This is a genomic window from Trinickia caryophylli (assembly GCF_034424545.1).
GTDB classification, from domain to species: Bacteria; Pseudomonadota; Gammaproteobacteria; order Burkholderiales; family Burkholderiaceae; genus Trinickia; species Trinickia caryophylli.
Genome location: NZ_CP139971.1, coordinates 1,725,392 through 1,840,734 on the forward strand (window position 1 = coordinate 1,725,392; position 115,343 = coordinate 1,840,734).

General features: G+C 65.0%; 95 protein-coding genes (1 of these 95 cut by a window edge). 42 read left to right on the top strand and 53 right to left on the bottom strand.

Annotated elements, in window-relative coordinates; translation table 11 throughout:
• Positions 1-2,589: the 5' portion of a hypothetical protein gene (locus U0034_RS26785; RefSeq protein WP_139831184.1), read on the bottom strand. Its footprint begins 2,355 nt before the window's first position; the window shows 2,589 of its 4,944 coding nt (coding positions 1-2,589); it begins with the start codon at positions 2,587-2,589; its stop codon lies beyond the left edge, outside the window.
• A 147-nt stretch (positions 2,590-2,736) separates the two neighbouring features.
• On the opposite strand from U0034_RS26785, the gene U0034_RS26790 reads away from it, so the two are divergent.
• On the top strand, positions 2,737-3,609 hold the full coding sequence (locus U0034_RS26790; protein ID WP_085228880.1) for an RHS repeat-associated core domain-containing protein: 873 nt from the start codon (positions 2,737-2,739) through the stop codon (positions 3,607-3,609).
• A 27-nt stretch (positions 3,610-3,636) separates the two neighbouring features.
• Here U0034_RS26790 and U0034_RS26795 read toward each other — a convergent pair whose 3' ends face one another.
• The 16 genes from U0034_RS26795 to U0034_RS26870 form a co-directional block, all read right to left on the bottom strand.
• Positions 3,637-4,629 (bottom strand): radical SAM protein, encoded by a 993-nt coding sequence (locus tag U0034_RS26795; protein ID WP_158243581.1) that lies wholly within the window; start codon positions 4,627-4,629, stop codon positions 3,637-3,639.
• Positions 4,630-4,644: 15 nt separating this feature from the next.
• The gene (locus tag U0034_RS26800; RefSeq protein ID WP_085228882.1) at positions 4,645-5,367 is read right to left on the bottom strand and encodes a hypothetical protein; all 723 of its coding nucleotides are present in this window, start codon (positions 5,365-5,367) and stop codon (positions 4,645-4,647) included.
• Positions 5,368-5,421: 54 nt separating this feature from the next.
• On the bottom strand, positions 5,422-7,224 hold the full coding sequence (asnB, locus tag U0034_RS26805) for an asparagine synthase (glutamine-hydrolyzing) (protein WP_085228883.1): 1,803 nt from the start codon (positions 7,222-7,224) through the stop codon (positions 5,422-5,424).
• A 108-nt stretch (positions 7,225-7,332) separates the two neighbouring features.
• Positions 7,333-8,613: a serine--tRNA ligase gene (gene serS / locus U0034_RS26810; protein WP_085228884.1), complete on the bottom strand. Its 1,281-nt coding sequence runs from the start codon at positions 8,611-8,613 to the stop codon at positions 7,333-7,335.
• Positions 8,614-8,641: 28 nt separating this feature from the next.
• Positions 8,642-9,730 carry a 1-aminocyclopropane-1-carboxylate deaminase/D-cysteine desulfhydrase gene (locus U0034_RS26815; RefSeq protein WP_085228885.1) on the bottom strand — a complete coding sequence of 363 codons (1,089 nt, stop codon included), beginning with the start codon at positions 9,728-9,730 and terminating at the stop codon, positions 8,642-8,644.
• Positions 9,727-10,539 carry a class I SAM-dependent methyltransferase gene (locus U0034_RS26820; RefSeq protein ID WP_139831185.1) on the bottom strand — a complete coding sequence of 271 codons (813 nt, stop codon included), beginning with the start codon at positions 10,537-10,539 and terminating at the stop codon, positions 9,727-9,729. The genes U0034_RS26815 and U0034_RS26820 overlap by 4 nt, the downstream gene beginning before the upstream one ends.
• Positions 10,526-12,217, bottom strand: a complete 1,692-nt coding sequence (locus U0034_RS26825) for a carbamoyltransferase family protein (protein ID WP_085228887.1) — start codon at positions 12,215-12,217, stop codon at positions 10,526-10,528. Before U0034_RS26825 ends, U0034_RS26820 begins: the two co-directional genes overlap by 14 nt.
• Complete coding sequence (locus U0034_RS26830) at positions 12,214-13,602, bottom strand: hypothetical protein (RefSeq protein ID WP_085228888.1); 1,389 nt, start codon at positions 13,600-13,602, stop codon at positions 12,214-12,216. The genes U0034_RS26825 and U0034_RS26830 overlap by 4 nt, the downstream gene beginning before the upstream one ends.
• The gene (locus U0034_RS26835) at positions 13,599-14,948 is read right to left on the bottom strand and encodes a PLP-dependent aminotransferase family protein (RefSeq protein WP_158243580.1); all 1,350 of its coding nucleotides are present in this window, start codon (positions 14,946-14,948) and stop codon (positions 13,599-13,601) included. Before U0034_RS26835 ends, U0034_RS26830 begins: the two co-directional genes overlap by 4 nt.
• Positions 14,949-15,347: 399 nt before the next feature.
• Positions 15,348-18,068, bottom strand: coding sequence for an aconitate hydratase AcnA (gene acnA / locus U0034_RS26840; protein WP_085228890.1), 2,721 nt, complete (start codon positions 18,066-18,068; stop codon positions 15,348-15,350).
• 77 nt (positions 18,069-18,145) lie between these two features.
• Entirely contained in the window at positions 18,146-19,597 is a 1,452-nt protein-coding gene (locus U0034_RS26845) for a bifunctional 2-methylcitrate dehydratase/aconitate hydratase (RefSeq protein WP_085228891.1), read from the bottom strand.
• Positions 19,598-19,621: 24 nt separating this feature from the next.
• Positions 19,622-20,119 (bottom strand): hypothetical protein, encoded by a 498-nt coding sequence (locus U0034_RS26850; RefSeq protein WP_085228892.1) that lies wholly within the window; start codon positions 20,117-20,119, stop codon positions 19,622-19,624.
• A gap of 117 nt (positions 20,120-20,236) precedes the next feature.
• On the bottom strand, positions 20,237-21,406 hold the full coding sequence (prpC, locus tag U0034_RS26855) for a bifunctional 2-methylcitrate synthase/citrate synthase (RefSeq protein ID WP_143795589.1): 1,170 nt from the start codon (positions 21,404-21,406) through the stop codon (positions 20,237-20,239).
• A gap of 18 nt (positions 21,407-21,424) precedes the next feature.
• Positions 21,425-22,327, bottom strand: a complete 903-nt coding sequence (gene prpB, locus U0034_RS26860; protein ID WP_143795591.1) for a methylisocitrate lyase — start codon at positions 22,325-22,327, stop codon at positions 21,425-21,427.
• Positions 22,324-23,340 (bottom strand): HpcH/HpaI aldolase/citrate lyase family protein, encoded by a 1,017-nt coding sequence (locus U0034_RS26865; protein WP_085227651.1) that lies wholly within the window; start codon positions 23,338-23,340, stop codon positions 22,324-22,326. The genes prpB and U0034_RS26865 overlap by 4 nt, the downstream gene beginning before the upstream one ends.
• 238 nt (positions 23,341-23,578) lie before the next feature.
• Entirely contained in the window at positions 23,579-24,562 is a 984-nt protein-coding gene (locus U0034_RS26870) for a malate dehydrogenase (RefSeq protein WP_085227649.1), read from the bottom strand.
• A 337-nt stretch (positions 24,563-24,899) separates the two neighbouring features.
• On the opposite strand from U0034_RS26870, the gene U0034_RS26875 reads away from it, so the two are divergent.
• From U0034_RS26875 to gltA, 7 genes are all read left to right on the top strand, one after another.
• Complete coding sequence (locus U0034_RS26875) at positions 24,900-25,697, top strand: GntR family transcriptional regulator (RefSeq protein ID WP_085227648.1); 798 nt, start codon at positions 24,900-24,902, stop codon at positions 25,695-25,697.
• 140 nt (positions 25,698-25,837) lie between these two features.
• Positions 25,838-26,254, top strand: a complete 417-nt coding sequence (gene sdhC / locus U0034_RS26880; protein WP_085227647.1) for a succinate dehydrogenase, cytochrome b556 subunit — start codon at positions 25,838-25,840, stop codon at positions 26,252-26,254.
• 4 nt (positions 26,255-26,258) lie between these two features.
• Complete coding sequence (gene sdhD / locus U0034_RS26885) at positions 26,259-26,627, top strand: succinate dehydrogenase, hydrophobic membrane anchor protein (RefSeq protein WP_085227646.1); 369 nt, start codon at positions 26,259-26,261, stop codon at positions 26,625-26,627.
• 4 nt (positions 26,628-26,631) lie between these two features.
• Positions 26,632-28,407, top strand: coding sequence for a succinate dehydrogenase flavoprotein subunit (gene sdhA / locus U0034_RS26890; RefSeq protein ID WP_085227645.1), 1,776 nt, complete (start codon positions 26,632-26,634; stop codon positions 28,405-28,407).
• Positions 28,408-28,435: 28 nt separating this feature from the next.
• The gene (locus U0034_RS26895) at positions 28,436-29,137 is read left to right on the top strand and encodes a succinate dehydrogenase iron-sulfur subunit (RefSeq protein WP_085227644.1); all 702 of its coding nucleotides are present in this window, start codon (positions 28,436-28,438) and stop codon (positions 29,135-29,137) included.
• A 1-nt stretch (position 29,138) separates the two neighbouring features.
• Entirely contained in the window at positions 29,139-29,408 is a 270-nt protein-coding gene (locus U0034_RS26900; RefSeq protein ID WP_085227643.1) for an FAD assembly factor SdhE, read from the top strand.
• Between the two features lie 64 nt (positions 29,409-29,472).
• On the top strand, positions 29,473-30,774 hold the full coding sequence (gene gltA / locus U0034_RS26905) for a citrate synthase (RefSeq protein ID WP_085227642.1): 1,302 nt from the start codon (positions 29,473-29,475) through the stop codon (positions 30,772-30,774).
• A gap of 172 nt (positions 30,775-30,946) precedes the next feature.
• Here gltA and U0034_RS26910 read toward each other — a convergent pair whose 3' ends face one another.
• A complete protein-coding gene (locus U0034_RS26910) occupies positions 30,947-31,453 on the bottom strand; it encodes a GNAT family N-acetyltransferase (RefSeq protein ID WP_085227641.1) in 507 nt (168 codons plus the stop codon).
• A gap of 165 nt (positions 31,454-31,618) precedes the next feature.
• On the opposite strand from U0034_RS26910, the gene U0034_RS26915 reads away from it, so the two are divergent.
• Entirely contained in the window at positions 31,619-32,284 is a 666-nt protein-coding gene (locus U0034_RS26915) for a GntR family transcriptional regulator (protein WP_085227640.1), read from the top strand.
• Between the two features lie 13 nt (positions 32,285-32,297).
• On the top strand, positions 32,298-33,539 hold the full coding sequence (locus tag U0034_RS26920; RefSeq protein WP_176072564.1) for a dicarboxylate/amino acid:cation symporter: 1,242 nt from the start codon (positions 32,298-32,300) through the stop codon (positions 33,537-33,539).
• 295 nt (positions 33,540-33,834) lie between these two features.
• Here U0034_RS26920 and U0034_RS26925 read toward each other — a convergent pair whose 3' ends face one another.
• Both U0034_RS26925 and U0034_RS26930 read right to left on the bottom strand, forming a co-directional pair.
• On the bottom strand, positions 33,835-34,863 hold the full coding sequence (locus U0034_RS26925) for a MerR family transcriptional regulator (protein ID WP_085227638.1): 1,029 nt from the start codon (positions 34,861-34,863) through the stop codon (positions 33,835-33,837).
• Positions 34,864-35,066: 203 nt separating this feature from the next.
• Positions 35,067-36,656 carry a glycoside hydrolase family 28 protein gene (locus U0034_RS26930; protein WP_085227637.1) on the bottom strand — a complete coding sequence of 530 codons (1,590 nt, stop codon included), beginning with the start codon at positions 36,654-36,656 and terminating at the stop codon, positions 35,067-35,069.
• Positions 36,657-37,192: 536 nt separating this feature from the next.
• On the opposite strand from U0034_RS26930, the gene U0034_RS26935 reads away from it, so the two are divergent.
• Positions 37,193-38,482, top strand: a complete 1,290-nt coding sequence (locus tag U0034_RS26935) for an RNA polymerase sigma factor (protein WP_158243546.1) — start codon at positions 37,193-37,195, stop codon at positions 38,480-38,482.
• Positions 38,483-38,584: 102 nt separating this feature from the next.
• Here U0034_RS26935 and U0034_RS26940 read toward each other — a convergent pair whose 3' ends face one another.
• The 13 genes from U0034_RS26940 to U0034_RS27000 form a co-directional block, all read right to left on the bottom strand.
• Positions 38,585-39,460 (bottom strand): metal-dependent hydrolase, encoded by an 876-nt coding sequence (locus U0034_RS26940; protein WP_085227635.1) that lies wholly within the window; start codon positions 39,458-39,460, stop codon positions 38,585-38,587.
• Entirely contained in the window at positions 39,457-40,608 is a 1,152-nt protein-coding gene (locus U0034_RS26945) for a sterol desaturase family protein (protein WP_085227634.1), read from the bottom strand. The genes U0034_RS26940 and U0034_RS26945 overlap by 4 nt, the downstream gene beginning before the upstream one ends.
• Positions 40,605-41,243 carry a phosphatase PAP2 family protein gene (locus tag U0034_RS26950; protein ID WP_085227706.1) on the bottom strand — a complete coding sequence of 213 codons (639 nt, stop codon included), beginning with the start codon at positions 41,241-41,243 and terminating at the stop codon, positions 40,605-40,607. The genes U0034_RS26945 and U0034_RS26950 overlap by 4 nt, the downstream gene beginning before the upstream one ends.
• 44 nt (positions 41,244-41,287) lie before the next feature.
• Positions 41,288-42,577 (bottom strand): F390 synthetase-related protein, encoded by a 1,290-nt coding sequence (locus U0034_RS26955; RefSeq protein ID WP_085227633.1) that lies wholly within the window; start codon positions 42,575-42,577, stop codon positions 41,288-41,290.
• A complete protein-coding gene (locus U0034_RS26960; protein ID WP_085227632.1) occupies positions 42,574-43,380 on the bottom strand; it encodes an MBL fold metallo-hydrolase in 807 nt (268 codons plus the stop codon). Before U0034_RS26960 ends, U0034_RS26955 begins: the two co-directional genes overlap by 4 nt.
• Positions 43,358-44,371: an NAD-dependent epimerase/dehydratase family protein gene (locus tag U0034_RS26965; protein WP_085227631.1), complete on the bottom strand. Its 1,014-nt coding sequence runs from the start codon at positions 44,369-44,371 to the stop codon at positions 43,358-43,360. Before U0034_RS26965 ends, U0034_RS26960 begins: the two co-directional genes overlap by 23 nt.
• Positions 44,368-45,372: a 3-oxoacyl-[acyl-carrier-protein] synthase III C-terminal domain-containing protein gene (locus U0034_RS26970; protein ID WP_085227630.1), complete on the bottom strand. Its 1,005-nt coding sequence runs from the start codon at positions 45,370-45,372 to the stop codon at positions 44,368-44,370. The genes U0034_RS26965 and U0034_RS26970 overlap by 4 nt, the downstream gene beginning before the upstream one ends.
• Positions 45,365-46,471 carry a fatty acid desaturase family protein gene (locus U0034_RS26975; protein ID WP_233211991.1) on the bottom strand — a complete coding sequence of 369 codons (1,107 nt, stop codon included), beginning with the start codon at positions 46,469-46,471 and terminating at the stop codon, positions 45,365-45,367. Before U0034_RS26975 ends, U0034_RS26970 begins: the two co-directional genes overlap by 8 nt.
• Positions 46,472-46,837: 366 nt before the next feature.
• On the bottom strand, positions 46,838-47,215 hold the full coding sequence (locus U0034_RS26980) for a lysozyme inhibitor LprI family protein (RefSeq protein ID WP_085227628.1): 378 nt from the start codon (positions 47,213-47,215) through the stop codon (positions 46,838-46,840).
• A gap of 60 nt (positions 47,216-47,275) precedes the next feature.
• Entirely contained in the window at positions 47,276-47,962 is a 687-nt protein-coding gene (locus tag U0034_RS26985; protein WP_085227627.1) for an N-acetylmuramoyl-L-alanine amidase family protein, read from the bottom strand.
• 290 nt (positions 47,963-48,252) lie between these two features.
• Entirely contained in the window at positions 48,253-49,281 is a 1,029-nt protein-coding gene (locus U0034_RS26990) for a Rieske 2Fe-2S domain-containing protein (protein WP_085227626.1), read from the bottom strand.
• A complete protein-coding gene (locus tag U0034_RS26995) occupies positions 49,278-50,393 on the bottom strand; it encodes a GNAT family N-acetyltransferase (RefSeq protein WP_085227625.1) in 1,116 nt (371 codons plus the stop codon). The genes U0034_RS26990 and U0034_RS26995 overlap by 4 nt, the downstream gene beginning before the upstream one ends.
• The gene (locus U0034_RS27000) at positions 50,390-51,550 is read right to left on the bottom strand and encodes an ATP-grasp domain-containing protein (RefSeq protein ID WP_085227624.1); all 1,161 of its coding nucleotides are present in this window, start codon (positions 51,548-51,550) and stop codon (positions 50,390-50,392) included. The genes U0034_RS26995 and U0034_RS27000 overlap by 4 nt, the downstream gene beginning before the upstream one ends.
• A gap of 219 nt (positions 51,551-51,769) precedes the next feature.
• On the opposite strand from U0034_RS27000, the gene U0034_RS27005 reads away from it, so the two are divergent.
• Entirely contained in the window at positions 51,770-52,876 is a 1,107-nt protein-coding gene (locus tag U0034_RS27005) for a YjgN family protein (protein ID WP_085227623.1), read from the top strand.
• Positions 52,873-53,922, top strand: coding sequence for a M48 family metallopeptidase (locus U0034_RS27010; protein WP_085227622.1), 1,050 nt, complete (start codon positions 52,873-52,875; stop codon positions 53,920-53,922). The genes U0034_RS27005 and U0034_RS27010 overlap by 4 nt, the downstream gene beginning before the upstream one ends.
• A gap of 1 nt (position 53,923) precedes the next feature.
• Here the strand turns inward: U0034_RS27010 and U0034_RS27015 are convergent, their stop codons facing one another.
• Together U0034_RS27015 and prs are read right to left on the bottom strand one after the other, a co-directional pair.
• A complete protein-coding gene (locus tag U0034_RS27015) occupies positions 53,924-55,687 on the bottom strand; it encodes a nicotinate phosphoribosyltransferase (protein ID WP_085227621.1) in 1,764 nt (587 codons plus the stop codon).
• A gap of 32 nt (positions 55,688-55,719) precedes the next feature.
• On the bottom strand, positions 55,720-56,574 hold the full coding sequence (gene prs / locus U0034_RS27020; RefSeq protein ID WP_085227620.1) for a ribose-phosphate diphosphokinase: 855 nt from the start codon (positions 56,572-56,574) through the stop codon (positions 55,720-55,722).
• 122 nt (positions 56,575-56,696) lie between these two features.
• Here prs and U0034_RS27025 point away from each other — a divergent pair, with 122 nt between their 5' ends.
• From U0034_RS27025 to U0034_RS27110, 18 genes are all read left to right on the top strand, one after another.
• On the top strand, positions 56,697-57,395 hold the full coding sequence (locus U0034_RS27025) for an NUDIX hydrolase (protein WP_085227619.1): 699 nt from the start codon (positions 56,697-56,699) through the stop codon (positions 57,393-57,395).
• Between the two features lie 506 nt (positions 57,396-57,901).
• Positions 57,902-59,311, top strand: coding sequence for a 3-isopropylmalate dehydratase large subunit (leuC, locus tag U0034_RS27030; RefSeq protein ID WP_085227618.1), 1,410 nt, complete (start codon positions 57,902-57,904; stop codon positions 59,309-59,311).
• A gap of 13 nt (positions 59,312-59,324) precedes the next feature.
• Entirely contained in the window at positions 59,325-59,471 is a 147-nt protein-coding gene (locus U0034_RS27035) for an entericidin A/B family lipoprotein (RefSeq protein WP_085227617.1), read from the top strand.
• A 6-nt stretch (positions 59,472-59,477) separates the two neighbouring features.
• Positions 59,478-60,128 carry a 3-isopropylmalate dehydratase small subunit gene (gene leuD / locus U0034_RS27040; RefSeq protein ID WP_085227616.1) on the top strand — a complete coding sequence of 217 codons (651 nt, stop codon included), beginning with the start codon at positions 59,478-59,480 and terminating at the stop codon, positions 60,126-60,128.
• A 114-nt stretch (positions 60,129-60,242) separates the two neighbouring features.
• The gene (gene leuB / locus U0034_RS27045) at positions 60,243-61,310 is read left to right on the top strand and encodes a 3-isopropylmalate dehydrogenase (protein WP_085227615.1); all 1,068 of its coding nucleotides are present in this window, start codon (positions 60,243-60,245) and stop codon (positions 61,308-61,310) included.
• A 395-nt stretch (positions 61,311-61,705) separates the two neighbouring features.
• Positions 61,706-62,827 (top strand): aspartate-semialdehyde dehydrogenase, encoded by a 1,122-nt coding sequence (gene asd, locus U0034_RS27050; protein ID WP_085227614.1) that lies wholly within the window; start codon positions 61,706-61,708, stop codon positions 62,825-62,827.
• A 337-nt stretch (positions 62,828-63,164) separates the two neighbouring features.
• Positions 63,165-65,750 (top strand): FimV/HubP family polar landmark protein, encoded by a 2,586-nt coding sequence (locus tag U0034_RS27055; protein ID WP_085227613.1) that lies wholly within the window; start codon positions 63,165-63,167, stop codon positions 65,748-65,750.
• Positions 65,751-65,767: 17 nt separating this feature from the next.
• Entirely contained in the window at positions 65,768-66,565 is a 798-nt protein-coding gene (gene truA / locus U0034_RS27060) for a tRNA pseudouridine(38-40) synthase TruA (RefSeq protein ID WP_085227612.1), read from the top strand.
• Between the two features lie 48 nt (positions 66,566-66,613).
• Entirely contained in the window at positions 66,614-67,300 is a 687-nt protein-coding gene (locus tag U0034_RS27065) for a phosphoribosylanthranilate isomerase (protein WP_085227705.1), read from the top strand.
• Positions 67,301-67,361: 61 nt separating this feature from the next.
• A complete protein-coding gene (gene trpB, locus U0034_RS27070) occupies positions 67,362-68,555 on the top strand; it encodes a tryptophan synthase subunit beta (RefSeq protein WP_085227611.1) in 1,194 nt (397 codons plus the stop codon).
• Positions 68,556-68,566: 11 nt separating this feature from the next.
• Positions 68,567-69,439 (top strand): DNA-methyltransferase, encoded by an 873-nt coding sequence (locus U0034_RS27075; RefSeq protein ID WP_085227610.1) that lies wholly within the window; start codon positions 68,567-68,569, stop codon positions 69,437-69,439.
• Between the two features lie 36 nt (positions 69,440-69,475).
• Entirely contained in the window at positions 69,476-70,276 is an 801-nt protein-coding gene (gene trpA, locus U0034_RS27080) for a tryptophan synthase subunit alpha (protein WP_085227609.1), read from the top strand.
• 125 nt (positions 70,277-70,401) lie between these two features.
• Complete coding sequence (gene accD / locus U0034_RS27085) at positions 70,402-71,274, top strand: acetyl-CoA carboxylase, carboxyltransferase subunit beta (RefSeq protein ID WP_085227608.1); 873 nt, start codon at positions 70,402-70,404, stop codon at positions 71,272-71,274.
• A 176-nt stretch (positions 71,275-71,450) separates the two neighbouring features.
• Positions 71,451-72,761 carry a bifunctional tetrahydrofolate synthase/dihydrofolate synthase gene (gene folC, locus U0034_RS27090; RefSeq protein ID WP_085227607.1) on the top strand — a complete coding sequence of 437 codons (1,311 nt, stop codon included), beginning with the start codon at positions 71,451-71,453 and terminating at the stop codon, positions 72,759-72,761.
• 38 nt (positions 72,762-72,799) lie between these two features.
• Entirely contained in the window at positions 72,800-73,675 is an 876-nt protein-coding gene (locus tag U0034_RS27095) for an SPOR domain-containing protein (protein ID WP_085227704.1), read from the top strand.
• 9 nt (positions 73,676-73,684) lie between these two features.
• Positions 73,685-74,179 (top strand): CvpA family protein, encoded by a 495-nt coding sequence (locus U0034_RS27100; protein ID WP_085227606.1) that lies wholly within the window; start codon positions 73,685-73,687, stop codon positions 74,177-74,179.
• 96 nt (positions 74,180-74,275) lie between these two features.
• Positions 74,276-75,823, top strand: coding sequence for an amidophosphoribosyltransferase (purF, locus tag U0034_RS27105; RefSeq protein ID WP_085227605.1), 1,548 nt, complete (start codon positions 74,276-74,278; stop codon positions 75,821-75,823).
• A 256-nt stretch (positions 75,824-76,079) separates the two neighbouring features.
• Positions 76,080-77,270: an O-succinylhomoserine sulfhydrylase gene (locus U0034_RS27110; protein WP_085227604.1), complete on the top strand. Its 1,191-nt coding sequence runs from the start codon at positions 76,080-76,082 to the stop codon at positions 77,268-77,270.
• Between the two features lie 111 nt (positions 77,271-77,381).
• Here the strand turns inward: U0034_RS27110 and U0034_RS27115 are convergent, their stop codons facing one another.
• Positions 77,382-77,723, bottom strand: a complete 342-nt coding sequence (locus U0034_RS27115; RefSeq protein ID WP_085227603.1) for an FKBP-type peptidyl-prolyl cis-trans isomerase — start codon at positions 77,721-77,723, stop codon at positions 77,382-77,384.
• Between the two features lie 159 nt (positions 77,724-77,882).
• On the opposite strand from U0034_RS27115, the gene U0034_RS27120 reads away from it, so the two are divergent.
• On the top strand, positions 77,883-78,659 hold the full coding sequence (locus tag U0034_RS27120; protein WP_233211992.1) for a sensor histidine kinase: 777 nt from the start codon (positions 77,883-77,885) through the stop codon (positions 78,657-78,659).
• A gap of 41 nt (positions 78,660-78,700) precedes the next feature.
• On the opposite strand, the gene treY is transcribed toward U0034_RS27120, so the two are convergent.
• Genes treY through U0034_RS27155 form a run of 7 tightly spaced genes read right to left on the bottom strand, consistent with a single transcriptional unit; the run spans position 78,701 to position 97,149 of the window.
• A complete protein-coding gene (gene treY / locus U0034_RS27125) occupies positions 78,701-81,592 on the bottom strand; it encodes a malto-oligosyltrehalose synthase (protein WP_085227602.1) in 2,892 nt (963 codons plus the stop codon).
• The gene (malQ, locus tag U0034_RS27130) at positions 81,589-83,823 is read right to left on the bottom strand and encodes a 4-alpha-glucanotransferase (protein ID WP_085227601.1); all 2,235 of its coding nucleotides are present in this window, start codon (positions 83,821-83,823) and stop codon (positions 81,589-81,591) included. The genes treY and malQ overlap by 4 nt, the downstream gene beginning before the upstream one ends.
• On the bottom strand, positions 83,820-85,757 hold the full coding sequence (gene treZ / locus U0034_RS27135; RefSeq protein ID WP_085227600.1) for a malto-oligosyltrehalose trehalohydrolase: 1,938 nt from the start codon (positions 85,755-85,757) through the stop codon (positions 83,820-83,822). Before treZ ends, malQ begins: the two co-directional genes overlap by 4 nt.
• Positions 85,750-87,927 (bottom strand): glycogen debranching protein GlgX, encoded by a 2,178-nt coding sequence (gene glgX / locus U0034_RS27140; protein WP_085227599.1) that lies wholly within the window; start codon positions 87,925-87,927, stop codon positions 85,750-85,752. Before glgX ends, treZ begins: the two co-directional genes overlap by 8 nt.
• A 54-nt stretch (positions 87,928-87,981) precedes the next feature.
• Complete coding sequence (glgB, locus tag U0034_RS27145; RefSeq protein ID WP_176072565.1) at positions 87,982-90,195, bottom strand: 1,4-alpha-glucan branching protein GlgB; 2,214 nt, start codon at positions 90,193-90,195, stop codon at positions 87,982-87,984.
• A gap of 41 nt (positions 90,196-90,236) precedes the next feature.
• Positions 90,237-93,689 (bottom strand): maltose alpha-D-glucosyltransferase, encoded by a 3,453-nt coding sequence (treS, locus tag U0034_RS27150; RefSeq protein WP_085227597.1) that lies wholly within the window; start codon positions 93,687-93,689, stop codon positions 90,237-90,239.
• Entirely contained in the window at positions 93,679-97,149 is a 3,471-nt protein-coding gene (locus U0034_RS27155) for a maltotransferase domain-containing protein (RefSeq protein ID WP_085227596.1), read from the bottom strand. Before U0034_RS27155 ends, treS begins: the two co-directional genes overlap by 11 nt.
• A gap of 302 nt (positions 97,150-97,451) precedes the next feature.
• Here U0034_RS27155 and U0034_RS27160 point away from each other — a divergent pair, with 302 nt between their 5' ends.
• From U0034_RS27160 to U0034_RS27180, 5 genes are all read left to right on the top strand, one after another.
• Positions 97,452-97,688, top strand: coding sequence for a hypothetical protein (locus U0034_RS27160; protein WP_102623037.1), 237 nt, complete (start codon positions 97,452-97,454; stop codon positions 97,686-97,688).
• A gap of 102 nt (positions 97,689-97,790) precedes the next feature.
• A complete protein-coding gene (locus U0034_RS27165) occupies positions 97,791-98,354 on the top strand; it encodes a sugar dehydrogenase complex small subunit (protein WP_085227594.1) in 564 nt (187 codons plus the stop codon).
• A 128-nt stretch (positions 98,355-98,482) separates the two neighbouring features.
• Positions 98,483-100,084 carry a GMC family oxidoreductase gene (locus U0034_RS27170; RefSeq protein ID WP_085227593.1) on the top strand — a complete coding sequence of 534 codons (1,602 nt, stop codon included), beginning with the start codon at positions 98,483-98,485 and terminating at the stop codon, positions 100,082-100,084.
• 30 nt (positions 100,085-100,114) lie between these two features.
• Positions 100,115-101,815, top strand: a complete 1,701-nt coding sequence (locus U0034_RS27175; RefSeq protein ID WP_350932901.1) for a c-type cytochrome — start codon at positions 100,115-100,117, stop codon at positions 101,813-101,815.
• Between the two features lie 55 nt (positions 101,816-101,870).
• On the top strand, positions 101,871-102,614 hold the full coding sequence (locus tag U0034_RS27180) for a metallophosphoesterase (protein WP_085227592.1): 744 nt from the start codon (positions 101,871-101,873) through the stop codon (positions 102,612-102,614).
• A 111-nt stretch (positions 102,615-102,725) separates the two neighbouring features.
• On the opposite strand, the gene U0034_RS27185 is transcribed toward U0034_RS27180, so the two are convergent.
• From U0034_RS27185 to U0034_RS27195, 3 genes are all read right to left on the bottom strand, one after another.
• Positions 102,726-103,427, bottom strand: a complete 702-nt coding sequence (locus U0034_RS27185) for an RES family NAD+ phosphorylase (protein WP_085227701.1) — start codon at positions 103,425-103,427, stop codon at positions 102,726-102,728.
• The gene (locus U0034_RS27190) at positions 103,424-103,786 is read right to left on the bottom strand and encodes an MbcA/ParS/Xre antitoxin family protein (protein ID WP_233211998.1); all 363 of its coding nucleotides are present in this window, start codon (positions 103,784-103,786) and stop codon (positions 103,424-103,426) included. Before U0034_RS27190 ends, U0034_RS27185 begins: the two co-directional genes overlap by 4 nt.
• A gap of 225 nt (positions 103,787-104,011) precedes the next feature.
• Positions 104,012-104,875 (bottom strand): LysR family transcriptional regulator, encoded by an 864-nt coding sequence (locus U0034_RS27195; RefSeq protein ID WP_085227590.1) that lies wholly within the window; start codon positions 104,873-104,875, stop codon positions 104,012-104,014.
• Between the two features lie 101 nt (positions 104,876-104,976).
• Between U0034_RS27195 and U0034_RS27200 the strand changes: the two genes are divergently transcribed.
• From U0034_RS27200 to U0034_RS27210, 3 genes are all read left to right on the top strand, one after another.
• Complete coding sequence (locus U0034_RS27200) at positions 104,977-105,378, top strand: tautomerase family protein (protein WP_085227589.1); 402 nt, start codon at positions 104,977-104,979, stop codon at positions 105,376-105,378.
• Positions 105,379-105,672: 294 nt separating this feature from the next.
• Positions 105,673-107,166 carry a CHAD domain-containing protein gene (locus tag U0034_RS27205; RefSeq protein ID WP_158243547.1) on the top strand — a complete coding sequence of 498 codons (1,494 nt, stop codon included), beginning with the start codon at positions 105,673-105,675 and terminating at the stop codon, positions 107,164-107,166.
• Positions 107,167-107,250: 84 nt separating this feature from the next.
• Positions 107,251-108,156, top strand: coding sequence for a TOBE domain-containing protein (locus U0034_RS27210; protein WP_085227587.1), 906 nt, complete (start codon positions 107,251-107,253; stop codon positions 108,154-108,156).
• Positions 108,157-108,260: 104 nt separating this feature from the next.
• Here U0034_RS27210 and U0034_RS27215 read toward each other — a convergent pair whose 3' ends face one another.
• From U0034_RS27215 to U0034_RS27230, 4 genes are all read right to left on the bottom strand, one after another.
• Positions 108,261-108,965: an ABC transporter ATP-binding protein gene (locus U0034_RS27215; RefSeq protein WP_085227586.1), complete on the bottom strand. Its 705-nt coding sequence runs from the start codon at positions 108,963-108,965 to the stop codon at positions 108,261-108,263.
• Position 108,966: 1 nt separating this feature from the next.
• A complete protein-coding gene (gene modB, locus U0034_RS27220) occupies positions 108,967-109,641 on the bottom strand; it encodes a molybdate ABC transporter permease subunit (RefSeq protein ID WP_085227585.1) in 675 nt (224 codons plus the stop codon).
• 46 nt (positions 109,642-109,687) lie between these two features.
• Positions 109,688-110,485 (bottom strand): molybdate ABC transporter substrate-binding protein, encoded by a 798-nt coding sequence (modA, locus tag U0034_RS27225; protein ID WP_085227584.1) that lies wholly within the window; start codon positions 110,483-110,485, stop codon positions 109,688-109,690.
• Positions 110,486-110,587: 102 nt separating this feature from the next.
• On the bottom strand, positions 110,588-111,283 hold the full coding sequence (locus tag U0034_RS27230) for a phosphatase PAP2 family protein (protein WP_085227583.1): 696 nt from the start codon (positions 111,281-111,283) through the stop codon (positions 110,588-110,590).
• 234 nt (positions 111,284-111,517) lie between these two features.
• Between U0034_RS27230 and U0034_RS27235 the strand changes: the two genes are divergently transcribed.
• Positions 111,518-112,654, top strand: coding sequence for an extracellular catalytic domain type 1 short-chain-length polyhydroxyalkanoate depolymerase (locus U0034_RS27235; RefSeq protein ID WP_085227582.1), 1,137 nt, complete (start codon positions 111,518-111,520; stop codon positions 112,652-112,654).
• Between the two features lie 130 nt (positions 112,655-112,784).
• Entirely contained in the window at positions 112,785-112,961 is a 177-nt protein-coding gene (locus U0034_RS27240) for a DUF3563 family protein (protein WP_085227581.1), read from the top strand.
• Between the two features lie 11 nt (positions 112,962-112,972).
• Here U0034_RS27240 and U0034_RS27245 read toward each other — a convergent pair whose 3' ends face one another.
• From U0034_RS27245 to U0034_RS27255, 3 genes are all read right to left on the bottom strand, one after another.
• Positions 112,973-113,788, bottom strand: coding sequence for a BPSS1780 family membrane protein (locus U0034_RS27245; protein WP_085227580.1), 816 nt, complete (start codon positions 113,786-113,788; stop codon positions 112,973-112,975).
• Positions 113,776-114,780 carry a homoserine kinase gene (locus U0034_RS27250; protein WP_085227579.1) on the bottom strand — a complete coding sequence of 335 codons (1,005 nt, stop codon included), beginning with the start codon at positions 114,778-114,780 and terminating at the stop codon, positions 113,776-113,778. The genes U0034_RS27245 and U0034_RS27250 overlap by 13 nt, the downstream gene beginning before the upstream one ends.
• A 117-nt stretch (positions 114,781-114,897) precedes the next feature.
• Positions 114,898-115,311: a hypothetical protein gene (locus U0034_RS27255; protein WP_085227578.1), complete on the bottom strand. Its 414-nt coding sequence runs from the start codon at positions 115,309-115,311 to the stop codon at positions 114,898-114,900.
• Positions 115,312-115,343: the final 32 nt, after the last annotated feature.

Consider the following 115,343-nt stretch of genomic DNA (forward strand, 5'->3'; position numbering starts at 1 on the left):
AAACTGATAGCGTCGCGACGCGGGTGTGGACGGCAAATCGATTAAATCGTTCTGGATCTCGGCGCTGAGCGTCACCGTCTCGCCCCGCCGATAGTCGTTGTCCACAAACAGCGCTTGTGCGGTGTTGTCGATCAGCGGCGCGGTGAGCGTTCCGTTCGTGTTGAGCGTCTGTCCTGGCTGCGCCTGAAACTTGGCCGATTGGCTCGCGAGCGTGAATACGACGCTCCATGGATAGTTGTTCTGACTCGTTCCCGGGCCCGACAACGTCACGGTTGCCATATGAGCCGACGCGTTGTCGGCGGGCACATACCCCAGGTTATCGTCCGGCAGCGACAGCGTCAGTCCTTGGAATGCGAAGGACAACGAGGCGGGTGTCGAACTCAGTCCGAGGGCATCGATCCTGGCGGAGAGTTCGACGCTTTCTCCGCCCGCGATTTGCGTGTCGACAAACCACGCCTGCGCCTCGTGCGTCTGGTCATCCAGCGGCGCGCTCAACGTCAGTCCGTCGGTGGACACGCTCTGGCCGGCCTGCGGTTGGAACGTGGCATGTTTGCCCGAAGGCAGGGTGAATTTCACGGAGCGGTCCGTGCCGACGTCCGTGGCATTTTGCGGGAGCGAAGCCGTTGCTCGATGGGGGCTGATGCCATCGGCGGGCACCACCGAATTGTCATCCGACGCGGGCTGCAGCGACAACGTCAATGCGGTAAAGGGGAAATCGAGCGAAGGCGGATCGGACAAGAGATTGAAGCCGTTGTCGATGATCTCCGCCGTCAGCGCTACGGTCTCGCCCGCCGCGTTGGTATCGACGAAATAGGCGTAGGCAGCCTTGGTGCCGGAGTCAAGCGGCGCGACAAGGGTCGTGCCGCCGTCCTTGAGCGTTTGGCCGTCCTGCGGTACGAACGTGGCCTTCTTGCTTGACGGCAGCTTGAATGTCACATCGAACGGCACGTTTCCGGGCCTCGTGCCGAGCTTGCCCAGCACGGTTGCTTGCGCCATATGCTGCGTGACGCCGTCCGCCGCCACGATCTTGGTGATGTTGTCGCCCGCCAGCTTCAGCTTGGCGTCGATGGCGAAGACCAGATAAGGCGGGCTGGCCGGCACGTAGATCGAGTCGTTGTCGATAGCCGCCTGCACGGCGAACAGGGTCCCAACGCCCAGGTCGAGCATCTCCGCGGCGGCGGCGGTGCCTGTCAGCGGGGCAGTCAAGGTTTTAGCGCCGGCGTCCAATGACTGATCGTTGCCCGCAACGAAGATCACGCCGTTGTCCGCCGGCAGGGTAAACGTCACCACCTGCTTATCGGTGGGCAACAGGCTGATGTTTCCGGCGGTCACGGTTGCCTTGGCCCGATGCAGTACGCTCGTCGCTTGCGGTTTCAGATTCAGGTAGGCATTCAGGTTCGGCGCGAAGCCAAATGGCAGTGACTCGGGTGTGGACAAGACATACAGCGGCTCCATGTCGAGTTCGGCCCGCAGTGCCACTGATTCGCCCTTGCCGTTCGTATCCACGAATACCGCGGTTGCCGTGCCCGTGACCGGATCGACCGGCGCGCTCAGCTTCTTGCGGTCCGCGCTGGTGCTCTGCCCTGTCTGCTCGACGAACAGGGCCCCTTGGCTGTCCGGCAGGTTGAACGTGACGGGCGTTGCAAATTTGGAGACAGCGGCCCCATTCTGCTCGACGGTAGCCACGGCTGTATGCGGCGTCGTGCCATTGGCCTGTGGCATGCGCTTGTCATCGCCTTCGAGCAGCAGTGTATAGGCCGAGCCGGGCGTAGGCCCGGACGATGTCGTTTCGTAGGTAATCGAATACGTGTCGCCGGCGCTGTCCGGCACGAGTGCCACGACGGCGGTGCCATCGCTCAGGGCCATGCCGGCGCATGCGAAATTGGTGTCGGGGTCCCACAGCTGGAAAGTGCCCGCTGCGGGATCATAGTTCTTCACGACGAAGACAGTCGGTGCGCGATCGCCGAGTGCGAGCACCCAGTAGCTCTCCGGCTCCAGGCCGAAATCGGGCTGGTACTTGTACACCGAGGTGCCCTGGAATGAGAACGTCACTTCGTTCTCGGATACGACCTTCATCGTGAACTGTGTCCGAGGCGATCCGGGGTCGACGTTGCCGTCGAGCGTCACACAAGCTCCGACGAGCTCGGAATTGCCGGGGCACCAATAGGTGGTTGCGTATCGTCCACCGGACAGAAAGAGCTCGACGGTTCCCCCGATGAGTAGCGAACTGTTCGTCGACGTGAACTGGAAATCGAGCTTCGGAGGCGTCGAAGGCGCGTAGGTCACGCCATCCGTGGTGGTGCTGGCCTGCAGGGTGATCATCTCGCCGTCGGTGTTGCTATCGGTAAAGTACACCGTTACCGGGTGCGCCACGGCTATGTTGGCGATCAGCGTCTTGCCGTCCGGAGAAACGCTCTGGCCGGCGCGCTCCTGGAACTGCGCCGCGCCTGATTGAGGCAGAGTGAATCGGGCCTGGGGCGAACCTTCTCCAGACATCAGCGTCACCGCAAGCGTCGCCTGGTGCGTGGCGGTGCCGTCCGCCTTGGCCCGTACATGCGTGTCGCCGGAAAGCGCGGTAGAAAGACTCATGGTCGTTTCCTCCAAACAGTCGATCAAACCTAACTCAAATCCTCCCCCTTCCGCGCTATCAGAAGTAATGGGTGCTGCCTGCCATCACGAGGTCTATAGTCGGGTAACGAACGCCTCTAATCGTTGCTTGCTCGCCGAGAATTTGTCATGAATGCCATCACCTCGCTGGGCTTTACGGGCGCCTATCGTGATCCCGTCTCGCTCTCCTACCCGCTCGGCAATGGCTATAGGCGGCACATGGGTACCGTGCACCGGTTCAATGCGCAAGATGAGGACAGCCCGTTCGGATTCGGTGGAATCAATCCGTATGCGTATTGCTCCGGAGACCCCATAAATTACACGGATCCCACCGGGCATTTCATGAACATTGCGACCAGCAATGTGGTGGTTTTGGCGTTCGCCGGATCAGTGTTGGGGATGGGCGGCGCGGCTCTGCTGGGCAAGACGATTTATGCCCGACTCGTTTCGGGGGATCGGGGCTCGCTCTTTCGGCGGCATCAGAGCGCGGATGGAGGAGTGGATGCGCCGCATGAGACGGCAGAGCGTCCGTCGGCCGTTCCGGGAAGCGAAGTTCACGACACGAGTATCGAACCTGTTGCCCGACCTCCATCGACTCCTCGAGACCATCCAGTCAGGAAAGCGGCAGTGCATTTTGCGGATGACCTCGAATTCCACTTCGCCAGAGCACAGCAGTATTTCGAAAGAACGGAGATCGACATCGCGGACAGACGGATGCTTCGGGCGGCGTATGATGAATTGGAAAGCGGCGGTCTTCATGACCTGAGCCCGAAGACGAGAGAAATGAAAATGCGTGCGATCGCTCGCGCCGATGCGAGAAGTCTCCACGGTGGTCGAAGCAATCTCGATATCGCGCATACCTATCTGGAAACGGCGGAGAACGCGATCAGACGGGGCCGCGCACCTGAGGAACTTCATGCCGCCGTTTTGGCCCACTCCACCGAGTACCTGCGCCTCAGCAACTTCCTCGAGCATCCGGAGTTCCTGGAGTTTCGACTGTAGAATGCCGTGCTCGAGTCAGCCGGCCGGCTACGAGCCGAGCGCGCGAGGGCACACGCAGGCTCGGCACATCGGGTTCGACGCGACGTCGATACCATCGCGATAGCGCGTCGCTTCTGGCGATTCGAGCAACGCCCCAAGGCTGTCGTAGTCGCGCAGGTTTCCATAAGCAGGAAGGAACCAGCACGGCCGCACCGCTCCATCGGGTTCGATCACGGCCGATGTCCACGGAGCGTCGCATTCGACGATGCGGGCGGCCTGACTCCCCGGGTCCCAGTATGTCTCGACATGGCCGACCAGCACGCTTCGCAGGACGTCCGCCGTTTCCCGAACGAACTGCCCCAACTCGGCACTTTCGCTCTCGATCAATTGCTCGACCGCTTGGCGCAGCGCGGGCACGGCATCGCGCGGAACGACGAGTGCGCCGACTGCTGGCGGGTTGAGCGCGTCTGCGCTTTCGCGCCCGAAGGCGGGGCTGCCGATGTCGAGCCCGAGAAAGCTGATATCGGCGAGCGCGAGACGGCGGGCCGTGTCGACAGTTTCCCGCAGTAGCGGATAGTTGAGCCGGTGCACGACACAGCGGCCGTGCACCGTGATACCCGGTGCGACGCGCCTCAGTGCGGCGAGGCCCTCCTCGAGGCGTTCGTAAGCGGACGGCACGTTGCGCACGGTGTTGTGGATCGCGGGCGGACCGTCGAGGCTGACGGTCAGGCTCGTGCCGTAGCGCGCGACGAGGGCGGCGTACTTCTTCAAGAGAAGACCATTGCTGAGGAATCGCATTCGGATCCGGTAAATATCGAGAATGCGGCAAATTTCGGCCAATTCCGGATGAAGCGTCGGCTCTCCGCAAAGCTCGACTTCCCGGATACCCATGGCGACCCAATCGGCCGCCATCGATTCGATTTCGCTTGCGGGAATGAACGTGCGTCTTTTCTCCCGCCATATCTCGCACATCGGACAGCGCGCGTTGCAGCGATTGTTGAGCCACAGCAGCAGGTGCGTCGGACGTGCTTCGCGGTTCATGTGCATGGCTCCTCGTCAGGCGATGTAATCGAGCACGTAGTCGCTCAGCAGCGCGGAATACCGATCGGGCGACAATGCCGGGGTGTAGACGCGGTTGTCGTCGGGGCGATGATGGCGCGAGTAGGTGAGCGCGTCCTGCTGCAGCGCGCGCCGGTCTTCGGCAAAAAAGGTTACTGGCGAGGTGCCGGATACCGGGGCCGTATAGTGGAAGTCGCCGGGCCCGAGCGAATAGAGCGTGCCGGCGGTGTGACGGCGAACATCCGCGATCTCCAGCGCCGCGTTGCCGGTGTGCTCATGAGCGTAATAACCGTCGTCATTCCGGGGCCTATAGACGAAGCGCTTGAAAAGCAATCCGTTCGCGCTGGGCCTCCAAAGGTAATCGTCGATTTGCCCGCGGACGACGAGCGACACGAAAGCGTAGCGGTGATTATGAACATTGAGACGTTGACGTTCGCACCCGGGCGGCCAGACATGCACGCGTAGCCGGAAGCGGCTGCACGGACTCGCATAGGCGACGAGCTTCACGAAGCCATTGGCGTGACAGTACGATTGACTTGCCCATCTGTGGCGCTCCGAGACGAGATGCGGATCGCGGGCGCAGGCGCGCACGGCCTCGATGAAATGGGCGCGAAACCGTGCCGCGTGCTTCGGGCGATCGGCCGCGTCGAGCGAAAACAGATGCATGAGGAACGAGGCCAGTTCGCTGCCGCAACCGCGTGCGATCATCGGATCTTTCATGGCGTGCTCTTCGAGTGGGGAGGCGTGGGGAAAGGGCGAGCGGTGGTGCCTGCATCAAAAGAGATGCGAATGCGCGTCGAGCCACGCAACGAACATGACGAGCTTGAGAACCCGTCGGTCGGCTTCGACGCCGGTTCGACCGTCGCAAAAGGACGACCACAACATTTGCGCCTTGGCGGGCTCGACATACGATGCGAGAAGCGGGCGATGGCGGCGCAGGGCCGATTCGATATCGGGCCGCCACGCCGCGCGCATCAGCGCGTAACGATCGATGTGCTGCCCGCAGCCGAGCTTGGGTGCATGAGCGGATATGCCCGGGATGCGGCGTTGCGCGACTGCTCTCAGAACCACCTTTGTCGCGCGGCTGAGCGAACAGAGTTTGGCGTATCCGGGCAGCGCCGCGGCAAATTCCACGACGGACGGATGGAGAAACGGCGAGCGATATTCGAGGCCGAACGACATGCCGACCGTGTCGCCGAGCGAGGCACAATGGCTCATGCCGAGGAAGAGGTCGTAGCACAGGCGTGCGTCCACGGCGGTGTCGTATTCGGCTACGGCGTGCATGCATGACATGTGCGCGGCCACGTCGTATTCGCGGGCGAAGCGGCTCATGGCGGCACCGTAAAGCTGCGCGGCGTCGCCTTCGATCGCGGACGCGAGCATCAGTTCGATCGAGCGGCGAGGGTCCGGTGCCGGTGAATCGCTTGCATGCGGTGGTGCGCCCCATGCCAGATAGCTGTCGTATCCGCCGAACAACTCGTCGGCGCCGTTGCCCGTGAGCGCTACGCGGTGGGTACGGGCAATGTATCGGCTGTGCTGCAGCAGATACACGCCGTCGTAGACGTTCAGCGGCTCGTCGAAGGCACGCAGGGCCTCCACCATGTCGGGATAAGAAGTGCCGATGATGCAAAAGCGTTGTGCGGCGAGCCCGAATTGGCGGGCGACGGCGTCCGCGCGGGCGAATTCCTCGTCTTCTTCGTGCGCGCCGAGCGTGTGGCACGACGGCGGCGCTTTTTCCGGCGTGTCGACGGCATAACTGAGCACGAGCGACGAGTCGATGCCTCCCGAAAGCGTCAGTGCGAGCGGATAATCGCTATCGAGGCAGCTGGATACCGCTTCACGAAGAACGCAATCGAGGGCCTCTCGCGCTTCGCCGGGCGACATATGGGCTTTGCGGCAATAACTGAGCAACCAATATGGTCTGATCTCGCTCGCATTGCCTGGGCCAATCGCCAGAAAGTGCCCGGCGGGCAGCTTGCTGAACTGCTCGAAGATGGTGGCGGGCGCGATCGGCTGCGTGTGGGCGAAGTAGCCGAGCAAGCCTTGCCGACAGAGCGAAAGAGAAGATCGGCACGCATGCAGGAGCGCCTTGGTAGTCGATGCGAAATACAGCACCGCGCCCATGCGCGCATAGTAAAGCGGCTTTTCGCCCGTTCTGTCGCGCGCCAGAATCAGCCGTCCGCGGCGCCGGTCATAGAGCGCAAGCGCGAACATACCCGCAATGTGCTTCAGGAACGCATCGCCGTGCTCTTCGTAGAGGTGAGCGATGACCTCGCCGTCGCAATTGCTCGAGAGCCGGTGGCCAAGCTTGAGCAGCGCCGTGCGTAGCGCGCGGTGGTTATAGATTTCGCCGTTGAAGACAACGGCGACGGTGCAATCCTCATTGCAAAACGGCTGTCTGCCGCCTGCCACGTCGACGATGGCAAGCCGCCGATGACCGAGCGCGACATACCGGTCGCGATAGGCGCCTTCACCGTCCGGCCCTCGCCGGGAAACCGCGGAAGTCATCTCGCCAACGATACGATGCGCCCGGGAAGGCAGGCCATCGAAACAAACTGCACCGGCTATACCGCACATGGCCGCATCTCCTCCAATGTCGATGCATGGTTTTTCGGCTGGGCTTCGGTGCGCGCCAGCGGATTTGGCGGTACGCCGGCGCCGAGGCGCAGAGCTGCCCCGCGCGGGTTATGGCGCGCGCAGCGTGTCGCAGCGCAACCAGTCGCGCAGTGGTTCGGGAACGGTAACGGAGCCGTCGGGGCGCTGATGTTGCTCCAGCAGCGCAGGCACCAGGCGGCTCGTTGCCAGCCCCGATCCGTTCAAGGTATGGACGAGGGCGGAGGGCCCGCCGCGCGAAGGTTTGCAGCGGATATTTGCGCGTCGAGCCTGATAATCGCCGGCCCACGATACTGACGACACTTCTTTATAGGCGCCGATACTTGGCAGCCAGACCTCGACGTCGTAAGTCTTGGCCATCGAGGCGCTCGTATCGCGAGCGGCCAGCAGTGTCGTGCGGAAGTGGAGCCCCAATTCGGCAAGGATGAATTGAGCCGTTTCGAGCAATTCCATGAGGGATGTGTGCCATTGATCGGGCGCGACGAAATGGAACATTTCGACCTTGTTGAACTGATGCCCGCGAATGGTGCCGCGCTCTTCGGCGCGCGCCGAGCCGGCTTCGCGCCTATAACAGGGGGTATAGGCGAAGAGCTTCAGCGGCAGTTGCTCGTGCTCGATCGACTCGTCCCGGTAGAGGTTGAGCAATGCGGTCTCGGCGGTGGGAAGCAGGAAGTGGGGCCGTTCGCCGGGGGTACCGCCGACGTGAAAGACATCGTCGTGGAACTTGGGGAACTGCCCGGCCGCAACACCGTTTTCCATCGTCAGAAGATGAGGCGGCAGTACGAATCGATATCCGCGCGAATAATGAAGCTGGCAAAAATAATTCAGCAGCGCCCATTCGAGTGCGGCGCCCTGGCCGACGTACGCCCAGAATCCGCTTCCACCGAGCTTGGTTCCGCGTTCGTAGTCGACGAGCCCGAGCCGCTTGCTCAGCGTGACGTGGTCGAGGGCGCCGTCGAAAAGCGCGGGCTTCACGCCATGCCCGGACACGACGGTGTTCTGTTCCTTGCCGCCCGCGGGCACGTCGTCGGCGGGGAGGTTCGGCAGCTCCAGCAGCAGCGCTTGAAGGGCGTGCTGTTTGTCCGCCAGCAACGGCTTCAAGGCGTCGAGTTCGCGGTTGACACCGTCGATGCGCGCCCGCAGGGCCGCGTCCGTGGCGTTTTGCGATCGCGCGATTGCGTATTGCTCGGACAACCCGTTGCGCAGTGCGCGCAGTTGCTCTTCCTGGATCGTCATCTGCCGGCATTCCCGATCGAGTTCGAGAATGGCGTCGAGGTCGACCGAATCCAGTCGTTTCAATAGTGCGGTGCGCACACGTTCAGGCTCGCGCCTGATCAGCCTTAGATCTAGCATGGCGATGAGTTGAGGTGGATAAAAGTGTCTACTGCGAACAAAGAAAATCGCGGTACCGGTGCCCGTGCCAGGCTTGCCACCGCTCGGCGGCGTCGAAAATGCCGGCCTGCCCGCCCGAATGAATCAGCAGCGCGGTGCGTTTCTCGAGCTGCCCCGCGCGGCGCAGTGCGAACAGGCCCAGGTAGGCCTTGACCATGTAATTGGAGTCGAGCAGCAAGCCGTAGCGCCGGACCGCGGTGGCAACCGAGGCGAACTCGCGTTCGCTGGCGGCGTCGTAGCCTGCGCCGAGCAGCACGTCGGAAAACGCAAGAATGTCGTCGATATCGGCATGAAGGCCGGTGCGTATGCGGAAGTCTTCGGCGAGTGCGCGGCTGCGGCGCTCCAATGCGGCAGCCGGCTCGCCGATGCAGATGCCGGTGATGGCCCACGGCTGCTTCATCAGCGTTGCGGCAATGGCCAGCCCGGTGCACGTGCCGCCCGAGCCGGCTACGGCCACGATGTCGCATTCGCCGACGAGAAGCGGGGCAAGCTGCTGCGCGATTTCGAAACCGAGCTCGACGCTGCCGAGCAGCCCGGGCCAGGCCGAGACGCCCGGCTCGACGATGTACGGCTGCTCGCCGGCCGAGCGCTCGCGCGCGGCGACGTCGTCGAGCACGGCTGGCATCGCGAGCCAGGGATAGGATTCCCGCCACGTGAGCGTCGGTTCGCACAGCGTCGTCAGCAGGTAGTTGCCATGAGCGGCCGCGGGCTGCCGCTGGCGATCTCCGCCGTACACGACGTGCGCGCGCATGCCGATGCGTGGTGCGAGCGCCGCGACCGCTTTGCACTGATTTGACGGCAGGCTCCCGGCAGTCACGAGCACGGTGCCGCGTTGGGCAACGGCGTGGGCCGCTGCGTACGAGAGCTTGCGCAACTTGTGCCCCGAACCGATATCGTCGGTTTTGTCTTCGCGCTTCATCAAGAGGCGCATGCCGAGCGCCTCGCCGATGTCTTCGCGCGCTTCGAGCGGCGTTGGCCGGCTGAAAAGCGCGAGCGGGTATGGCACCCGACAGCGCTGCAGGAGCGCCGTCATCGACGTGCAGAGGTCGGTTGCCGGAACGTGAGACGGATGCTTCACGGCACCTCCGCAACGATCGAAAACATACACGGCGGGCGCCCGGTCCGTTCGGCGGGCCACCAGTAGCCGTCACGTTCCATCTCGAGCCAGGGCACGAGCGGATAGGTGCAAAAGGGGTGCTCGGCAATCCGCGCGATGGTCATGCCGGAGTGGGAGATGGCATCGATGATGGAGGCCAGCGAGTGTGCCCAGCGGATATCGGTCAGCTCGATGGGACACTCGCGCGCCGCGTAGCTGCCGCGCGTTCGGCTCAGGATCGGGGCTTCGTCGAAGTAGTCGGAGGACCCGCTGATGCAACCGTTGCAAAAGACGTCGAGGATCGGATGGAATTCGACGAGAACGAGCCTGCCGCCCGGGCGCAGGCAGCGCGCCACGTTACGGGCCCAGTCGCGCAGGGAGGGCAGCCAGCACAGCACGCCGTAGGTCGACACGACGAGATCGAAACCCCGATGCAGCCGGGGCGGAAGGTCCATTACGTCGGCCACGTGGAATCGCGCCTGCAACGACACTTGCGCGGCGATTGCCCGTGCGGCGGCGATTGCCGATGTCGAGAAGTCGACACCGGTCGCATGTGCGCCGCGCCGAGCCCACGACAACGTGTCGAGCCCGAAATGGCATTGCAGATGCAGGAGATCGCGGCCGCGCACGTCGCCGCACAGATCGGTTTCCAGAGGCTTGAGCGTATCGCCTCCACGCAGGAAGGCTGGCACGTCATAGAACGACGACGCCAGATGCGCGGCGGTGCGGTGGTTCCAGCTGTCCATGTTCGTCCTGGTCCAGCGCTGCGCCGTGTGGTTATCGTTCGACAAGGTAGCTCCCGATCATCAGCGCATCGGCGCCCGAAGTGAGAAAAGAGCAGAGTGCATCCGTCGGGCTTTCGTCGATTGGCTTGCCTCGCACGTTCAGCGACGTGTTGACGAGAATCGGCACGCCGGTAGCGTCGTAAAAGCAGCTCAACGTTTCGTGCAGGAATGGGTCGTCCGCGCACCGTACGATTTGTGCACGCGCCGTATGGTCCGCGTGGACGACAGCCGGCGCGATGCGGGCGGTTTCCGGCCGCGCCTTGACGGCGAACATCATGTATCGATTGGCGGGCCCTTCGAAAAAGCGGTCGTAATCTTCCTCGCGTACGAGCGGTGCGAGCGGCCGGAACTGTTCGCGGCCTTTGATGGCGTTGAGCCGCTCCCGAGTGACCGCGGATCGCGGCGAGGCAAGCAGGCTGCGGCCGCCGAGCGAGCGTGGCCCGAACTCCATGCGCCCGCGGAACAGCGCGACGACGCGCTCGTTCGCAAGCAGGCGCGCGAGCGTGGCCGGTACGGCGGCAGACGTCACGCGCATGAAGCGCACGCGGGCTTCGGCGAGCGTGCGTTCGATTTCGTCATCGCCATAGTCGGTACCCAGCAGCATCGAGGCATAGCGCAGCTGGGCGGGCCCGCCGCGTGCGACCGAGCTCAGTGCCGCGGCGCCGATGGCGGTTCCCGCGTCATGTGCGGCCGGTTGGACGAAATATCGATCGAGCGCCGGCAAGCGAGAAATGCGGCCGTTGGCAACGCAGTTCAGAAACACCCCGCCTGCCGTGCAAAGATGGCGCAGGCCGCTTTTATGGAGGTGATAGGCGATGAGCTCGAGGAGTACGTCTTCGAGCACGCGCTGGGCCGAGCACGCGATGTCCTTGTGCCGCTGCTCTATCGGTTCTCCGGCGAGCCGTTTTGGCCCAAGCGTGGCTTCGAGTTCGGTCAAACGCGAAAGGACGATGCGATATCGGCCCGCCGGTGCGCCGTGGAGAATGCGTCCGATATCCTGCGAATATCGATCGTTGCCGTACGCGGCCAGACCCATGACCTTGTACTCGTCTGCGAACGGCTCGAACCCCAGATGCGCGGTGATGAACGAGTAGAAGAGCCCGAGCGAGTGTGGCAGCGCCACCGATGCGACGGGCTCGATGCGGCGGCCACGGCCGACATAGACCGAGGTACAGGCGCGCTCGCCACTGCCGTCCGCGACGACGATCAGCGATTCGTCGAATCCCGAGCAGAAAAATGCCGATGCGGCATGGCTCAGATGATGATCCCAGCGCCTGAAGCGCGTGCGCCCGAAGTCGAACGGTGTCAAAACGTCCGTATACCGGTGTGGAATCTCGTGAGCGCTTTGCAGCGCCCTTTTGATATTGAGCACGTTGACGAACGCGGCGAACTCCTCGCGGAACGACGAAAGCCGTTTGCCGCTGAAGCACCCCCAGGCCGCCGCGATGTGTTGCCATGGGTCGTAGGAATAGGCGAGTTCGTCGATGTCGGCCGAACGGACGTTTGCGTGGCGCAACGCCGCTCCGATCGACTCGAACGGCAGATAGAGCTTGTACGGCGTGTACTTCCTGCCATGCTTGATTCGCGTGAGCCGTTCTTCCTCGATGGCGAAGACGAGTTCGCCATCCTGGACCAAGGCGACGGCGGGATGCTCGAAGAAGCTGTTGATGCCGAGAATGATCAAAGCGTTCTCCCGTGGGCGAATGGAGCGATCAGATAGGCGGCGCATTCGAGTTCGCCGATCGTTTGACGCAGTGGCTTGCGAATGAACCGGTCGAATGTCCCGCCCCAATCGACATGACCTGCCGCGTGGGCGATCACGCGATCGAGGGAGGCGTCGGGCTCGACGAGCGCAGCGCCGCCGAATCCGTTGAGGTCGGTTCTGCTCGCGTTCGCGAGTTCGTCGCCGCCGAGCAAACCCGTTTCGGCGTGCGTTGCCAACAGCAACCCCTGGTAGTGGCGCAGGTAGTCCTGCTGGCTTGTGCCGCCGATTGCGCGGATGCCCGGCAACAGGCAGCGGGCGAAGTAGATCAGCATCTTGGTGGGGATCAGGCAACGCTCCGCCACGAGCTGCGGCAGCGAATCGGGCGTGACGGCATAGCGGGCACCGTCGCCCGAAACGCCTCGAATCGAGAGCTGCATTCCGTCTTGCCGCTCGACGAGGGCCGGCTCGAACCGGCACGCACGCCGGATCCAGAAGAAGGCCGGCTCCTTTGCCATGACGGCCATGCCCCATGCGTTGCGTTCGATCGCCTCCTCGCGGATCCGCAGGAAGGTCGATCTCACGCGTCGGTCGAAAACGAGCCGGTGCAGGGCGCTCGCAGGCATCGCGAGGTGGGCGGCGGCAAGCTCGTAGCTGAACCGATCGTCGAGAAAGAGAATATCGACCAGCGCGCGCCCGCCCAGTGCTTCCCACAGCGATGCATTGGCTGCGCCGAAGATTTCGAGCGCACTCGGCGACGCAAGCCCATGCAGCGGCCCGAGCAACGCGTCGTCCCGCAGCGGCGAGGCTCCGCCGCAGGGCGAGAACGCCATCGTCACCGGCCCCGGCAATTCGCAGAACGCGGCTTTGGCATAGCGGCGCGGCGCCAGTCCGAAAACGTTGTAGAGGCTGTTGCGCGTGCGAAGGAACGGTGGCCCTTGATAGGGATGACGCCGGGCGATGCAACTGACGGACGAGCACTGAATCGTGATTGCCCGCGCGATGTGGCCGCTTTGCGCGCCGAGCGCGAACAGCACGTTGTTGAGCATGGTCTCGCGGTCCAGCAGCAGGCTGGCGTGATCCGCCTGCTGGATTACCGGGGTTTGCATCAGCGCGTCGCACCAAAGATCGGCGTCGCGCCGGCCCTTCGCTTCCAGATGGCGCGCGAGGACGTCGAGCAGCACGTCCAGAGCCGTGCTCGCGCGGGCCGGTGCCACAGCAACGAGCGACCTCAGATAATGTCCGAGCGGTTGCTGCGCGGCGCTCATCAAATGCGCGCCGAGCGCCGATCCCCGGCGTGCGAGCCGATGGGCGAGATGGGACGGCGGAAACGCCGCTGTGCGCGCGCACTGAAGGACGCCGCTCATACGCCGTTGCTGTGTGAGGAGGCATCAACCGGTGCACGCCACCTTGTCTGGCTGGCAGCGAGCTCCGGCAGGGTGCGCGCCCCGGTCTTCACGAATTCGGTCAGCGCGAGGACGTCGCGTTCGTCGTAACAGTAGCGGACGGTTGAGAGGCGCGCGCGCAAGGCGGCGATCCTGCCGGCTGCGCGGGCGTCGCCACGCAATGCCTGTGTGAAGGCGCGCGCGAGTTGGCGCGCGTGCGCAGCGTCGCCGCCCATGCGAGTGAATTCGGCTGTCGACAGCCGAAACGCATGCGTCGGCACGGTGGGCAGGTTCCGGAAAATATTGGCGAAGATGCCGGCTTGCTCGAGACGGTAAGATTGCGTGGCGGGCGAGAGGGTCGGCTCGGCCGCCACCCAGACCTGATGGCACGCGGTAAACGTCGCTTCGCGCGATGCCACGCGCAGGCCGCAAGCGGCCAGCTCGCTCGCGAATGCGTGCGCGTTCTCGACGATTCGATGCGCATAGGCATCGCCGCCGCAATCGCGGAATTCCATCAATGTGAGCGCCAGCGAGACGACTTCAGCCGTTTTATGCTGACTCACGAAATGGTCGCTGGCAGCCTCGAATGCATCTGCCAGCGGCTGCGAGTCAGTGGCGATAAAACCTTTGTGCGGGCCGGGCAGCGTCTTGTGAGTGGAGCCGCCGAAGCTGTGCGCGCCTCGTTCGAGCGGGTGCGATACGGCGCCGCCGAAGATCAGCCCGTTGATGTGGCTGCTGTCGTAGTGGATCAGCGTATCGGGGGAAACGGCATCGACGATGTCGCGAATGGGCTTCGGATCGAGCGGGAAAAGCTGGGTGGATTGATCGATGTAGACGAGGCGGATTTTTTCCCGCGAAAGGAGCGTTCGGAGCGCCGGCTCGTCGATATCGAAGGCATCGCGAAACGGCAGTTCGACGGAGTCGACGCCGAGCCGCTTCGCAACATGGCGTGTGCTGGCATGCCCGCCGGCCGACGAGGGCAGCACGAGCGCCTTGTCGCCGGGCTGTGTCCAGGCGGCGAATGCGATCGTCATGCAGTTGATGCCCGAGATCGGACGGACATTGACGAACCGGCTCTTGGTGAACCGCTTGAGCAGCGGATGTAGAAGCTCGTGCTCGATCGCGCCCAGGTGCCGGCCGGCCGGAAAACACCATTCTCCGAAAAGGCGCAGGTCGTCCAGGAAATAGCGCGAGTAGGCGTCGAGCGCGAAAGGCAGCGTGGCGAGCGGCGAGAGACGGTTTTCGCTCGGCGTCAGGTTGAACGCACGCGAGGCGGCGTGTTCGTGCGCTTGCAGGCGGTTCAGTAAAGCGGACAGCGTCGTGCTCACGGCGTCACTCCATAAGTAGGGCATCGTTGAGCGAGCGGTCTGTTGCTTGTTCCGGTTTGCCGCCTGATTGGCCGGGCGGCAGAGCGGAAACCCGTTGGCAGGCTGTCCCGGACGCGGAACCCCGCGCGCGGACCATCGCAGGGCCGGCGGGGGACAGCGGAACAAAGCGGAACACAGCTGGACACAGCTGGACACAGCGGGAGGGCTGACCGATAGCTGCCGCTACATTGCGGCCGTGGTCAGAGCGTGGTTACCGGGTGGGCGATTTTTCAGACGGTTGGAAGGGGACTTCGACGCGCTCTCCCGTCGCGCGTGTTCAAAAAAAAGCCCGGCAAAGCCGGGCGAATCAACGGCCGCGCCCGCGTACGGGTGCGGCACCTGCAAAAAGCGTATCGACGCTTACGCCGCTGCCAGCAGCGAACGGAGCACGTACGGCAGAATCCCGCCGTGTTTGTAATAGTCGACCTCGATCGGCGTATCGATGCGCAGCAGCACCGGCACGCGTTGCGATTTCCCGTCCTTGCGATGAATGACGAGCGTGACTTCCTGCTGCGGCTTGAAGTCGTCGCCGAGGCCCTCGACGTCGTACGTCTCGTCGCCGGTGATCCCGAGCGACTGGATGCTGTCGGCGCCCTTGAACTGCAGCGGCAGCACGCCCATGCCGACCAGGTTCGAGCGGTGGATCCGCTCGAAGCTGCGCGCCACGACGGCCTTCACGCCGAGCAACTGCGTGCCCTTGGCGGCCCAGTCGCGCGACGAACCCGTGCCGTACTCCTCGCCCGCGAAGACCATCGTCGGCGTGTCTTGGGCGATGTACTTCATCGCCGCGTCATAGATCGAAAGCTGCTCGCCGCTCGGCTGGTGAATCGTGAGCCCGCCTTCCACGCGCGTGCCGTCGGCCTTTGCCGGGATCATCAGGTTCTTGATCCGCACGTTGGCGAACGTGCCGCGCATCATCACGTCGTGATTGCCGCGGCGCGAGCCGTAGCTGTTGAAGTCGGCCTTCAGCACGCCGTTCTCCTTCAGCCACTTGCCGGCGGGCGAGTCCTCCTTGATCGAGCCGGCCGGGCTGATGTGGTCGGTCGTCACGGAGTCGCCGAAGATCCCGAGCGCGCGAGCGCCCTTGATGGTCGGCAGCCCGGCCGACGGCTGCATCGAAAAGTCGTTGCCGAAGAAGGGCGGCTCGGCGATGTAGGTCGACGTCGGCCAGTCGTAGACCTGGCCTTCCTCGCCTTCGATCTTGCTCCAGAGATCGCCCGTTTTCGTGAGCTGGCCGTAGTTCTTGCGGAACGCGTCGGCATCGAGCGCGAACTTCAGCAGCGCGTTCACCTCCTCGCTCGTCGGCCAGATGTCGCCCAGATAGATGTCCCGGCCGCCCTTGCCCTTGCCGACCGGCTCCGTCATCAGGTCGCGCGTAATCGTGCCGGCGATCGCATAGGCGACGACGAGCGGCGGCGAAGCGAGGAAGTTCGCGCGGATGTTCGGGTGAATGCGCGCCTCGAAGTTGCGGTTGCCCGACAGCACGGCCGCCGCCACGATGTCGTTCTTCGTGATCGCTTCGTTGAGCTCCGGCGTGAGATCGCCCGCGTTACCGATACACGTCGTGCAGCCGTAGGCGGCCACTTCGAAGCCGAGCTTAGAGAGGTAGGGCAGCAGGCCCGTCTTCTCCAGGTACTCGGTCACGATGCGCGAGCCGGGAGCGAGCGACGTCTTGATGTGCGGTGCGACCGTCAGGCCCGCGTCGACGGCCTTCTTCGCGAGCAGGCCGGCGGCCAGCAGCACGCTCGGGTTCGACGTGTTCGTGCACGACGTGATCGCGGCGATCAGCACGTCGCCGTTCTTGACCTTGACGCCGTTCGACGTCTTGTACTCCGCGGCAAGATCGGCCGCCTTCTTCGCGAAGCCGTTTTCGTTGACGGGCTTGGAAAACAGGTCGGCGAACGTCGACTTCACATTGCCGATCTCGATGCGGTCCTGCGGGCGCTTCGGACCGGCGAGCGACGGAGCAACCGTGCCGAGGTCGAGCGTGAGCACCTTCGTGTAGTCGATCTGGCCAGCCTTCGGAATGCCGAAGAGACCCTGCGCCTTGAAGTAGTTCTCGAAGGCGGCGATTTCCGCGTCGGTGCGGCCCGTGCCCTTGAAGTAGTCGATCGTCTTTTCGTCGACGGGGAAAAAGCCCATCGTCGCGCCGTACTCGGGCGCCATGTTGCCGATCGTCGCCCGGTCCGGCAGCGCGAGCGAGGCCGTGCCTTCGCCGAAGAACTCGACGAATTTGCCGACGACCTTCTCCTTGCGCAGCATTTCCGTGATCGTCAGCACGAGGTCGGTCGCGGTCACGCCTTCGCGCAGTTTGCCCTTGAGTTCGACGCCGACCACGTCGGGCGTAAGGAAGTACACGGGCTGGCCGAGCATGCCGGCCTCGGCTTCGATGCCGCCGACGCCCCAGCCCACCACGCCGATGCCGTTGATCATCGTCGTGTGACTGTCGGTGCCGACGAGCGTGTCGGGATAGTAGACGGTATCGGCACCGTCGGTTTTCTTGTGCACGCCGCGTGCGAGGTACTCGAGGTTCACCTGGTGCACGATGCCGACGCCCGGCGGGACGACCTTGAACGTGTCGAAGGCCTGCATGCCCCACTTCATGAACTGGTAGCGCTCGTTGTTGCGCTGGAACTCGAGCTTCATGTTCAGATCGAGCGCGTCCTTCCGGCGGAAGTAGTCGATCTGGACGGAGTGATCGACCACGAGGTCGACCGGCACCAGCGGCTCGATGACCTTGGGGTTCTTGCCCGTGCGCTGCGCTACGCCCCGCATCGCGGCGATGTCGGCGAGCAACGGCACGCCCGTGAAGTCCTGCAGCACGACACGCGCCACGACGAACGGGATCTCGTCCACGCGCGTCGCATTCGGCTTCCAGTTCGCGAGCTGAGCAACGTGTTCCTCGGAAACCTTCTTCCCGTCGAAGTTGCGCAGCACCGATTCGAGCACCACGCGGATCGACACCGGCAGCCGGTCGATTTTGACGTTCAGCGCGCGGCCGAGCTGGGGCAGCGAATAGAACTTGCCTTTGCCGCTGCCACTATCGAATTCCTTGAGCGTGTTGTGGAGGTTGTGGGCCATGGTTATTCCTAGGTTGGAGCGAGGAAATGACGTTGTTACGTTTCTGATGCCTGCATGAACCTTGACACGTTCGTACGTCAGATCACGTACGAATCGACGTATTCGTGGACAGGCGTGGCTTCGAGCCGCGCCTGATCGAGCGATACCTCGAGAATTGCCTGCTGCTGCCTGCCCGGAAAACGCCGCGCGAGGTTCGTCTTGAACTTCTCGACGAGCAGGGGGATCCCTTCCGAGCGCCGGCGCTTGTGTCCGATCGGATATTCGACGACGACTTCATCGAGCTTCGTGCCGTCGGCGAACTCGATCGTCAGGGCATTGGCGATCGAGCGTTTCCCCGGATCGTGATAATTCTTCGTGAATAACGGGTCTTCCACGCAGACGATCTTCGACCTTAATCGATCGATGCGCGGATCGGCGGCCACGGCGTCTTCATAGTCCGCGGCCGTCAGTCTGCCGAAAATGAGCGGCACCGCCACCATGTACTGGATGCAATGGTCGCGATCGGCCGGATTGTCGAGTGGGCCCTGCTTGTCGATGATGCGAATGGCAGCTTCGTGCGTGCGGATCGTGATCCGTGCGATCTCGTCGATCCGCCGGCCCCGTTGCGCCAGTGTGCCGTGCAGCGTCATGGCGGCCTCGGCGGCCGTCTGGGCATGGAACTCGGCCGGAAACGAGATCTTGAAGAGCACGTTTTCCATCACGTACGAACCGTACGGGCGCTGGAACTTGAACCGATTACCCTTGAAAAGCACGTCGTAAAAGCCCCAGGTCTTCGCGCTCAATACAGACGGATAGCCCATCTCGCCGGTCTTGGCGATGAGGGCGAGGCGTACGGCGCGCGAGGTCGCATCGCCCGCGGCCCATGACTTGCGCGAGCCCGTATTCGGCGCATGGCGGTAAGTACGCAGCGCATGGCCGTCGACGAATGCGAGCGAGACGGCGTTGATGAGTTCCTCGCGCGTGAGCCCGAGCATCTGCCCGACGACGGCCGTCGAGGCCACCTTCACGAGCAGCACGTGATCGAGCCCGACCTTGTTGAACGAGTTTTCCAGCGCGATCACGCCCTGGATCTCGTGGGCCTTCACCATGGCGACGAGCACATCCCTCATCGTCAGCGGCTTCTTGCCGAGCGCGACGGCGTTGCGCGAGAGCCAGTCGGCCGTCGCGAGTATCGCGCCCAGATTATCGGACGGATGACCCCACTCGGCCGCGAGCCAGGTGTCGTTGAAATCCAGCCACCGGATCATCGCGCCGATATTGAAAGCGGCCTGCACGGGATCGAGCTGGAACTGCGTGCCGGGCACCTTTGCTCCGTTCGGAACGATGGTGCCCGGCACGACGGGGCCCAGCAGCTTCGTGCAGGCGGGGTACGACAGCGCCTCGAGTCCGCAGCCGAGCGTGTCGATCAAGCAGTTGCGTGCCGTCTCCAGTGCGGGCGCACTGTCGATCGGCACGTTCAGGACGTAGTCGACGATGTCGACGAGTTCCTGGTCGGGCGCGGGCCTGACGTTCGGGATCGGAGCGGACATGGGTGGCTTTTCAGCGCCGGACGGTCACTCCGCCTTTTGCAGGGCGTTCGATTGAGTCGGCGCCGGCGAGCCTTGCATCATCGCCGCGGTCTTGCACTCGTCGGCCAGGCGCGAGCTGTCCTTGTCGGAGAACAGCATGGCCTTCGTCGGGATGACGACGAGATCCATGCCCGTCGCGGCGTCGTGGAAGCGGTCCGCACCCGTCGTCGTCGCTTCGCGCGGCAGCTTGTAGTTCTTCTCGCCCCAGTGCACGGTCACGATCTGGTCGCGCTTCATGTCGCCCTGCAGCATGAAATGGTGGCCCTCGGTGCAGGACCACTCGATCGCGCCTTCCGGTACCGGATCGGCCTTGGCGGCCGCGGCGCCGGGCTTGCGCTTGATGAGGCGGTGCTTCGGCGCGGGCGCCTTGGGCTTTTTCTTCGCCGTGCTCGACGGCGTCGCTTGCTCGGCCGCATTGGCGGTGGCCAGCAGGGTCGTGGCGGACAGCGCGCCAATGACGGTGGCAATCAGCAGTTTCTTCATGGGAATCCGGACCTTTCGAATAACAGTGAGACAGAAACGGGCCTGAATCGACGCATCGGAGCGCGGGCGCTGCGTGCAAGGATTCGGCGCAGCCGGGTTTTTGAGACACGGCGGTCGCTATTTTCTCCTATTTAGCGGCACGAACTTCAGATTTTCCGGGCCGGTGTACTGGGCGCTGGGCCGGATGATCTTGTTGTCGATGCGCTGCTCGATCACGTGCGCGCTCCAGCCGGAGGTGCGCGAGATCACGAAAAGCGGCGTGAACATGGCCGTGGGCACGCCCATCAGGTGATACGAGACGGCGCTGAACCAGTCGAGGTTCGGGAACATCTTCTTGGCCTCCCACATTACCGTTTCGAGGCGCTCGGCGATGTTGAAAAGGCGCATGTCGCCGGCTTCCTGTGCGAGTTTTCTCGCCACTTCCTTGATGACCTTGTTGCGCGGGTCGGAAATCGTATAGACGGGGTGGCCGAAGCCGATCACGACCTCTTTGGCCTCCACGCGCCGGCGAATGTCGGCCTGCGCTTCGTCGGGCGTGGCGTAGCGCGACTGGATCTCGAACGCGGCCTCGTTGGCGCCGCCGTGCTTCGGCCCGCGCAGGGCGCCGATCGCGCCGGTGATGGCCGAGTAGATGTCCGAGCCCGTGCCGGCGATCACGCGCGCGGCGAACGTGGACGCGTTGAACTCGTGCTCGGCATAAAGAATAAGCGATGTGTGCATCGCTTCAACCCACGATTGGGAGGGCGCCTTGCCGTGCAGCAGGTGCAGGAAGTGGCCGCCGATCGAATCGTCGTCGGTTTCGACCTCGATGCGCCGGCCGTTGTGCGAGTAGTGATACCAGTAAAGCAGCATGGAGCCGAGCGAGGCCATGAGGCGATCGGCGATCTCGCGCGCGCCGGCCACGCTGTGGTCGTCCTTCTCGGGCAGCACGGTGCCGAGCGCCGAGACGCCCGTACGCATGACGTCCATCGGGTGGGCGCCGGCCGGCACCCATTCGAGCGCGGCCTTGACGTTGGCCGGCAGCCCGCGCAGCGCCTTGAGCTTCGTTTTGTAAGCGGCCAGCTCGGTGCGCGTGGGCAGCTTCTCGTGCACGAGCAGATAGGCGATTTCCTCGAATTCGCAGGCCGTGGCGACGTCGAGGATGTCGTAGCCGCGGTAGTGCAGATCGTTGCCGGTGCGCCCGACCGTGCACAGCGCGGTATTGCCTGCGGCCACGCCGGACAAGGCGACCGATTTTTTCGGTTTGAAGCCCGAAGTGTGGGACATGGCTTGATCGGCTGCGCTCATGACAGGCTCCTCGGCCGGCTATTGCGTGCTCTTGTGGGTGGCGAACAGCGCATCGAGCTTGTCCTCGTACGCGTGGTAGCCGAGGTAACGATAAAGATCCTCGCGCGTTTGCATGGTCGGCACAGCCGCTTTTTGCGTGCCGTCGCGCATGAGCGTCTCGTAGAAATTCAGCGCCGCGGCATTCATCGCACGATAAGCCCCGCAGCAGTAGAGCGCGATGTCGACGTTCGCGCTGCGGAGTTCGTCCACCGTGAAAAGCGGCGTCGAGCCGAATTCGGTCAGATTCGCGAGGATCGGCACCTTGACGGCGGCCTTGAAGCGCCGGTAATCGTCGAGCGTCTTCATTGCCTCGGGGAAGATCATATCGGCACCGGCCTCCACGTAGGCGACGGCGCGCTCGATGGCCGCATCGAGCCCTTCGACCGCGGCGGCGTCGGTGCGGGCCATGATGACGAACGAAGCGTCGGTGCGCGCATCGACGGCGGCCTTCACGCGGTCGACCATCTCCTCGGTGGGCACGCACTCCTTGCCGGGCCGGTGGCCGCAGCGCTTCTGGCCGACCTGGTCTTCGAGGTGTACGGCCGCCACGCCAGCCTTGACGAACGAGCGGATCGTGCGCGCGATGTTGAAGGCGCCGCCCCAGCCGGTGTCGATATCGACGAGCAGCGGAATGGAGGTGGCGTCGGTGATGCGGCGCGCGTCGACGAGTACGTCGTCCATCGTGCTGATGCCGAGATCGGGCATGCCGAGCGAGTTGGCCGCCACGCCGCCGCCCGACAGATAAAGCGCCTTGAAGCCGACGGCTTCGGCCATCCTGGCCGCATAGGCGGTGATCGCGCCCACTACCTGCAACGGCTGGCTTTCGGCTACGGCCGCGCGGAACGCGGCGCCCGGCGTCGTTTGCGATGAGGCTGGCTTCATGGCCTGTTCTCCCCGGAGGCGGCCGGCGCGCCGAAAAGCGGCGCCGTCTCGGCCGGCAAATGCTTGCCTGTGGCACGTGCCCGCCTCAGGACCGACCAGTAGTAGCGGTAGCTTGCACGGTCGTGCAGCGTATCGCCGTGGCGTATCGGCCCCCATTGAGCCGCCTGGGCCGCCAGCAGGATGTCGGCGGCGGTGGCGATCGCCTCGTCGCGCGGCGAGAAGGCTCCGACGATGACGGGCACCTGCGCCGGATGGATGCTCCACATCCGCGTGTAGCCGAATTCGTCCCGTGCGCGTTCGGCGTCGCGAGCGACAATCTGCATGTCGCGCACCTCCGTACTGACGTTATGCGACGGCACGCGTCCGTGCGCGTGACATGCTGCCGCGATTTCGAGCTTGGCGCGGTGCACGAGCGGGTGATCGAACTGGCCCGGCGAGCGCATCGCCGCATCGGGAATGGCGCCGCCATGCGCGGAGACGAAGTCCATGAGGCCGAACGACAGCGCTTCGACCCCGGGCAGGGCGGCGAGCTGAAAGACTTGTGACAGCGCGCCGTGCGTTTCCACGAGCAGTTGCGTCGGAATCGGTTTCGCGATGCCGAACTCGCGCCGCGTGGCTTCGATGAACGCGCACATTTCGGCGGCATCGCCCGCGCTGCGGACCTTCGGCAGCGTGATGTAGGCGGGTGGGCGGCGCGCGGCACGCAAGACGAGCCTCACGTCGTCGCGCCAGTGGGGATGATCGAAATCGTGAATGCGTACGCCGACCCGCCCGAACCGGTCATGCTCGCTGCCGAGCAGCGCCGCCACGAGCTCGGCATGTTCGGCTTCGCGGCCCACCTGGGCGCCGTCTTCGCAATCGAGCGTGACGTCGAATACGGGACCGAGCTCGGCTTGCAGCGCGAGCGACTTCAGCATCAGCTTTTCGCTGCCCGCGTAGTGATCGCAAACGGGCAATACCGCGGGCGGCGTTTCGCCTTCAAACAGCACTTCTGCGGGGGTGAGGGCGCGCATCTTCGGCGTCAAAAAGCGTCGGTCGTCATGAAGAAAGCGGATTCGTGCGGGCTCTGCAGCCGGCGCTGCGGCCGCGGCAGGAGCCGCTTGCCGTACGCCAGGCGCAAAGCGCGCGCGAATCCGGTCTGGCGCCCCGCGGCGATCGGCCGCACGCTTTCGCGTACGCCGCCGCCGGTGGGGCGGATCTGCCCGCCCGCCGCCGCGGGCTCGCGGCGGCACAACGGGTGTCGGGAATGCGTCAGCCTAGCAGATGCTGCACGCCATCGCGCTCCTCGAGGAGTTCCTTGAGCGTGAAGTCCATCTTTTCGCGCGAGAAAGCGTCGATCTCGAGGCCGGTCACGCGCTTGTACTCGCCGTTTTCGCACGTCACGGGCACGCCGTAGACGATGTCTTCGGGGATGCCGTACGTGCCGTCCGACGGCACACCCATCGTGACCCACTTGCCGTTCGTGCCGAGCACCCAGTCACGGACGTGGTCGATCGCCGCATTGGCCGCCGAAGCCGCCGACGACAGGCCGCGCGCCTCGATGATGGCCGCGCCGCGCTTGCCTACGGTCGGGATGAAGACGTTGCGGTTCCACTCGTCGTCGTTGATGAGTTGCGTGAGCGACTGGCCTTCGACCGAGGCGAAACGGAAATCGGGGTACATCGTCGGCGAGTGGTTGCCCCACACGGCCAGCTTTTCGATCGATGCAACGGGCTTGCCCGACTTGGCGGCGAGCTGCGACAGCGCGCGGTTGTGGTCGAGACGCAGCATGGCCGTGAAGTTCTTCTTCGGCAGATCCGGCGCCGACTTCATGGCGATGTAGGCGTTCGTGTTGGCCGGGTTGCCGACCACGAGCACCTTGATGTCGCGGCTGGCGACTTCGTTCAGCGCGCGGCCTTGCACCGTGAAGATCTCGGCGTTCGCCGACAGCAGATCCTTGCGCTCCATGCCCTTCGAGCGCGGGCGGGCGCCGACGAGCAGGGCGACGTCCGCGTCCTTGAAGGCAACCTTCGGGTCGTCCGTGACCACGACACCCGCCAGCAGCGGGAACGCGCAGTCTTCCAGTTCCATCACCACACCTTTGACGGCGGCTTGCGCTTGCGGCAGGTCGAGCAACTGCAGCACGACGGGCTGATCCTTGCCGAGCAGGTCGCCGTTCGCGATGCGAAAGAGCAGCGAGTAACCGATTTGACCTGCGGCGCCGGTGACGGCAACGCGCTTAGCGGGCTTAGCCATTGAGAACTCTCCAGGACGATGCGTTGATGCGTTGGTGCGTCTTACGCTAGGGAAACGCTATTTTATGCGCGTTACTCGAAGCGTGTGGGTGGGGCCGGCGCGCAGGGGCGATGCGGGCATGCGCGCAGACCGATCGATCCGCGCGCATTCCCGCATAAAGCATGCACGCGATGCCTTGTCGGCAAAGGCGTGCGCAGGCAGACGCGCGGTGTGAAAACCGTCGTTCGCGACGGAGTGTAGGAGGGTGCCCGTTCAAAGTCAACCGTATCTTATGTCTTATATAAGACACATGAATTCGGTACGAAAACCTGGACGGCCGAGCCGCGTTTATGTTGAAATGCGCGGCATGAATACGAACCAGGCGAGCGCGGCGAATGCGAACGGCCAACCCGGCGAGGGTGCGGCCGCGAATGCGCCATCGCCCACGTTCAGCCCACTTTACCAGCAGATCAAGGCTTTGATTACGCAAAGCCTGCAGTCCGGCGAATGGAAGCCGGGCGAGATCATCCCCAGCGAGGTCGAGCTCGCTGCGCGCTACAAGGTCAGTCAGGGCACGGTGCGCAAGGCGATCGACGAACTCGCCGCAGAGAACCTCGTCGTCCGGCGCCAGGGTAAGGGCACGTTCGTTGCGACGCACAACGAGGATCGCGCTCAGTTTCGCTTTCTGAGATTGCTTGCCGATGACGGTGCGGAGCACCCGCACGTGAGCCGGGTGCTCGAGTGCCGGCGCCTGCGCGCGCCGGCCGAGATCGCGCGCCAGCTCGAGCTGAAGCCGGCCGACCCGGTCGTGCAGATCAAGCGGCTGCTCGAATTCGACGGTATGTCGACGGTGCTCGATGAGATCTGGCTGCCGGGCGGGGTGTTTCGCGGGCTGACGTTCGAGCGCCTGAGCGAGTACAAGGGGCCGCTTTACGCGATGTTCGAGGCCGAATTCGGCACGCGCATGATCCGCGCATCGGAAAAGATCCGTGCGGTGGCGGCGGAGCCCGCCGTGGCTTCGCTGCTCGGTGTGCCGGACGGATTTCCGCTGCTTTCGGTGGAGCGGGTGTCGTACACGTATGGCGATCGCCCTGTCGAGGTGCGGCGCGGTTGGTATGTCACAACCGGGTACTACTATCAGAATGACTTGAGCTGAACCCGACTCGAGTCAAGCCGCGGCGCCCCGGCCGTCTTGCGCGGCGGCCTCGGCGAGCGCCTTCAAGGGTTTTCGCTGCGCCGCGGTATGAAAAGGCGCTAAAATCGCGGGTTAGTGTGACTACATAGTAGGGGTCTAGTATGGCAGAAGCCGTAAAAAAGCCGAGGCCGGAGTTCCGGAACATCGGGATCGGCGACATCACGATGAAATATCGCATGCCTTTGGCGGCGAGGGTGTCGATCCTCCATCGAGTCAGCGGGGCCGCGCTGTTCCTCTTCCTTCCGTTTCTGCTGTATCTCTTCGACCAGAGCCTCACCTCCGAACTGAGCTTTGAGTTCTTCAAGGCGATCCTCTCGAACATCATCGTCAAGCTCGTCACGCTGGGTCTGGCGTGGGCTTTTCTCTTTCACTTCTGCGCCGGCGTTCGCCACCTCGTGATGGATACGAACCACGACGCGGTGTCGAAGGAGAGCGGCAAGCGCACCTCCGTCGTCGTCTTCGTCGTCTCCTCGGTCCTCACGATCGCCTTTGCGCTCAAACTGTTCGGAGCATTCTAAGACCATGGCAGCCAATAACCGAATCGGCTCGAAGCGCCTCGTCGTCGGCGCGCATTACGGCTTGCGCGACTGGCTTGCGCAGCGCGTCACCGCCGCGATCATGGCGATCTACACCGTTATCCTGCTCGCCTGGTTCTTCGGCGCGCGCGACTTCTCCTACGAAGGCTGGGCCTCGATCTTCTCCACGCAATGGATGAAGCTCGCGACGTTCGTCACGTTGCTCTCGCTCTTTTACCACGCATGGGTGGGCGTGCGGGACATCTGGATGGACTACGTCAAGCCGGTCGGCACGCGGTTGGTTCTGCAAGCGCTGACGATCGTATGGCTGCTCGCCTCCGCCGGCTACGCCGCGCAGATTCTCTGGAGAGTGTAAAAGAATGGTTGCAATCAAGAATGCTCTGCCGCGTCGCCGCTTTGACGTGGTCATCGTTGGCGCCGGCGGCTCGGGAATGCGCGCGTCGCTGCAGCTCGCCCGCGCGGGCCTGTCGGTTTGCGTGCTCTCGAAAGTGTTCCCGACGCGTTCGCACACGGTTGCCGCGCAAGGCGGCATCGGCGCGTCGCTCGGCAACATGAGCGAAGACAACTGGCACTACCATTTCTACGACACGATCAAGGGTTCCGACTGGCTCGGCGACCAGGACGCGATCGAGTTCATGTGCCGCGAGGCGCCGAATGCCGTGTACGAGCTCGAGCACTTCGGCATGCCGTTCGACCGCAACGCCGACGGCACGATCTATCAGCGCCCGTTCGGCGGCCACACGGCCAACTACGGCGAAAAGCCCGTGCAGCGCGCCTGCGCGGCGGCCGACCGTACCGGCCACGCCCTGCTGCACACGCTCTACCAGCAAAACGTCGCGGCGAAGACGCAGTTCTTCGTCGAATGGATGGCACTCGATCTGATCCGCGACGCGGACGGCGACGTCCTCGGCGTGACCGCGCTCGAAATGGAAACGGGCGACGTCTACATCCTCGAAGGCAAGTGCACGCTCTTCGCCACCGGCGGCGCGGGCCGGATCTTCGCGGCTTCCACGAACGCATTCATCAACACGGGTGACGGCCTCGGCATGGCTGCGCGCTCCGGCATCGCGCTGCAGGACATGGAGTTCTGGCAGTTCCACCCGACCGGCGTGGCCGGCGCGGGCGTGCTGATCACCGAGGGTGTGCGCGGCGAAGGCGGGATTCTGCGCAATTCGAACGGCGAGCGTTTCATGGAGCGCTACGCGCCGACGCTGAAGGATCTGGCGCCGCGCGACTTCGTCTCGCGTTCGATGGACCAGGAAATCAAGGAAGGCCGCGGGGTGGGCCCGAACAAGGACCACGTGCTGCTCGATCTGTCGCATATCGGCGCCGAGACGATCATGAAGCGTCTGCCGTCGATTCGCGAGATTGCGCTCAAGTTCGCGAACGTCGACTGCATCAAGGAGCCGATTCCCGTCGTACCGACCATCCACTACCAGATGGGCGGCATTCCGACGAACATCCACGGTCAGGTTGTCGGCACCTCGAAGGGTCACGAAGAGCCGGTCAACGGCTTTTACGCGGTGGGCGAATGCTCGTGCGTCTCGGTGCACGGCGCGAACCGTCTGGGCACGAACTCGCTGCTCGACCTCGTCGTGTTCGGCCGCGCGGCCGGCAATCACATCGTCCAGCACGTGAAGGACATCAAGGAGCACAAGCCGTTGCCGGCCGATGCCGCCGACTTCGCGCTCTCGCGTCTCGACAAGCTCGAAAAATCGAATTCGGGCGAGTATACGCAGGCGATCGCAGGCGATATCCGCTCGACGATGCAAGCGCACGCCGGCGTGTTCCGCACGTCGAAGCTGCTCGCAGACGGCGTCGAGAAGATCAAGGAACTGGCTGAGCGCACCAACCATGTGCATCTGAAGGACAAGTCGAAGGTGTTCAACACGGCTCGCGTCGAAGCGCTCGAGCTGGCGAACCTCATCGAAGTGGCCCGTGCGACGATGGTCTCGGCCGAAGCGCGCAAGGAAAGCCGTGGCGCGCACGCGCACAGCGATTACGAACACCGCGACGACGACAACTGGCTGCGTCACACGCTGTGGTTCAGCGAGGGTGACCGCCTCGACTACAAGCCAGTGCATATGAAGCCGCTGACGGTCGAATCGGTGCCGCCGAAGGCGCGTACGTTCTAACGCGGCCCAGTCATAGGACAGCAGAAAAATGGCAAAACGTATTTTCGAAATCTATCGCTACGACCCGGACAAGGATGCGGCACCGCGCATGCAGACGTACGAGCTGGAAATCCAGCACGAGCGCATGCTGCTCGACGCACTGGTGAAGCTCAAGGCGGTCGACGAGACGCTCTCGTTCCGGCGCTCGTGCCGTGAAGGCGTGTGCGGCTCCGATGCGATGAACATCAACGGCAAGAATGGTCTCGCGTGTCTCACGAACTTGAACGATCTGCCGCAAAAGATCGTGCTGCGTCCGCTGCCGGGCCTGCCGGTGGTGCGCGACCTGATCTGCGATTTCACGCAGTTCTTCAACCAGTATCACTCGATCAAGCCGTATTTGATCAACGACACGCCGCCGCCCGAGAAGGAGCGCCTGCAATCGCCCGAGGAACGCGACGAGCTCGATGGGCTCTATGAGTGTATCTTGTGCGCGAGCTGCTCCACGTCCTGCCCGAGCTTCTGGTGGAATCCGGACAAGTTCGTAGGGCCCGCGGGGCTTTTGCAAGCCTATCGCTTTATCGCGGACAGCCGCGATCAGGCAACGGGCGAGCGCCTCGACAACCTGGAAGATCCGTACCGTCTGTTCCGTTGCCATACGATCATGAACTGCGTCGACGTGTGCCCGAAGGGGCTCAACCCGACGAAGGCGATCGGCAAGATCAAGGAACTGATGGTGCGTCGTACGGTTTGAGATGGAAACCTCGCATCAATCCGACCCGCTGCGCCGCGCGCGCCTGCGCTGGCGCGCGCGGCGCGGTTTGCTGGAAAACGATCTCATCTTCGAGCGTTTTTTCAGCCAATACGAGCACAGCCTCAGCGATGACGACGTGGGCGCGCTTACGCGCCTGTTCGAGCTGAGCGATAACGACCTGATGGACTTGCTTCTCGCTCGCAAGGAACCGGAAGGCGAACTTTCCGACCCGGCTGTCGCCCGGGTGCTGGGGCTTTTGCGCGCCGTTTGAGCGTCGCATTTAGGGCGCCGCGCGCGCACGATCGGGAACCGTTCCTACTTCGATTGAGGATGCTATGACTCCGTCAGATGTTAAAGCCACGCTGTCGTTCAGCGACAATTCGCCGAGCGTCGAAATGCCGATTTACAAGGGCACGATGGGCCCGGACGTGATCGACATCCGCAAGCTCTACGGCCAGACCGGCAAATTCACGTATGACCCGGGCTTCATGTCGACGGCGTCGTGCAATTCCGCCATTACGTACATCGACGGCGACAAGGGCGAACTGCTGTACCGCGGGTATCCGATCGACAATCTCGCACAAAACGCGGATTTCATCGAGACCTGTTATCTGCTTCTGAAGGGCGACCTGCCGAACGCGGCGCAAAAGGCCGAGTTCGTGACCACGGTCACGCGCCATACGATGGTGCACGAGCAGATGCAGTTCTTCTTCCGCGGTTTCCGCCGCGACGCGCACCCGATGGCGATTCTCGTGGCCGCGGTGGGCGCACTGTCGGCGTTCTATCACGACTCGCTCGACATCAACAACTCGCACCACCGCGATGTATCGGCGATTCGCATGATCGCGAAGCTGCCGACACTCGTGGCGATGGCGTACAAGTACAGCATCGGCCAACCGTTCGTCTATCCGAAGAACGATCTCTCGTACAGCGCGAACTTCATGCGCATGATGTTCTCGAACCCGTGCGAAGAGTACAAGGTCAACGACGTGCTCGTGCGCGCGCTCGATCGCATTCTGATTCTGCACGCCGATCACGAGCAGAACGCGTCGACCTCGACGGTGCGTCTGGCCGGTTCGTCGGGTGCGAACCCGTTCGCCTGTATCGCAGCCGGTATCGCGTGCCTATGGGGCCCCGCTCACGGTGGCGCGAACGAAGCCGCGCTCACGATGCTCGAGCAGATCGGCTCGCCCGATAACATTCCCGAGTTCATCAAGCAGGTGAAGGACAAGAACTCCGGCGTGAAGCTGATGGGCTTCGGTCACCGCGTCTACAAGAACTACGATCCGCGTGCCAAGCTCATGCGCGAAACCTGTCATGAGGTGCTCGAGGAACTGGGCCTGCATGACGACCCCCTCTTCAAGCTCGCCATGCAACTCGAGAAGATCGCGCTCGAGGACGAATACTTCGTGTCGCGCAAGCTCTACCCGAACGTGGATTTCTATTCGGGTATCGTGCAGCGCGCGCTCGGCATTCCGACGTCGATGTTCACCTGCATCTTCGCAATGGCGCGCACGGTCGGCTGGATCGCGCAATGGAACGAGATGATCTCGGAAGCCGAGCAAAAGATCGGCCGTCCGCGTCAGCTCTTCATCGGCGAAACGCCGCGCGAAGCCAAGCCGCTCTCGCAGCGTTAATCAGCGCTGATCGGCAGAGCGGGTATTCTGCCGCGCCAAACGGCCGCACGGGCCGGTTGGCGCAGCCCCCCGGTGCCCCGATCGCGAGCCCCAGCGTCCTGGGACCTGTACAGCGTGCAGGCCTGGGATTCCGGGGCTTTTTTACGGGCCTGCAAAGAGGCTTTGCCGGCCTTTACCGCCCTTGCTGATGCTCGGCCAGGTCGTGCCCGGCGCCCGGGCTGTCCGGCAACCGGTAGTGCATTTCGTAAAAGAGCATGTCGCCCTTGGCGGGGAGGGTGAACGGCGGGATGGGCGAATTGAAGCCCAGCGTTTCATAGAACGGTCTTGCCGATTCGCGCGCCGTACACCATATAAGTCGGCCGTTTTGCCGCCGCGCATGCTCGAGGCAGAGCTTGATCAAGAGTCTGCCGAATCCGAAACGTTGCAGCTCAGGCTCGACGGCCACCCCTCGGATCCGCCACGAGGCGGTATCCGTATCGCCTGGCCGTGCCTCGCGGCAAACCGAGGCCACCGCTACTATCTGCTCGCATCGATAGACCGCAAGATGCAAGGTTGAATCGTCTCCGTCGCCGCGAAAACGCGAGGCACCCGGGTCACCATCCAATAAAAGCGCTTGCCGCAGAGGCAGCACGTTTTCCACAGGTACCGATCGAATCGAAAAAAGTTCTTTGTTACGCATATATCGGGAAAAGGCCTATCCAGCTGTCCTGCGACGTCACCTACTATGACATAAGCGCATCACATAAATCGATATACTGGCAAAGATATCAGGACCCAATCGTGATGCGTTAGGGTAACCTCCAAGCATTTTCTCGTTCCGCCGTCGTCTCAACTGAGATCTCAGATGAATGCAGAGGCTTATTCCGATACCGAGCTGGCTTATACCGAAGTGCGTGCGCGAATTCTCGATGGCCGCCTCTCGCCGGGGCAGCCGCTTTCGCCGCGTACGCTCGCGCACGAGCTCGCGCTTGGGCATATGCCCGTGCGCTCGGCTATACAGCGCCTCGTCGTGGAGGGGCTCGTGGAGGTCGTTCCGCGAAAGGGGACTTACGTCAAAACGCCGACCACGGACGATTTGCGCGAGATATTCGAGGTGCGCCTCGCGCTGGAGAGCACGGCCGCATTTCTTGCCGCCATGCATGGGCCGACCGAGGGACTGACGAAAGCGGCCCAGCAGTTGCGCCGCCTCGTCGACGAGAAAACTGCCGATTTGATGACGGAACAGCGAATCGGCTGGGTTTTTCATCAAGAATTGTTCGCCGCATCGAAAAACGAGCGTCTGAGCGCCACTTACAAAATGCTTCGTGTGCAGACTGGTCTGGCGTTGAACGAATTGGATCGCGACGATGCGGCGACCGTTCGGCGCGGAACACTCGAGCATTTGAATATCTACACGGCAATCAAGTATGGCGAGCCGGAGGCGGCGCGTCGGCATATGTGGAATCACGTTGTCGACGGCACGGACGCGAGAATCAAACTTATCCGAGGCCAACATGAAAACACAGACTGACAAGAAGATATCGATGCCCGTTCAAATGCTCGCGGGTTTGTTGCTGGGTGTGCTGTGCGGGCTTTATCTGCCCGCGCTCGGGACCAAACTCTCGTTTCTTTCGACCATTTTTGCGCATGCGATCAAAATGGTCGTCATGCCGCTGATTCTGTTGTCTGTGACGGTAGGTGCCTATCGCGCGGCGGCGCAGCGCGCGCAGCTCGGCAAGACGGCGCTCTTCAGCATAGCGTTCTTTCTTGTGGCCACGGCAATCGCGGCTTGTCTCGGCCTCGCGCTGAACATGGCTTTCAGGCCCGGGCTCGGCGCGAGCCTGCACGAGACACAGGCCATGCCGAAGGGATTGGCCGGCAGCATCGACTGGATGCAGTTCGTCGTCGACATCGTGCCGACGAACATCGTTGCCGCGCTGGCGTCAGGTAACGCTATACCGGTGCTCGTGTTTGGCGTGCTGCTCGGTGCGGCATTGTCGGCGGTCGGCCAGCGGGCGGTGCCGATGATCGCGGTGCTCGACTCGATGCTGGCAGCCCTCTTCAAGATGACCGAATGGATCATCGCTTTTTCGCCGCTCGCGATTTTCGCGGCGCTGGCCGGGCTGCTCGCATCGAAGGGTTTGGCGGCGCTCGTGCCGCTCATGAAGCTGTTGGGCGTGGCTTATCTGGGCATGGCGGTGCTCGCGCTGCTGCTGACGGTCGTGCTGAAAGCCGCGGGGCGCTCGCCGATCGCAGTGGTGAAGCAGGTCAGCGAGCCGCTGATCCTCGCGTTTACGACGCGCTCGTCCGAGATCACCTTTCCGCTGCATCTGAAGAAGCTGACGGAAATGGGCGTGCCGCGACCTGTCGCCTCGACGATTCTTCCGCTGTCGTACATCTTCAATCGCGACGGCGCGGTGCTTTATACGGCGCTTGCAATCGGTTATCTGGCGGATGCCTACCATGTGGTGTGGACGTGGCCGCTGCTCGTCACGATCGCCGTGCTGACGATCATCACGATCGACGGGGCCGCCAACGTACCGTCGGGTGCCGTCGTGGCGATGACCGTCATTCTTTCGGCGATCGGCTTGCCGGTGGAGGCCGTGCTGTTGATTCTCGGCGTCGACGCATTCTTCGACATGGGACGCACGGCGCTGAACGTCTATGCGAGCACGGTGGCGACGAGCGTGGCGATGCGCGTGGCCGGCGACAGCTATGGCGACGCCGGCGCGTCGGGCGCCGACGATGCGGACGACGTCTTCAAGCCTTTGGGCAGCGGCGCTTGAGCGGCGCCGTTGCCGCGCCGCATTCGATTTCACCCTCGAGGCACGGGCGCTTCATGCCGTGTCCCGCCTGCACACACCCTCAGTCCTCGGATGCAGGCGGCTTGGCCACGCCTTTTTGCTCTATAAGGCGTGGCGCTATTTTTTCCATGCGCTCGACGACGCTTTGCGTTCGGCGAGTGCCCGGCCGTATCGGCGGCCGCCCATGATCCGAGCCCGGGTTGCCCCGGGCGCTCCTCCCAGGTTCGCGGCGGCCCGGCCGGGGCGGTGTGCGCGTCGCGCTGCCGCTCGTTTCCGGTCAGAATGATTTGATGACTGGCGACATCGCTTCGCGTACGAACCCGAGCAGCGCCTCGTTCGCCCACGTGCCGGCCATGAGTTCAGGCTCGCTTTGCAGCGCCTGCCGAAACTTGAGCTGCGTCTTCGGATCGTCGCCCGCGTAACTTTGGAACAGGGCAAGCCAGCGGCGGGCAAGTTCGCGCCCCTCTGGTGACGCGGGTGTGATGCCCGCGTCGATGGCGTCGCGCACGTCGGCCATCAACCGCGGCCACTCCATGGCACCCTTGCCGTAGTTCTCGCGCATGAACCGGATCTCGTCCGGAGACAGGTACTTCTCGTAGATCCGCATTTTCGTTTCGGAGAACGCCCGGAGCACATAGTCCCGCAATGCGGTGGAAATGCCCATGTGTGCTTGCAGGGAGGGCTCTTTTTCGTGCATGAGGTTCAGCTTCGCCAGCAGGCGCGGGTCGCCGTTCGTATCGCGCACGAGCAGGGTCATCCAGCGGACGGCGAGTTCGCGCGCCTTTTCGCTTTCGGCCGGTACGCCGCTTTGCATCAGCGCGCGGACTTGGGCCACCAGTTCGGTCCATTCCTGCGGTGGCGTTTGCGCGTTGCGGTACATGGGCAAGCGGGCGAGTTCGTCCTCGGAAAAATACTTGTCGTACATGGTCATCAACTCCAATGTGGCGAGCCAATCGGTCAGCTCCGGCTCTCCGCCGTCCAGCAGCGTGCCGTGCAAATGCACGAGGCGATCGCGTAGCCGCGAGGCCTGGTCGATCTGCCGATCGAGCATCGCGATCTGCCGTGCGACGATGGGGGCGAGCGGGGTGTCGGGCTGGGCTAGATAGGCGCCGACTTCGGCGAGCGAAAGACCGAAACGACGCAGTGCCTGGATTCGGTGCAGGCGGGCAATGTCATGCCGGTCGTAGAGTCGGTATCCGTTGTCGGCGCGCGCCGAGGGCGTCAGCAGGCCGATTGCGTCGTAGTGGTGCAGCGTGCGGACCGTCAGTCCGCTGCGCTTTGCCAGTTCTCCCACTTTCAACAGCATTCGAGCCTCCCCTTCAAGTGCGCGCCATGAAGGTTGGGACCTTACGCCACGTGAGGGTCAAGCGGAAGGCGGGATGTTTCGGGGCGGGTCCATGTCCTGTGCCCGGGCCAAGTGCCCTTGTCCATGACTCCGAGCGCAAACGAATCGGAACACGCCGCTCCCCGCGAGCGCATTCCGATCATCGGTTTGTGCGCCGCGAGGGATCAAATCGGCGACGTCGGCACGACCGTGCTCAACGCTTTGAACGCCGAACTGCAATCGACCGCGGTACCGGACCCCGGCGTTCCCGTCACCGTCACGCCCGTGCTCGAGGAAGAGACGATCGACGAAGCGAAACTGACGGGCCCCGGGCCGAACGTGAAATGCGTGGCGGCTGGTTGCGTCGTTGGCCCGCCATTATGGCCCGCGGCGAACTTGGGTTGGGCATTGTCGAACACCACGTTGTCGAGCGTGATGACGAGCGGGTTGTTCTGGCCGTTGATCGTATAGCCGACGAACGTCGCATCGCCGCCGCCGTACTTGCTGCTGCCGAGGTAATGCAAGCCGCTCACCTTTACGCTGTTGAAGTTCGGATACAGCGAACCGGTGCTCTTGCTATAGAACGGATCGAACGTGAGCGGGTGGCTGATGTTGCGCATGCACACCTGATTGTAGGTGACGTTCGAAACCGTACCCCCACGCGACGCATCGGACTTGATCCGCAGGCCGCCGCTCGTGCCGCTGTCATAGCCGTCCATGACGAGATCCGTGACGGCGACGTTGCTGACGCCCGCATTGGTCTCGCTGCCAATCGACAGGCCGTGGCCGTAGTAGAAGTGGTTGTGCGCATAGGTATGGTTTTGCGCACCGGCGCCCGAGCTCGATTTCAGCGCGACATGGTCATCGCCCGCGCTGATGAACGAATAGGCCAGCAACACTTTGCTCGAGTAGCCGGTATCGAAGCCGTCGGTGTTCTGGGTCGTATCGGGCGTAAAGCAGGTGGCCGGCGTGACGACGTCGGGCGTCGTGCCGGTCGGGCATTGATAGCCGGCCTTCGTGTAGACGAGGCTCGGCGTCAGAATCTTGATACCCCAGGCCGTCAGGCCAGTGACGCCATAGGCCCAAACGTGGAAGTTCGGCGAATTCTGCAGCGTGATGCCGTGCAAAACGAAATTACTGCCGTTCTGCACTTGAAGGATGCGCGGATTCTGCTGGTTGAGGCCCAGTGTGCGGTTTTGCCACGCCACGTCCCACCAGGTCTTGGTGTTCGCATTCGCGCCGTTCGTGAGCAGGCTGCCGCCACGGCCATCGATCACGCCGCCGCCCACGATGCCGCTGCCGGTCGTCTTGTCTGCAACGATGAGCGGCTTGCACGATTTGTCGTTGGTCTTCGTGGCCGTGCCGCACGTGCCGGCGCCCGTGTCGTAATCCTTGGGGTTGCGCGACGCGAAAAGCGTCACGCCGCTATCGATCCAGAGGGTCACGCCGGACTTCAGTTGAAGCGGGCCGGTAAGAAAGCCCGTTGCGCCCGAGGCGCCGGCGACGAGTTTGACCGCCTGACCGGACGGGCAATTGGCGATGGCACTCTGAATATCCGACGTGTCGGGCTGAGAGCCTGATGGGCTGGCGTCGAGCGAGTCGAGCGACCCGTTGACGGGAACGCGCTTGGCAGTCAGCGTTTTGCAGATCGTCGTGGGCCACGCGGGCTCGGACACTTGCCCCCATTGCGTGGTCACCGGCGCGTCCTCGGCATGCGCGCCCACAACGCCTAACGCTGCCAGCGCCGCGATCAGTGCGTTCGATTTCACCTTCATCGAGTTTTCCCTCGCTTCTTGTTGGGTCGTTATTCAAATATCGGCAATCAGGCATGCCGACAGTCATGTAATCGAAAGGAAGATTGTGTAAAACGTTTGTGACGATTTTAGCCGCGACGGTGTTACGTCCTTTCTGTTATCGATGTAAGGATATTCTTAGTGCTCTGTGAGGATAATCGTCGGAACCGGAGCCATTTTTTCGATTTGAAACGGCGTCGGCTTCAGCTGCGGCGAAGCGAACGCCTTGCAGGCTGGCGGTTTCAGCGAATTAAAAAACCGCTTGTATCGACAGACGCGTTTTGCTGAGGTACGTTTCACCGTATGGCGGAATCGAGTTTGTCGAGGATAATCGGTTCGCGATGGCGATAGCCGAACGTGTTCCGATTCGGCTATCGGGCCACGCTCTATCGACAAAATATTACGAAGTCGCTCGTCATCCGGGCGTACGAGCGGTCGAAGCAAGAGAAGGAAAGGGAATGGCAGCAGGATGCGTTGATGAGGTGCGGACTTACTGGTCCAGTTCCGGAGGTCGTCCCATGCCGCCAACCATGGGACGCCACGGCGCTGAGGCATTAAAGCCGCCACAGCAACTGGCTGCCGCAACACCGGCGGTTGTATTCGTCGATTGCGCGGATGCCGATGCGGCAGCCGAATTGAGGCGCTTCAGAGCCATACACGGCGCCGAGCACTATGCCGTTGCCGTGCTGCGCGAATTCTCGGCGAAGCGGTTCATCGAGCTGATCGGCGACGGTGCGAACGACGGCGCATCGCACGACGAGTTGGCGAACCCCGGCCCCATCATCGAACGGGCACGCGCGCAGACGAGCTTGCTGGCGCTGGCGCGAAACGGTGCGACCGATTTTCGCGGGCTGCAGGGCCATACGGATGGCATGTCGCAACCTGTATTCTTCAAGGATGCGAACGGCGCGTATGCCGGATGCAATCGCGTCTTCGAGCGCTTTTTGGGAATCGACAGGGGCAGCGTCGTCGGCCAAACCGTGTTCGATGTTGCACCGTTCGAGCTCGCGCTCGTTTATCACAAGGCGGATATCGATCTCCTTTCACAAGGGGGCATGCAGAACTACACCACCCACGTACGAAATGGGGATGGCAATCTGCGCCTGGTTCGCTTCTACAAAGGGATCGTGCATGACGGCAACGGGCGCGTTGCCGGGGTCGTCGGGGCGATCCACGACATAGACAATCCCTCGAGCTTCGATGCAGCGCGTATCGAGATCGACGAGATCACCCACTACGTGTCGAACGATGCTGGCAGGCGTGGCCGCTTTCCGTCGTCAGCCGACGAGGACCGGCGGTTGCTCGACCGGGTCATCGCGCGAGACCCGTCGGCCCTCGCGCGCCTGTATCAGGCGTATCGCCGCCGGCTCGCACGTTTTCTGGGCCGGTTTACGTGGAAGGCGGAGCTGATCGATGAGGTCATCAACGATACCTTCCTGATCGTATGGCGGCGAGCGCACGAGTTCCGGGGCGAGGCAAGCATATCGACGTGGATCATCAGCATTGCCTACCGCACGGCACTACACGCGCTGCGCGACGAGCGGCGCTGGGACTTCGAGCCGCTCGAGCGTGTCGATACGATCGTCCAATACTGGCACGATCACGAACTGCCCGATCTTCTTTCGAAGGCACTCGATCTGCTGCCCGAGGAACATCGCCTGGTGATGACGCTGGCCTACGTGCTTGGACATTCGATCGACGAGATCGCCCAGATTACCCGCACCCCGGTGACGACGGTCAAGGCCCGCCTGCACCGGGCGAAGGGCAAACTGCGCCAGACATTGGCGCAGTTCGGCCTCGGCAAATAGGCGGGCATGACAGGCGGATGCGGCCGGCCAGCGTTGTCGGGCTGCGGCACCTGCGGCCGTCTCCAGCAATTTCCGCCGTTCACGGCGTATTCGATGCGAGGCCTAGGGTGCCGCTTTTCCTTTCCGATCCAACCACGTGCTGTAGCGTGCGATCAACGCGCGGTTGTCGAATCGCCAGGGATGAAAGCCTGGCTTGAACCATGCGAACCACTGAGGCAGCATTCTGGTCAGGGGGCCAGGGCTCACGAACTGTTCGCGCAGTAGCCGGAGCCAGCCTTTCCAGTCGGCTGCGGATCCGTCGTGCCTGATCAGCGAGAACGTCATCCGCCACAGAAGCGTCGTAAAGACGAGGGTCACCATCATCATGGCCGAGCACCGTAACAAGTAGCGACGCAAGGGGCCGGGCACGGCTGCGGTGAACACATCGAATGCGACGGCCTTATGCTCGGTTTCCTCCAGCGCATGCCAAAGCCAGATATCGGCCATTTCCGGGGCCGCGTGCTCGAGGCTGCGCGGGTGCCTGAGCAATTGATCCGCAAACATCGCAGTGAAGTGCTCGAGGCATATCGTGATCGCGAGGCGCATGCCGGGAGGGAGATAACGCCGTGCAAAGGCCTGCTGAGCGGCGACGAGGCGCTCGAGCCTGCGAACAGGCGCACCCTGGGCCTCGAGCCAGCGGTTGTAGCGAACATGCTCCCGGCTGTGCAAGGCCTCCTGAGCGACGAATTCCGCGGCATCGCGCGCGAGTGCGGGATTGCCGACGACGCGGCTGCGAAATAGCTGGACCGTTTCGATGAAGGCGCGCTCTCCTTCGGGAAACATGATCGACATCGCATCGTAGAAGCGGGTGCGATGGCACTCGCCACCGAGCCAGTAGCGGGGGATGGACGCGTAGGGGCCGAAGGCAATGTCGCGGCGGCGCAGGCGCGGGATGCGGACCTCGCTCGTCACGTCGTCGCGCACCGGCAGTTTCGTCATTGCGTGCCTCGTTTGTCGCAGGCGAGCGCCCGCCGCCCACGAGCCGGCCGTCGCGCGACGATGGCGGTTGCGATGCCGTGCAGCGGCAAGGCGCCGAGAGCGACGATGCCCAGCGGGTCGCGCAGCCCGAAGCAGAGCGGCATCGTGACGAATGCGGCGCTGCCCACGATCAGCCAGCAGGCGAGCCCCCACGGGCGGTTGTCCGACAGGCCACCCAGCGCGAGGGTGGCGGCGAAGATCAGCGTGAAGAGCACCGCCTGGCCCCACGCCTGCCACGTTCCGTCGCGATGGATGTAATACGCGACTACGGCGAAGAGCAGCAGTCCACCGATGCCGATCAGCACGTCGGGCACGTTGCGGGCCGTTCCTTCCCCGGGGCTCGGGCGCCGCGCAGGCACGCCTGCGCCGATATAGCGCAGGATGGGCGCAACGTTTGCCCAGAACGGATTGGTCGAGGCGGTTGGATGGGCTACGCCGTAGCGCACGGGTACGCCTGGCAATTGCGGCTGAAAAGAGCCGAAAAGCTTGTCCCAGAGCAGAAACGTTCCCCCGAAGTTGCGGTCGCGATATTCGGCGTTCTGGCCGTGATGAACCCGATGATGCGCGGGCGTGACGAACACGCGGTCCAACCATCCGGAGCGGCCGACCATGCTGTTGTGGTTGTAAAACTGCACGGTGTAATGCAGCGTCGATACGGCGACGAAGACGTTCAGCGGCACCCCGGCAACGGCAAGCGGAATCGATGTGAACGGCAACGTGGTGAGCGACGATAACCACGCATTGCGGATACCGAGCGACAAATTGAAGTGCTCGCCCTCGTGATGAACGACGTGTACGCTCCACAGCGCGGCAAACGTGTGGTGCAGCCGGTGCATCCAATAGAAGCCGAGATCCCAGGCAAAGAGGGCGAAACACCACAAGAAGAATGGATGCCACCCGTCGACGAGACGCAGATTGGCATGCGCAAGCACCCAGCCGAAGACGAGGACTTCCACGCCGCGAAGCAGCCACATCAGGATATGTCCCGAGTCGAGATTGAGCACGATGTCGCGCCAGGGTATCGCCCGGCCGCGCCGCGTATACGCAAAATGCGACTCGATGACCACGCATGCCACCATGGCGAGCAGCGGAAGTGCCATCGCGTTCATGGGCCGGTCTCCGGTTCGGGGCGTGGATGGGGGCCTGCGCCTGCTTCGGTGCTCGTTGCCTCGCGCATTGGCGCGCCGGCGGGTGCCGCCAGCAGCCGCATCGCGAGCCATGCCGTGCCGCCGAGCGCGATGCCCGCGCCGAGATCGAGCGCCAGGTGCCGCCGCGCGGCAATGACCGACCACATGATGGCGAGGCCCCATAGCAGCACCAGTATGCTGCGCACGGGTTTCTCGCGTTGCCACAATGCGAGCATGCAAAGCAGCGTCAGTGCGCCGTGTAAGGACGGCAGGCAGTTTTTCGCGGAGTCGGAGCCGGCGAGAAACCGCAACGCCATACCGCTTATCGTGTGCGATGCAACGGCCGGGTAAATCAATGTCGTCGGCCACGACACGAACACGAAACCCGCCAATATCGCCGAGATCTGCATCGCTCGCATTAGCGGCCGCAGTCGTTGCGCCGGTGCACAAAAGTACGCCGCGGGCACCAGCGCGAAAAACGACAGATATAGCCACACGGCCCAAGCGTCGAACGGCACGAGGCGATCGAGCGCGCCTTCTGGCAGGATGCGAGCGTTGCCCGGCGCAATGCGGCCGATCGAATAGAAAATGCCGACGGTGCCCCAGCCCGCCAGCATCGTCCGAAATCGCGTAGCGAACGGCACATGCAAACGCACCTGCATCACGATGCCCCCGCACGCCGGATGATGCGCCGGCGTTTGATGCTGAAATCGGCCGGCGGCAGCCCCGCGTGCAGCGACCATTCCAGCAGCGAAGTCGCGACGCCCTGATGCGCGAGGTACATGTCGAGGTGTTCCCGGTAAGCAGCGAGTCGGTCGGGCGGCGCATCGACATAGAGCGCCAGTTGCATTGCGCCGGTCTGAATGAGGCGGTAGTCCGCGGTAAGCGGCAGAACCTGAGCAAGCGCGCGCGACAGCCCATCGGCGAAAAGATCGATGCGCTGCCCCTCGTGCCCCGGCAGCTTCAGCAAGTCGTCGGAGCGTCCCTCGATCCGCTCGAGCGCCATTTCGTGGCTGCCGCACGGGCAAGGGCTGGCGCGCTTCACGAGAATGTCGTCGAGGCGGTAACGGACGATCGGCTGCGTGTAGCGCGTGAAATCGGTGATGATCGGCACGAACCGATGCGCGTCGAGCCAGTGGGGCTCGACATGGACATGTGCCTCGTTCAGATGCAGCGTTCCGTGAGCGCACGTCGCGCCGAGGAACCCCTCCGTGGCCTGGTAAACCTCGCCGACCGTCCCGAATGCCTGTGCGAGGAGCGTGCGGTCGGAGGGATCGAGCACTTCGGCACCCGAGATGACCTTTCCGGGCGCGATGGCCACGCGGCCGGCGACGCGGTACGCGGCAAGCGCGCCCAATACCTGCGCGGGCCCGACGACGATGGTGGGCGCATACCGTTCGAGACGCGCGAGTTGCCCGTCCAGAGGTTCGAGCAGATCGAAGAATTCGAACGATATCCAGGGACTACGGACCGACGTATAGAGGTTGTTGTTCGCGCGTAGAAACAATGCGACGCGTTCGCCGGCAAACAACCCGCGCGGCAGCAATCGAGCGAGCATGACGCCGGCCCAGATCGCCTGTTCAGTGGGGCTTACCACGAAAACACCGCGCGAGCCCGAAGTCCCCGAGGACAGACCCACGCTGAAGCCGCCGACCGTCGGCGAGAAGTCGCGCGATCGCTCGGCGTCGAGCGCGCAGGCGAGGACGTCGTCGAGGCGCAAGCGCGCGGTGTTGATGGTGTCGAACTTCTCCATCATCAGCGACTTCGTCATGATCGGCCATGCATGCAGCGGCTTGCCGACGAACGGCGAGAAGTAGGGGCTGTGGACGAGCCTCTTTTCGATGAACGTACGCAGGCGGCGCGCTTGATGACGTTCGAGTGCCGCCCGGCTCTCGAAGGCCATGCGCCGGGTCTTCCAGTACGTCCACAGCGTCGTGGCGAGGCGCGTCATAGCGCGCCCTCGTGCGTGAGGCAGATGCGAACGCCGCCCTTCTTGTGCAGCAAGTGGAGCTTGTGGAGCGTGTCGTAGTAGCGGCCGGCGTCGTCCATGATCAGATGGGCAAGCCGGGACGGGCCGATTTGTTCCCGGTAGCTCGTGGGCGACCACGCCGCATCGGAGGCGAGCAGCACCCATCCGTCGCCGGTTTCGACAAACGCGCCAAGGTGCCCGGCGGCATGGCCGGGCAGCTCGACGAGCAGCAGTTCGCCGCCCGAGCCGGGTGCGGCGTACGCCCGCGTGAACGGCTCGAGCTCGGCAGGCAGTTCGACTTCTTCGAACGTTTCGATCGCGGTGACCGAAGCTTCGAAATCAGAAGGAATGAGCGCCGGCACGAACCCTTTGCGCAGTGCGCCGAATCCCCGCAGCGAACGGGTGGTGGCCCAGCCCTGCCCGGACAGCCAGGTCGGCACGCGCCGGAAATCGCGCAGGCCCGCGATATGGTCGCCGTGAAAGTGCGACAGAATGACGGCCGTCAGGTCCTCTTCCCGTATGCCGCGTTGGCGCAATTGCTGTGCGACGGCCGTTGCGGGATCGAAGTGGACGGGCGTCAACCGGCGGTACCAGGCGAACAGGCCGCTGCGCGTGCTGTCGATGAAGTGCGAGGCGTAGCCGGTGTCCCATAGCCAGCGGTTGCGCGCGGTTTCGATCAGATAGGCGCGCGCGGGAAAGCGACACGTGGCCGTTCCCGCGCCCCTGAGCGCCATGCACGCCATGTGCGTGCAGTACCCCGCTTCAAAGACCGTAATCGTCGCCATGCGATCGCACCCAATGCACGGTTGATTCGATCCCTCGAGCGAGGGAGACGACGGGCCGGTAGCCGAGCATGCGGCTGGCTTTGTCGATGTCGAGCGTCATATCGAAATGCAAGGCGGCGACGCTATAGCGCGTGAGTGCGGGCTCGCGGCCGCTGTGGGCCGACCATGCCTGCATCGCGCGCGCGGCGACGTCGAGCAGGGGATACGGCAGCGAGGCAATCGTGTACCGAACGTCCAAGCGGGAGAGAAGGGCGTCGAGCATCGCGCGCAGCGTGGTCGGCTCGCCGTTCGTCACGTTGAAGGCTTCGCCCGATTTGAAGCCGTCAACCGTCGTTGCGAGCTGCATCGCATGCACGACGTTGTCCACGTAAGTAAGGTCGAGCAGAGCGGCGCCCCCACGCGGCAGCGGCAGCCGGCCCCCGCGCTCGCGGAGCAGTCGCAGGATGCGCGGCAGCAGCACGCGGTCATGCGGCCCGAAGATGCCGCGCGGCCGGAGCAACGCGAAGGTCGTATCGCGGTGGCGGGCGGCGATCTCGAGAATCGCATCTTCTGCCTGCGCCTTGGTGCGCGCGTAATGATTGACGAATTGCCGAGGGCGAAATGTCTCCTTTACGCCGAGCCGGTGCTGGTAGTCGAAGTAGAGCGATGGCGTGGAGATGTGGATGAAGCGGCGCACGCCGTGCTGAGCCGCCGCGCGGGCGAGCGCGGCCGTGGCGGCGACGTTCGCGGCATGGAAATCCGCGAACTTCCCCCACGGCGAGGACAGCGCCGCACAGTGCCAGACCGTATCGACATCGGCCAAAAGGCGCTCGATTTCGCTTTCGGTGGCCGTGGACAAGTCGGCGGGGACGAAATCGTACCCTTGCGCCGCGAGCGCATCGCCCACACAGCGATTGCGCCCGGTCAACCGCGCAGGCGTGCCGCGGGAGGCAAGAAATGCGGCCGCGTTCCGGCCGAGGCCGCTGGTCGCGCCGGTCACGAGCGTTTTCATAGCTTGAGAATCATGCCCCCAACGGTCAGGCCGGCCGCCGTCCCGATCATCATCAGACGCTGTCCTGCCCGCGCACGGCCGGTCGTGAGCGCCTCGTGCAAGGCGGTCGGAATGGATGCGGCAACCTGATTGCCATGCGTGGCATAGATATCGACGATTCGCTCCGACGGCACGCGCAGCCGCTCCGCCATATGACGCATGCCGAGGTGGCTCGCCTGGTGGGGGACGATCGTGTCCACGTCGCCGAGCGAGACGCCCGCCTCCTCGAGCAGCTCGGCGAGCAGACCGTCGATGACGCTCGCCGCCAACTTGAATACGCGCTTGCCGTCCATATGAAAAAGAAAGTCGGACGGATCCACGCCGACTCGCGGATTACGGCGTGTGCCGCCGGCCCGGATTTCGCAGAATGCCTTGCCTTCGGGGTACGTTCTGAGCGCGTAGCTTTCGATGCCGCGTTGACCGTCGCCACGTTCGACGATCACGGCTGCCGCGCCGTCGCCGAAGATCAGGGACGCTTCGGCGCTGTCCCAGTCGATGCCGCGCGACGCGAGATCCGATGCAACGACGGCGATTCGCCGGTACGCCGACGTATTCAGTAACCCCGCCGCGACGTGCAGCGCGACGGGAAAACTGAGGCAGCTCGCGTTGACGTCGAACCCCGGCACGCCGCCGCCGATGCCTGCCTGGTCGAGGATGTGGCAGGCGGTGGCCGGGAGCGCTTGTTCCTGGACGCCCGACGCCGAAAGCACCAGATCGATCGATTCGCGCTCGACGCCGGCTCGCGAGAGCGCGTCGAGCAGCGCACGCGCGGCCAGGGACGATTGCGTCTCTTCATGCGTCGCATGATATCGATGGACGATACCGGAGCGCTTTTGTACCGAGCCCGCGGATTTGCGTAAAGCAATGTCGAGTTCGGCCGACGTCACCTTGCGTTCGGGGAGGGCCTTCCCCGATCCGATGATCGCAAGCGGAAGGATGGCGGGTGGCGCTGCGTTATGCATGCGGATGATCGGGCCTCGCGCCCATCGATTTCAGGAAGCGCTGCTGTGCTCGGAGCAATTCGCCATAGCGCAGGCAGCGATAGGGCAAACCATGGCGCGCGGCAAGGTGCTCGACGATCTCTGCGAGTGCCGCATAGTGACGATGGCTGTACGACGGAAAGAGGTGATGAGTCAGATGATGATTCAGCCCGCCAAGCCAATGGCTCGCGAAGCGCCAACCGGGCGACCAGTCGCAGCAGGTCAGGAATGCATGCTCGTCGCGCGTATGCGGCAAAGGGTTGCCGTCGCTCACGTCGTAGAAATGGGTATCGGCCCAATGCGTGCCGAGAATCAAGGTCAGCAAGACGCAAGATGCCACGATCTGGCCCAGCACATAAGCTGCGACGACGGCGCCATGGCCTATGTCGGGGCCGAGCGTGGCCAAAGGAAAGATCAGGAAGGCGCCGAGGTGAAAGAGCTTCGACGCCACGAACAGGGTCCATCCGCGCACCCCGGGCAAAAGGCGATCCGAAGCCAGCGGTGTTGTGCCGAGCCGGTCCGACCAGTCGTAGACCCAGCCGATGTACGACATCGACAGCCCCGCGATCAGCGGCCAGTAAAGATGCTGGAAGCGGAATTGCGGATACCACTGCTGAAACGGCGTCTGGCGCAAGAAACGATTAGCGGCCGTATCGAGATCGTGATGCTCGATATTTGCATGAGGGTGGTGATAACGGACATGCCGCGCCTGCCAATAGACGGGCTCGAAGCCAAGCGGCAGGCTGACGATGCGCATCGTTATCGCGTTGAGTGCCGCAGACCGGAAAAGCGCGCCATGGGAGGCATCGTGCAGCGTATTGACCGAGAGCATGACCGCCGCGACGACGGCTGCGACGTACAGGCAGACGAACGTCATCGCGTTTGCGCACTGCAGCGAAGCGTAGAACAAGCCGCCCGACGCAGCCGCGAGTGCGACCGCCTTGAGCACCGTCGCCACGTTGCCATAGCGGTAATCGCCATGACCGGCGAGGTATTCGCGGCCCGCGGCGCGAAGTTCTTCGGAAAACCCCGAGTGGTGCGCGGCGCGGAATTGCGGGTACGTGCGTGGTCCTCGTCCCAATCGGCCGCTCTCCGAATTACTGCAATCGGCTCGAAGCTCGGGTGGCATTCAGTGTCACCTCGAACGGAACAGCATTATGTGGCGGAGGAACATCAACGATTGTTAATCTCGAAAATAAGTTTAACGATGAGGGAGCCGCATAATCATTGATTTTTTCTACATTGTCAATTTGCAGCACGGCAATGCAGATGGCGAAGGTTTATCCCGATATTCGAGCCGGCGCCGGCGTATAGCCGGATCGCGCGAGTGGCTATCGATCTCAATCGGGAATGAGCGGAGCGGTAAGTCACCGCGGCGGGCAGTGACTCGGCATGAAAGCCGCCGGAGCGGTGCATGGGCACGTCGCTCCGGCAGGCTGCGCCAGTATTACTGGCCCAGTTTGGCGTCGACGCACCCAGTGCTGGTGCACTCCCGTTCGCGTTCCTGCAAAAACGCCATGCGTTGCTGCGTCATGTTCACGGCGCACTCGAGATTGACGAAGTAGCCGGTGTCCTTCTCTTCGCTGCATTGCGCGTCGCGTTGCTTGAGCCAACCGAGTTGCCCGCTCTTCAGGGCGGCCTGCTGCGTCGGGTTCAAGTGTGTACGCAAGCGCGAATACTGCTGGTTGAGGTCGCGATCGGCCTGAGAAAAGAGGTTGCTCGCGCAATAAACCTGATCGAATGCATTGCGCGGCTTGGCGCAGCCGGCCGCGTGCGCGGCGATGGGAAGGAAGGCAACACTCAGGATGACGGCGAGTTTCTTCATGGATTTTCCTTTTATTTGGATCAATACGTCATAGAGCACACAGCAAAAAATCTCGGCGCTTCATGGATGGCAATCCATCACTCCTCTGGAGATGGCATCGGCCAGCCTGCCCTGCACAGCCGCGTCCGCGAGCCGCGGTTCTTCGTCGGGATTCGCGATGACACCTGCCTCGACGAGTACGGCTGGCATAGGCGCGGTTTTGAGTACGACGAGGTCGTCGAAACGGTGAATGCCGAGGCGACGGTCGATCAACGGACGGTTCTCGCCCTTGATGGGCGTGGCATGGTAGAGCGACGGCGTTTCCCCCGCGGCGCGCAAGCGCTCGCCGATCGCCTTGGCACAGGCGAGGCTTTGCTCGTAATGCGGGTTGAGTTCGGAAACGAATATCGCATAGCCCTTGAATTCCCTGCGCCGTCCGGCGTCGATCCACGCCTGTTGAATGGAATCATGGTGGATCGAGATAAAGAAATCGGCCTTGGGCGCGGCGTTGGGACGCTCGGTGAGCGAGATCTCATAGCCGTCGGCTCCCGTGCGGGTCACACGATAGCCGCCTGCCTGGAGATCGTTCGCCACGGCTTTGCTGAGATCGAGGTTGTAAAGATGCTCGACACGGCCGCTCGCGCCTGTCGCACCGGGGTGCGACGGCGTATGCCCGGCGTCGACGACCACCCACGCCGCACGGCATGTCGTGACAGAAAGCAGGCTGAAAGCGAGGAAGACAAGACCAGACAGACAGGATCGGCGCATCGTGAAAGTCGAGCGTGAATTGGAATTCGTTAGGGTGCCGGCACGGCCTGCGGCATACGGTTTTTCTATCCCGCCGGAAGAGTCGAGGGTGGCTTCGGTCTGCTTTGTATCGGGCAAGCAGACGCTATCCACCGACTCGCGGCAGACGCATTCTAGCCGATGAGGTGCCGGCGTAAAGCCATGTTTTGATATTGCTGCCCGTGGCTACCGCCGCCGTTCGCTTTTTTCGCTTTCGCTTCGCCGTGGCGGGCGAGTCGCGCGAGTCGCGAAAGCCGCTGTTACCGTCGCTCTTAGAGCAATACGCGGATCGTTCGAACGCAATCCGCCACGCCGGAACCCGCGTGGGACCAAGCCGCATCGAGTGCAGGTCTGACGACATCGAGTTCGGTCGAGACGCCTTCGCCGCGCCGGCATCGCCGCCGATTCCACGCCTGTGCCTCGACGATCGCCTGATCCTGCTTCAACACGCGCCGCAGCAGCGGCCACGCGAATGCCCTGACCGCCCATCGCGGGGCCCAGCGGTTTTCGACGTGCAACGTACCGTGTACGCGCGTAACCGCTTCGCTCATTGGGCTGAAATGCAGCGTGAAATAGAGCGCACTGCCGTCGCGGTATCGATACTCGAGTTGCGCGGTGCCGGCCGCCGAAGCGTCAAACTGCGCCCGCTCGAGCTCGCGCGGCGATTCGAAGAGCCGGTACAGCCAGCCGCTTTGTGCCTGTTGGCCGGCGTAATCGACCCGCAGCGCGCCGGCGGAGCGAACCACCGTGACGTCGACCGGCTGGCGACGGTGCCCATCCCGCACGAGGCCCGTGTGGACGAAATGCGTATGCTGCGCATCGAGGAAATTCTCGAGCGCGTCGATGGCGCGAGCGTTCCAGATACCTTGCCATTCGAAACGCCGCGCGCGTGCCGGCAGGCGCCGCACGAATTCGGGCAATGCGGCCGTACCGGCATTGCCCGCGCCGTCGAGCCGGATCCAGACCAGCCCGTCGTGCTCCATCGCACTCGCTGAGCCCACTCTCGCGAGTGGCTGGCAGGCATCGGGCATCAATCCCGGGACGTGAACGCATCGACCGTCGGGCGAGAACGTCCAGCCATGGTAGGGGCATTGCAGGCCGTGCTCGGTGACGCGGCCCGTGGATAGCGGAACGTGGCGGTGCGCACAGCAATCGTCGAGCGCGAACGGCTCGCCGCAAGCTGTTCTTGCTATGACGAGCGGCCGATCGAGCAGCGTGACGGCAAGCGGCTTGCGGCCGAGTTGCGTCGATCGTGCAACGACGAACCAGCTACCGGCGAGCGACGGTTTCCATGTGTTCATAGTTTGAATCGCTGCATGACGGGCACGCCGAGCCGGGTTGTCAGTGTCCGCAGCAAGCGGAGCGCTCTGCGCGTGCGTGCGGGAAGGTGGTCAGACAGCACCGCGCTGTATTCGATCGCGGGCTCGCCGCCTCGCAAGCGCTTGAAGTGCGCCGCGCCCGCACTCAGATTCAGGGTGCCGGAACGCTCTTGCGTGTACGCCAGCACATGCGCCATCACAAGGCGATAAAGCCCCGCCGATTGTGGCAACGCGGTGTCGTATCCGACGATCGGCGCGGTGATCAGCGGCCCCTGCGCGAAGGTGCCGATCACCGCGCATAGTCGTCCAGAGGCATCGCGAAAACCGCTGAGATCGAGCAGCCCGGCACGATGCCAATCCCGCAGGAAAGCCGCTGTATAGCTCGGATTGAGTCGCGAGTATTTGTCCAGATAGAGTTGACCATAAAGCGTTGCACAGGCATCGAAGTCGGCATCGCCGAACATGCTGCCGTCCACTTGTTGCAGGTTCGTGGCGTGCAGCAGTTTCAGATCGCGTCGCAAGTTCTGGTGTTCGGCCGCGCTGCGGGCTACATCGGGGAATAGATACACCTGCCGCGTCGGAATCAGTTCGAATCCCGCCGCATGCAGCGAATGCAGCCAACCGGCGTGCTGCGCGAAGTTGAGCGACCGGAACCAGATCGCATGCCCGGGCCAGCGTGCCGTGAGGGCATCGGCCGCGGCGCGGAAATCGATGCCGTCCGGCGAGGGATACAGATTGGTACTGAGCAGCCAGTTATTGACCGAGACGGCTTGGTCGAGCCCGGCATCGCGCAGCCAGCGATCCGCCACGCCGAGGATGGCCGTCAGCGGCCGTGCGACGGCGGGCGGTACGACGCGCCGTGTTTCCTCGAGTGCATAGCGGCTGTAAGTCGTCAGCGGCGAGCAAACCCATGCGTTTTCGCCGCCGGCTTCGTTGATCGTCGCGGGAAATCGCAAGCCTCCCAGATCGACCATGTCGACCTTTACGTCGATATTGCCGACGTAGCCGCGAGTGGGTGCATCGACGTGCAGCGCTGCAAATCTGCCCGCCTGTGCGGCGAAGCAGTCGCTTGGAACGTAGATGCAATCGCTCATAAGTCGGGCAACGCCTGGCCGTCCCATTCGATATCCTGGGTGGCCGCTTCGCGCATATTGCAGCGCTGCGCCAGTGCAAGCCGTGCGTAGGATGCCAGGTCGAGCACCGCACCGCCGAGCGGCCGTCGGTCCCCGGCCACGGCGATCACGTCGGTTGCGCGGCGGTAGTCGCGCATCCAGCGTCGCACGTCACGCCGTCTGACGGCATCGATCAAGCCGGCACTCAGCATCACGGCGCCGACCATTCTCGGCGACGGAGAGACGGGCTCGACGCATACGCCGAGCGTTCCTTCGAGCGCGGCAGGCAGTGGATCGTCGAGCGAAAAGAGATGACATCCGCTCGTTGCGCGCGGGTTGCATTCGAGCACACTTACTTCGCCGGTGGGGTGCTGAATCCAGTCGAAAGACAACTGCCCGGTGAAGTCGATCCTGCGTGCGAAACGCGTGACGAATTCTCGGACCGCGTCGATGCTGGCCGGCTCGAAGTAAAAGCTGGAACTCCTGTGCATTCGCCAGGACGGTCGATAGAGACTGTGCGCGACGAGGCGCCCCTTGTCCGCCACGCTGTAGGAGCAGAACTCGATTCCTTGCACATATGCTTGCGCGACCCAATTGCCGAGGGGGGCGAGCGCGGGCGCATCGTGCGGAATGCCGTCCCGGTACAGGCGTACATGAACGCCGAACCGGGAGAACTCCGGCTTCAGGACGATCGGCTTCGTACCGGCCCATTGCCGAGCTTGCTCGATCGATCCGACGAGTGCCGATTCAGGCACATGGGCACCGCAGTCCCGCGCCAGCGAAAGAAAGCACCATTTGCTATGGATGTCGCGCAGCTTGTCGAAGCCATCGGCGAGAACGCGGACTTCACGCGGCAGCAAATGGCGATACCGGGAAACGAAGAACACCTCCTCGCAGGTCGGCACGATCAGATCGATTGCGAGGTCGACACAGGCACGGCTCAAATCGGCGACGAATTGCGCAGGTGCATGGCGCGGCGATGCGATGCGCAATGCTGTGCCGACAGCGTGCGAGGCACCGCTGATCAGGCAGGGGATACTGTCGGCAATTGCAACATTCCAGCCTTGGTGCGCGAAGCGACGGGCATGATCGAGGGCAGCGGGCGCCCGTGCGCCGAGAATCAGGGCGTTACGCTTCATAGTCGGTTTTTTTCGCCCGCCCGCGAGTTGCAAGCGGTGCCTCCTTCCTTAAATGCGCGAGTTTGAATGAAATTCAACGGTTGTCAAACTTATCCGACAGGCCCGCATGCGAGTGCCGCATTCAACGGTGCGATAATGTGCCCGATCCTCGAGATTCGCCGGGTTTGCCACCAACCCATGAAGCGCTGACTAAAAAATTCAACACAAGAGAACAAGCCAATGGAAACAACAACAAATGTCAAGACATTGCTCGTCTATGACGGCAAGACTCGCGAGCTGTATGGAATATTCCTGAAGAACCTACTGCTCAGCCTCGTTACTGTGGGGATCTACCGTTTCTGGGCCAGAACGAACATGCGCCGCTACGTGTGGTCGCACATGCGTTTCCAGGGGGAGCGGTTCGAATACACGGGAACGGGCGGCGAACTCTTCAAGGGCTTTCTGATCGCATTCGCGACATTGATCGGTGCGATCGTGGTGGCGATGGTGCTGAGCGTGGCGCTCACGCGCATATCCGGCAACAAGGTGCTCGGTGCCTTGCCGATCATCGCACTTTATCTGGCGATAGCCGTGCTGGCCGCGGGGGCCTATTTCAGTGCGCAGCGATATCGCCTGAGCCGCACGCTCTGGCGTGGCATTCGTGGCGGAATGAGCGGCTCGGCGTTCGGTTATGGCGCCAGAGTATTGCTCTACGGCCTGTTGTGCCTCGTTACGCTGTATCAACTGTGGCCTTGGGTAACGGTGCGGCTGGCCGAGCGGCGCATCAACGCCAGCAGCTTCGGCAGCGAGCCTTTCAGCTTCAAGGGCAAGGCGGGCCGGCTTTACGGCGTATTCGTGCTGACGTTCCTCGGCATCGTGCTTTTGATTGCAGGGATGGTCGCGTTGTTTCTGAGGCCGATTCTCGTGGCGATCGCCACAGCCCGCATGAGCGGCGGTCAGGATCCGGCAGTCGTGCAGCACATGCTGGAGATGTTTGCGCTTTACGCCGTGCTGATCGTCGGCATCTGGTTGATCAGTTGTTCTTATCTGGCGCACGTCGTTCGCCACATCGTCGGCAACACCACGCTCGGCACGCATTTGCGCTTCGGCAGCGGTGTGACGGCGAAGGGGCTGCTCGGATTGATGCTCGGCAATCTTGCGATCGTTGCGGTCACGCTCGGCTTCGGCTATCCGATCGCACTGCAGCGCTCGCTGCGCTATACCGCCGCCACGCTGACCGTGCAGGGCGAGATCGATCCCGCAACGATACTCCAGAATGCGGGACGGGCGCCACGCAGCGGCGAAGGCATGCTGGATCTGCTCGATCACGGCGGCGCGGTGCTGTGAACCCGACCGCGGCGGCCCGTTACTTCGATGGGCGAAGCGGTGCCGAACATCCGGTCACGCTGCGCTGGGAGCAAGCGGATCTTGCAATCGAGGATGCCGCCGGGGAGCGCACCCGATGGCCCCTCGACCAAGTCCGCGCCAGTCAACCGGATCCGGACGGCGTGGTGTCGTTGTGGTGCACAGGAGGGGCGGGGCGTGTGCTCGTCCATCGCACGGCACTGCCGTCAGGGCTGCTCAAGCATGAGCGCCGTTCATATCGGCCCATGGCATGGCTTGCCCTGACCGTTGCCGCGTTCGCCGTGATAGTGGCCGTCATCCGCGCGCCGGGGCTCGGCGCAGTGCTCGTCCCGGGAAGCGTCCAGAACCAACTGGGCGCAATGACGCTCGCGGCGCTCACGGAGCTGGGCCCTGTTTGCTCGGGCGCCGAGGGCCAACGGGCACTCGATCGGCTCGAAAGCCGGCTCGCGCACGCTGCGCGGATTCCCGAGCCGGTACAGATAGTCGTGCTCGACGATTCGCTGGTCAACGCGCTGGCATTACCCGGCAGCCGCATCGTCGTCATGAAGGGTCTCATCGATCAGGCACAGAGCGCCAATGAACTCGCCGGTGTCATGGCTCATGAAACGGCCCATATCGCGAGCCGCGATCCGGTCAATGAAATGGTTCGCCGCTACGGCATTCGAATGATGGCGGCGCTCTTCGGGCTCGACATCGGGTTCGGCAATCTGTCCTCGATGGCGGGCAACCTCGCGTCGCTCTCCTATAGTCGCGACACGGAGCGTACCGCCGACATGCATGCCGCCGAATACCTTCACGCAGCCGGCCTGCGCAGCGATGGGCTGGCGGTTTTCTTCCGGCGTTTGCAAGCGCGCGAAGGTCAGACCGGCGTGCCGGATTTCCTCTCCGACCATCCGCGGACGAAAGAGCGGGCGGCCTGGAGCGCCGGTACGCCGAATGGTGCCGATGCACTGACCGAGGCGCAATGGCGTGCGGTGCGGGCCATGTGTAAATCGCCGGGCGGCGCGTCCGGCCGCCCGGCGCATTAGCTCACGACAGCGCGATCGTACCCGGCTCGGGGCAGGTCCACGAAGCCTTCAGGCGGCTGCGGATCTCGGCGAGCGAGGCCGTCACGAGCAATTCGCCGTTGCGAAAGACCGGCTGCAGTTCGCCGCGCTCGAATTCAGCGAGCGTTTGCTGCTCGTGCAGGACGTAGTCGTTTCCTTCACGTTCGACGCGCAGCAGGCCGCGCGCCGATTTCTTCGTCCCGTCGTCGGTGGCGGGATCCTTGTAGATATCGACTTGCTCGTCGCCCACTTCGGCATAGATCGCCTTCATGGCCCAGCCGAACGTATCGCGCGACAGCATGTTGTAGGTGTAGGAGCCGATGCCGAATACGACATTGCTGGAGGCGAATCCCTTTTCGGCCAGACGGGTCATGATTTCCCAGGCCCGCGTGAGCGAGATGGAGTCGCCGTAGATCAGCCCGACTTTGTCGTCGAGCATCTTGTAGCCCTTGTCCGTCAGTGTGCCGCCGTAGATGTCCCAGAGGCACTGGACCGAGCCTTTGCGTTCGGCCTCCGTGACGTGCAGGCCGTTCGCCGCGACCACGTACTTGCCGTCCACGGTCTCGAACGCGCCATCCGCTGCGCGCGCGAGTTCGTCGTCGCGATAGCCCGCCAGGATGCGCACAGGGTTGCCCGAATCGGGACGGAACACCACGCGACATTGCCCGAACGCGTTCGGCTCGCGTGCCAGAATCGAGGCCTTCAATTCCTTTGCAATGACGGTAATGACGTTCCAGTAATCGAACGAGTCGCTTACGAGGGACACCATGCCGGCGGGATAGTCGACGGTCACGAACTCGCGAATCACTTCGCGCTCGGCCACGCGGCGCAAGCCCTTTTCTTCGTATCCGGCCTCGGCCAGCTCGCGGGTGAGGCGTTCGATCTGACGCGCGGCTTCCTCTGCCGGCAGACGGTCGATGGAGGCGGGCGTCAGGATCGAGTCCGCCTCGCCGGTGGCGAGCCGCTTCAGCGTGAACAGAATCCTGAGCGTCATCACGCTGTGTTCCGAGGCGGGGATCGAGCCGCCCACCAATTCGGTGTCGGCATTGGCGCCGTAGTAGTCCTCCGCGTAGTCGATGGCCGGGATCGTATCGGTGCCGGTGAACGAAAGCAGGTGGCCCACGCCGCAACGCATGGCGTCGTGCACGCCGCTCATGCCGCGCATCGAAAAGTCGTGCCCCTGCCAGTCGATGAACGCCTCGGGCGCGCCGGTCAGCTTCGCGAAGTACGTCAGCAGCTTGCGGAACTCGAACGCAATGGTGGCCACCGTGGAGGGCTTCCAGCTTTCGCAGCTGAAAAGCGTCTCGAAGTAGGTGGAGACCCACGGGAAATCCGGATGCGTGTTGATGAAGACGATCGGCGGGACCTTGATGTTCACGCGCGAACCTTCGGGCAACGAGCGGATTTCGAGCGGCAGATAGCCAAGATCGTGCAGTGCCGCGAGGCGTTCCGTGGGTACGGCGTCAGGCCCAAGCGCGGTGTCCATGCGGCGCTTGTATTTGCGCAGCGCCTCAGCCTTCGGCGCATCGAAGAACTCGCGCTGGAAAACGCCGAGAAAGTACTCTTTCAGGAAGCCCTGCAGGCCGAACCATACGACCTTGTTGTCGAAGAGCTGCGGCAGCACCGGTGCGTATTTTGCCGAACGCGGCGTGAAATTGGCGACGAGCTTCGTCGTTTCCTGCGGATACATCGACGGGTGGCCGGTCTTGTAGAAGTCGGCGAGATTGAAGGGGATCATGCCGTTCATGTTCTTCTCCGATGGGGCAGGGTAAAAGCAAGTCAGACGAGCACGGCGCGTGCATCGTCGGTCCAGTTGTTGCGCGTGAATACGGCTGCATAGTGGTCGAGAAGCACGTCGAGCCCCTTGCTGAAAATGCCGTGTGTCACGTAGAGAAAAAGCGGTTGGTTCATGGCGCTGCCATGCTGTTTCGCCGACAAGGCGGCGGCCAGTTCGGTGAACGTCCGCCCGCCGTCGCAGATATCGTCCGCCACGAGCAGCGGGCAGCCGGGAAGCTCGCCGTGGATCTCGGTGCCCGTAATGGTGCCGGTGTGCGTGTCCCGCACTTTGTCGGCGAACACCACGGGGGTACCCAGCGCCTGCGCCAGTTTCATCACGCGCTTGCGTGCGCCGGCATCCGGTGCGACGAGCGCGAATGCCTTGCCGCCTGTGCGCTCGGCGATCGACTCGGCAGCGCGGCGCAACGCCGGCAGCGGATCCTCGATGACGACGCGATCGAGCAGCGCCGGTACCACGTCGCTGTGCGGGTCCTGGATCACGACACGACGGTAGGCCTGTGCGTTGACGAGGTCGCAGAACACCTTGGCGCTCAGCGCCTCTCCCGGATTGGCGACGCGATCCTGACGCGCATACGGAACGTAGGGCAGATGAAGGTCGATCGGCAGGCCCGGATAGGCGCGACGCAGTGCGTCGGTTGCCATCAGCAGCGTCATTACGGCTTCGGCATTCGGCAAATGCGCCGTGACCTCGAGTTCGTCCGCCGGGACATCCACGGCGAGCGTGACGTGTGTTTCGCCGCCCGGAAACCGGAGGCTCTTCATCGCAATCGGATGACGGTCGATCCGGCGCGATTCGAAAGGAGTGGGCGACTTCACTACGGCTGCGACGCTGATCATGGCGAGCTCTATATAGTTGTGAATGTCTACTAAGTTGAGCGAAGTATAGCGTGACTTAGTGGAAATGTGCAACTAAGTGGGGTAGAATTTTTTTGCGATGTTCCGATGGAAAGGAGGAAGGGATGGCTAAGGCGTACGAGAAGCCCGATGTCAGCGTCGACGTGGTCTTGCTGACGCTCGCGACGGGCAGGCTGCATGCGGCCCTTCATCAGCGCGACAAGGCGCCGTTCAAAGGTGCGCTTGCCTTGCCGGGCGGCTATATCCATACCGACGAAGACAGCTCCCTGGACGATGCGGTGCAACGCATGCTGAGCGAGAAGACGGGGCTGGCTCCACGCTACATCGAGCAGTTGCGGACGTTTGGCGGCCCGAAGCGCGACCCTCGCGGATGGTCGATCGCGATCAGTTATGTGGCGCTGGTGCCCGCGGAGGAGTTGAGTGCGGCAGGTGCGGGGATATTCAGGTTCTACCCGGTGGACGATCTCCCCAACCTTGCTTTCGATCATGGCGACCAGGTGCGCGCCGCGGCGGACAGAGTGCGAAACAAGTCGAGCTATTCGACGTTGCCGTGCTGGCTGTTGCCGGCGAAGTTTACGTTGACGCAGCTGCAGCACACCTATGAGGCCGTGTTCGGGGAAGCCGTATCGCGTGCCACGTTCCGGTCGCGCCTCGGAATCCGGGTTGGCGACGTGCAGCCGGGCGAGGCCGTTGACGATGCGGGCGTTCTGATCGCGACTGACGAGTGGCAGATGGGTAAGCAGCGGCCCGCCCGCCTCTTTCGCGTCGATCAGTTGGGTCTGTTTCGGCGCGCGAGCTGGTAGCGGGCTCGATAAGCGGTTTTCAAGGTGGTCGAGTGGCCGTTCCGGGAGAGGAAGTGCACATGATGAGCGAGTTCGCCAGGCATCGGTTCACCGGTCAAGGTGGAGGCTATGCGGATACGGCGGGTACGGCGGGTACTGATACGGAGCCGGGTGCGAGGCGGCGGCCGGCGGATATGGCCAAGAGGGCTTGTCTGCGCAAATATGGATGCGCAAGCCTGGGGCCGGGGACGGCGGTGAGCAGACGTTCACGGTGGATGGTGTGCGCACGGCAATCGCGGCGGAAGCGTCGCGCGGCACGCTCGACGATGTCGGGGGGAATTGAGCCGGTCGGTGCCGCGCAGCCCGTTTTGGCGCTGGCGGCCATGGCCGCTATCCGGGTACCGACACTACCACCCAACCCACTGTTTTTTATCGCTTTTTTCGCTCGCGGGGAGTGCCGCCCCCCGTTCGTCGTGGCATAATCGACCGAACCGGGATTGTCCGTGGTCACTATTACCCCGCATACCATGCCAAAGACTCTTTACGACAAGTTGTGGGACTCGCACGTCGTCCACATGGAAGAAGACGGCACCACGCTGCTTTACATCGACCGTCAGTTGCTGCATGAAGTCACGAGCCCGCAAGCCTTCGAGGGGCTGAAGCTGCACGAGCGCCCGGTCTGGCGTATCAGCGCGAACCTGGCGGTCTCGGACCACAACGTACCGACAACCGACCGCAGCCACGGCATTGCGGACCCAGTTTCGAAACTGCAGGTCGATACGCTCGATTCGAACTGCGACGCGTACGGCATCACCCAGTTCAAGATGAACGACGTCCGCCAGGGCATCGTGCACATCGTCGGGCCGGAGCAGGGCGCGACGCTGCCGGGCATGACGATCGTCTGCGGCGATTCGCATACCTCCACGCACGGCGCGTTCGGTGCGCTCGCGCACGGCATCGGCACCTCGGAAGTCGAGCACGTGCTGGCCACGCAAACGCTGCTGCAGAAAAAGAGCAAGAACATGCTCGTGAAGGTCGAGGGTGCGTTGCCGCGCGGCTGTACGGCGAAGGACATCGTGCTCGCGATCATCGGCAAGATCGGCACGGCCGGCGGCACGGGCTACGCCATCGAGTTCGGCGGCTCGACCATTCGCGCGCTGTCGATGGAAGGCCGCATGACCGTCTGCAACATGGCGATCGAGGCCGGTGCGCGCGCCGGCATGGTGGCTGTGGACGACACGACGATCCAATACCTGAAGGACCGCCCGTTCTCGCCGCAGGGCGTGGAGTGGGATCACGCCGTCGAATACTGGCGCACATTCACGTCGGATGCCGGCGCGCATTTCGACCGCGTGGTCGAACTCGACGCGGCGCAGATCGTGCCCCAGGTCACCTGGGGCACCTCGCCGGAAATGGTGACGGCCGTCGATAGCCGCGTGCCCGATCCCGAGCGCGAGAAAGACCCGGTCAAGCGCGACGCGATGGAGCGCGCGCTGCAGTACATGGCGCTCGATCCGAATCTCCCGATCGAGGCGATCAAGCTCGACAAGGTGTTTATCGGCTCGTGCACCAACGCGCGCATCGAAGATCTGCGCGCCGCCGCCTACGTCGTGCAGCGGCTCGGCCGCCGTGTCGCGCCGAACATCCGTCTGGCGATGGTCGTGCCGGGCTCGGGCCTCGTGAAGGCGCAGGCCGAACGCGAAGGGCTCGACAAGGTGTTTCTCGAGGCAGGCTTCGAGTGGCGCGAACCGGGCTGCTCGATGTGCCTCGCGATGAACGCGGACCGGCTCGAGCCGGGCGAGCGTTGTGCTTCCACATCGAACCGCAACTTCGAGGGCCGTCAGGGCACCGGCGGTCGCACGCATCTCGTGAGCCCCGCGATGGCCGCCGCCGCCGCCATCGAAGGCCACTTCGTCGATATTCGCAAGCTGGCGTGAGCGGAGCGACGTCATGAGCGCATTGAAGTTTTGGTGCCGCGCCGCCGCCTGGGCGGCACTGGCCGGCGCGATCGCCGGCCTTGCAGCATGCAACACCGTCGCCGGCTTCGGCCAGGACATGAGCGACGCGGGTCACGCCATCAAGAAAGCTGCGGAGTAACGGAACATGGACAAATTCGTCGTACACACGGGGCTCGTTGCGCCTCTGGACCGCGAGAACGTCGATACCGACGCGATCATCCCCAAGCAATTCCTGAAGTCGATCAAGCGCACGGGCTTCGGGCCCAACCTCTTCGACGAGTGGCGCTACCTGGACCATGGCGAACCCGGCCAGGACAATTCGCGCCGCCCGCTGAACCCGGATTTCGTGCTGAATCAGCCGCGCTATCAGGGTGCCTCGGTCCTTCTCTCGCGCAAGAACTTCGGCTGCGGCAGCTCCCGTGAGCATGCCCCCTGGGCGCTGCAGCAGTATGGTTTTCGCGCGATCATCGCGCCGAGCTTCGCCGACATCTTCTTCAACAACTGCTTCAAGAACGGCTTGCTGCCGATCGTGCTGACCGAGCAGCAGGTCGATCACCTCTTCAACGAAACCTATGCGTTCGCGGGTTTTCAGTTGACGATCGATCTTGCCGCGCAACTCGTGCGCACGCCCGACGGCCGCGAGTACCCGTTCGAGGTCGACACCTTCCGCAAGTACTGCCTGCTGAACGGCCTCGACGACATCGGTCTCACGCTGCGCCACGCAGACAAGATTCGCGCGTTCGAAGCCGAGCGCATGGCGAAGCAGCCGTGGCTCGGCCATCGGCTCGTGCGCTGATTTCGGCATGCCCGGCGCCCGCTGCGATGCGGGCCCGGGCGCACGCATCGTGGTCAAATCACGCGCATCCGCGCGAACTCGAACTCACGCAACAACGAAGACAGGACATTCCGCATGAAGATTGCAGTGCTGCCCGGCGACGGCATCGGCCCCGAAATCGTCAATGAAGCGGTCAAAGTGCTCGACGCACTCGACGAGAAATTCGAACTCGAGCAGGCGCCCGTGGGCGGTGCCGGCTACGAAGCGAAGGGCCACCCGCTGCCCGATTCGACACTCGCGCTCGCGAAGGAAGCCGACGCCATCCTCTTCGGCGCCGTTGGCGACTGGAAGTACGATTCGCTCGAGCGCGCTTTGCGCCCCGAGCAGGCCATTCTCGGCTTGCGCAAGCACCTCGAATTATTTGCGAATTTCCGTCCGGCGATCTGTTATCCGCAACTGACGGGCGCTTCTTCGCTCAAGCCGGAGATCGTCTCGGGGCTCGATATCCTGATCGTGCGCGAGCTCAACGGCGACATCTATTTCGGCGCGCCACGCGGCATTCGTACGTCGCCGGACGGCGCATTCGCCGGAGAGCGCGAGGGTTTCGACACGATGCGCTACTCGGAGCCCGAAGTGCGCCGGATCGCTCATGTCGCGTTTCAGGCCGCGCAAAAGCGAGGCAAGCGGCTCACGTCGGTCGACAAGGCCAACGTGCTCGAAACGTCGCAGCTCTGGAAAGAGGTGATGATCGACGTATCGAAAGCGTATCCGGATGTCGAGTTGTCGCACATGTACGTCGACAACGCGGCGATGCAGCTCGTGAAGGCGCCGAAGTCGTTCGACGTTATCGTGACCGGCAACATGTTCGGCGACATTTTGTCCGACGAAGCGGCGATGCTGACGGGGTCGATCGGCATGCTGCCGTCGGCCTCGCTCGACAAGAACAACAAGGGCCTGTACGAGCCGTCGCACGGCTCCGCCCCCGATATCGCGGGCAAGGGCGTGGCGAACCCGCTTGCCACGATCCTTTCGGCCGCGATGATGCTGCGCTATTCGCTCGGCAAGCCGGAGCAGGCCGAGCGCATCGAGCGTGCGGTGCAAAAGGTGCTCGAAGGCGGCTACCGGACCGCCGATATCGCCACGCCCGGCTGCCGCCAGGTCGGCACCGTGGAAATGGGCGACGCGGTTCGCGCCGCATTGTAAGGAATGCGAAAGATTTTGCGTGGGGCCGGTTGTTCGGGTCGAATGCGCCGGTCCAGCGCGAATCGTGCATACAGTGTCGCTTTTAGGGCATCGCGGGGGCGCTCGTACGCCGCCGCGAGTGCGTTTTCGTGTAAACTGTGGCGATGCTCCGAGTCCCGTCCATCTCTTCGCTCGCAACGCGGCGTGATCTCGCGAACGGCTTCGCCGTGCGCGCGGAAGGATTCGTCATTGCCACGATCGACGGCGCTGTGAGCGCTGCCGGCATCATTTCGATCAAATCGATTACCCCCAAAACGATCACGACGAAAAGCTGATCGTCCGCCGTGCCCGCTCGACTTCCCCGCGCGGTCACGCCGGGCAAAGTTGCGGGGAAGCGTCCACTCGAAGGGTAAATCATGAACGTAGGTCTCGTAGGTTGGCGCGGCATGGTCGGCAGCGTCCTGATGCAACGCATGCAGGAAGAGCGCGATTTCGACCTGATCGAACCCATCTTCTTCAGCACGAGCAACGCGGGCGGCAGTGCGCCGGCGTTCGCCAAGAACGAGACCCGGCTCAAGGACGCGACGAACATCGACGAGCTCAAGAAGTGCGATGTCGTCATCACCTGCCAGGGCGGCGATTACACCACCGAAGTCTTTCCGAAGCTGCGCGCGGCGGGATGGAACGGCTACTGGATCGACGCTGCGTCCTCGCTGCGGATGAAGGACGATGCGGTCATCATCCTCGATCCGGTCAACCTGGACGTGATCAAGAACGCGCTCGTCAAGGGCACGAAGAATTTCATCGGCGGCAACTGCACGGTCAGCCTGATGCTGATGGCGCTGGGCGGCCTGTTCCGCGAGAACCTCGTCGAATGGATGACGGCCATGACGTATCAGGCTGCATCGGGCGCGGGCGCGCAGAACATGCGCGAGCTCCTCGCGCAGATGGGCACGCTGCACGGCGCGGTCAAGAACGAACTGGCCGACCCGTCGTCGGCCATTCTCGACATCGACCGCCGCGTGCTCGCCGCGATGACGAGCGACGCCATGCCGACCGATCATTTCGGCGTGCCGCTCGCCGGCTCGCTGATCCCCTGGATCGACAAGGATCTCGGCAACGGCATGTCGCGCGAGGAGTGGAAGGGCGGCGCCGAAACCAACAAGATCCTCGGCAAGCCGGCGATGGGGCAGGCAGGTTCGATTCCCGTCGATGGCTTGTGCGTGCGTATCGGCGCGATGCGCTGCCACTCGCAGGCGCTCACGATCAAGCTCACGAAGGACGTGCCGCTCGACGAGATCGACGGCATCCTTGCTTCGGCCAACGATTGGGTCAAGGTCGTGCCGAACGAGCGCGAGGCCTCGATGCGCGATCTCTCTCCGGCGGTCGTGACAGGTACGCTGGCCGTGCCGGTCGGCCGGTTGCGCAAGCTTGCGATGGGCGGGGAGTATCTGTCGGCCTTCACCGTGGGCGACCAACTGCTCTGGGGCGCGGCAGAGCCGCTGCGCCGCATGCTGCGTATCCTGCTCGAGAAGTGATTCGAAGGCCACGCCGGGGCGGCGCGGCCCGCCGCACTGTGGCTTTGCCTGGTTTCCTCACGTAAACTACGCGTTTACGACGCATGAAACCACGGAGGCGTCGCGATGTTGCGCGGCGCCTTTTTCTTTTGTCGATCGCAGTTCGTGCTTTGGGTTGTCGGCCGGATGTCGGTCCGAGCGAAGGCTTTCTTCTTGCTCCGGTCCTGTGCAATGCACGAGTGCTCCGGCACCGGCCCCTTGATAGCGCTTACGCCGATCCCATGCAAAGCTGTTGTTCCAGACCTTGTCTTTTCCCAAACGTCACCCAGGGCCGCGCTCCGATGCGCGGGAAAACCTCATGACCGTTCGTTCCACGCTTCGCGCGCAGGGGCAGCGCCCACGCGCGCTGCCCCTGCGTGCACGCGTTGCAACGCTCGCTGCCGCGGCAGCGCTCGTAGGCGCGCTCGCGGGCTCGCCGCTTCACGCCCAGCCCGCGGGTGCTTCGGCGCCGGCCCAGGCAGCGGCCAGCTCGCCGGCGGCAACGCAGTACACCGTAAAGCCCGGGCAGTCTCTGAACGACGTCGCGATCGCCATTACGCAATCGCACGAAAAAGCCGTGCTCGCGCGTGCGGCCAGGGCGATTTTCGATGCCAATCCGTCCGCCTTCATGCGCGGCGATCCGAGCCTCATGAAAGTGGGCGCGGTGCTGAAAGTGCCGCCGCTCGATGCCACGGGCAGCGTGGCGCAGGCGCCTGCTTCCGTGCCTGCTTCCGCATCCGCGCCGGCGGCTGCCAGCGCCGCGGCGCATGCCGTTGCGTCGGCCGTCGCGCCTGCGTCCGCATCCGCCGCGCCCGCGAGCGCCCCGCAACATGCATCGGCGCCTGCGCCGGCTCTCGCGCCCGCGAGCGCCGTGCAACATGCATCGGCACCGGCCACGCCAGCAGCGCCGGCAAGCGCGGCACCCGGCGCTGCCCCGCGTGCGGCTGTCAATGCGCCTGCTCCCGCGTCCGCGGCAAGTGCCCCGGCGCCCGCGAGCGGCAGCAGCGGGCACGCCTGGACCGGGTCGATCCAGCCGGCTGCCAGCGCGCCTGCGGAAACCCCGCCATCGGCTAGTGGCGCCTCCGCCTCGGTTGGCGAATCACCTGCCGTCGCTGCACAGGCGGCTCCGGCCGTGGCCGCGCCGGCATCGCCGGCCACGGCGGCGGCTGCGGCACCCGCATCGGCCGCATCCGCCGCGCGGCCGCACACGTTCTCGAGCCTGCAGCAGCTCTTGGCCTTGAAGAACCGCGTACTGATGGATCTTCAGCGTCACGGCTTCGGTTCGCCGGGCGGGCGCGAAACTGCGGGCAAGCCGGTCGGTGCAAGCGGAGCCGCATCCGGTGCCGTTGCGCAGGCGCCGGGCTCGGCGCAAGGCAGTGCAACGGCGCATGGTTTAGCCGCGAGGGCGGCAGGCGCGAACGAACGCTTTATCGGCATCGGCGGGTATGGCGTTACGCTTGCGCGCGATGCGGTGGCGACCGTCGCGGCCATAGCTGCCGCCGCCGTCGCGGCATTGCTCGTGGTGGTCGCGGGCCTTGCTGTCGGGCGCCGCAAACGTCGCGCCGCACGCGCGGCTGCGGCCGATGAAGCGCTGCAGGCGAATGCGTCTTCGCCGCCTGTCCGTGACGAGGCGCAGCCGGGGCGTGCCAGCGCGCCGCCGCCCGTCACCGACGATCCCGTGGAAGCGGAGTTCCTCGCGACCCTTGCGCGGACGCCGACGAGCAAGCGCGCCCTCATGGGCCTCGCCGCCCACTATGCCGAGCGGCGCAACGCGAGGGGCTTCGACGAGATCGCGCAGCGCATCTGGCGCTTGTCTGGCGGGCGCGGCCCCAACTGGATCCATATCGCCGCGCTCGGTCGGCAACTCGATCCCGACAATGCGCTCTATGCCGTATCGGGCACCGACGCGGCTGATACGTTCGTCGGCCTCGAGCCCGATGACGACGACGTATTGCCGGCTCATTCAACGGCGGCCCAGCAGCAGGCAGCGGCACAGCCAGCCGAGCCGGTGGTCGAACGACGGCCTGCCGAGGCCGAACCGCCTGTGGCGGCCGCGCCCGAGACGCCGGTTGAACCCGCATCGGTCCAGCCGGAGCATGGCGCGCCGGAGCAGCCGGAAGCGTCTGCGGTTGAGTCCGAGCCTCTCATTCAGCCCGAATCCGTCGAGCCGGGCGAAGCGCAAGCCGCGCATATCGAGGCGAGCGAGGCCGAACCGGAGCCTGCCGCTTCCGCTCGGGAAGAGCCGATAGAGCCGGCGCCGGTGCCGCCTGCGAGCGCACGAGCGGAAGAAGCGCTGGCGGAAGAGGCGCCGCACGAGCGGCCCACGCAGCCGGCCATGCCGTTTCCGCCGGAGGCTATTGCGGCGTTGAACGCCCTGGATCTCGGCTTGCCGCCGCGCAGCGAGAGCCCGGCTCCGGGGCAGGCGGCCCCGGAAGCGGCACATCCGGCCGGCGAGCCGGAGGAGCTCGAGCAGACGGACGACTTCGCCGAGCGTGAGCGTCGCCTCGCGCCGCAGGAGCCGGCAGTGGAGGCCGCGCCGGCCGAACAGGCTGGACCAGCCGAGCCGGTCGAGCCGGCCGCCCCGGTTCCGCCTGCGCAGCCAGCGGTAGCTGGCCTGGGCGCCGCGCCGTTCGGCGCGCTCGATCTTGCGTTCGACCTCGATTTGCCGGGCGCGGGCGAGGACGGGGGCGAGCGTCGAGCGAGCCCGGCGCCGGCTCAGCCCATGTTCACGCCCGAGCAGATGGCCAGGATCGCGCGCAACAAGCTGGAGCTCGCGTCGGAGTACATCGCGCTCGGCGATCTGGGCGGTGCGCGCACGTTGATTCACGAGGTGATCGAGTCGAACGATCCCGCCACGCACGACGAGGCCAAGGCATTGCTGGCCACGCTCGCGCCGCTTTCCTGACGGCAGGCCGGGCTCCGATGCGCATTGCTCTCGGCATTCAGTACGATGGGACGGCGTTTTGCGGCTGGCAGTCGCAGCCGCACGGCAAGACGGTGCAGGACGTTCTCGAGCGCGCGCTCGCCGAGTTCGCGCGCACACGGGTGCAAACGGTTGTGGCCGGCCGCACTGATACGGGCGTGCATGGTCTCGGCCAGGTGGTGCATTTCGATACGGAACTCGAGCGTACCGAGTTTTCGTGGGTGCGCGGCACGAATGCTTTCCTGCCGTCCACGGTGGCCGTGCAATGGGCGAAGGCGATGCCCGAGGCGTTCCATGCGCGGTTTTCGGCGTTCGAGCGGACCTATTACTACCTGCTCCATGTGCACCCCGTGCGCGCGCCGATGCTGAGCGGGCGGGCCGGCTGGATACACACACCGCTCGACCTCGATGCGATGCGCACCGCAGCCGCATGCCTGATCGGCGAGCATGATTTTTCAGCGTTCCGTTCATCGGAATGCCAGGCGAAGACGCCGGTGAAGCACCTGTATCAGATCGACATCCGGCCGGCCGGCGACCTGATTCATTTCCGCTTCCGCGCGAACGCTTTCCTGCATCATATGGTGCGCAACCTGATGGGCAGCCTCGTTGCGGTGGGGCGTGGCCGCTACCCCGCCGGCTGGCTGGCGGAGGTGCTGGCCAGCCGGGACCGCAACCGCGCGGCGCCCACATTCATGCCGGAAGGGCTGTATCTCGCCCACGTCGGTTATCCCGAGGCGTTCGCCGTGCCGCCGGCGCACCTCGGCAGCGTGCCCTGGAGCGGCATTTGGAGCGAGTAAAAGAACATGGACACCACCGCTGAGTCGCACCCGGAGCCGCTCGACGATATGTCGGGCCGCGACGGGACGGGCCACGATATTCCGCGCCGCGCGCGCATCAAGCTGTGCGGGCTGTCGCGCCGGTCCGACGTCACGCTCGCCGTCGAGCTCGGCGCCGATGCGATCGGCCTCGTCTTCTATCCCCCGAGCCCGCGCGCCGTGAGCGTGGGCGAGGCTGTCGACCTCGTGGAAGGGCTGCCGCCGTTCGTCTCGGCGGTGGGGCTTTTCGTGAACGCCACGCCGGACTGGCTCGGCGAGGTGACCAGCAACGTGCCGCTCGACATGCTGCAATTCCATGGCGACGAATCGCCTGACGACTGCGAGCGCCTCGCCAACGTGGCCGGGTTGCCATGGCTTCGCGCGCTGCGCGTCGCGGCTGATACGCGGCACGCCGATTTGGTAGAATCTGCCCGTAACTATTCAGCAGCCGGCGGCCTGCTCTTCGATACGCATGTCGAAGGATATGGCGGCGGCGGGAAGACTTTCGATTGGTCACTTATCCCAGCAGAGCTCGCGCGTCGGGCCGTTTTGAGTGGTGGGTTGAACGCGCAAAACGTCGGTGACGCGATTCGTCGCGTGCGCCCGTACGCGGTCGATGTCTCGAGCGGCATCGAAGTGCCGGGCGCCAAGGGCGTGAAGGATCCCGCCCGCATGGCGGCATTCGTTCGCGCGGTGCGCGAGGCGGATGCCCGATGAATCGAAGCGGCGCACGAAACCGGCCCTGTCCGGCGCGCCGCGCTCTCGAGAGTGACGAATCATGTACAACCTCCCAGATGCTCATGGCCATTTCGGCCCATATGGCGGCACGTTCGTGGCCGAAACCCTCGTGCAGGCGATCGACGAACTGCGCGCCGCATACGAGAAGTTTCGTAACGACCCCGAGTTCGTCGACGAATACCAGCGCGAGCTGAAGTACTTCGTCGGCCGCCCTTCGCCGATCTACCATGCCGAGCGCTGGAGTCAGCTGCTCGGCGGCGCGCAGATCTTTCTCAAACGCGAGGATCTGAACCACACCGGCGCCCATAAGATCAACAACGTGATCGGGCAGGCTCTGCTCGCCAAGCGCATGGGCAAGCCGCGCGTGATCGCAGAAACGGGGGCGGGCCAGCATGGCGTGGCCACCGCGACCATCGCCGCGCGCTTCGGTATGGAGTGCGTCGTCTACATGGGCGCGGAAGACGTGCGCCGTCAGGCGGCCAACGTTTATCGCATGAAGCTGCTCGGTGCGACCGTGGTGCCCGTCGAATCGGGCTCGCGCACGCTGAAAGACGCGCTCAACGAGGCGATGCGCGACTGGGTGACGAACGTCGAAAGCACCTTCTACATCATCGGCACGGTGGCGGGCCCGCATCCATACCCGATGATGGTGCGCGACTTCCAGCGCGTGATCGGCGACGAATGCCGCGTGCAGATGCCCGAACTCACGGGGCGCCAGCCCGATGCGGTCATCGCCTGCGTCGGCGGCGGCTCGAATGCCATGGGCATCTTCTATCCGTATATCGACGATGCGTCGGTCAAGCTGATCGGCGTGGAAGCGGCGGGCGACGGGCTCGAGACGGGCCGTCACGCGGCCTCGCTGATCGGTGGCAGTCCCGGCGTGCTGCACGGCAACCGCACCTATCTGCTGCAGGACGAGAACGGGCAGATCATCGAGACGCACTCGATTTCGGCGGGCCTCGATTACCCGGGCGTCGGGCCCGAGCACGCCTGGCTCAAGGACAGCGGCCGGGCGCAGTACGTTGGCATCACCGACGAAGAAGCGCTCAAGGCGTTCCATGACTGTTGCCGCATCGAAGGCATCATTCCGGCGCTCGAGTCGAGCCACGCGCTGGCGTACGCGACGAAGCTCGCGCCCACGCTCGGACGCGATCGGCACCTGCTCGTGAACCTCTCGGGCCGCGGCGACAAGGATATGCATACCGTCGCCGACCGCTCCGGAATCCGTTTCTGAGCCGGGCCCCGATGCGCGACGTCATCGACGATTTCGACGAGCCGCAGCCGGCAGCGGGCAGCGCTGCCGGGCCCGCGTTCGCTCCCGGCGCGCTGCCCGCGTCGATCGATCTGCGCCACCGCGACTTCCTCGCCGATGCGGCCAACGTGCCCGACGGCTCGATCGACCTGATCGTTGCCGATCCGCCCTACGGGCTCGGCAAGGACTACGGCAACGACTCGGACATGCTGACGGGCGAGGCGTTTCTCACCTGGACGCGCGGCTGGCTCGAACTCGCGATTCCGAAGCTCAAGCGCAGCGGGGCGCTTTATATCTTCTGCACGTGGCAGTACGCGCCCGAGATATTTTCGTTCCTCAAGGGCCGCCTCACGATGGTCAACGAGATCATCTGGGACCGGCGTGTGCCGAGCATGGGCGGCACGACGCGGCGTTTCACGTCGGTGCACGACAACATCGGGTTCTTCGCCGTCTCGAAGGATTACTACTTCGACCTGGACCCGGTGCGCATTCCGTACGACGCGGCAACGAAAAAGGCGCGCTCGCGCAAGCTTTTCGAGGGCAGCAAGTGGCTCGAAATCGGCTACAACCCGAAGGACGTCTGGTCGGTTTCGCGTTTGCACCGGCAGCATGCCGAGCGCGTCGATCATCCGACGCAAAAGCCGCTCGAGATCGTCGAGCGCATGGTGTTGTCGAGTTGTCCGCCCGGCGGCCGCGTGCTCGATCCCTTCATGGGCAGCGGCACGACGGCGGTTGCCTGCGCACGCCATGGGCGCGGCTTTGTCGGCTATGAAATCAACGAAAGCTACTGCGCGATAGCGCGCGAGCGCGTGAGCGCCACGAACGCCGCGAACCGGCCCCTCGACGCCGGCGCGCTGGCGCCCTGAGTGGGCACTGCCGCATACGTTTCCAGAGAAACCAACATGTCCCGTATCGAAAAGACTTTCGCGGCACTGGCCGCACAACGCCGCAAAGGGCTCATCCCGTTCATGACGGCGGGCGATCCCGATCCCGCGCGCACGGTGGACTTCATGCATGCGCTCGTGGCCGGCGGTGCCGACGTGATCGAGCTTGGCGTGCCGTTTTCCGATCCGATGGCCGATGGCCCGGTGATCCAGCGCTCGTCGGAGCGCGCGCTTGCACGCGGCGTTTCGCTGCGGCAGGTGCTCGCCGATGTAAAGCGCTTTCGCGAGCGCGACGACAAGACGCCGGTCGTACTGATGGGCTATGCCAATCCGATCGAGCGCATGGGAGCCGACGCGTTCGCGCAAGCGGCGTCGGAAGCGGGCGTCGACGGCGTGCTCGTCGTCGACTATCCGCCGGAGGAGTCGACCGATTTCGCGAACCGGATGCGCGCGGCCGGCATCGATCCGATCTTTCTGCTGGCGCCCACGTCGACCGACGAGCGCATCGCCGCTGTCGGCAAAGTGGCGAGCGGCTACGTCTATTACGTCTCGCTCAAGGGGGTGACCGGCGCGGCAAATCTGGACGTTTCCAGCATCGCGAGTAAAATCCCGGCCATCCAATCGCAAGTGCCGCTGCCGATCGGCGTCGGTTTCGGGATCCGGGACGCACGCACGGCCCGCGCGGTGGCCGAAGTGGCGGATGCCGTGGTGATCGGCAGCCGTATCGTGCAATTGCTCGAGGAAACACCGCCGGAAGCCGCCGTATCCACGCTGACGGCGTTCGTCGCCGAAGTGCGGCGTGCCATCGACGGGCAGTGAGCACGAGCGACATCATTAAAGGGGCCACATTGCGATGCCCCACCGCCCTGGCGCCTCGCGGCGCGGGGCGAGGTTCGAAGCGGGATGGCCTGCCGCGGACCGAGAGACCATAGAAAGGAACGACGATGAGCTGGCTCGACAAACTGCTGCCGCCGAAGATCAAACAGACCGACCCCAAAAGCCGCAAGGGCATTCCCGAGGGGCTCTGGGTGAAATGCCCGTCGTGCGAGGCGGTGCTTTATCGCAACGACGTCGAGGCGAACCTGCATGTATGCCCGAAGTGCAGCCATCACATGCGCATCGGCGCGCGGGCGCGGCTCGACGCATTGCTCGACGCCGAGGGACGCTACGAGATCGGCCAGGAAATCGTGCCGGTCGACGCGCTCAAGTTCAAGGACAGCCGCAAGTACCCCGACCGCATCAAGGATGCGATGGACGATACGGGGGAAACGGATGCGCTCGTCGTGATGGGCGGTGCGATCCATACGCTGCCCGTCGTCACGGCTTGCTTCGAGTTCTCGTTCATGGGCGGCTCGATGGGCTCGGTGGTGGGCGAGCGCTTCGTGCGCGGCGCGCAAAATGCACTCGAGCAACAGGTGCCGTTCATCTGCGTGACGGCCTCGGGCGGCGCGCGGATGCAGGAAAGCCTGCTCTCGCTGATGCAGATGGCGAAGACGACGGCGATGCTGACGAAGCTTTCGGATGCCAGACTGCCGTTCATCTCGATTCTGACCGACCCGACGATGGGTGGCGTATCGGCGAGCTTCGCGTTCCTCGGCGACGTCGTGATCGCGGAGCCGAAGGCGCTGATCGGTTTCGCGGGCCCGCGCGTAATCGAGCAGACCGTGCGCGAGAAGTTGCCCGAAGGCTTTCAGCGCGCCGAATTCCTGCTGCAAAAGGGCGCGATCGACATGATCGTCGATCGCCGCAAGCTGCGCGAGGAGCTGGCACAGCTGATTGCGTTGCTCACGCGCCAGCCGGCGGACGCCGTGGCCTGACCCGCAGCCGCTCGCAGCCCGCGCCGGGCCGCGGGCGACCATTCGGCGCGCCGCCCGAACACGTTTCGGGCGGCGCGCGTCGCTTTTTGCGCCGTCGGACGACGAGCGGCGCGGCGGCAAGCGGGGGCCCAGGCATCTTGACTCCCGCGCCACTCCAGATTGAGACGATTTTCCAGATGAGTACGTTTCCCACCCTCGGCGCCTGGCTGGCCCACCTCGAGTCGGCGCATCCGGTCGGTATCGACATGGGTCTGGGCCGCATCGGCAAGGTCAAGGCTGCCATGCGGCTGTCGCTGCCATGTCCGGTATTCACCGTGGGCGGAACGAACGGCAAGGGCTCGACCTGCGCGATTCTCGAATCGATCCTGCTCAAAGCCGGCTATCACGTGGGCTGCCACACCTCGCCGCACCTGCTCGAATTCAACGAGCGCGCGCGCATCGACGGCCGCAACGCCACCGATGCCGAGCTGCTGCCGCACTTCGAAGCCGTGGAAGCGGCGCGCACGAGCCTGCCCGAGCCGGTCTCCCTGACTTACTTCGAGTTCACGACGCTGGCGATCCTGCACTTGTTCGCCACGAGCGGGCTTGACGCCGTCATTCTCGAAGTGGGGCTCGGCGGGCGGCTCGATGCCGTCAACATCATCGATACGGATTGTGCGGTCGTTACGAGCATCGACCTCGATCACGTCGAATACCTCGGCGATACGCGCGAAAAAATCGCGCTCGAGAAGGCTGGTATCTTCCGGCCGGGCCGGCCCGCGATCTGTGCCGACCCGGCCCCTCCGCAGTCGCTCGTCGAGCATGCCAACGCGATCGGCGCGGATCTCTGGCTCTTCGGACGCGATTTTCGCTACGAGGGGCAGGCCGGCAGCGAGCGCCAGCAATGGAGCTATGTCGGCCGCACGCTGCGGCGCTCCGCGCTCGCCTATCCGGCGCTGCGCGGGGCCAATCAACTGATCAATACGTCCGCGGCGCTGGCCGCCCTGGAGGCCCTGCGCGACCGGTTGCCCGTCTCGGCGCAGGACATCCGGCTCGGGCTCGCGAACGTCGAGCTGCCGGGCCGCTTTCAGGTGCTCCCGGGCCGGCCCGCCGTCGTGCTCGATGTCGCGCACAATCCGCATGCGGCGGCCGCCCTGGCTCAGAACCTCGGTGGGATGGGGTTCTACCGCTATACCTACGCGGTGTTCGGCGCCATGCGCGACAAGGACATCCCGGGCGTGATCGCGCATCTGAAAGGCGAGGTCGATCACTGGTGCGTGACCGATCTGCCGACGCCGCGCGCGGCCTCGGCCGAAGTACTCGAAGCGGCGCTGCGCAACGCGGGCGTCGTCGACGGGCCCGATAGCAGCGTCCGGCGTTTCGCTGCGCCGGCCGAGGCGTTCCAGGATGCGCTTAATCGCGCGACGGACGATGATAGAATTCTGGTTTTCGGCAGTTTCTTCACCGTGGGCGGCGTAGTGGCCTACCGCAAGTCGCGGCAACATTGACCGATACCGACGCGCGCCAGCCCGTCATTCAGCGATTCATGGGACTTTTTTCGTTCGGCAAGAAAGACGACGCGCCGCGCCGGCGTGGCGGCAATGCCCGCTCCGAGCGGGTCGAGCGGCGTACCCGCCGTACCGAGCGTACGGCAGGTGACGCCGATGCGATGCTGCTCGACCCGACGCTGCCCGAAAAGCAGCGCGCGAGGCGCCGGCTCGTCGGCGCCATTGCGCTTGTCGTTGCTGCCGTCGTGATTTTGCCGATGGTGCTCGATTCGCATCCTAAGCCCGTCACGGACGACATCGCCATCGATATCCCGAACCGACCGGCCACGGTGCCGTCGCGCGCAAGCGACGACCGCCCGGCCGAGACACCGGCAGTGCCCCCCGAACGGGGTGCGGGGGACGATGCGCCGGATGCCGCGCAAGGCGTGAGCCCGGCACCGGCACTCGCTGGCAGCGCCGCGAATGGCGACACGCGCGACACGCACGGCAAATCCGACAAATCCGACAAATCCGGTAGAGCGGCCCAATCGTCTGCTCGGCAAAAGGCAGACGCGCCATCGGCTCAGGCCTCTTCCTCCCCGATCTCGAAACCCCCGGCCGCCGCGCCCTCGCGCAGCCAGAGCGCGAAGCCTGCCGCGGCCAACGCCTCCGCATCCGACCCCGGTTCCCCCTCGGCGCCTTCGGGCGCGCGATTTGCCGTGCAATTGGGTGCGTTCGCCGACGAGTCGAACGCGCGCCGTTGGGAAACGAAGTTGAAGGCTGCGGGTGTGCCCGCATATATCGAGCATCGCAAGCAGGCGGACGGTTCGACGCGCGCACTGTTGCGCGCGGGCCCGTTCCCCGACCGCGCCGCGGCTTCGGCCGCGATCGCCAAGGTACGCGAGGCCGGTTTGACGGCGAATGCGGGGCAATAAGACGCGTCTATGCTGACCGCATTCGACTACGCCGCATTGGCGGTGATCACCCTGTCCGCGTTGCGCGGCGCATGGCGGGGCCTGTTGGCAGAGATTTTCGGCTTGATCGGCTGGGTCGCGGCTTTTTTTGTCGCAACCCGCTTCGTTGGGCGCCTGGTGCCCTATATTCCAGCTGACTGGCCCGGCGGCGCGCTGACGCAATGGCTGCTCGCGTTTGCGGCGATCATGGTGGGCGTGGTGCTCGTGGCGGGCGTCGCGAGCGCGCTGATTTCGCGCATTGTGGCGGCGAGCGGGCTCAATGGCGTGGACCGTTCGCTCGGCCTCTTGTTTGGCCTCGCGCGCGGCGTGATCCTTGTACTGGTGCTGGTTGCGCTGGCCGGGCTTACCGAGCTGCCGAAACAGGAATTCTGGCGCAATGCGCTGCTGCGGCCTTATGCCGAGCAGGGCGTGCACAAGCTGAAACCGCTGCTTCCGCCACAGCTCGCGGAGTACGTCCGGATCTGACGGCGCTTTCGTCGGGCGGCGGCAGCATGGGATCGCAAAGCGGTGCGCGGGCGCCGGCTGCGGTCGACGATTTTTCGTATCTTTGAAGGACCTGCCATGTGCGGCATCGTAGGCGTAGTCTCCCATTCCCCGGTCAACCAGCTGGTCTACGACAGTCTTCTGCTGTTGCAACACCGCGGTCAGGACGCAGCCGGCATCGCAACGGCGAACGGCAGCACGTTCCACATGTACAAGGCCAACGGCATGGTGCGCGACGTATTCCGTACGCGCAACATGCGCAGCCTGCCCGGCACCTCGGGCATCGGCCAGGTGCGCTACCCCACGGCCGGCTCGGCCACGAGCGAGGAAGAGGCGCAGCCGTTCTACGTGAACGCGCCGTTCGGGATCATCCTCGCGCATAACGGCAATCTCACGAACTGGCGGCAGTTGAAGGACGAAATGTTCCGCATCGACCGCCGGCACGTGAACACGAGCTCCGATACAGAGGTGCTGCTCAACGTGCTCGCGCACGAATTGCAGCTTGCCACCACGGGCCTCGAGCTCGATCCGGCGACGATCTTCACGGCGGTGGCCGGGGTGCATCGCCGCGTGCGCGGCTCGTATGCGATCGTCTCGTTGATCTCCGGCCACGGGCTGCTCGCTTTCCGCGACCCGTTCGGCATCCGCCCCCTTTGCATCGGCAAGCTCGAGACCGAGCAGGGCGTGGAGTGGATCATCGCGTCGGAATCGGTGGCCGTCGAGGGCATCGGCTTCGAATTCGTGCGTGACGTCGCGCCCGGCGAGGCGATCTTCATCGACAACGACGGCAAGCTGCACAGCCAGCAGTGCGCCACGAAGCCGAGCCTGAACCCCTGCATCTTCGAATACGTCTATCTTGCCCGGCCCGATTCGGTGCTCGACGGCGTGCCCGTCTACAACGTACGCCTGCGCATGGGCGATTATCTGGCCGAAAAGATCAAGCGCGAGCTCGGCGATGTGAAGATCGACGTGGTCATGCCGATTCCCGACTCGTCGCGGCCCGCTGCCATGCAGGTTGCCGCGAAGCTCGGCGTGGAGTATCGGGAAGGCTTCTTCAAGAATCGTTATGTCGGCCGCACGTTCATCATGCCCGGCCAGGCCGTGCGCAAGAAATCGGTGCGCCAGAAGCTCAATGCCATGGCCGTCGAGTTCAAGGGCAAGAACGTGCTCATCGTCGACGATTCCATCGTGCGCGGCACGACATCGCACGAGATCGTGCAGATGGCGCGCGACGCGGGCGCGAACAAGGTGATCTTCGCGTCCGCCGCGCCGCCGGTGAAGTATCCGAACGTTTATGGCATCGACATGCCCACGCGCGGCGAGCTCGTCGCCCATGGGCGCAGCGACGAGGAAGTGGCGAAGATCATCGGCGCCGACTACCTCGTGTACCAGGACGTCGAGGCGCTCAAGCAGGCTGTGCGCGACATCAATCCGTCGCTCCTGCGCTTCGAGGCGTCGTGTTTCGATGGCGATTACATCACGGGCGACGTCACGAGCGAATATCTGGACGTGATCGAGCGCGCGCGCAACGCGCCCGCGTCGCAAGCCGATCGCGATTCGGCCGGCGACGTGACCGACAGTACGGTCACGCGCTCGCAATTGCACCTGCAACTGTCGGTGGAGTGATGCCGCCCCGGCGTGTTACGATGCAGGCTCAGCGTCGATTTGAGTTCAGCTTGCGGACGCGGGGCGCCCCCCGAAACAGCTAAAGCGAACGGGGCCGAAAGGCCGTCCGACGCCAAGCCGTTTTCTCGTAGCACCCCGTACACGAAGCCCGCTTTTGCCGACGCGAAGCGGGCTTTTTTGTGGCCGGGCGCCGTGTGAACGCATTTCGCGGCTGCTCCTCTTCGATCCGGTTTCGAGTGCATAAGACATGACGGCTATGGACGACTTCTTCAATTTCGACACGCTCGCCGTTCGCTCCGGTACGGTGCGAACCGACTACAACGAGCATTCCGAGGCGCTCTTCCTGACTTCGAGCTTTTGCTTCACGAGCGCAGCCGAAGCCGCCGAGCGCTTCAAGCATTCCGAGGAGTACTACACCTATTCGCGCTTCACGAACCCGACCGTGACGATGTTCCAGGATCGCCTTGCCGCGTTGGAAGGCGGCGAGGCCTGCATCGCGACAGCGTCGGGCATGAGCGCGATTCTCTCGGTCGTCATGGCCGCGCTGCAGGCGGGTGACCATATCGTCAGTTCACGGGCGCTTTTCGGCTCGACGATCGGCTTGTTCACGCAGATTTTCGGCCGCTTCGGCGTGAGCACGACCTACGTGGACGCCAACGACCTCAGTGCCTGGAAAGAGGCCGTACGGCCGGAAACGAAGCTGTTCTTTGTCGAAACGCCGTCGAACCCGCTCACCGAGCTGTGCGACATCGAGGCGATCGGCAAGATCGCCAAGGCGGCCGGCGCACTCTTCGTCGTCGACAATTCGTTTTGCAGCCCGGCCGTGCAGCAACCGTTGAAGCTCGGCGCCGATGTCGTCATGCATTCGGCAACGAAGCTCATCGACGGGCAGGGGCGTGTACTGGGCGGCGCGCTCGTGGGCACGCGCCAGTTCATCATGGAAAAAGTGTTCCCGTTCGTGCGTACGGCCGGCCCCACGATTTCGGCCTTCAACGCGTGGATCCTGCTCAAGGGTTTGGAGACGCTTGCCCTGCGGGCCGAGCGTCATTCGGCCAATGCGCTCGCTGTCGCCCGCTGGCTCGAGGCACATCCGCGCGTCAAGCGCGTGTACTATCCGGGGCTCGAATCGCATCCGCAGTACGCGTTGGCTCTGCGCCAGCAGAAGTCAGGCGGCTCGGTACTCGCATTCGAAGTGGTGGGCGAGACGCCCGAAGAGCAGCGCACGAATGCGTGGCGTGTGATCGACGGCACTCGCCTTTGCTCGATCACGGCCAACCTCGGCGATACGCGCACGACCATCACGCACCCGGCCACGACGACGCACAGCCGTATCACGCCCGAGGCGCGGGCGGCTGCGGGCATTACCGAGGCGTTGCTGCGCGTGGCGGTGGGCCTCGAGGATGCCGGCGATATCCGTAGCGATCTTGCGCGCGGCCTCGACGGTTGAGATAAGCGCGGGCTGTGGGAGGAAACAGCGAGCTGGACGGCCCGCGTTCGGCCGTTCAGCTCGTTCGGGGTGGGGGAAGGCCGCTCGGGCCGGCACCCCGGCGTGAGCGCGTCAAACGTCGAGCAACTCGACTTCGAACACGAGCGTGGCGTTCGGCGGAATGACCCCACCCGCGCCGCGTACGCCGTAGCCGAGCTGGGGCGGAATCGTGAGCCGGCGCACGCCGCCTACCTTCATGCCCTGCACGCCTTCGTCCCAACCCTTGATGACCATGCCGCCGCCGAGCACGAACGCGAACGGCTCGTTGCGGTCCTTGCTCGAATCGAACTTCTGGCCGTCGGTGAGCCAGCCCGTGTAATGCACGCTGACGGTGCGGCCCGCTGTTGCTTCGGCGCCGCTGCCTTCCGTCAAGTCTTCGTACTTGAGCCCCGATTCGGTGGTCACGGTCGACATGAAAAACTCCTTCGGTAACAGGGAAAACCGCCATTGTAGGCGTTCCCCGTCAGCCGGGGTGCCTATAATGGAGCCTTGCCAACGCGTCTCCAGGCCCGGCGCCTCGCGGATTTCGAGGCGCCGATCCGCCCCGGAGCGAATCAGATACGGGGGTCGATCGTGTCGACGTCTTTCAATGCCGCAGCCGTTGCCGCATCCGACGAACGTTTCGCTCGCCTGCGCGCCGAAACGGCGCTGTTCATGCGCGATCACGTGTTGTCGCTCGTTTCGCACGATCTTCGCAGCCCACTCAATGCAATCCATAGCTGGGCCTATGTGCTGGAGCGCAAGATCGACGTCGCGGACGCAGCGGCGCAACGGGCGCTGGCAGGTATTCGCTCCGGTATCGATCAACAGGTGAAACTGCTCGAGGATGCGGTGGACAGCACGCGTTCGGCAACGAGAACGCTCGCCTTGCAGCGTGCGCCGTTCGCAATACGCGCGGTGGTCGACACGGTGGTGGGCGACGTGCAGCGCGCGCTCGCCGATGCTCGCGGTGTCTCCATCACGGTCGATATGCCGCTCGCGGACGAAATGTGCGACGGCGATCGGGAGCGCGCCGCTCAGGCTGTCTGGGTCATGCTCGTCTTCGCTGTCGAATGCAGCGCGCCCGGTGCCGCGGTAAAGGTCGAGAGCCGAATCGACGCTGGCTTCTGGCACACCGATGTCGCGTGCTCGATGCGCTTCGCCGCGCTCGAGGATGCGGAGTTGCCGCATGCACTCGAGCCGTTTGCGCGCAAGCAGGCCACGCTGCCGCGCGAAGCCGGGCGTATCGCCTGGGTGCTCGCTCTGCCGCATCGCGTTGCAACGGCGCACGGCGGGACGTTCGAGCAAGGTCCGACCGTCGATGGGCAGCCCTCGACGGTTTCGCTGCGCCTGCCGCTGGCAGCGGCCTGACGGCGACTTGGCATACGCAGGCCACGCCGTGTGCGGCTGTGTCAGCGCACGCCCTCTTCCACGAGCAGGGCGACCGGCAGCGCGCTCAATGCCTCGGACAGCAGCAGCCGTCCGTTCGCGTCGGCCTTCGGTGCCGCCGGGCTGAACCAATCGAACAGCGTGCGGCTGGCCAAGGTGGGCGGCAGCGTGATCGACGTGTCTTCCCACAAGGCCGGATCGACGAGCGGGACGTCGCTTTGCGGCGAGAGCAGCGAAGCAGCGAGCCGGGTGCCGATGACGATCGCGTAGGCGTCGCCGTGCCTGCGAGCGAAGGCAATGGCGTGTTCGGCGCAGTTGCCGGTCACCGGCAAAGGCTCGTAGTCGCCTTCGAGGAAAAGCGCGGGAGAATGGGCTCTAAGCGTCAGCGCGCGCTGCACGATGCCGAGCTTCACGCGTGCGTCGCGCCAACTCGCGAGATGGTCGCTCGGGGGCGCATCGGTCAACGCTGCCTTGCGCCTGGCGAAATCGACTGGCCGCCGATTGTCAGGGTCGACAAGACTGAAGTCCCACAGCTCGGTGCCCTGATAGAGGTCGGGCACACCGGGCGAGGTGATGCGCAGCACCGTTTGCAGGAGGCTGTTCACCGCGCCCGCGCGGGCTACGCGGGCGACGAAGCGCGTGAGCTCGTGCAGGAAGCCGTCGCGGCGCTGTGGGGAAAGGATGTCGAAAAGGAATTCGCGCGAGGCCGATTCGTAAGTCTCGTCGGGCGCGTGCCAGCTCGTGCGCAGCTTCGCTTCGCGCAAGGCTTTGAGCTGCCACGCGGCGATACGCTGCGCGAACGCTTCGACACCGTCGGCATCGGACGGATCGAGTTCGTAGGGCCAGCAGCCGATGAGCGTTTGGTACAGCATCGCCTCCGCTGTCGGGCCCGGCGCCCAGTCGCGCGATGTGACCGAGCCCGGCAGCGGCGCACTCGATAACGAACCGCCCGTGAGTGCTCGCCGCTGAGGCGCATTCAACGTCGACCACGCGCGCAGCGTCGCGCACCATTCGTCGGCCAATTCGCTCAGCACCGCGAGGCGTGCCCGTACGTCCTCGCCGCGCTTGTGATCGTGCGTGGCCGTGGTGAGAAGGCCGTGCGCGAAACGCTTGGCACGCTCGGCGTTCGCCGCGTGGAATTGTTCGACCGACAGCGAGAAGACATTGGGTGCCGAGCCCACCTCGTTACGCGACAGCAGGCGGCCGTAGCGATAAAACGCCGTGTCTTCGAGCGCCTTTGCCGCGAGCGGCGCGGTCAGCTGTGCGAACACGGCGCTTGCCGTTCTGCGTTCGCGATTCGGTGCGGCACCGTGCGGGCCGCCCGCGCCTTGCACGGAACTCGGTGGCTCGGCGCCATCGGCGCTGGCGCCGAGCCACCGATCGACCTGCTCGAGCACCGCATGATCGGCGGCGGGCAGTGCGGCTCGTGCCTGATCGTAAGCGTGGCGGAAGTAGGGCTCGTCGGCGCTTGTCCGTACGCCGCTGTTCGGGTAGAGGCGATAGACGGGGAAATGCACCGCGAGTTCGGTCAGCGCACGGCGGATCGCCGCGAAAGCGAAATCGCGCGTGGCCGGATGCTCGCGCGCCATCCGGTGCAGCGCGCGCGCGGCGCGATCGAGTTCCGCCGAAAAATTCTCGGCAAGCAGCAGGCGGCGTGCGGCGCGCGCTTCGTCCTCGTACGAGGCGTTGCTGCCTGCGAGGTCGTTCCAGGCAGCGGTCAACGGCGCTTCGCCCCGCGCATCGTGCAGCAACGCCCCCACCTCGTTCATGAAGTCGTAGCCGGTCGTGCCGTCCGTGTTCCAATCGGCGGGCAACGTTTCGCCCGGCGCGAGGATCTTTTCGACGACGAGATAGGCGCGTGTGCCGTCGATCTGCGGCGGCCGCTGGGCTTCGCGTTCGGCGAGACGCTCGCGAAGACGGTGACAATAGTCGCGCGGGTCCAGCAGGCCGTCGATATGATCGATGCGTACCCCATCGACAATGCCTTGCGCAAAGAGCTGCAGGATCAGCCCGTGGGCGGCGTCGAACACTTCCACGCGCTCGGTGCGGATGGCGGCCAGCGTGGAGATGTCGAAAAAGCGCCGCCAGTTCACCTCGTCGGAAGCGGTGCGCCACCACGCCAATCGATAGAACTGCCGCTCGAGCAGGCGGTGCAGCCGATCGCGCGAGGCGGGCGTGGCGGGCGAGTATGCGGCCAGTGCTGCTTCTATCGCGGGCTGGCCTTGCTCCGCCGCGAACGTTCGCAGTGCGTCCAGCGCGGCCTGCGCGCGCGGCCTGTCTTCGGGCTGCGGCGTCAGCCCGTCGAAGTGCTCCGCCAGTGCGGCCCGCTCGCTTGCCGAGCGCTCGTCGCCGGGCGCCTGCGTGCGCAGCAAGACGGGATAGTCGACGGGGCAGATCGGGAACACATGCTCGGCGTAGCGCGCGACGATGCGGCCGAGCGTTTCGTCGAAGGCCAGTGCGATGCGGCCGGCCGCGAGCTCCTCGCCGTACTGTGCGCCGAGGCACGGCGCGAGCACCTTGCCGCGTAACGCGGGGTCGGGCGAATGCCAATCCACGTCGAAATAGCGCGCATAGGCACTGTGCCGCCCCCATTCGAGGATGTCGAACCACCATGCGTTGTATCCGCATGCGATGCCCATGTGATTCGGCACGATGTCGGCGATGATGCCCATTTGCCGCGCGCGCAGCGCCTGCGAGAGGCGTCGAAGCGCCGGCTCGCCGCCGAGCTCCGGGCTGACCGTGCCGTAGTCGACCGTATCGTAGCCGTGCGTCGATCCCGGTACCGCCGTGGTGAGCGGAGACAGGTAAAGATGGCTGATGCCCAGCGCCGCGAAGTAATCGACATGGGCAGCTGCATCGTCGAACGTAAAGCCGCGATGCAATTGCAGGCGCAGGGTCGAGCGGGGGAGCGTCATGGTGCGCTCCGTTCATCCGGTTTCGGCACGCGTTGCGCCATGTCGTCGCGCAGCCGCGCGAGCGCCAGCAGACGATCGTTGAAGCCGGCATCGGCGAACAGCATGTCGAGCGGGGCCGTGAGGCGCCGCCGCCAGTTCGGATGTTCGTCGATGGAACCCGGCAGATTCGGCTGCTCGATCGTGCCCAGCAGATCCTCGAGCGGATACACGGCCAGTGGCGTGGGCGTCGACGAAACATAGGCGAGCGCTTCGTCCACGGGCGGCTGATCGGGCGGTGGTGCGCTCGTGTCGTCAGGCGCGAGGCCGGCACGCTGAAACGCTTCCCATAGCGCGTCGCGATCGGCGGCTCGTTCGTCCCTGGCCGCCGCCACGGGGTCGCGCCCGTCGCGCCGCGGCACGGTTTGGCCTATGCGGTGGCGCCAATCGATATCGTGGCCTTGCCACCAGCCTGCCACGGTGGGCAGATCGTGGGTCGTCGTGGTGGCGAGCGAGTGATCGCCCCATTGTTGCGGCGGTAGAAAACCATGGCCGTCCGGCTCGCGTTCGAACCAGAGCACGCGCATGCCGAGCAGCCCATGCTGTGCAAGCCGCTCCCGGAAGCCGGGCGGTACCGTGCCGAGATCCTCGCCGATGACCACTGCCCGATGGCGTGACGACTCGAGCGCGATGAGGCGCAGCAGATCGGCGAACGGGTAGTTGAGGTAAGCGCCGTCCTTCGCTTGCGCGCCCTCGGGCACGAGCCAGAGGCGCTGCAGGCCCAGCACGTGATCGATGCGCAAGCCGCCCGCATGGGCGAACGAGGCGCGCAGCATATCGATGAACGCCGTGAAGCCCTGGTTGCGCATCGCGCGCGGCGAGAACGTCGTGAGCCCCCATGCCTGCCCGGCCTGATTGAACAGATCGGGCGGCGCGCCGACCGACACCTTCTGCAGCATGTCGTCGCAATAGGACCACGCGTGACTGCCCGCGCCGTCGCAGCCTACCGCGAGATCGGCCACGAGCCCGATCGCCATGCCCGCTTCGCGTGCGGACTGTTGGGCCCGATCGAGGCCCTTGGCCGCGAGCCACTGCATGAAAAGATGAAATTCCACCTCGCGTCGGTGGGCCTCGGCGAACGCCCGCACTTCCTTGCCGCGCGGATCGGTCAGGCCGGCGGCCCATTCGCGCCAGTGCATGCGGCCGTTGTGCTCGCGTTCGTAAGCGTCGAGCGCCTCGAAACGGGCGTGATCCTCGAGCGCTCGCCCGCCGCGTGCGCAAAATGCCGAGAAGTCCGCGGCGAGAGCGGATCCGCTGGCGTGCTCGTGCGCGCAAAACGATTCGAAGAGCGAGCGCAGCACCGCGAGCCGCAGCGAGAGCGCACGTGGCCAATCGATGAGAGGCGCGCTTTCGAGTGCCGCCCACGCGTCGCGCACGCCGGCGGCTTCGAGTGCACGTCCGGCCGCCTGCGCACCCAGCACGGCGGCCGGATCGATGTGCGCCACGTTGAGAAAGAGCCGCGATGACGGCGAGTAGGGGCTGAATTTCGAGGGATCGGCGCTGAACATCGCATGCGTCGGACTCACCGCGAGCGCAGCGGCGCCCCGGCGCGCGCTTTCCTCCGCGAAGGTGGCAAGCGCCGTGTAGTCGCCGAGCCCGCCGTCCCCGTCCCGCCGCAGGCTGTAGAGCTGGGCGCCAATGCCCCAGAGCGCGGTTTGCCGGGCCCTGTCCGTCGCCGTCGCCGCCGTTGCTTTCTCGGCGCCGGCGCGGCGCGCATCGTCGACGGTATGACAGCGTCGCGGCGCGACCGCCAGACGGACCTGCGCGCCGTCCACAAGCAGCGTGTGATAGCCGGGCTCGGCCACCGGCGCGATGATTGCCGGTTCGCCGCCGGGCGCGCTCACGTGGCCCTCGATCGCGCCGCCGCCTTCGAGTTCGATGCGATAACGGCTGTTCGGTTTCGCCGCGGGCCGCGGCAGCGATATGGCGCGATGACATTCGGCCGTGACGAGCGGCGGCAATACGCTCGCGGCGAGTTCCGCATCGAGCGCCGCTTGACTTTGCGCCGCTTCGTCGCGCGTACCGCATGGCAAGCCGAGCGCCGTGAGCAGGGCCGCGAGCGTATCCTGCGGCACGTGCTGCTCGCGGCCATGCGCATCCTCCCAGCGTACCGAGAAACCGGCGCGCGTCGCGAGCCGCTCCAGCGCATCGCGGCTCGCGCGCTGCCGCGCGGCCGAAGGCGTACGCGTACTCACAGATCGTCCTCCCGAGGCTCGATGATGCGGGCGTCGTGCCGCAGCGCATAGGCGTTGACGTCACCCGTGAGCCATGCGATGCACGCATAGGCCGGCAACTCGCCCGCATCGACGCTGTCGCGCGTGCGCGGCGGTGTTTCGAAGATGACCATGCCGTCGGGGCGTGCCGGGAACGGCAGTGCATCGGGTGTCAGGTTCAACGCGATCGATAGCGTTTGTCCGTCGGAGAGTTGCCAGCGGGCGAGCAGGGCGTTGGCGTCACGGCCGCTCGCCATCGGCAGCACGATGGCGCCGAGTGCACGCGCATGGGCAATGCGCGGCGCGATCAGCTTGGCGCGCACGGCGAGCGCCGAGCGATAGAAGTGCAGCCAAGCATCGCTTTCGCCGACTGTGCGCTCCCGCGGTTCGCTGCCGGGCTCGCAGTTGGCGTCGTCGGCCAGAGAGGAGAGCGCGAACGTCTGAACGGCGTTCGGATCGGGAATGCGCGCGCGCCGCTCTTCGTCGCTGAATGCCGAGAACCGGGCGAACTCGCGGCGGCGTCCTTCGCGCACCGCGTCGGCCAGATCGCCCGCATAGTCGGTGAAGTAGAGGAAAGGCTGAGTCGAGCCCGCTTCTTCGCCCATGAAGAGCAGCGGGATCTGCGGCGAGAGCAGCATGAGCGCCGTCGCGGCCAGAAGCGCCTGTGGCGCGCACAGCGTGCGCAGACGTTCGCCGAATGCGCGATTGCCGATCTGATCGTGATTCTGCAGGAACATGACGAACGCGCTCGGTGGCAGATGCGCGCTCGGCTCGCCGCGCGGTGCGCCGTCATGGATCGGAGACGGCTCTCCCTGGTAGGCGAACCCTTCGGCAAGCACGCGCGCGAGCTTCTCGATCGGTCGGTCGGCGTAGGCCCGGTAATAGCCTTCGTGCTCGCCCGTCAGCAGCACGTGCAGCGTATTGTGCGCATCGTCGTTCCATTGCGCGTCGAATGGCCCGCGCAGCAGGCTCGCCGTGTTGCGCTCGTTTTCGAGCACGAGATGGATGTGGCGGCCCGGTTCGGTCGAGCGCCGCACACGCTCGGCCAGCTCGCGCAGCCAGTCATCGTCGTCGATGGCATGGACGGCATCGAGACGCAGGCCGTCGAATCGATACTCGTCGAGCCAATAGCGTGCGTTCTGGCAGAAGAACTCGCGCACTTCCTGGCGGCGAAAGTCGATTGCGGCCCCCCAGGGCGTGGTTTTGTCCTGGCGAAAGAAGTGGGGGGCGTAGCGCGGCAGATGATTACCCTCCGGTCCGAAATGGTTGTAAACGACGTCGAGCAGTACGGCGAGCCCGAGCCCATGCGCGCAATCGATCAACGCCTTGAGGTCGTCGGGCCTGCCGTAGGACGAATCGGGCGCAAACGGAAGTACGCCGTCATAGCCCCAGTTGCGATGGCCCGGAAAGTCGTTGAGCGGCATCAGTTCGATCGCCGTGACGCCGAGTTCGGCGAGGCGCGGCAGGCGCCGGGCGACGCTCGCGTACCCGCCGAGTGCGCCGACATGTAGCTCGTAGATGACCATCTCTTCCCACGGGCGGCCCATCCAATGCGTTTGCTGCCAGACATAGGCGCGCGGATCGACCACTTCGCTCGGGCCGCCTACGTCCTCCGGCTGGAAGCGCGAGGCCGGATCCGCCACGGCGCCGTTTGCGGCGCCATCCAGCCGGTAACGGTAGCGCGTGCCGGCACCGCAATCGGCTTGCGCTTCGAACCATCCGTTACCGGTGGCCGCCATGTCGACGAGCGTCGTCGTCGACGCGTCTTCGATTTCGACCTGCACAGAATGGCACGCCGGCGCCCAGAAGCGGAAGCGCGTGCGCGGCGAGGCACCCGGGGCACAGTCGAGAAGATGGGCACCGAACGGCAGGCAGTGCGCGTAGCGGGCCTGGCGATCGAACAGATGTTCAGGCATGGGGGTTCCTTGCTTCGCCGGTCGGATGCGGGCCGATCGAGCGATCGCTCCACGGGCTCGGCCCATCGGCCGGCTGGGGCCGTGCGCACAGCAGGGCAAAGCCGTGCGCGTAAAGCTCGAGTGCCTCGTCTTCGAGCCGGTGCGGCTCGCGCCAGGGGCGTCCCGTATCGGCCAGCACGTTCCATTCCAGGCGCGGCGCAGGCGGCACGAACGGCAACGGGCGATCGGAGCCGTTGAACATCAGCAGCAGCACTTCCGTCTGCCCGTCGAGGCCCGGCCCGGCACGGCGCATCACGAGCGCGCGCCCCTCCGGGTCTTGCCACGTCTCGGCCGTCAACGGCTCGCCGCGTTCGTCGAACCATTCGGCGTCCTTGATCTGCGGCAGCACGTCGCCGTCGCCGCGCAGAAAATGGGTATCGCGCAGCAGCGGATGCGCGCGGCGCAGGGCGATCATGCGCGAAACGAACGACGTCATCGCGCGTCCTTCGTCCGAAGCGGCTTGCCGCCAGTCGAGCCAGGATATTTCGTTATCCTGACAATAGGCGTTGTTGTTGCCGCCCTGGCTGCGCGCGAACTCGTCTCCGGCCGCAAGCATCGGCGTGCCGAGCGACGTGAAGAGGCACGCGAGCATCGAGCGCATCACACGGCGGCGCGTGTCCAGAACCTCTTCGTCCGCGGTCGGGCCCTCGGCTCCCCAGTTCGCGCTGCAGTTCTCGTTGTGCCCGTCGGCATTGTTCTCGCCGTTGGCCTCGTTGTGCTTTTGCTCGTATGAAACGACGTCGGCAAGCGTGAAGCCGTCGTGCGAGGCGAGGTAGTTTACCGAGGCCCACGGCCGTCGATAGCGGTGGTGGAACAGCTCGGCCGAGCCCGCGATGCGTGCCGAGAGTTCGGCGCGCATGCTCGCGTCGCCGCGCCAGAACCGCCGCACGCAGTCGCGAAACTTGTCGTTCCATTCCGCGAAGCCGGGCGGATGGTGGCCGACCTGGTAGCCGCCCGGGCCAACGTCCCACGGCTCGGAGATCAGCTTGCGTTGCGACAGCACCGGGTCTTGCCGGATTACGTCGAAAAAGCCCGAGCCGGGATCGAAGCCCGTGCCCTCGCGCCCCAGCGTCACGCCGAGGTCGAAGCGAAAGCCGTCGATGTGATAGGCACTCGCCCAGTAGCGCAGCGAATCCATCACCATTTGCAGCACGCGCGGGTGCGACAGGTTCAGCGTGTTGCCGCAGCCCGTATCGTTGATGTAGTGCCGCTCGTCGCCCGGGATCAGACGATAGTAGCTGGCGTTGTCGAGGCCGCGCCAGGATACGGTCGGCCCAAGCTCGTTGCCTTCGCAGGTGTGGTTATAGACCACGTCGAGAATCACCTCGATTCCGGCTGCGTGGAACTGCCGCACGGCGATGCGCATTTCGTTGAGCCGTCGGGTCGACAGATAGGCCGGGTGCGGGGCGAAAAACGCGGCGGTGTTGTAGCCCCAGTAGTTCGTGAGCTGCCGTTCGAGCAGAAACCGCTCGTCGAGAAACGCGTGAACGGGCAGCAGCTCGATGGCGGTCACGCCGAGCCGGTGCAGATGTTCGATGAAATGCGGCGTGGCAAGCGCCGCGAAGCTGCCCCGTTCGTGCTGGCGCACTTCGTCGCTCAATATCGAGGCACCCTTCACATGCGCTTCGTAGATGATCGTCTCGGACCATGGCACGTCGGGTCGCACGTCGCGCGACCAGTCGAACGCTTCGTCGATGACGACGCACTTCGGCACGGCCGGCGCCGAGTCGCGCCGGTCGAGCGACAAGTCGTGACGGCTCGAATGCACGCGATACCCGAAGAGCGCGTCGGACCATCGAAATGCCCCCGTGAGCTTCTTCGCGTACGGATCGAGCAGCAGCTTGTGCGCGTTGAAGCGGTGCCCTTGCTGCGGCAGATAGGCGCCATGCGCGCGAAATCCGTACACGGTGCCGGGGTGCGCGCCGGGCAGGTAGCCATGCCAGACTTCGTCCGTGCATTCGGGCAGCGGATAGCGCGCGAGTTCCTTGTGGCCGGTCGGATCGAAGACGCAGAGCTCGACTTGCTGGGCGTTCGCCGAGAACACGGCGAAATTGACGCCGAGGCCGTCCCATGTCGAGCCCAGCGGGTAGGCTGAGCCGGCCTCGAGCCGATCGGGTAGAGAATTCGCCATGCCCCCTCGTTTCCTTGTCGATTCGAATCGCCGCGGCGTGCGCGCGGCGTATGGTTACGCCGCACGCAGCACGATCGTCGCGAGCGGCGGCAAGGTGAGGACGACCGATTGCGGCTTGCCATGGCTCGCGATGTTGTCGGTCGCGACGAGCCCGCCGTTGCCCACGTTCGATCCGCCATAGACGCTCGCATCGGTGTTGAGCACTTCTTTCCACTGCCCCGCGCGCTGCATGCCGAGGCGATAGCCGTGGCGCGGCACCGGCGTGAAATTGCAGACCACGGCCACCTCGCGTCCCGTGCCGTCGCTGCGCCGATAGGCGAACACGCTGTTGCCGCTGTCGTCGCCCACGAGCCATTCGAAGCCGCCCGGTTCCGAGTCGAGCGCATGCAGTGCAGGCTCCTGCGCATAAAGGCAATTGAGGTCGCGCACGAGCAACTGCACCCCGTGATGCATCCCATCGTCGAGCAAGTGCCAGCGCGGCGAGCCGTCGTGGTCGAACTCGGTGTCCTGCCCGAACTCGCCGCCCATGAAGAGCAGTTTCTTGCCGGGATGCGTCCACATGAAGCCGAAGTAGGCGCGCAGATTGGCAAAGCGCTGCCAGCGGTCGCCCGGCATCTTGCCGAGCAAAGAGCCTTTGCCGTGCACGACTTCGTCGTGCGAAAGCGGCAGGACGAAGCGCTCGGAATAGGCGTAAACCATTCCGAACGTCATGTTGTGATGGTGGTAGCGCCGATAGACCGGGTCTTCCTGCATGTAGTGGAGCGTGTCGTGCATCCATCCCATGTTCCACTTGAAGCCGAAGCCGAGGCCGCCGTCTTCCACGCGCGCCGTCACGCCGGGCCAGGCCGTCGATTCCTCCGCGATCGTGACGGCGCCGGGCACGCCGGGCGCGTGCGCCACTTCGTGGTTGACGCGCTTCAGGAAGGCGATGGCCTCCAGGTTCTCCCGCCCCCCGTAGATATTGGGTACCCATTGCCCTTCGGCACGCGAATAGTCGCGATAGAGCATCGATGCGACGGCGTCCACGCGCAGACCGTCGACGTGGTAGCGCAGCAGCCACGCGAGTGCGGAGGCGATCAGGAACGCGGCAACCTCGTTGCGGCCGAGGTTGTAGATCATCGTGTTCCAGTCCTGGTGGTACCCCTCGCGCGGATCGGCATGCTCGTAGAGCGGGGTGCCGTCGAACGCGACGAGCCCGTGCGCGTCGTTCGGAAAATGCGCGCTGACCCAATCGAGGATTACGCCCAGCCCTGCCTCGTGAGCCCGGTTGACGAACTCGGCGAAGCCCTCCGGCGGGCCGAAGCGGGCAGACGGTGCGAACGGCGAAAGCGGCTGGTAGCCCCACGAGCCGCCGAACGGGTGTTCGGCGATCGGCAGGAATTCGACGTGTGTGAAGCCCATGCCGAGGGCGTACGGAATCAGGCGGTCGGCAAGCTCGGACCAGTTCAGCCCGCGGTGGCCTTCTTCGTCGATGCGCAGCCACGATTCGGCATGGACTTCGTAGATCGCGATCGGCGCGCGCGGCGTGTGCAGGGCCGCGCGCTGCGCCATCCAGGCGCCGTCGGTCCAACCGAACTGCTCGATGCCGGCTACGTCGGCCACGACGGAAGCCGTGGCCGGGGTGCGCTCCGTGCACATCGCGCAAGGGTCCGCCTTGAGCGGCAGCGTGTGGCCATCGCGCGTCACGATCTCGTACTTGTACCGCGTGCCGGCCGCGAGCCGCGGCACGAAGAGTTCCCAGACGCCGGCCACGTGGCGCAGGCGCATCGGGTGGCGGCGTCCGTCCCAGGTGTTGAAGTCGCCCACGACCGAAACCCGCCTTGCATTCGGCGCCCATACCGCGAAGCGCACGCCGGGCACGCCGTCGAGCGAGCAGGGCCGCGCGCCGAGGCATTGCAGCACGGCGTATGGGTCGGATCGCGCAAGGCGCCCGAGTGCTTCCTCGTCGAGCACGGGGCCGAACGAGTAGGTGTCCTCGATCTCCTGCTCGACGCCGTGCCAGTCGATGCGCAGCCTGTACGGCTCGGCCCGCTCAGCGAAACCGGCGAAGAGGCCGCTTGGGTGAATTCGCACGAGCCGGCCGAGACAGGCGCTGCCCGTGCGTTCTATCACGGTCACGCCGGCCGCGCCCGGCAGAAAGGCGCGCACCACAATGCCCGCGCTCGTGCGATGCATGCCGAGCCGCGAGAACGGGTCCGGATGGCGCGCATCGACAAGCGCTTCGATATCGACGAGGTCGAGCCCGACCGCGGCGTCGCGCTCGGCGATGGAATGAATCGGAGTGGCTTGGTCGTTCATTGGCCGCTACCTCATGGCGACGCGGGCGTGCCCTGCTCGCCGCCCTCGTCGCCGTTGTTGTCGCCTGAGGTGCCGTTTTCCGGCAGCTCGAACGGTTCGCCAAGCAGCCGGCTCGCGAGCAGCGCGAGTCCGCGCACGGGCAGCCCGAGCCACGAAGGCCGGTTGGCGGCCTCGTAACGGACCTCGTAGGCGGCTTTTTCGATGAGGAAGAGATCGAGCAGCGCAGCTTCGGCTTCCGGCGATACGAGCGGCTTCACGGCTTTGCTCACGGCCTCGCGGTATCCCCCCAGGAACGCTTCCTCCCCGCGCGTGCGGAAAAGCTCGAATAGTTGACGCTTGCGGTCTGCCGTCTGCGCCGGGGCGTTCTCGAGAACGGGCTGTGCGGCGGCGCTCGCATAGGAAAGCGAGCGCAGCAGGCCGGCCACATCCACGAGCGGGCTCCTTTTCAGCCGCCGCTCGTCGAGCGGGCGAGCAGGCTCGCCTTCGAAGTCGATCAGGAAGACATCGTTTTGCGCGATCAGTACCTGGCCCAGATGGAAGTCGCCATGCACGCGAATACGCAGTGCGTCGAGTTCGTGCGGTACCTGAGCATCGATCGCGGCGGCGAGCCGTTCGCGCTGCGCGACGAGCCGCTGCGTAAGCGCACGCGTGTCGGGGCTCAAATGCTCGCCGGCCTTGGCCAGTTCGCCGTCCAGCACGTGGAGCGCGCCGGCGAGCATGGACTGCACGCCATCGATCCAGCCGCGCACGTCGTCGGGGGTGGCGGGCTCGGGGGCGAAAGCGGGGTCGTCGGTCGGCGCGGCCAGGGCCGCGTGCAATTCGCCAAGGCGCCTGCCGATGATGGACGCAAGGCCGCAATAGCCCTCGATCTTCTCCTGATCGGGCTCCTCGGTTTCGGCGGCCAGCGCGAGTTCGTCGATCACGCGGCGCAGGTAGTCGAGCGCCCAGTTCCATGCGTCGCCCTGGTTCTCGATGAAGCCTTGCAGCAGCGCAAGCGTATGCGGCACGCCGGCTGGATCCACGCGCACGACCTCGCCGTAGAGCGGCGCTGTGTTCGCGTAGCCGACATCGGTCAGATACCGGCTCATCTCGGCTTCGGGATGAATGCCGCCGACCACGCGCCGCACGAGCTTGAGCACGGCACGGTCGCCCATCACGAGCGAGCTGTTGCTTTGCTCGGCCGCGATCCAGCGAATCTCCGGCGTGTCCCCGATCTCGTCGAGTTCGTTGAACCGGGCCGTTGGCACGAAGCGGATTTCGCTCTTTTGCACGGTCGGCACGCTGGCATGCTCGCGCATCTTGCGAAGCACGCCGTGGGCGAACTGCGGCAGCGAGAAAGCGTCGGTCAGATGTCCCACGTTGCGGCCGCGCCTCACGCGTGCGAGCGCCAGCTGCATGAAAAGCGGCACGGTGGTGTCGGTTCCCCAGGTAATCGCGAGCGGCAGCACGTAGCGCTCGGTATGCGCGCCCACGTCGGCTTCGATTTCCGTGAACGCGAAGCCCGCATCGGGGATCGTCGTCAGCGCGGCGAGGCGCACGGCTTTGAGCTTCTGATCCTTCGATGCGAACCAGCGACGCCGGCTCAGATACGAAGGCAGGACCTCCGATTCGAGCACCCGCACGTTCTCCGGCGTCGGACCCGTTTGCTCGGAGCGGATCACGAGCGTGACGAACTCGGGCAACTGCTGCGACCCGGGCTGGCTCCACGATGGGCGATCCTCGCTCTTGCAAAGCAGGAACCACAGGAAGCCATAAGGCGGAAACGTGAGCAGGTAGGTGAGCTGGCCGATCGCGGGGAAAATCGAATCGGCCGTCATCTCCACGGGTACTCGCCCGGCAAACTCGGAGAGATCGAGTTCGACCGCCTGCGGCGCGCGCGAGAGATTGGCCACGCAGAGAATCGGCGGGTGACCTTCGAGTTCTCGCAGATACGCAAGTATCTTGCGGTTGGACGGCTTGAGGAAGCGAATGCTGCCGCGGCCGAACGTATGCGTCGAACGGCGCGTGGCGAGCATGCGTCGCGTCCAGTTGAGCAGCGAGTGCGGGTCGCGCGTCTGCGCTTCCACGTTGACGGCATCGAAGCCGTAGAGCGATCCCATGACGGGCGGCAAGACGAGCTGCTCCGGGTCGGCACGCGAGAAGCCGCCGTTGCGGTCCGAGGACCACTGCATCGGCGTGCGCACGCCGTCGCGGTCACCGAGGTGGATGTTGTCGCCCATGCCGAGTTCATCGCCGTAGTAGATGACGGGCGTGCCCGGCATCGAAAGCAGCAGCGAGTTGATGAGTTCGATGCGCCGCCGGTCGCGCTCCATCAGCGGCGCGAGGCGCCGCCGGATACCGAGATTCAGCCGCGCCCGGCGGTCGCTTGCATAGGTGTTCCAGAGATAATCGCGCTCGGAGTCGGTCACCATCTCGAGCGTGAGCTCATCATGATTGCGCAGGAAAATGGCCCACTGGCAGCTCGGTGGCAGTTCCGGCGTCTGGCGCATGATGTCGGTGATCGGAAAGCGGTCCTCACTTGCGATCGCCATATAGATGCGCGGCATCAGGGGGAAGTGGAACGCCATGTGGCATTCGTCTTCGTTGCCGAAATATTCCTGCACGTCTTCGGGCCACTGGTTCGCCTCGGCCAGCAGCATCCGGTTCGGATACTCGGCGTCGATGGTGGCGCGGATGCGCTTGAGGACCGCGTGCGTTTCGGGCAGGTTCTCGTTGTTCGTGCCTTCGCGCTCGACGAGGTAGGGCACGGCGTCGAGCCGCAGCCCGTCGATGCCCATGTCGAGCCAGAAACGCATCACCTGCAGCACCTCGCGCGTGACCGAGGGGTTGTCGAAGTTCAGATCGGGCTGATGCGAATAGAAGCGGTGCCAGTAGTACGCGCCCGCAACCGGGTCGTGAGTCCAGTTCGACGGTTCGGTATCGATGAAAATGATGCGCGTGCCCTCGTACTTCTTGTCGGTATCGGACCACACGTAGTAATTGCGATGATTCGAGCCCGGCTTTGCGCGGCGCGCGCGCTGAAACCAGGGATGCTGATCGGACGTGTGATTGATGACGAGCTCGGTCACCACGCGCATGCCGCGTGCGTGCGCACCCTGGATGAAGCGGCGCACGTCGGCGAGCGTGCCGTAGTCGGGGTGCACGCCGCGATAGTCGGCGATGTCGTAGCCGTCGTCGCGGCGCGGCGACGGATAGAACGGCAGCAGCCAGATCGTGTCGACGCCGAGTTCCGCAATGTAGTCGAGCTTCGCAATGAGGCCGGGAAAGTCGCCGACGCCGTCGTTGTTCGCATCGAAGAACGACTTGACGTGTACCTGATAGATGATGGCGTCCTTGTACCAGAGCGGGTCGTCCGCGAGCGGCGAGCGTTTGGCCCGCCGCCCGGTGCGCGCGTGCATCCGCTCGGTGTCGCCGGTGTTGGCGCCGTGGGCGACCGGGTCGATATGTTGATCTTCACGCTTCATGATGCGTCTCCGAGGCTGCGTGCCCATGCGGCGCGAGCTGTGCGCGCATGTCGCGCGGCAGCCCGGCGGCCGGCGCAATGCGCCAGATCGCGAACGGTTGCGTGTCCGGGTCGATATGTACGTGCTGCCGTCGCCCTCGCCATTCGAAGCGCGCGCCGTTCATGAGGTCGGTCACCGCGAGCGCGTCCCAGTCGTTCATGTGCCAATGCGCGAACGTATGCCACGGCAGTTCGATATCGGCCGCTTGCGGCGAAAACGGATCGAGACTGATCGCGACGAGCACGACGTTGTCGCGCGCGGGCGTTGCCTTTTCGAAAAAGAGAATCCGGTCGTTGTGCGCGGGCAGGAACGTGAGCCCGAGATGCGTCTGCAGTGCGCGATTCGCGCGTCGAATCCGATTGAGTGCCGTCACGATGCCCACGATGTTGCCGGGCCGGTGCCAGTCCCATGCGCGGAGCTGGTACTTCTCGGAATCGAGGTACTCCTCGCTGTTGGGCAGTGCCTTGGCCTCGCAGAGCTCGAAGCCGCTATAGACGCCCCACAGGCCCGAGAGTGTCGCCGCGAGCGCAGCGCGGATCATGAACCCGGCGCGCCCCGACGCCTGCAGATGGCGCGGATTGATGTCGGGCGTATTGACGAAGAAGTGCGGGCGGAAGAAGTCGCGCACGTTCGTCTGCGTGAGCTCGGACAGGTACTCGGTGAAATCGCGCTTCGTCTCGCGCCACGTGAAGTAGGTGTAGGACTGCGAGAAGCCGATCTTCGCGAGCCGATACATGAGCCTGGGCCGCGTAAACGCCTCCGACAGAAAGATGACGTCGGGCCGCTCCGCGCGAATGTCTGCGATCATCCATTCCCAGAACGGCAGCGGTTTCGTGTGCGGGTTGTCGACACGGAAGATGCGCACGCCGGCATCGATCCAGAAACGTATGACATCGCGCAGCGCGAGCCACAGCGAGGGCTTCGCATCGTGCGCGTAGAACTCGGGGTTGACGATGTCCTGATACTTCTTCGGCGGATTCTCCGCATAGCGTAGCGTGCCGTCGGGCCGCCATGCGAACCAGGCGGCGTGCTCGGTGAGCCACGGGTGATCGGGCGAGCATTGAATCGCGAAATCGAGCGCGATCTCGAGGCCGTGCGCGTGCGCGGCCGCGAGCATGCGCTTGAAATCCTCGAGCGTGCCAAGTTCCGGGTGGACAGCGGTATGGCCGCCTGCTTGGCCGCCGATCGCGTAGGGGCTGCCCACATCGCCGGGCTGCGCGTTGAGCGTGTTGTTGCGGCCTTTGCGGTTCGCCTTGCCGATCGGATGGATCGGCGGGAAATAAAGCACGTCGAAGCCCATGTCGCGGATGCGCGGCAATTGCGCGATCACGTCGTCGAATGTGCCGTGACGCGATTCGTCGCCGCTCATCGAGCGCGGAAAGATCTCGTACCAGCTCGAGAATCGCGCAGCGAGGCGCTCCGCGTCGATTCGATAAGTGATCGGGTCGCGCGAGAGGAACGGCCTGTGCCGTGCGAGCGCGACGATCGATTCGGTCTCGCGCGCGAGCACGAGTTCCTGGCGCGCGTCGCGGCTCGCGCGCGAGAACCGCTGCGCGATGTCCTTGAGTTCGTTCACGGCGGCGCGCTGCGTTTCGTGCGCCCGGTGCTCGTGCTGAAGCGGCTGTTGCGTCCCCGTGGCGTCGGCCGTCTCGGCTTCGGCCAGCACGCGCGCGAGCAGATGGCGCGCTTCTTCCAGTTCGAGATCGACGGATTGCCCGGCGTTGAGCTTCTTGCGGATGTGATCGACGAGCGAGGCGAAATCGTCGCGCCAGGCGATGACGGTGAATTCGTGACGGCCCACACGCGTGAGTGCGATGCGTGCGCGCCAGAGATCCATCCCGGCCGGCTCGGCCGGTGTCATCGGCGTTTCGCGCCACGCGACTTCATCGGCCGCGCGCCAGATCACGGCGGCCGCAATCTTGTCGTGGCCTTCGCCGAAGATCGCCGCACTGATCTCGACCTCCTCGCCCACGACGCGCTTGACGGCGAAGCGGCCCGCATCGACGCACGGCGATACGCTTTCGATCGCGATACGCGGTGCGGCGAGTGCCTCCGTGACGGCAGTCGTGGCGGCGCGCTTGGAGCCGTGCCGCATCGTCACGCCGGGGCAGGCGCGCGCGCGCAACGCGCGTGCTTCGCCGGGCGCGAGCGTGAAGGGTTCGAGCGGCTCGGGCGTGGTCGTGCAGGCTTCGGTCAGTGGCTTGAAGGCCGTGAAGCTGCCGGGCACGCCATCGAGGAAATGCGCGGGATCGACGAATGCGGGCGTGTTCAGGTCCGCATTGGCGAGCAGCAGCAAGGCTTCGCTCGAATCGCGCAGGTCGGGACGCTCGCCGCGCAGCATGACGGCCACATGCGCACCCGGCGCGGAGAGCGCGCGCAACTCGCCGGTAGTCGCGAGCAGCGGCGTTTGCCGATGCAGCGCATTCGCTGCGGCGACCGTGGCGGACAGGTCGAAACGCCGGTTTTCGCACGCTCGCCGATACTGCTCGGCGTTGCCGGACCGGTACGAAAGCGGCTCGCCGATACCGTACTCGAAGCCCATGGGCATGAGCCATCCGGTGCCGAGCGCTACGGCCGCGTCGAGCGCGCGGCGATAGGCGCGCTCGACGATTGCCGCATCGCTCGCGGCCGTGTAGTCCGAGGCGAGGCGCGGCCCGTACGGCGACTCTGGGAAGGCGATCGGAGCGCCCACCTGCACGAGCGCCGCGTGCTCGTCCACGAGCCAGTCTTCGCGGAAGTCCCACCAGCGTACAGACGAAAAAACGCTGTCGAACTGCGCCCCGGCGAGCCGTACGAGTTCGCCGCGGGCGATGCCCGGCGTTGCGGCCAGAAAGCGCGCGTCGCGTTGGCGCTTGCGAACGGCAGCGCCGAGCTCGCGCCAGACGTCGATCGGAACGTGATGCGGCGAGTCGAAGCGGAACCCGGCCACGCCGGCATCGGCGAGCGCAACGAGACGCTCGCACCACCAGGCGCCGAGCCCCGCGGCGGCGCCGGGGTTGGAGAAGTCCGCGTAGGCGCAATGGTCCTCGCGCCGCGCGTGGCGCGGATCGAGCTGTGCCTCGTCGGGCTCGAATGGCCGGAACCACTCGCGATGCTCCTGAAAGAGCGCGCTATCGGCCGCAACGCGGTCGAGCACGATGTCGACCAGCACGGCGAGCCCCTGTGTGCGGGCTTCATCCGCGAGCCGGCGCAAGGCGTCGTCGGCTGTGCCCTCGGCCTGCAGGGCGGGATGCAGCCGCGCATGATCGGCAACGAGTTGAATGTGGCCGGCGTCCCCCGGTGCGAACGGCGAGCCGATCAGAACGTGATCGAACCCGAGCGCGGCTGCCCGTTCGAAATGCGCGGGCCACGCGTGGAGCGGCCCGGTCAGGAGGGGGTGAATGAAGTAGATCCGCGGCGCATACGTTTGACGTCGTTCCATCGGTCGATTCCCTGGTCGTCCGGCGGTGGGGATGCGCGCGGCTCGCACGCGATCGCCCCGCCAAAGAGAGCGGCGCTTGAAAGCGTCGAGGCGCGGATCGGCGGGTGTCGGTCCAGAGCCGCGGGCGGCTTCGCGAGCGCGAGTGCAGAAGAAGCACGTTGTGTGCCGCGGCGCGTGAACGGAGCAGGCGGGGGCGGGCGCGCGGGCGCGGCATCGTCGGCGAGAACAAGTATGCGCGCCCGGTACGCGCAGCGTGAGCCATTTGTGCGGCGTCGCCGGCCCGGGCGACCCGAGCTGTAGATATGACGGCCTTCGACCACGCGTTTTTACATCGTCGTGTCGATTTGGCCGTGTGCACCGGCTCGTTCTCGTTGCTGCCGCGCGAAGCAGGCAGGCCCGCGCGTCGAGCTTTGCAGAAGGCTTACGGTGGAGTGCGACTGGTCATGCATGCGCGGGAACGCGCTCCGCAGGCGATTGTCGAACCGCGCCGACGCAGCTATATTTCGTCGCAGTGGGCGCCGCCCGCGCATCTCGCATAATGAAAGACCGCCGGCTGGAGGGCGGCGTCAAGACCGCATTCGGGGGCGACCTCAAATGCCGGCGCAGGCCGGCAGGGTCAAGAACATGACCTTGGAGCCCACATGACAGATGCTCGAGAAAGCCGGCGCGACCACGCTGGGCCGGCTTTCGCCCGCAGACGATTCATGCTCGGCGCATGCGCGTCGACGATGGCGGCCTCCATTGCCGCCTCGCTTGGCCTGCCGCTTGGCAGCTTTGCCGCCGCCGCGGGCTACATGCCGCCAGCCGGCGGCGGATTCGACGCGTTCGTCGCGTTGTCGCAACACCTCACCGGGCGTCCGAGCGTCGAGCCCGTGCTCGGCCGGCGCATATATGACGCGCTCGTGAAGGCCGACAGCTCCTTCGCCGATAACGTGGCCGCGCTCAACACATGGCTCAAGGCGCACGGCGGCGTGCCGAGCGATACGGTCACTGCCGCGCTCGAGGCAGAAGACGCGCGTCTCTCGAGGGCGGTCGGCCAGATCATGCGTGCTTGGTACCTGGGCCTTGTGGGCGAAGCGCCGACCGTCAAGGTGCTCGCGTACGAGCATGCGCTGATGTTCGATCCGGTGAAGGACGTGCTGACGATTCCGTCGTATTGCCGCGATGTGCCGTTTTACTGGGCGCGCAAGCCGTTGAGCGGATAACGGCATGACCGCCGGCTCAGGCGACGCCAACGACGTATCCCGTGGCGCGTCGGCGAGACGATATCCCGCCGGCATGCGGCCCCGAGACAACCCGCGAACGATGGATCTGGCGCAGCACTTTTTTTCACATGGCTAACAACCCTTCTGCCGACGTCGTCATAGTCGGCTCCGGCGTGGCGGGCAGTCTCGTCGCGCATCAGCTCGCGCTGGCGGGCGCCTCGGTGATCGTGCTGGAGGCCGGCCCGCGCCTCGCGCGCTGGCAGATCGTCGAAAACTTTCGGAATTCGCCGGCCAAGGCGGATTTCGCAACGCCTTATCCGTCGATGCCGTACGCGCCGCATCCGCAATACTCGCCGCCGAACGACTATCTGGTTCAGAAGGGCGACTACCCTTACGAGTCGCAGTATCTGCGGCTCGTTGGCGGGACCACCTGGCACTGGGCGGCGGCGGCCTGGCGCCTGCTGCCGTCGGACTTCAAGCTGAAGACGCAGTACGGCGTCGGCCGCGACTGGCCGTTTCCTTACGAAACACTGGAGCCTTGGTATTACGCGGCCGAGGTCCAGCTCGGCGTCTCCGGCCCGGCCCTTACGGTCGATCTCGGCTCGCCGCGCACGAAGCCCTATCCGATGCCGCAACTGCCGTTGTCCTATCTCGACGCGCGTTTCAGCGAGGTCCTCAACGGCAACGGCTTCACGGTGGTTCCCGAGCCCGTGGCCCGCAACAGCCAGCCCTACGATGCGCGCCCGACCTGTTGCGGCAACAACAACTGCATGCCGATCTGCCCGATCGCGGCCATGTACAACGGTATCGTGCATGCCGAAAAAGCTGAGCGCGCCGGTGCTCAAATCGTGCCGCAGGCCATCGTCTATCGGATAGAGGCGGACGACAAGGGGCTCATTTCGGCCGTGCACTACAAGGACCCGTCCGGCGGCACCACGCGTGTGACGGGGAAGTTCTTCGTGCTGGCGGCCAACGGCATCGAAACGCCGAAGCTGATGCTGATGTCGGCCTCGGAGAAGTTTCCGCGCGGCATCGGCAACGGGTCGGATCAGGTCGGCCGCAACCTCATGGATCACCCGGGCACGGGCGTGAGCTTCGTGGCGAACGAGGCGCTGTGGCCGGGGCGCGGGCCGATGGAAATGACCTCGGTCGTCAATTTCCGCGACGGCGCGTTTCGCGCCGATTACGCAGCGAAGAAACTGCATTTGTCGAATGGCGTGCCGACGATGGCGGTCACGGCCGCGCTGCTCAAGAAGGGTTTGACGGGCGCGGAGCTCGACCGGCAGATCCGCGACCGCGCCTCGCGCACGCTGACGATCAACAGTTTTCACGAGATCCTGCCGCAGCCGAAAAACCGCATCGTGCCGTCGGCCGATCGCAGGGATGCGCTCGGCATCCCTCAACCTGAGATCTATTACTCGATCGACGATTACGTGCAACGCAGCGCGGCGCACACGCACGAGATGTATTCGCAGATCGCGGCGCTTTTCAGCGGCACGGAAGTTACGTTCGACGACCGCTTCGCGCCGAACAACCACATCATGGGCACGACGATCATGGGCAACGAGCCGGCCGATTCGGTCGTCGATGCGGACTGCCGCACGCACGATCACCCGAACCTCTTTCTCGCGACGAGCGGCGTGATGCCGTCGGCGGCTTCCGTAAATTGCACGCTGACGATTGCAGCGCTGGCCTTGCGGCTTGCGGACAAGCTCAAGCGCGAGCTTTGACGTGGATTCGATTCGATGAGAAGAATGCCGATGAGCGATCCGCAGGCTCGAACCGCACGGTCACCCAGGCGCGGCCGCGCCGAGCCTTCCTCGCGCCGCCGGCCGGTGCGCATGGCGAGCGTGGCCGCCGCGTTTTCGCTGTTCGCGTTGTATCTCGCATGGCATGCCGCGACGCAGGATACGGCGATGGCCGACGAGGTGCCGCTCGCGAGCGCCCAGGCACAGGCGTCGAAAGGCGCTTTCGCGCCGGCCTCGGCCGTCTCGGGTGCCGTGAGGCGCGTCGGCCAGCCCGCGCCGCACCCTGCGTCCGATCAGACGGGGGCGCCCATATCCAGTGGCGCGCTCGCTGGCTCGGGTGCAGGCATATCGACGCCTGCGGCAGCGTCGGGCGAGCTCCCGGTGCCGGCATCGCCTTCCGCTTCCAGCGCCACTTTCGGTTCGGCGGCGGCTTCGGCAGCGGAGGTGCCGGCGCCGTCGGCCGGTCCGGACGAGCCGGGCGAGGCGGCGGCAGGCACGATGCTCGTGCAAAGCGAGGCGAACAGCACCGATCTCGTGAAGCGCGGCGCGTATCTGGCGCGCGCGGGAGATTGCATCGCGTGCCATACCGCCGACAAAAGCCAGCCTTTCGCGGGCGGGCTACCGATCGGGACGCCGTTTGGCATTATCTACACGCCGAACATCACACCGGATCCCGACACGGGCATCGGCCGCTGGACGGACGCGGACTTTATCCGCGCGATGCACGAAGGCGTGGGCAAGGGCGGCGAGCATCTCTACCCGGCGTTTCCTTATACGGAGTACACCCGTGTAGCGGAACGGGACTTGCTTGCCGTACGCGCGTATCTGAATACGCTCGCTCCGATCCATTACACGCCACCGCGCAACGAACTCAGGTTTCCGTTCAATCAGCGTTGGCTGCTGTTTTTCTGGAAGCTATTCAACTTCGAGGAGGGGCGCTTCGTGCCGGACCCGAAGCGCAGTCCGCAATGGAATCGCGGCGCTTATCTCGTGCAGGGGCTCGCGCATTGCGGCGAATGCCATACGCCGCGCAACCTCATGCAGGGCCTGAAGACGACGAGCCAATTTTCGGGCGGCGAGCAGGCGGGCTGGCGCGCGTTCAATATCACGCCCGACAAGGCAGGCGGAATCGGCGGATGGAGCGACGACGATCTGGTGCACTATCTGGCCACGGGCGTCGCGGCGGGCCGGGCGAACGCCGCGGGGCCGATGGCAGATGTCGTTGCGAACAGTACGCAGTTCCTCAACGCTGAGGACCTGCGTTCGATCAATGTGTATCTGCGCTCGCTGCCCCCGGTTTCGGGTGGGCAGACGCACCCGCGCGATGCCTGGGGCAAGCCGGCCGACGACGTGCTGCGCCTGCGCGGCGCGACGGTAAAAGGTATCGACGGCGCGCAGCTTTTCGTGGCGAACTGCGCGAGTTGCCATGGCTGGACCGGACAGGGCGCGGGTGGCACCGCGCCGCTCGCCTATCCGTCGCTGATTCGCAATAGCGCGGTGGGCGCGCCCGACGCGGGCAATCTCGCGATGGTCGTACTGCATGGCGTCGCGAGACGAACGAAGGACGCCGACGTGATGATGCCGGCTTTCGGCAACGAACTGGACGACGAGCAGATCGCCGCGATCGTCAACTATGTTACGCAGCGTTTCGGCAATCCGCACGCGACTCTGACGGCGGCCGATATTGCCAAACTCCGAACGCGGCCGCAGTAAGGCCGCCCTCCAATGACGTTCGTCCCGTGGGCGGACACGGGACTATGATCGCGGTATGGAAACCAGGCCTGGATATTTCCCCGTCGTTTGCCGGCATGAACCGAACGTTGCCGGGCGCGACTTCGTCGTCGGCGATCTGCACGGCTGTGTGGATGCGCTGCGCTACCTGCTGCGCGAAATCGAATTCGACGGCGAGCTCGACCGGCTTTTCTCGGTCGGAGACCTCGTCGATCGCGGCAGCCAGTCGGAGGAGGCGCTGACGCTGCTCGACAAGCCCTGGTTCTATCCGGTGCTGGGCAATCACGAAGAGGCGCTGTGCCTTGTCGTCGAAGGCGGCATGAGGCGCAATTGGTGGTATGGAATCGGCGGCGAGTGGGCCGAGGGCGTGCCCGACGACGTACTGCGCGAATATGCGCGGCGACTCCGAACGCTGCCGCTCGTGCGCGTGGTGGGCACCGGCATGCGCCGTTTCAACGTACTGCATGCGGAGTTTTTCGGCAGTGACGCCGAACTGGACGCGGGCGCGTTCAACGAGCGCGTGCGTCAGCAACTGCTCTGGGGGCGCGAGTTGGCGCTTGGCAGTGCCGACCCGGCTCGGCAAACGGGGCTTTCGGTCACCTATTGCGGCCACACGCCGATGCGCGACATGGGGCGCATCGGCTCTCAGATCTTCATCGACACCGGCGCATTTGCCGCCACCGGCAAGCTCACCATCACGGAAGCGCTGACGCCGAAGACGTGGTCGGTATCCGTTCATACCGCGCTTGCGGAGGGTGCGGCGCAAATGTCGTTGCCGTAGTGCGGCTGGCGCCGTTCGTCGTGGCGGCAAGGCTTTTTCCGATGCATCTCGACGGTGGCTGGCGCCCGCTCTCGGTCGTACTCGGAGAACGCGTGGCCGTGCGCTAGCGGCTCAGCCCACCTGATTCAGCTCGAAGACGCTGTCGATCGCGTTGCCGTTCCAGTTGTATTCCAGATACGCCGCATGATGGCAGTCGCGCAAAATGGTCGTTTTCAGCGCGGCGAGACATTCGCCGCCCGCGTCGCGCACCGATGGGTAGGCGATGCCGGATGCGCCCGCGTCGCGTACCTCGCGGCCGAGAGCGCGTCCGGCCGTATAGTCGCTCGGCGACAGCACGGCCGGATCGAGGGACGGCTCGCCGCGCAGATCGACCACCTGCCCGCGCGCGATAACCGAGTACAGGCGCATCTGCTGGCGCATGGGGGGCTCTTGCGTTGCCGCGAGAAAGTTTGCCGCGTGATAGCGTGTTTCCGCGATGGCCGTTCGCGCTTCGCGGGCGCAGTAGAACACGCCGTAGCTGCCGTCCGAAAAGCGGCTGCCGAGCGGATTGAGGTGGGTGAAGGCCGCCATGATGGGCCCGTAGCCCGGGCCGAAGCGCCGCTCCTCCGCAGGCACGAGATCGAGTTCGCCCACCTCGGTGCGCAGGCGGTCGTTGGTCATGGCTTCCAGTGCGTACAGCGCCTCGAAGTCTTCGGGGGACGCCACGCGATCGAACAGGTTGACGGCCGGAAAGCGTGTCGGGATGACGCGATAGGCGGGGGACCAATCGAGCGCCGTGGTGCGCCAGCGCAGTAGCCGGTTTTCAGCGATCACGCCCACCCGCCCCGCATTGCGTCGAGATACTGCCGCACCGCGACGAGATCGCTGACGTTGCCGGCCAGCATGCGGTCGAGAGCGCGGGCGCCGCCGAACGGCGGGGCACTGTTGCGCCGCTTGATCCAGGTATCCGCGGTGGCCGGGGTGGGCAGCAGGATCTGCAGCGCCTTGTAGATGCCGAGCAGCAGCGAAAGCCGCTCGAGCGTGTCGCGCGAGAGCCGTGCGGATTCAGGTGCGGTTTTCCATTTGAAGAACGTCGAGCGGCCGGGCGAACCGAGCAGCACGATCTGCTCGTCGGCGGACAACTCCCAATCGCGTGCGATGTTGAAGAATGCGCGCAGGCCTGCTGCCGACATATCGGCGACCGACGGCGTCGCGCCGGACGGTCTCGGGAGGTGCGCGGCGGAAGCGGCGCGATGGGTGGCGGCGGCCATGATGATTGAGTCTCTAAGTGGTCTACGGTTGAATCGTAGTCTATTTATGGATTAATGCAAGCGTTGCCGGGCGTTCTCTGTGCTATCCGCAGCGCACGGAGCGGATGGGCGGGTGCCAGGGCTGGGGCTCCGGCTCGAACCACCCGTTCAGCGACGAGCGAGTGTCTCCGTGAGCATTCGCAGGGCCGAGCGCGCATGCGGCTCTCGAACGCGCGAATGCAGGACGATTTGCGCGTCGGGCAGTGCCGGCAGGCCGGCCTGCGCATCGAGCTCGACGACGCCGGGAGGCGCAATGCGTTTCGCCAGCGCGCAGATGGCGAGCCCGGCCGCCACGGCCGCGCCGACGGCCGCGATCCCGCCTCCAACGAACGCCTCACGCCAGGAGAAGCCCGCCCGTTCGAGCGCCCTGATAGCCACGGCCCGCACGGCGCAAGTCCCGGCCATCGTTGCGAGCGGCACCGCTTCGCCGGGGATGAGCCGGAACGTAGGGGCGGCGAGCCAGGCGAGCGGCTCGGCGAAAAGAAGTTCGGCGTCGCTGCGCGCCGACCAGCGCGATGCTTCGTCGAGTTCGTAACGTACGATGCAGGCGTCGAACTGCCGGTCTTCATACTGCGCGAGCAATGCCGCTGACAACCCGAGGTGCATTTCGACGACGAGCCGCGGATCGTGGCGATGCAGCGCAGCCACGATCCGGTGCAGATCGGCGCCGGCGACATGCTCGCTCAGACCGATCTTGAGCCGGCGCCGCTCGATGCCTATCGACGTGACGGCTCGCGTGTGGGCATCGAGCAACTCGCGCGCCGATTCGAGGAACGCCGCGCCGGCCTGCGAGAGCCGAACGGAACGCGGCGTGCGCTCGAGCAGCGATTGGCCGAGCTGCGCTTCGAGCCGCCTGAGCTTGAGGCTGACGGCCGACTGGGTAGTCCCGAGCGTTTGGGCGGCTCGCGTGAAGCTGCTGAGGTCGGCCACCTGGACAAAAGCGCGCACGGCGTCGAGGTCGAGTAATTCCATTTTGGTTGGAAATGACTGATATCGTCGTTGATGAGTTTTCATTATCACTCGCGCGCCGTAAGCTGTCTTCACCCATCCAGGATGAAGACCAGGAACTCGCCATGCCGCTTACCCGTATTGCCCTGCGCGCCGGAAAATCGTTCGACTATCGGCTCGCCATCGTCGGCAGCGTCCAGCAGGCGCTCGTCGAAACCTTCAACGTTCCAGAGGATGATCAGTTCGTGTTGCTGTCGGAGCACGAGCCGGACACGATCTTGTATAACCGGCGCTACCTGGGAATCGAACGTGGCGACGATTTCGTCGTCATCCAACTGACCGTGAGCAATACGCGCTCGACTGCGCAAAAACAGGCGCTCTTCAGGCGCATCGCTGAACTGCTGCACGAGCGTTGCGGTCTGCGCATGGAGGACGTCTTCATCAACCTGGTCGAAGTGCTGCCGGAGAACTGGTCGTTCGGTAATGGAGAGGCGCAATACGTCGAGCCGCGCCGCGCCGTGCGATAAATGGCCGGATTCATACGGAACAGGGGGAGCAATAAGTGGCGCAATGCACCGAGCGACCACGGGTCGCCGGCTGTACAGCGCCCGAACGTATAAGATCGATGGTGCCCTGCCCCTTCATCGCAATCTTTAGCGGCCACGACCTTGCGCACCGTCGAGCTTGTTCTGGAAATCGAGCCGAAATCCTGCTCGGAATGGCTTCGCGCGCGTAGCGAACGCGCGCGCGGCGCGAAGCATCGCCCGGGGAGCGAACCGATTGGTGAGGCGGTTGCGGCAGTGCTGGGCCGTATGCCCGGTATGGCGAAGGTTGCCGCGCGCGAGGACGTGACGATGCGCGTCGTTGGCGGCACCGGTGCGCAAGCGGATATCCGGCTCCTGCTCGACGAGACGACGGACGCGCGGCGCCTGTCGTTATCGCGCGCCATGTCGATCGTGCCGGGCCTGACATTGCGCGACACGATTCGCACCGAGCTGATCGAGCCCCGGGCGGCCATCGACGATGCCGGTACCCTGCCCGAAGCGTTTCGTGAAGTGGCTGGGCTTGACTGCGCCGCCGCCCGAGCGGCGCCGTTGCTCGCCAATCGCACCGCGTTTCGCTGCCGCATTCCGGCGAGCGGGCCGCCGGTGGAAGTCGTCTTGCTCTCGGCGCCGTCCATTCGCGTGACGCCGCCGCGTGCGCCCGGCTCAGGGGCGACGGAAAGCCGGCGGCGGGCCTCGCAGGCGTTTTGCGAACTTCATCTGTTGGCGGAGTGCGGCGAAGGCGCGAAAGAGTCGCCCATCGGTGCGTCCGTGCAGGCGGCGGGTGCGGCCGTGTTGGCCGTGGCGGACTCGATCGTGGCACGGCTGCCGGCATTCGTCGCAACCGGTGATGCCTACGCACGTGCACTCGGTGCGGCTGTAGGCAGCGAGCCGGTGCGCGCGACGCGTGTGGATCTCGCCGGTGCGCGCACGCCGCACGATGCGCTCGTGGCGATCGGTTGCAACGTTGCGTCCCATTGGTTCGGCAACGAACGTGGCGCCCGCGAGCAGACGGCGCCCGAGTCCGTGCATCAGATGCGTGTGGCGTTGAGGCGGGCCAGGACGCTCGTGCGGCTTTTTCCGCGCTGGCGGGACGAAGCCTGGCATACGCGTGTCGAACCCGGCATCAAATGGCTTGGCGGCCTGCTTGGCGCGGCGCGGGACCTGGATGTATTCGTCGATTCCACACTGCCGGCGCTGGCCGCCGCGGACGGCGACGCCTCTCGCTGGGCTCCGGTGCAGGCGAAGGCCGATGCCCGGCGGCAGGAGGCGCACGCGCAGCTTCAAGAGGCACTGCGCTCGCGCCGGCACGCGGAGCTTTCGCTCGCGTGGCTCGAATGGCTGATGGCGCAGCGGTTCTCCGACGGGCCGCCGAAGCACGCGCGGCGGTCGCTCGCGTCATACGCGGGAAAGCGCGTGAAGCGCTATTACACGCGGCTCACAGCGCCCCCCGCGCTGACGTCGCTCGACGCGGCTGGGCGGCACCGCCGACGGATCGCGGCGAAACGGCTGCGCTATGCGCTCGAATTCTTTCAGGCTCTTACGGCATCGCGCACGCGGGGAAAGGTCACGCAGCGGCTCAGCCTGATCCAGGAGACGCTGGGCGAGGGCAGTGATGCCGCAACCGCGTTGCGTTTCATCGAAGCGCTCGATGTGACGCCGTATCAGCAGGGCTTCGCAAGAGGATGGTGCGAAGCCGTCAATCGTGGCACGGCGCGCGTTGCCGAGCGCCTGCTCGGCAAGCTGCGTCGTCCGGTGTTGCGCGACCGATGAGCTGGTCCGGGCTGGCCTCCCTCGCTGCGTGCGACAACGCGCGCTGCCTATAATGACCGGCCCGTGATTCTTGCCCGCCTTGCCATGACTGACCGATCCTTACCCCCGCACCATGCCGTGGCGCGCCCTGCAACCGAGGCGAGCGCGTCACCGGGCGGCGACACGCTCGCGCTCGGCGGAGCCCTGTGGCTGCGCTCGGGCGGCGAGACGCTGGCGGGCGCGGCACGCATCGCACTATTGGCGGCGATCCACGAAACCGGATCGATCACGGGCGCGGCGAAGGCCGTTGGCCTCAGCTACAAGGCGGCCTGGGATGCCGTCGATGCGATGAACAATCTCGCGGGCGAGGCGCTCGTCGTCCGTGCGACGGGCGGAAAGGGCGGCGGCGGCACCACACTGACGGCGCGCGCACTTCGCCTGATCGACACCTTCCGTGCGATTGAGCGCGAGCATAGGCAATTCATCGAGCGCGCCAGTGGTGCGATCGAGGGATTTTCGGGCGACTGGGCCCTGATCGGGAGAATTGGAATGAAAACGAGTGCACGTAATCAACTCTACGGGAAGATCGCCGAAATACGAACCGGCGCGGTCAATGACGAAATCGTCCTGACGCTGCCCGGCGGCCAGCAACTGATTGCCATCGTCACCCACGAAAGCACGCAAACGCTGGGACTTGCCGTCGGCGGCGACGTTGTGGCGCTCGTCAAGGCGTCGTGGATCGTGCTGGCCGTCGAAGACGATCACGACGACAAGCCCGGACTGCGCCTTTCCGCGCGCAATCAGTTGTCGGGCAAAGTGACGGAAGTGACGCCGGGCGCGGTCAATGCCGAGGTGTCCATCGAGCTCGATGGAGCGGCCGGCACGTCGGGCAAGACGGTGTTGACGGCGATCGTGACGAACGGAAGCGTCGAGACGCTCGGGTTGGCGCGCGGCAAGCCCGCCATCGCGGCATTCAAGGCATCGAGCGTGATTCTGGGGACGACGGCGTGAGCCCCGCAGCTCGAGCCTCGAGCGCAGATCCCCGAGCGCCACGCCTTCGCGATGCCTGAGCGGCGTGCCGAGGCGGGCAGGCGCCGAGGCGGGTGGGCGCGGCCTCAGGCATGCCGCCGAGCAAGCGTGGGCACCGGCGCCGCGGTGGCTTCCACGCGCCCGTCGATGATGCGCACCACCTGATCGCCGAACGCGGCCACGTCGGCGGCGTCGTGCGTAATCAGCACCATCGGGATATCGAGCCGCGTTTGCAGCGCGGAGAGTTCGTGCCGCATGCGCTCGCGCATGCCCGCATCGAGCGCGGCGAACGGCTCGTCGAGCAGCAGCATCTTCGGCTTGGCCACGAGCGCGCGCGCAAGCGCGACGCGTTGCCGTTGGCCGCCCGACAGCTGCGCCGGGTAATTGCCGGCCACCTCGGCGAGTTCGAATGCGTCGATCCAGTAGTCGACTTCCGCATGCTGTTCTTTCGAGCGGGGGTTGAACCAGCCCCGGCGCAGCGCGAACCCGATGTTCTGCCGGACATTCAGATGCGGAAACAGCGCATAGTCCTGGAAAAGATAGGCGGCGCCGCGCGCGCGCGCGGGCACGTCGATGCTGCGCGCCGCGTCGAACAGTACTTCGCCGGCCAATGAAATGGTGCCGTCGTCGGGCGGCAGCAGCCCCGCGATGGCCTGCAACGTCAGCGTCTTGCCGGCACCCGATGGGCCGAACAGCACGACGCGGCGGCATGTCGTCGAAAAGGAGACGTCGAGCGTGAAGCGTCGCTCGCGCGTGACGAGCGTCTTGCGGATGTCGACTGCGAGCGTCATATCAGCGCGAGGTCAGAAGCGAATGCTGAGGAACGAGCCGGCCCGCGACGAGCAACACGACGATGCAAACCACCGATGTCACGAGTACGAGCACGTTCGCAGTGGTGTCGTCGCCGGCCTGCACGGCCGAGTAGACGGCGACCGAGAGCGTTTGAGTCTGGCCCGGCAGATTGCCGGCGATCATCAATGTGGCGCCGAACTCGCCGAGCGCGCGCGCAAAAGCGAGCAGCCCGCCCGCGAGGATGCCGCGCGCTGCCAGTGGCAGCGTGATCCGAAAGAAAAGTGCTGTTTCGCCCATGCCGAGCGTGCGGGCTGCTTGCTCGAACTGTGGCTCCACGGCTTCGAACGCCGCGCGTGCCGATTTCAGAACGAGCGGAAAGGCGACGATCATCGCGGCGAGCACCGCTCCTTGCCAGGTGAACACGAGCCGGATGCCGAGCGACTCCAGCCAGCTTCCGAACACGCCGCGCCGCCCGAGCAGCACGAGCAGATAGTAGCCGAGCACGGTTGGCGGCATCACGAGCGGGAGCGTCAGCAGTGAATCGACGATGTCGCGTGCCGCGCTGCGCCAGCGGGCGAGCGCAAGCCCGGCTGCCACGCCGAGCACGATGTCGAGCGCGGTTGCCCATCCGGCAACCTTGAGCGACAGCAGAAGCGGAGTCCAGGCTTGTTCCATCATCGATGCAATCCGCGACGCGTACAGAGCGCGTCCATGCGCGGCCTCATTTCGGGCTGGGCGATTTGAAACCGTACTTCGCGAGCATGGCCTGACCTTCCGGCGACAGCACGTAATCCTCGAATGCTCGCGCCTGTGCCTCACGGGTACCGGATTTGACGAGTGCGATCGGGTAGGTGACTGGCGTACGCGTCGGCAGCGTGGCCGCTACCTTGACGCGGCCCTTGGCGATGGCGGCATCGGTGCCGAACACGAAGCCGGCTTCCACTTCGCCGCGCGACACGTAATCGAGGCATTGCCGGACGTTGGTGGCCAGCACGGACTTCGCCTTCACGGCGTCCCAAACGTCCTTGCCGTTGGCTTCGAGCGCCTGTTGCGCGTAGCGGCCGGCCGGCACCGAGGCGGGATCGGCAAGCGCGATGCGCTTGACTTCCGGCGTTGCGATCAAATCGCGCGGGCTGCCCAACGAGAGCCGGCTGTCCGCCGGCACGATCATGACGAGCGAATTCGCAGCGAAGTCCTTGCGCGTGGACGGATCGACGACACCGGCCTGAGCTGCCTTGTCCATGGCCGTTTCGTCGGCCGATGCGAAGACGTCGGCCGGCGCGCCGTTGACGATCTGCTGCATGAGCACATCGGACGCGCCGAAGTTCAGCACGACTTTCGTGCCCGGGTGCTGCCGCTCGAAGCCGGCTGCGACATCCTTGAACGCGTTGGTCAGGCTTGCCGCGGCCGAGACCACGAGCTCGTCGGCCCGCGCCGAGGTGACGGCCAGGAGGGACACGGCTGCGACAGCGAATGCCCGGCGAAGCAGGCCCCTGGGGGGGCGACAGAAAATGGACATGATGGATGGGGTCGGAGGATTAAACGTGCCCGTAATATACATCAGGTTATAACGCTTCGCGCGCTCGCGGACGAAATGCCGCCGCCCTTCGGCGGCGAGCGTTCAGGCGAGGCGCGAGGGAAGCGAGGCGTCGTGCGGGGTTGCCGCTGCGGGCGGGCGCCGCGGCGGCTGGATGCCGGCTTTCCAGCGGGCGCGGATGAACGGGCGGTCGCGCCCGGATAGATGCAGGGCCACGTGGGTGATCCAGCGCTGGGTCGGCACGCGCACATCGTGCAGCGCGACCGCCAGCATGAGCAGGCTCACGGCCACCGGCACGACCGAGAGCTTGCCCGGACGGGCGCCCCAGGCAATCCAGATAAAGAAAATGGCGGCAAGCGCGCCCACGGCGCACCCGGCGACGGCTTCGGACGGCGAGTGCGCATCGAGTACGACGCGCGAGAGCCCGACCGCCATGCCTGCCGCGAGGCCGACCACTACGCCCGCAATGCGCAGCGGTGGGCGGACGGACAGCAGAGTCAGAAAGAAGCCGACCGGATAGACCGCTGTGGACAGCATCGCGTGCCCGCTCACGCCCGTGAAATCCCAGGCGCGCACGCCGACGCCCCAGCCCAGGAACGCGATTTTCGTGAGCGCGACAATGCCGACCGCTCCTGCGAGGATGCCGAGCCATGCCAAGGCGAGCCGCCACGTATAGCCGAGCGCGAGCCACAGTGCGATCGTTACGGCGAGCGGCAGCGTGAGGCCCGCGCCGCCCAGGCGCGTGATCGAATACCAGAGGTGAAGTGGCAGGTCGTACATGAATGGCGGCAATGCGGGAACGAGCGCGGCTCGATGTTACCGTTAGAACGCGCCAGCCTTCCGTCCGGAAGACAAAAAATACGTGCGCGAACCCACAGTATAGCCAGAGCGGGCCGGTCGAGCCTGTTACGAACAGAACCCTGGGCGAAAAGCGGTACTATGGGCGGTACTATGGTGCAGTGCGTCATGATCCTGTATCGGCGACGCGCGCCCCCTGCCACTCCGGGAGCACTGATGACCAAAAGTCTCACTAAAATCTGGCTTCGTGGTTTCAAGCGGCTGATGTCGGCGGTGCCGGCCATGCAAGAAGAATATTTGCGCACCGCAGCGAAGAACGAGCGGCGGCGCCGCCGTGAAAGCGCGGCGGGTGCCGCGCGCCGCGCCCGCCGCGATGCGGCGGACTCCCGCGTGCGCCCCCGGCCGGCTGCGTGGGCGAAGGGGCGTTGGATCCGCTCCTACCATTCGGCGCCGCCCTTGCCGGGGCGGCTCGTCAATCACCTCTCTTACGCGCTGTACATTCCGCCGGCAAAGGCGACGCTGCATATGCCGCTCGTCGTCATGTTGCACGGCTGCAAGCAGACCATCGACGAATTTGCGGCCGGCACGCGGATGAATCTGCTCGCCGACGCGCAAGGTTTCGCGGTCGTCTATCCGGAGCAATCGCGTCATGCCCATGCGCACCGTTGCTGGCACTGGTACGACGACCGCGACACGGCGGGGCGCGGCGAGGCGCGGGCGGTCGTCTCGCTCGTCGACGCGCTTGTCGAGGAGTACGGTTTCGACGCGCAACGCGTGTACGTAGCCGGCCTTTCCGCCGGCGCGGGGCTGGCCTCGCTGCTGGCGTTGCATTGGCCGGATCGGTTCGCGGCGGTTGCGCTGCACTCGGGGCCGGCGCTTGGCGACGCGCATTCGGGCATGACGGCCATGGACACGATGCGCCGCGGCGCGCGACGCGATCCGGTGTCGCTCGTCGATGCCGCCGTGAACGTCGCGGGCTACCCCGGTATGCCCGCGATCATTGTCCACGGCGACGCCGACCGGGTCGTCTCCGCGCAGAATGCCGATCAACTGGCCGCGCAGTACCGCCGCCTGAACGGTCTGCTCGATGCCGAGGGCGAACCGATCGCCGGCACGGTGAGCGAGACGCGCCAGTCGGGCGCGGTTATTCGAGATTACGGGCTGAATGCCCGCCGGCTGGTGCGAGTGGCGCGCGTGGCGGACCTCGGGCATGCATGGGCGGGCGGCGATGAAGCGATTCCGTTCCACTCGCGCAAAGGGCCCGACGCGAGCGCGCTCATTTGGGACTTTTTCCGGACACATCGTCGCCGGCGCGACGCTACGGCCGCTGCCCGGGCGGTGGCGGGCAGGTGAAAACCGCTCCTGGTTGGATTGAGGAATGACGCGTAAACGCCACACCCGACAAAAACGCTGGCAGTGCCGTAGGGTTTTCCCTATAATCGGGTATGTCCTTAGGGGTTAACCCTAGCAAGAGAGGTTCATCATGTTTCTGCTCAGCCGTTTGTTCCTGTTCCTGACGAAATCCGCCGACGAGCGCAAGCAAGAAAGCGACGACGCTTATCTGGCTGAAGCCACCGATCTTTACGATCTTGAATTCCGTATGCGCAAGCTGGACCGCGACGCGGCCCTCGCTTCGAACGCCTGGCTCAGCAGCCGCTGAGTGCTGGCTGGTCAGCGCGGCGCGGTATCGGCAGTATCGTTCGCCGGTGAGTCGTTGGGCCCTTGCTGGCCGAAGCAGCCGCGATAAGTGGCATAGATCGAGCAGTAGAGCATCGTAGTCAACGTGATCGTGGCCGGAAACATGGCGGCCACCGCATAGGCGGCGGCACCGAGCGCGCTCATCAGCATCAGGATGGCCGTGGACGTGGCGACGAGCGTTGCCAGCCAGAGTGCGGCATAGACGATGAATGCGCCGCGGTTGCGCCAGCAACTGACCACGCTGAAGAACAGCGCCTTCACGGGCGGCACGTCGTGCCATGCCGTCAGCACCGGGGCGAACCAGAACAGCATCGCCACCGGCACGTACGCCGCGAGCGAGACGAGCATCGCCAGCGGCACCGTTTCATCGTCGAGCTTGGCCGCCGAGGGGCTCGCGGTTCCCATCATCAATCCGAAGAACGTCCCACCATCCACGAGCGCCGAGGCAGCCAGCACGAGCGCCATCGCCACGGCGTAGATCGCCCCGAGTTCGATCAGGCGGCGTGCGGTCACCGCGCCGTAAGACCGGAAACCATCCAGCAGTACGATCGGAAAGACCGGCTTGCCGGCCACTGCGTCGCGGCAGGCAGCCATGAAGCCAACCGTTACCCCCGGAATCAGGATCGGCGGCAGCACTCCGCCTATGAGCGGGACGTGCGCAATGAGCCACATCAAAAACAGGTAGGTGACAAAAAGCGTCAGGAACGCGACGGGGCTTCGGCGAAAAAGCCAGATGCCTTGTCTGAACCAGACGTAGCCTGTCTTGGCCCGAACTTCTATGAGTTGCATATCGTGAACGAGTGGGCGCCGGGTTGCGCGGCGCCGGCGAGGCGCTCGCGCAAAATGCGCTCGAAATGGGACGGATCGTGCGGCTGCAGCATCGCCGCCGCGCGTGGCAGGTGGAAGTCATAAAGCCGCGAGACCCAGAAGCGGTAAGCTCCGGCGCGGAGCATGTCGCCCCAGTGCCGGTCTTCGGCAGGCGTGAGCGGGCGAACGGTCTGGTAAGCGCGCAGCAGCGCTTGCGCGCGCGGCGCGTCGAGCTTGCCCGTGGGAAGATCGACGCACCAGTCGTTGACCGTCACGGCCAGATCGAAGAGCCACTTGTCGCAGCCTGCGAAATAGAAATCGAAAAAGCCGCCGAGCCTTACGCGATGGTCGGCGCCGGGCAGTGCCGGCGCGAACAGCACGTTGTCGCGGAACAGATCGCAGTGGCAAGGTCCGCCCGGCAGTTCGGCGTAATCGGTCGATTCGAAAAATGCGCTCTGATGGGCCAGTTCTGCGAGGAGGAGTTCGCGCTGCGGCTCCGAGACGAACGGAACGATGGCGGGCACCGTCTCCTGCCACCACGCAAGGCTGCGCAGGTTAGGCTGGTAGGGAGCGAAGTCGCGGCCTGCCAAGTGCATCCGTGCCAGCATCTGGCCGACTTCCGCGCAGTGCTCGACACCAGGGGTAAGTTCCGCCGCACCCTCGAGCTTGGTGACGATCGTTGCCGGCTTGCCGTGCAGGATGCCGAAGAGCGCGCCGTCGTCGCGCGGCACGGGGTCCGGCACCGGCACGCTGTGCGAGGCGAGGTGCCGCATCAGATCGAGGTAGAACGGCAGTTGCGCGGCCGTCAGCTTTTCGAAAACCGTGAGAACGTATTCGCCGCGCGTGGTCGTCAGAAAGAAATTGCTGTTTTCGATGCCGGAGCTGATGCCGCGAAAATCGATGACCTCGCCAAGGGCGTAGTGATCCATCCACTGTGCGAGGTCGGTTTCGGTGACGACGGTAAATACGGCCATGCGAGAAGCTTGGAGTCGGATGATGAAGGCGAGAGCCGGCGCGACGCACGATGCCTTGCTCGCGGCGGCCCCGGCCTGGAGAAACGCGCTGCCTGACTGGCGGCGCCCTTGCGCGGGTCAGTAACGCAGGTTGATCGACGGCAGCCGCGTGCTGGCCTGACCGTTGTCGCGCACTTTCGGCGCGGTATCGGGCGATGCGCTCATCTGATAGTGGGTGCCGAAGTTCGAGCGAACGTCGATTTCCACGGGCTTGCCCTTGTCGCGGTACTCGGTGATGACCGTGCCGGTCCGGCTCTTTTCGTAATAGCTCGGCGTGCGCGGCACGTTGATGTCCACTTTCGACGAGACTTCCGCTGCCGGACGATTGATGGCTTCGAGGTCAGGCAGGCCCGCGGCCTCGTTCGCGGCGTGGCGCTGGGCACGCTGCTGCGCGTCGTCGGCAGGCTGCGCCGCCATGGCTGCGTTGCTCACGGCGAGTATCGCGGCGACAGCAGCGGCGACAGCAGCGGCGGCGGGAAGATGCGGCTTCATGATTGTTCTCCGAGGGAATCTCCCGATTCTAG

What these genes read in the sequence shown, in the direction of transcription:
- U0034_RS26870 (WP_085227649.1), bottom strand. Translation starts at nt 24,562, where the DNA reads ATGGCTAAGCCCGCTAAGCGCGTTGCCGTCACCGGCGCCGCAGGTCAA.
- serS (WP_085228884.1), bottom strand. Translation starts at nt 8,613, where the DNA reads ATGCTAGATCTAAGGCTGATCAGGCGCGAGCCTGAACGTGTGCGCACC.
- prpC (WP_143795589.1), bottom strand. Translation starts at nt 21,406, where the DNA reads ATGAGCGCAGCCGATCAAGCCATGTCCCACACTTCGGGCTTCAAACCG.
- trpB (WP_085227611.1), top strand. Translation starts at nt 67,362, where the DNA reads ATGTACAACCTCCCAGATGCTCATGGCCATTTCGGCCCATATGGCGGC.
- U0034_RS26945 (WP_085227634.1), bottom strand. Translation starts at nt 40,608, where the DNA reads ATGAACGCGATGGCACTTCCGCTGCTCGCCATGGTGGCATGCGTGGTC.
- sdhC (WP_085227647.1), top strand. Translation starts at nt 25,838, where the DNA reads ATGGCAGAAGCCGTAAAAAAGCCGAGGCCGGAGTTCCGGAACATCGGG.
- U0034_RS26875 (WP_085227648.1), top strand. Translation starts at nt 24,900, where the DNA reads ATGCGCGGCATGAATACGAACCAGGCGAGCGCGGCGAATGCGAACGGC.
- U0034_RS27065 (WP_085227705.1), top strand. Translation starts at nt 66,614, where the DNA reads ATGTCGGGCCGCGACGGGACGGGCCACGATATTCCGCGCCGCGCGCGC.
- asnB (WP_085228883.1), bottom strand. Translation starts at nt 7,224, where the DNA reads ATGTGCGGTATAGCCGGTGCAGTTTGTTTCGATGGCCTGCCTTCCCGG.
- U0034_RS27055 (WP_085227613.1), top strand. Translation starts at nt 63,165, where the DNA reads ATGACCGTTCGTTCCACGCTTCGCGCGCAGGGGCAGCGCCCACGCGCG.
- U0034_RS26850 (WP_085228892.1), bottom strand. Translation starts at nt 20,119, where the DNA reads ATGAAGAAACTGCTGATTGCCACCGTCATTGGCGCGCTGTCCGCCACG.
- U0034_RS27155 (WP_085227596.1), bottom strand. Translation starts at nt 97,149, where the DNA reads ATGGAACGACGTCAAACGTATGCGCCGCGGATCTACTTCATTCACCCC.
- U0034_RS26830 (WP_085228888.1), bottom strand. Translation starts at nt 13,602, where the DNA reads ATGAGCGGCGTCCTTCAGTGCGCGCGCACAGCGGCGTTTCCGCCGTCC.
- U0034_RS26795 (WP_158243581.1), bottom strand. Translation starts at nt 4,629, where the DNA reads ATGAACCGCGAAGCACGTCCGACGCACCTGCTGCTGTGGCTCAACAAT.
- U0034_RS26950 (WP_085227706.1), bottom strand. Translation starts at nt 41,243, where the DNA reads ATGCTGGCGGGCTGGGGCACCGTCGGCATTTTCTATTCGATCGGCCGC.
- U0034_RS27160 (WP_102623037.1), top strand. Translation starts at nt 97,452, where the DNA reads ATGACGGCCTTCGACCACGCGTTTTTACATCGTCGTGTCGATTTGGCC.
- U0034_RS26925 (WP_085227638.1), bottom strand. Translation starts at nt 34,863, where the DNA reads ATGCTGTTGAAAGTGGGAGAACTGGCAAAGCGCAGCGGACTGACGGTC.
- U0034_RS27205 (WP_158243547.1), top strand. Translation starts at nt 105,673, where the DNA reads ATGGCGAAGGTTGCCGCGCGCGAGGACGTGACGATGCGCGTCGTTGGC.
- purF (WP_085227605.1), top strand. Translation starts at nt 74,276, where the DNA reads ATGTGCGGCATCGTAGGCGTAGTCTCCCATTCCCCGGTCAACCAGCTG.
- U0034_RS26900 (WP_085227643.1), top strand. Translation starts at nt 29,139, where the DNA reads ATGGAAACCTCGCATCAATCCGACCCGCTGCGCCGCGCGCGCCTGCGC.
- trpA (WP_085227609.1), top strand. Translation starts at nt 69,476, where the DNA reads ATGTCCCGTATCGAAAAGACTTTCGCGGCACTGGCCGCACAACGCCGC.
- leuB (WP_085227615.1), top strand. Translation starts at nt 60,243, where the DNA reads ATGAAGATTGCAGTGCTGCCCGGCGACGGCATCGGCCCCGAAATCGTC.
- U0034_RS27175 (WP_350932901.1), top strand. Translation starts at nt 100,115, where the DNA reads ATGAGCGATCCGCAGGCTCGAACCGCACGGTCACCCAGGCGCGGCCGC.
- accD (WP_085227608.1), top strand. Translation starts at nt 70,402, where the DNA reads ATGAGCTGGCTCGACAAACTGCTGCCGCCGAAGATCAAACAGACCGAC.
- U0034_RS26980 (WP_085227628.1), bottom strand. Translation starts at nt 47,215, where the DNA reads ATGAAGAAACTCGCCGTCATCCTGAGTGTTGCCTTCCTTCCCATCGCC.
- treS (WP_085227597.1), bottom strand. Translation starts at nt 93,689, where the DNA reads ATGAAGCGTGAAGATCAACATATCGACCCGGTCGCCCACGGCGCCAAC.
- U0034_RS27195 (WP_085227590.1), bottom strand. Translation starts at nt 104,875, where the DNA reads ATGGAATTACTCGACCTCGACGCCGTGCGCGCTTTTGTCCAGGTGGCC.
- asd (WP_085227614.1), top strand. Translation starts at nt 61,706, where the DNA reads ATGAACGTAGGTCTCGTAGGTTGGCGCGGCATGGTCGGCAGCGTCCTG.
- U0034_RS27025 (WP_085227619.1), top strand. Translation starts at nt 56,697, where the DNA reads ATGGCTAAGGCGTACGAGAAGCCCGATGTCAGCGTCGACGTGGTCTTG.
- leuC (WP_085227618.1), top strand. Translation starts at nt 57,902, where the DNA reads ATGCCAAAGACTCTTTACGACAAGTTGTGGGACTCGCACGTCGTCCAC.
- U0034_RS27245 (WP_085227580.1), bottom strand. Translation starts at nt 113,788, where the DNA reads ATGCAACTCATAGAAGTTCGGGCCAAGACAGGCTACGTCTGGTTCAGA.
- U0034_RS27100 (WP_085227606.1), top strand. Translation starts at nt 73,685, where the DNA reads ATGCTGACCGCATTCGACTACGCCGCATTGGCGGTGATCACCCTGTCC.
- U0034_RS26985 (WP_085227627.1), bottom strand. Translation starts at nt 47,962, where the DNA reads ATGCGCCGATCCTGTCTGTCTGGTCTTGTCTTCCTCGCTTTCAGCCTG.
- U0034_RS26790 (WP_085228880.1), top strand. Translation starts at nt 2,737, where the DNA reads ATGAATGCCATCACCTCGCTGGGCTTTACGGGCGCCTATCGTGATCCC.
- U0034_RS27095 (WP_085227704.1), top strand. Translation starts at nt 72,800, where the DNA reads ATGGGACTTTTTTCGTTCGGCAAGAAAGACGACGCGCCGCGCCGGCGT.
- U0034_RS27235 (WP_085227582.1), top strand. Translation starts at nt 111,518, where the DNA reads ATGACCAAAAGTCTCACTAAAATCTGGCTTCGTGGTTTCAAGCGGCTG.
- U0034_RS27240 (WP_085227581.1), top strand. Translation starts at nt 112,785, where the DNA reads ATGTTTCTGCTCAGCCGTTTGTTCCTGTTCCTGACGAAATCCGCCGAC.
- U0034_RS27230 (WP_085227583.1), bottom strand. Translation starts at nt 111,283, where the DNA reads ATGTACGACCTGCCACTTCACCTCTGGTATTCGATCACGCGCCTGGGC.
- U0034_RS26995 (WP_085227625.1), bottom strand. Translation starts at nt 50,393, where the DNA reads ATGAGCGATTGCATCTACGTTCCAAGCGACTGCTTCGCCGCACAGGCG.
- U0034_RS27255 (WP_085227578.1), bottom strand. Translation starts at nt 115,311, where the DNA reads ATGAAGCCGCATCTTCCCGCCGCCGCTGCTGTCGCCGCTGCTGTCGCC.
- U0034_RS26935 (WP_158243546.1), top strand. Translation starts at nt 37,193, where the DNA reads ATGCCGCCAACCATGGGACGCCACGGCGCTGAGGCATTAAAGCCGCCA.
- U0034_RS26865 (WP_085227651.1), bottom strand. Translation starts at nt 23,340, where the DNA reads ATGCGCGCCCTCACCCCCGCAGAAGTGCTGTTTGAAGGCGAAACGCCG.
- U0034_RS26960 (WP_085227632.1), bottom strand. Translation starts at nt 43,380, where the DNA reads ATGGCGACGATTACGGTCTTTGAAGCGGGGTACTGCACGCACATGGCG.
- leuD (WP_085227616.1), top strand. Translation starts at nt 59,478, where the DNA reads ATGGACAAATTCGTCGTACACACGGGGCTCGTTGCGCCTCTGGACCGC.
- U0034_RS27015 (WP_085227621.1), bottom strand. Translation starts at nt 55,687, where the DNA reads ATGAACGGCATGATCCCCTTCAATCTCGCCGACTTCTACAAGACCGGC.
- U0034_RS27170 (WP_085227593.1), top strand. Translation starts at nt 98,483, where the DNA reads ATGGCTAACAACCCTTCTGCCGACGTCGTCATAGTCGGCTCCGGCGTG.
- modA (WP_085227584.1), bottom strand. Translation starts at nt 110,485, where the DNA reads ATGTCCATTTTCTGTCGCCCCCCCAGGGGCCTGCTTCGCCGGGCATTC.
- U0034_RS27075 (WP_085227610.1), top strand. Translation starts at nt 68,567, where the DNA reads ATGCGCGACGTCATCGACGATTTCGACGAGCCGCAGCCGGCAGCGGGC.
- prs (WP_085227620.1), bottom strand. Translation starts at nt 56,574, where the DNA reads ATGATCAGCGTCGCAGCCGTAGTGAAGTCGCCCACTCCTTTCGAATCG.
- U0034_RS26965 (WP_085227631.1), bottom strand. Translation starts at nt 44,371, where the DNA reads ATGAAAACGCTCGTGACCGGCGCGACCAGCGGCCTCGGCCGGAACGCG.
- U0034_RS26800 (WP_085228882.1), bottom strand. Translation starts at nt 5,367, where the DNA reads ATGAAAGATCCGATGATCGCACGCGGTTGCGGCAGCGAACTGGCCTCG.
- U0034_RS26895 (WP_085227644.1), top strand. Translation starts at nt 28,436, where the DNA reads ATGGCAAAACGTATTTTCGAAATCTATCGCTACGACCCGGACAAGGAT.
- U0034_RS26845 (WP_085228891.1), bottom strand. Translation starts at nt 19,597, where the DNA reads ATGTCCGCTCCGATCCCGAACGTCAGGCCCGCGCCCGACCAGGAACTC.
- prpB (WP_143795591.1), bottom strand. Translation starts at nt 22,327, where the DNA reads ATGAAGCCAGCCTCATCGCAAACGACGCCGGGCGCCGCGTTCCGCGCG.
- U0034_RS27215 (WP_085227586.1), bottom strand. Translation starts at nt 108,965, where the DNA reads ATGACGCTCGCAGTCGACATCCGCAAGACGCTCGTCACGCGCGAGCGA.
- glgX (WP_085227599.1), bottom strand. Translation starts at nt 87,927, where the DNA reads ATGGCGAATTCTCTACCCGATCGGCTCGAGGCCGGCTCAGCCTACCCG.
- U0034_RS26915 (WP_085227640.1), top strand. Translation starts at nt 31,619, where the DNA reads ATGAATGCAGAGGCTTATTCCGATACCGAGCTGGCTTATACCGAAGTG.
- sdhA (WP_085227645.1), top strand. Translation starts at nt 26,632, where the DNA reads ATGGTTGCAATCAAGAATGCTCTGCCGCGTCGCCGCTTTGACGTGGTC.
- U0034_RS26990 (WP_085227626.1), bottom strand. Translation starts at nt 49,281, where the DNA reads ATGAACACATGGAAACCGTCGCTCGCCGGTAGCTGGTTCGTCGTTGCA.
- modB (WP_085227585.1), bottom strand. Translation starts at nt 109,641, where the DNA reads ATGGAACAAGCCTGGACTCCGCTTCTGCTGTCGCTCAAGGTTGCCGGA.
- U0034_RS27210 (WP_085227587.1), top strand. Translation starts at nt 107,251, where the DNA reads ATGACTGACCGATCCTTACCCCCGCACCATGCCGTGGCGCGCCCTGCA.
- acnA (WP_085228890.1), bottom strand. Translation starts at nt 18,068, where the DNA reads ATGGCCCACAACCTCCACAACACGCTCAAGGAATTCGATAGTGGCAGC.
- U0034_RS27180 (WP_085227592.1), top strand. Translation starts at nt 101,871, where the DNA reads ATGGAAACCAGGCCTGGATATTTCCCCGTCGTTTGCCGGCATGAACCG.
- sdhD (WP_085227646.1), top strand. Translation starts at nt 26,259, where the DNA reads ATGGCAGCCAATAACCGAATCGGCTCGAAGCGCCTCGTCGTCGGCGCG.
- U0034_RS26940 (WP_085227635.1), bottom strand. Translation starts at nt 39,460, where the DNA reads ATGACGAAACTGCCGGTGCGCGACGACGTGACGAGCGAGGTCCGCATC.
- U0034_RS26955 (WP_085227633.1), bottom strand. Translation starts at nt 42,577, where the DNA reads ATGACGCGCCTCGCCACGACGCTGTGGACGTACTGGAAGACCCGGCGC.
- U0034_RS27200 (WP_085227589.1), top strand. Translation starts at nt 104,977, where the DNA reads ATGCCGCTTACCCGTATTGCCCTGCGCGCCGGAAAATCGTTCGACTAT.
- folC (WP_085227607.1), top strand. Translation starts at nt 71,451, where the DNA reads ATGAGTACGTTTCCCACCCTCGGCGCCTGGCTGGCCCACCTCGAGTCG.
- U0034_RS27000 (WP_085227624.1), bottom strand. Translation starts at nt 51,550, where the DNA reads ATGAAGCGTAACGCCCTGATTCTCGGCGCACGGGCGCCCGCTGCCCTC.
- U0034_RS26930 (WP_085227637.1), bottom strand. Translation starts at nt 36,656, where the DNA reads ATGAAGGTGAAATCGAACGCACTGATCGCGGCGCTGGCAGCGTTAGGC.
- truA (WP_085227612.1), top strand. Translation starts at nt 65,768, where the DNA reads ATGCGCATTGCTCTCGGCATTCAGTACGATGGGACGGCGTTTTGCGGC.
- U0034_RS26970 (WP_085227630.1), bottom strand. Translation starts at nt 45,372, where the DNA reads ATGCATAACGCAGCGCCACCCGCCATCCTTCCGCTTGCGATCATCGGA.
- gltA (WP_085227642.1), top strand. Translation starts at nt 29,473, where the DNA reads ATGACTCCGTCAGATGTTAAAGCCACGCTGTCGTTCAGCGACAATTCG.
- U0034_RS27165 (WP_085227594.1), top strand. Translation starts at nt 97,791, where the DNA reads ATGACAGATGCTCGAGAAAGCCGGCGCGACCACGCTGGGCCGGCTTTC.
- U0034_RS27110 (WP_085227604.1), top strand. Translation starts at nt 76,080, where the DNA reads ATGGACGACTTCTTCAATTTCGACACGCTCGCCGTTCGCTCCGGTACG.
- U0034_RS27190 (WP_233211998.1), bottom strand. Translation starts at nt 103,786, where the DNA reads ATGTCGGCAGCAGGCCTGCGCGCATTCTTCAACATCGCACGCGATTGG.
- treZ (WP_085227600.1), bottom strand. Translation starts at nt 85,757, where the DNA reads ATGCCTGAACATCTGTTCGATCGCCAGGCCCGCTACGCGCACTGCCTG.
- U0034_RS27115 (WP_085227603.1), bottom strand. Translation starts at nt 77,723, where the DNA reads ATGTCGACCGTGACCACCGAATCGGGGCTCAAGTACGAAGACTTGACG.
- U0034_RS27005 (WP_085227623.1), top strand. Translation starts at nt 51,770, where the DNA reads ATGGAAACAACAACAAATGTCAAGACATTGCTCGTCTATGACGGCAAG.
- U0034_RS27035 (WP_085227617.1), top strand. Translation starts at nt 59,325, where the DNA reads ATGAGCGCATTGAAGTTTTGGTGCCGCGCCGCCGCCTGGGCGGCACTG.
- treY (WP_085227602.1), bottom strand. Translation starts at nt 81,592, where the DNA reads ATGACGCTCCCCCGCTCGACCCTGCGCCTGCAATTGCATCGCGGCTTT.
- U0034_RS26910 (WP_085227641.1), bottom strand. Translation starts at nt 31,453, where the DNA reads ATGCGTAACAAAGAACTTTTTTCGATTCGATCGGTACCTGTGGAAAAC.
- U0034_RS27250 (WP_085227579.1), bottom strand. Translation starts at nt 114,780, where the DNA reads ATGGCCGTATTTACCGTCGTCACCGAAACCGACCTCGCACAGTGGATG.
- U0034_RS26920 (WP_176072564.1), top strand. Translation starts at nt 32,298, where the DNA reads ATGCCCGTTCAAATGCTCGCGGGTTTGTTGCTGGGTGTGCTGTGCGGG.